Here is a 113,584-nt window from a genome sequence, read left to right on the forward strand (position 1 = left end):
TAGGTGTTGAGCCATTCCAGAAGGTTGCCGGCATAGGACGCGATCACCTGCATCTGCGGAAAGTGCACATGGGTATCGATCAGGCCCGGCAGGATGAGGTGCGGCCGGTGATCGATCTCCTCGACATCGGCTGGCGCCTGCGCCTTGACCTGCGCGTAGTCGCCGCTTGCGGTGATCCGACCGTCGGAGACCAGCAGGGCGCCGTCGTGCTCGTACGAATAGCTGTCGGTATCGGTCATTGCGAGGGGCGCACGCTTGAACGAAAGAAGGCGGCCGCGGATCAGGGAATCGGTCATCTAAAACTCTATTTCGACGCTATCGCACTTTCATACCACGCAACGAGAAGCCGGCGCTCCTCGGGGGTGATGGCGGACACGTTGCCTGGCGGCATGGCGTGGCTCCGGCCGGCCTGGATATAGATCTCGCGGGCGTGGGCGGCAATCTCCGTATCGGTTTCCAGCTTCACCGCTTTCGGCGTGAAGGTGATGCCCTCCCAGACCGGCTCTGCTGCATGGCACATCGAACAGCGCCCCTGAACGACGTTGCGCGCCGCGACGAAATGCGTGTCGGATGCGAATGTCTGCTGGATCGGCGTCATGGCCGATGCGCTCGATATCTCGGTCTCGCCGGTCAGCACTTTCGGCACGGTCGAAAGCCACATGATGGCGATGAACAGGAGCACCGTCACTAGCCAGGTCCAGGTCGGCTTGCCCTTGCGCGCATGGGTGGTGTTGAACCAGTGCCGGATCGTCACGCCCATCAGGAAGATCAGCGCCGCGATCACCCAGTTAAAATGGGTGGCAAACGCCAGCGGATAATGGTTCGACAGCATGAAGAAGATGACGGGCAGGGTCAGGTAGTTGTTGTGCAGCGAACGCTGCTTGGCAATCGCGCCGTATTTCGGATCGGGCGTGCGCCCGGCGATCAGGTCGGCGACGACGATGCGCTGGTTGGGCATGATGATCATGAAGACGTTGGCAGACATGATCGTGGCGGTGAAGGCGCCGAGATGCAGGAAGGCCGCCCGGCCGGAAAAGATCTGCGTGTAGCCCCAGGCCATCGCGACCAGAACCACATAGAGAATGCCCATCAGCGCCCAGGTATTCTTGCCGACAGGCGATTTGCACAGCTGGTCATAGATGACCCAGCCGATACCGAGTGACGCCAGCGAAAGGCCCATCGCCTGCAGGGATGACAGGTCCATCACCGTGCGGTCGATCAGGAACAGGTCTGCGCCGCCATAATAGACGATACACAGCATCAGGAAGCCGGAGAGCCAGGTGGCGTAGCTTTCCCACTTGAACCAGGTCAGGTGTTCCGGCATCTGCGCCGGCGCCACCAGATATTTCTGGATGTGATAGAAGCCGCCGCCATGCACCTGCCATTCCTCGCCATAGGCACCGACGGGAAGATGCGCCCGCTTCACCAGCCCGAGATCAAGCGCAATGAAGTAGAAGGACGAGCCGATCCAGGCGATCGCAGTGATGACGTGAAACCAGCGCGCTGCAAAGCTCAGCCATTCCCAGGCGATCGCGTATTCGTACATTCCGTGTGTTCCCGATTCAGTTCCCCTGCAGCGCACTTTGGGCAAAAAAGGATCGCGAGGGAAGAGGGGCGGACGCCGCCGTCATTCCGATACAGATCATATGGCAATGAGGGTAGCGGGCGAGGTTGCCGTGCCCGTCCATCCGGACTAGCTTTCGGGCGTATCAGGATCGAGGAGCTACCCATGAGCGAAACCGCAGAACCCCATCATGCCTCGTGCCACTGCGGCGCGGTGCGCTTGCGGGTCAAGTTGTCGGATGGGTTCAACACGATCCGGCGCTGTGACTGCTCGTTTTGCCGCATGCGGGGAGCCGTCGTTGCCTCTGCGCTGCTGAGCGATCTCACCATCCTTGAGGGCGAGGACAGCCTGACGCTCTATCAGTTCAATACGGGGACTGCGAAACACTATTTCTGCAAGACCTGCGGCATCTATACCCATCACCAGCGACGCTCAAATCCGGAGCAGTTCGGCATCAATGTCGCCTGCATCGAAGGTGTCAGTCCGTTCGATTTCCCCGAAGTGACGGTCATGGACGGCGTCCGTCATCCGGCCGATACGGGTGCCGATCCAAATTCGGGGATAGCAGGTGTCCTCAGATACTCGACAACCTGAGGCTGTCAGACAGCGGCAGTAATCCGTCCCAGGCGTGTTTCCGGATCGAGGCAGACCTGGTTGCGGCCCCGCATCTTGGCGGCATAAAGGGCCAAGTCGGCGCGCCGGTAGAGGTCTGCGGCGCTATCGCCGCTGTCGCCGGACGCGATGCCTGCAGAAAACGTGTAGCGGAAGCTCTGCTGTTCCGCGACGGGCCGCGAGTGACGCACCGCCTCCAGCATCTTGCCGACGATCGTCAGCGCGTTTTCCGGTGATGCATTGGGCAGGATCAGCACGAATTCCTCGCCGCCGACACGGCCGAGTACGTCGGTCTTTCGCACATGGCTGTGCAGTGTCTTGGCAAAGTCCTTCAGCACCGCATCGCCGACCGAATGGCCGAAACGGTCGTTGATATATTTGAAATTGTCGATGTCGAGCACGGCCAGGCATCCGGCCGGCTGCGATGGCGCCCCACCTTGCGAGCGCAACAGATCGTCGATCTTTGCCATCGCGAACCGCCGGCTTGGAATGCCGGTCAGTTCGTCGATCTGGGAGACCCTGATCGCGTCGTCGCGGTCCTGCCGGAGCGTTCTTTCGTCGGGGCGCATCGAGGTGATGTCACTTGCAACGCACAGCATCCAGCCGTTCGGCTGCATGGTTTCCGTCATCCAGAGCCAGCGGCCGTCGTGAAGGTCGGTTTCGTAGGCGCGAAAGCCGGTCTTGCCGCGCCGCGAAAGGGTGGAGCGCAGCCATGTCTCGAAATCCGTCGCCTTGATGACCGTGCCGCGCGCTGACAGGAAATTGCGGCGCATCATCTCCGACCAGAGCGGATTTTCGGTCTCGTCGAGGCACCAGGCGTCCCGGAACGCACGATTGGCGAAACGTAGCCTGTCGTCCTGATCGAACACTGCGATCAGGACGCCTGCAACTTCCATCAGCCCGGCCATCTGCCGCAGCGTCGCGTCGTCGTTCAAGGCCATGATGTCCCAGAATGTGAGTCTCTGTCTGCGTATTTCTTAGCTGTTACTTATGAATGATCAGTTAGGCAATTTGTTTCAACCCGCGGTATACGCGGTTGAGCAGCAGCAGTGACCGTGCAGTGGTGACAAATCATTTTTGCGCCCTATCTTAGCGTCAATTGCAATTTTCAGAGTTTCCCTTGCTCATCGCCGATCTCGACGAACACGCCGCCCTTCTCGATCGTCTCGAGGCCCTCGAAGCCTACGACATCATGGATTCTCCGTCTGAACCGGAGTTCGACGGGATCGTCCAGATCGCCACCGCGCTTTGCAAGGCGCCGGTGGCGCTGATCAGTCTTGTCGATGCGGAACGCCAGTGGTTCAAGGCGCGTGTCGGGTTCAGCCCGTCTGAAACGCCGCTCTCCCAGTCGGTCTGCCGCCATGCGCTCGCCAGTTCCGATCTTCTGATCATTCCCGATCTCAAGGACGATCCGCGCACGTGCTACAACACGCTCGTGACCGGCGAGCCATTCATCCGCTTTTACGCGGGCGCACCGCTGATCACACCCGACAATATCACCATCGGCAGCCTCTGCGTCATCGACAGTGTGCCGCGGCCGCACGGTCTCGACAACGAACAACGCGAAGGACTGCGCGCGCTTGCAGGCCAGGTGATTGCGCTGTTTGAAGCGCGCCGGCTGTCGCAGCGCAAGGACGATCTGTTTCGCCGGCAGAAGAGCCTGACATCGCATATGCGGGCCGCTGCAAACGAGACGCTGGCGGCCCAGGAGGCTGGCGGCGTCGGCACGTTCGAAGTGGATATCGAGACCGGTCAGGCCAAGACGTCGCCGGCCTTTTGCCGCATCTTCCATCTGCCCGTCGCACCGATCTATCCGTCCTCCCTGTTTGAGGGAATGGTCGTGGAGAGCGACCGGGGCTTGCAGTCGAGCGACCTCGGCCGTCGGGAGGCCACGGATTCGCTCGACGTCGAGTATCGCATCAATACGGATGTCGGAATCCGGTGGATTTCGCGCACCGCCAGTTTCGTTCACGACGAGAGCGGACGGCCGATCAAGATGATCGGTGCGGTGAAGGACGTCACAGTCATCAAGCGGGCGGCTGCCCGCGTCCAGGCTCTGCTCGATCTTGGCGACCGTCTCAATCATCTGACCGACACAGAGTCCATGGCGATGGCGGCGGCCGACCTGATGGCCAAGGCACTGGATGCCACCCGCGCCGGTTTCGGCATCGTCAACCTTGCTGACGAGACGGTGCTGATGCAGCCGGAATGGACGGCGCCCGGTGTCGTGTCTCTTTCCGGCCGGCATCACTTCCGTGATTACGGCTCGTTCATCAACGATCTGAGGCTTGGCAACCCCGTCGTCATCCCCGATGTCACGCAGGACCCGAGAACCCGCGACAATGCGCAGGCACTGCTGGATCTCGATATCCGCGTCCTCGTCAATGTGCCGATCATGGATCAGGGGCGTTTCAATCTGGTCGTGTTCGCCCATCACACGCATCCCTATGCGTGGAGCACCGAAGAACTGGCCTTCCTGCGCAGCTTTGGCGATCGCATCCAGGCCGCGATTGCACGCGTGCATGCCGAGGCCGAACAGATGGTCCTGCAGCGTGAGCTCGGGCACCGTCTGAAAAACACGCTTGCCATGGTGCAGGCCATCGCCTCCCAGACCCTGCGTCCGGTTAAGGAACGCAACCACGTGGACGCTTTCGAGCGTCGCCTGCATGCGCTGAGCACCGCACACGAAATCCTTCTCGAGCGCAACTGGAGCAGTGCCCCGGTTTCCAACGTCGTTGAAAAGACGCTCGACCGTCTCTCCGTGCGCGAGCGGATCGACATCGTCGGCGACCCGATCATGCTTGGACCCAAGGGTACGCTGTCGCTGTCGCTCGTGCTGCACGAGCTCGCCACCAACGCGATCAAGTATGGCAGTCTCTCCAACACGACAGGCCGCGTTGCCATTAACTGGCACGTGGAAGGCGAGGGCGATCTTTCGTCGTTCAACTTCAGCTGGCAGGAAAGCGGCGGACCCCAGGTTGCCGAACCGCAGGCCAATGGGTTTGGATCGAAACTTATTCGTATGGGACTGGCCGGAACAGGCGGCGTTAACGTTCGTTATGAACCATCGGGCTTCGTCGCCCAGATGCACGCGTCTCTCCCTCAGCTCCAGCAGGCAGATATCTGAATGGGATCACATACCCCGCCTTCAAGGCACGTCGTACTCGTAGTTGAGGACGAACCGCTGCTCTTGATGATGGCGACGGACCTCGTAGAAGAAGCCGGTTTCGAAGCCGTCGAGGCTCGAAGTGCCGATCAGGCAGTCGAAATTCTCCAGGAACGTAAGGATATCCGCATCGTCTTTACCGACATCGATATGCCGGGCAGCATGAACGGAATGCGGCTGGCCGCCATGGTGCGCGACCGCTGGCCGCCGATCGAGATCATCATCGTGTCCGGCCATGTGAAGCTCGGCAAGGACGATATGCCGGCCCGCAGCGTGTTCTACAGCAAGCCCTACGATGCCGCCAAGATCGCGGCTCAGCTGCACCGGATGGTCTCGCACCTCTGAATATCTGCCTGAGTGTCGGTTCCTTAAGAAAAATCTAATACGCAAGTTGTGCGCCGCACTATTTTGTTTAGCGGCACCAGCCGACTCGCGTATTGTAAGCTTTGCAAGTCCTCCGGCGGTGCCGGGTATTGCGTTGAGCACGTCGCCGGAGATGACATTCATCAACGGAGAACAGGCTTATGCGTAGCGACATGACGCCGAGCAGGCGGTGCCTTCCAACGGGCGCGGTGATTGCGTTTGTATCCGGTGTATCCACGTTCGGCATTCCCATCCCACAGGGGCGGGCGCACGAGGCCGTGAGCGGCTTCGAATACGAGTCCTACTGCTGCAACGGCAACAATCATACCGGCGACTGCCAGAGGATCCCGACCAGGAATGTCAGGATCACAAGCGGCGGGTACGAAATCATCCTGAAGCCCGGTGACCACCGTCTGGTCACCCGCACCCATGATTTCCAGCTGCCGCAGAGCGAGGCCCGTCGCAGCACCGATTCCGAATATCACATCTGTCTCTATCCGACGGAAGACACGTTGCGTTGTTTCTACGCACCCGACATGGGCTTTTGAACGACCAGCATGATCAGTCTCGGAAACTCGGCATCATAAGTCGCATGAAATCACGGAAAGCGCGGATTTTCTTCGAATGCCGCCGCGTCTCCTGATAGGCGAACCAATAGTCGTTGCCGTCCGAGGCCCTCAGTTCGAACGGCTGGATCAGTCGTCCGAGTGCAACGTCGTCGGCGTAGAATTCGGGCTTCAGGATCGCCACGCCCTGTCCGGCGATCGCGGCCGCCGCCTCGAAAGCCTGTGCCCCGAAACGACTGTTCGGTCGTCCCCCGAGATCCGCATCGGGAATGCCGGCCGCTTCAAGCCACAGCCGCCACCAGACATCGCCCGCGTCGATGATCCGCAGCTTCAGGATGTCGGCCGGCTCGCGAACGCCGCCGATCGTTTCGGCCAGCACCGGGCTCAGCATCGGCGAGAAATCGCTCTTCATCAGGAAATGCGAGGTCAGTCCCGGCCAGTGGCCGGTGCCGCTGCGGATCGCCACGTCGGCTTCGGTCCGAGTGAAGTCCACCACGGTCTGCGAGGTTTCGAGCCGCACCGCGATGTCGGGGTTCTGCATCTGGAATGTGCCGAGATGAGGGGCGAGCCACCGGTATGCGAATGTCGCGGTCGTGTGGATGACCAGCGTGCTCTCTGACAGTTCCTTTGATCCCGCCACAGCCTCGTCCATGATGCCGAAGGCTTCCGATATCTTCGGTGCCAGCCGTTCGCCGGCGGTCGTCAGAAACACCTGTCGCGGCCGGCGGAGGAAAAGCTGGTCGCCCAAAGTCTCCTCGAGAAGCTTGATCTGATAGCTCACGGCCGTCTGCGTCATGCCCAGCTCTTCGCCGGCCCTGGTGAAACTTAGGTGCCGCGCTGCCGCTTCGAAGACGCGAAGGGCGTTCAGCGGAAAGTTCGTCGACATTTTCATGGATAAGCCCTCTTCATCCATCCAGACGGATGTTCCATTGGAAACGGAGCATTTTTGCGCGCATCTTCCAAGCACAAACATCAAATCAATGATGACTCAACAAGGGAGAAGCGGCCATGTTCAGTGGTTTGCGCGCTGCATTTCTGCGCCTGAAAACAAGCGTGGTTTTTTTGACATCGATGATCTCGGGCTCCCGCCAGCGGTGCGACGTGGAGAATGTCAGCGAGGACGAACTGCGGGCCTTCGGTCTGCTCGACGAGAGGATCTCGCCCAGCACCGTCAAGCGTCGCTTCGCTTCCGAGGCGTGGGCCGAGGTGGATCGCTACCAGCGCTTTCCGTGAGGCGCGTGTCAGACCGAAGAACGCGCGGGCACACCCTCTTCGACCGGGTGCCCGGCGGGGACGCGGTGCAACAGTTCGGCGGCCACGAGCGCTGCGATCACGGCCGGGCGCTTGTCCTTGACGCTGCCATCAGCCGAAAAACTGCCGACCGGCAGCGTCAGCCTAGATATCATCGCCGAACTCGTGTCGCGGTTCTCCGTCTGCCGCTGCAGCCAGTTTGCAAATGTCGCGCGCTTTGTGGCCGAGCCGATCATGCCGACATAGGCGAGGTCTCCGCGCGAAAGCGCTCGTTCGGCGATGAGGAAGTCCAGCGCATGGTCGTGGGTGAGGATGACAGCCGCGCCACCCGGCGCAATCTCCGCCACATGTGCTTCCGGCATGGCGGTCAGCCTTGCGGACACTTCTAGCGGCAGTCCCTCCAGCGCCTCGGCGCGTGTCTCGATGACCGTGACGGCAAAGGGCAGGGGCACGAGGGCGCGTGCCAGCGCCAGACCCACATGGCCGCAGCCGAACAGGTAGATTTCGGGGCGCGTGTCCTCGTCGCGGCGCATACGGGTTTGCAGATCTACGGCGACGCCAGACGTCACCACGGTAAACACGAGTTTCGTTCGCCCGCCGCAGCACTGGCCGATCTCGGGCCCGAGCGGAATATCCATCACCGCTGCGCCCGAGCCTGCCAGGATGGCACGCGCATTGTCGATCGCCATATATTCGAACTGGCCGCCGCCGATCGTGCCCCAGATCGCACTGCTGCTCACCAGCATGAACGTACCTTGCTCACGCGGCGTCGAACCCTTCGCCTCGGCGATTTCGACGAGGATCGATGCGGCGTTGGCGGCGAGAAACGCGGCAAGCGGCAGGGTCATGGTTGAGGCTCATGCGGCTGCGGCATCGCGGTTCACCCCAAAGCCTTCATCCGCTCGACCGCCATCAGCACCCTTTCCGGCGTGGCTGGCGCATCGAGCCTCGGGCAGGCGGTGTAGTCTGCAACGCTTGCCACCGCCATCGAGATTGCTTCCAGAACCGAGATCGCCAGCATGAAGGGAGGTTCGCCGACGGCTTTCGAGCGGCCGATGGTTGGTTCGGCGTTTTCCGACCATTCCGCCAGCTGCACGTTGAAGATTTTCGGCCGGTCGGAGGCGAGCGGGATCTTGTAGGTGGAGGGCGCGTGCGTTCTGAGGCGACCCTTGGCATCCCACCACAGTTCTTCGGTGGTCAGCCACCCCATGCCCTGCACAAAGGCGCCTTCGATCTGGCCGATATCGATCGCCGGATTGAGCGATTTGCCGACATCGTGGAGAATGTCGGTGCGATCCATCATGTATTCGCCGGTCAGCGTGTCGATCGAGACTTCCGACACGCAGGCGCCATAGGCGAAATAGTAGAACGGATGGCCCTTTCCGGCCGCCCGGTCCCAATGGATCTTCGGTGTCTTGTAGAAACCTGCGGCGGAAAGCTGCACACGGTCGTAATAGGCGGCCTTCACGAATGTATCGAAGGGCACGGTGTCGCCGCCGATGCGGATGCGGTTGGGCAGGAATTCCACTTCCGACTTTTCCACCTTCCACTGCCGGCAGGCGAAATCCACCAGCCGCTCCTTGATCTGGCGGCAGGCATCGTAGGCGGCCATGCCGTTGAGATCGGAGCCGGAAGAGGCGGCGGTCGCGGATGTGTTCGGCACCTTGCCAGTGGTCGTCGCGGTGATCTTCACCCGGTCAATATCGACCTGGAAAGCATCGGCCACCACCTGCGCCACCTTGGTATAGAGACCCTGGCCCATCTCGGTGCCGCCGTGGTTCAGGTGGATCGAACCGTCGTTATAGACATGCACGAGCGCGCCCGCCTGGTTGTAGGCCGTCAGCGTGAACGAGATGCCGAACTTGACCGGCGTCAGCGCGATGCCCTTGCGAATGACTGGGCTTTGCTCGTTGAACTCGAGGATCGCCTGCCGCCGCGCCTGATAGTCGCTCGACTGTTCCAGTTCGTCGACGATGCGGGCGATGACGCAGTCCTCGACCTCCTGATGATAGGGGGTCGTGGTGCGGCCGGAGCCGGGCTGTCCGTAGAAATTGAGCTTGCGCACCTCGAGCGGGTCTTTGCCGACCGCATAGGCGATTTCCTCGATCATCCGCTCGGCGCCGAGCATGCCCTGCGGCCCGCCGAACCCGCGAAAGGCGGTGTTGGACACCGTGTGGGTCTTTAGCGGTTGCGAGGTCAGGTGCACATGCGGGTAGAAATAGCTCGAATCCGCATGAAACAGCGCCCGGTCGGTGACGGGACCGGAGAGATCGGCGGAAAAGCCGCAACGCGCCGCGTAGGTCGCATCGACCGCGTGGATGCGGCCGTCCTCGTCGAAGGCGATATCGTAATCGACCCGGAAATCATGGCGCTTTCCGGTTATCGACATGTCTTCGTCGCGGTCCGGCCGGAATTTGACCGCCCGGTTGAGCTTCTTTGCCGCGACGGCCGCAAGGGCTGCGAACTGGTTGCCCTGGGTCTCCTTGCCGCCGAAACCGCCGCCCATGCGTCTGGTGCGGACTTCGATCGCGTGGTTCGGCACGCCCAGCACATGCGCCACCATATGCTGCACCTCGCTCGGATGCTGGGTGGAGGACCAGACGATCACGTCGTCATCCTCGCCCGGAATGGCAAAGGCGATGTGGCTTTCGAGGTAGAAATGCTCCTGGCCGCCGATCTCCATCGAGGCCTGAACCCGAAGCGGCGGCTTGCCGATCTCGGTCTCCGGCTCGCCGCGTTTCAGCGTCATCGGCTCGGTCACGAATGGCGCGCCATTGTCGCGCGCACCTGCGATGTCGCTCCAGTGGGGAAGGTCGCTATACTCGATCTTCGCCAGAAGTGCTGCCCGCCGGGCCTGGTCGCGCGTTTCCGCAAACACTGCAAAGATCGGCTGGCCATGGAACTGCACGAGATCGGTCGCCAGCAGCGGCTCGTCATGGCGTCCGGTCGAGCCGACGTCGTTGGCACCCGGAATATCCTCTGCCGTCATCACCCAAACGACGCCGGGGGCTGCTTTCACGGCTTCGAGGTCGATCGAGACGATCTGCGCATGGGCGCGATCGGCAAGGCCCAGCCCGCCATGCAGCGTGCCTGCGGGTTCTGGAATGTCGTCGATATACTCGGCCTGTCCGGTCACATGCTTGTGTGCCGAATCATGCTTTAGCGACACATGCATCGGGCCGTCGATCACGGGCTTCATCGGAAAGCTTGTATTGTCCATCATGCTTCCTCCAGCTCGAACCGGTGCAACTCGCTCGGTGCTCCCGCTGTCTCCAGGAAGAACCGCGTCAGCAGGTTCTTGGCGGTCAGGCTGCGGTATTCAGCGGTTGCCCGCCAGTCCGTCAAAGGCTGGAAATCCGCATCGAACGCGTCGCGCACGGCAGAGACCACGCCCCAGCTCCAGGGCTGTCCTTTCAGCATATCTTCCACATGAGTCGCCCGTTTCGGGATCGCCGCCATGCCGCCAAAGGCGATGCGGATCTCCTCGACCAGCCCTTCCGCATCGAGCATCAGGTAAAACGCGCCGCACAGCGCCGAAATGTCCTCATCGCGGCGCTTGGAAATCTTGTAGACGGCGAAATGGCTGTCTTCTGCCGGGCGCGGCACGACGATCTTTTCGACGAACTCGCCGGGCTGCCGGTCCTGCTTGCCATAGGCGATGAAGTAATTCTCGAGCGGCATCGTGCGGCGACCGGAATGGGAACGCAGCGTCAGTTCGGCACCCAGCGCGATCAGGGGCGGCGGCGTGTCGCCGATCGGCGATCCGTTGGCGATATTGCCGCCGATCGTGCCCATGTTGCGCACCTGGCTGCCGCCGATCCGGTCGATCAGCCGGCCGAAGGCGGGAACCACCGCATCCATCACGCCTTGCGCATCCGCATAACTGACGCCGGCGCCGATCGAGACGCCTCCATCCTCGATGGTGATCGATTTCAACTCGCTGAGGTGGTTGATGAAAATGACAGGGTCGAGCAGCCGCAGCTGCTTCGTCACCCACAGCCCGACGTCAGTGGCGCCGGCCACGACGGTTGCATCAGGGTTTTGGGAAAAGACTTCGGCAAAGGCCTCGACCGAGGCCGGTACGATGGAGCGTGCGCCGTCTTTCTCCACGACGATTGTGTCGGTCGCCGACTGCATGGAGAAAAGCTTGCCCATGATTTCGGTGCGGTCGCGTTCCAGCGGATCAAACAGCGCGCTCGGGCGGCTTTCCGCCACCTGTTGGGCCGCCTTCACGATCGGCTCGTAACCGGTGCAGCGACAGAGATTGCCCTGCAAGGCGCTTTCGATGTCCTGGCGCGACGGCTGTTCGTTGGAAAGCCAGAGCCCATAAAGCGACATCACGAAGCCCGGCGTGCAGAAGCCGCATTGCGAGCCATGACAGTCGACCATCGCCTGCTGCACCGGATGCAGAACGCCATCCTTTGCGGCCAGATGTTCGACCGTGACGATATGGGTTCCGTGCAGCGATCCGAGCAGGCGGATGCAGGCATTGACGCTTTCATAGATCAGGCCGCGTTCGCTCAGCCTCCCCACCAGCACCGTGCAGGCACCACAATCGCCCTCGGCACACCCTTCCTTCGTCCCCGTCAGCCGCCTTCTGAGGCGCAGATAATCGAGAAGCGTTTCCGTGGGGCCGAAATCTCCAAGGCTCAACTCTTCCGTGTTGAGAATGAAGCGGATCGCTGAACTCATCTGTCTCCTTCGTCCGCCGTTCCCGGCTTTTGCTGTCAATTTCATTGGCGCGGATGCCGAGGCATCCGCTCAAAGTCTCTGCCGCGACGCCCCGACGTCTCCGCCGCGACACCCGCCCAACTCTCCTCATTCCTGTGCTCGTCACAGGAATCCAGCAGCGTCGCGTCCACGACGCGGAAGGGTCTTTCCACGCGAAGTCTTTCGCGTGACTGGATTCCTGTGACAAGCACAGAAATGGGGGTAGCGGGGGTGGGCGCCGTCACCCACATCGCTTGCTTCGCGCAAGTCTACTGCGCAGTGCGGTCGCCGTCGATGGAGATATTTTGGGCGGGGACGCGGGAGGCAACCTTTCAGCCGAGACCGTTGTCCGGATCTTTCCGCCGCAGCGACTACCTAGCGTCTCCGTTGCAACACCCGCCCAACTCTCCTCATTCCTGTGCTTGTCACAGGAATCCAGCAGCGTCGCGTCCGCGACGCGGAAGAGCCTTTCCACGCGAAAGACTTCGCGTGACTGGATCCCTGTGACAAGCACAGGGATGAGGGTCGTGGGGAGGACAACGCGCGGCCACGGAGAGCACGCGCAGGGAGACGGAATGAGGGAAGCGGAGACGTGCCGTTTCCTCAGTTGCACTCGCTCCCAATCGCCTCCCACGCCCAACCTACTGCGCCGTCCATCCGCCATCGATGGAGAGATGCGTCCCCGTGATACTTCTTGCCGCATCGCTCGCGAGGTACAGCGCCGCGGCGGCCACGTCATCGACCTCGACGAATTCCTTCGTGGCCTGCAGCCGCAGCAGCACTTCGTCTCGCACCTGCGCTTCACTGATGCCCTTTTCGCGGGCCTGGGCGGGGATCTGTTTTTCGACCAGAGGCGTCAGCACGAAGCCGGGGCAGATGGCATTGACGGTGATGCCGGATTGCGCCACTTCGAGCGCCACGCTTTTGGTGAGGCCCATGATGCCGTGCTTGGCGGCCACATAGGCGGATTTGAACGGCGAGGCGACGAGGCCGTGGGCGGAGGCGACGTTGATGATGCGGCCCTTGCCTTGCGCCTTCATTAGCGGGATCGCGTGGCGCATCGTGTGGAAGGCGGATGACAGGAGGATGGCGATCAGCTGGTCCCACTTTTCCGGCGGAAAATCCTCGATCTTTGCCACATGCTGGATGCCGGCATTGTTGACGAGGACGTCGACCGTTCCGAATGTCTTCGCCGTGCTGTGGATCAGATCCTCGATCTCGCCGGGCCTCGTCATGTCGGCCGGGTGGTAGAGGACGGTTGCGGCACCCGCCTCGTCGAGCATCTGGCAGGCGGCCTCGATTGCGTCCTTTTCTCCAAAGCCGTTGATCACGACCGTATCGCCCGCGGCTGCAAAACCCTTTGCGATGCCGAGACCGATGCCGGACGTTGAGCCGGTGACGACGACGGTTCTTGCCATTTTTATAAAACCCTCCCTAGGCCAAAGCGCCCGCGCTTGAGCGGTGCCTCGACCGGAAAGGTACGCTTAAACCTTGCGCCCTGGCAATTGCCAAGGAGATCCGAAAGAAGGGGAGCGAGCAAGGGCCAGGCGCCAGCCTGGCCCTTGCAGCAAGCTTCAGTTTGCCGGCTTGCCCGCACCGGTTGCGGCATGGGTCGCCTGCGCATGAGACGGGGATCGCGCCGGGTTGCCGGCCGTGTTTCTGGCGGCCTGGCGCACGCGGTTGCGCCCGCCTTGCTTGGCGTCGTAGAGCAGCGTATCGGCCACCCGCAGCATCTGTGCGAAGCTCTCGCCGGCCTCGCCCTGGTAGACGCCGAAGCTTGCGGTGAGACGTCCTTGAGCCAGCGGCGTGACGGTGGTCTTTGCGAGTGCTGCGCGCAACCGCTCGGCGATATCGGCGGCCTCCGTCTCGGTTGTCTTCGGCAAGACGATGCAGAATTCCTCGCCGCCGATCCGCGCCGCGAGATCGTAGGGGCGGACATAATTGGTGGCGATTTCGCCGGCTGCCACCAGAACCTGGTCGCCGACATCGTGTCCGTGACTGTCGTTGATGGTCTTGAACTTGTCGAGGTCGAACAGGATGACCGAGATCGGTTCCGCCTGGCGCTCGGCGCGTGCCAGTTCCTGCGCAACGCGTTCGCTCAGCCAGCGGCGGTTGCCAAGCCCGGTCAAAGGGTCGGTCATCGCCTGGTGGCGCAGCTTCTGCATCAGCGTTTCGACTTCGGCGACCATCGAGGTCACAGCCGTCGCGAGCACGCCGATCTCATCATCGGCTTTGGAAAACATCCGCACCGGCTGGCCTTCGTCGCGATAGGTTTTGACCGCGCGCGTCAGGCTGCGGAGCGGCCGCAGCAGCAGCCAAAGGCCCGAAAGGCAGGCCACGGTGCCGATCAGCGTGGCGCCGAGCAGCAACAGAAGAAGCGTGAGCGGCTGGGTTTCGAAACCGATCGCGAGATAGGCGATCACGGCGATCAAGGGCACGTGGATGGACAAAAAGCAGATCATGAAGATCTTGGCCGTCAGTGATTTCCTGAAAGGCTGCAGCGCCATCGGGGGGGTCGGATTCATCCCGGCTCCTTTTGAAGATACAAGTCCCCCTGCGGGGTCCAAAGACCGCATAAAGCTATGGGTGCGTCCAAAAGAGGGCGCTCGCTCAAAAAGGCAAATGCGAAATTTAGCAGTTTCGCCGCTGATCCTGTGGATAACGGTGCGGCACCCGCTCGATTCCAGCCTCCATGGCGGGGAGTTGCGGTTTGACGGCGACGGCGGCATCTGCTCAAACCGTGATCAACGCGCAAATGGTGAGGGAGGGCAGCATGGCGGGTTACATCCTGGCGATCGATCAGGGAACCACGTCGACACGGTCAATCGTGTTTGACGAAACAATGCAGATCGCCGGTGTCGGCCAGACCGAGTTTCCGCAGATCTTTCCGAAATCGGGCTGGGTGGAGCACGATCCGGAGGCGATCTGGGAGAGCGTGCTCGTGACGGTCAAGCAGGCGCTGAAGGCCGCAGGCCTTGAGCCATCGCAGATCGCCGCAATCGGCATCACCAACCAGCGCGAGACCGTCGTGGTGTGGGACCGCCAGACCGGCAAGCCGATCCACAACGCCATCGTCTGGCAGGATCGCCGCACCGCATCCTATTGCGAAAAGCTCAAACGCGAGGGTCTGGAAAAGACATTCTCGAAGCGCACCGGCCTGCTGCTCGACCCGTATTTTTCCGGCACCAAGCTTTCCTGGCTGCTGTCCAATGTGAAGGGGGCGAGGGCGCGCGCCGCAAAGGGCGAACTCTGCTTCGGCACGATCGATACGTTTCTGATCTGGCGGCTGACAGGGGGAAAAAGCTTCGTCACCGACGCCACCAATGCCTCGCGCACGTTGATCTACAATATCGCCGACAATGCCTGGGACCAGTCGCTGCTTGATATCCTCAAGATCCCGGCCGCCATGTTGCCCGAGGTGAAGGACTGCGCCGACGATTTCGGCGTGACGGAAAAATCCCTGTTCGGCGCCGAGATCCCGATCCTGGGCGTTGCGGGCGATCAGCAGGCGGCAACGATCGGCCAAGCCTGTTTCGAACCGGGCATGATGAAATCCACCTATGGCACCGGTTGTTTCGCCGTTCTCAACACGGGACGCGACATGGTGCCTTCGAAAAACCGGCTGCTCACGACCATCGCCTACCGGCTTGACGGCGAGACGACCTATGCGCTGGAAGGCTCGATCTTTATCGCGGGCGCTGCCGTGCAATGGCTGCGCGACGGAATCGGCGTCATCGACAAGGCGTCGAAATCGGGAGATCTTGCCGCAAAGGCGGATCCGCAGCAGGACGTCTATCTGGTGCCCGCCTTTACCGGCATGGGCGCGCCGCACTGGGATGCGGAGGCGCGCGGCGCCATGTTCGGCCTCACACGAGCGACGGGACCGGCGGAGATTGCCCGCGCCGCACTCGAAGCCGTCTGCTACCAGACCCGCGATCTCCTGGATGCCATGTGCCGCGACTGGAAGAACCGCAGCGGCGACACGGTGCTGAGGGTCGATGGCGGTATGGTTGCTTCCGACTGGACGATGCAGCGCCTCTCCGACCTCCTCGACGCGCCGGTCGATCGCCCCAAGATCCTCGAAACCACCGCCCTTGGCGCCGCCTGGCTCGCCGGCTCCAAGGCCGGCGTCTGGCCAGACCGCAAGGCTTTTGCCAAAAGCTGGGCGCGAGAACGCCGGTTTGAGCCGGAGATGGACCCGAAGACACGGGTTGCCAAGATCAAGGGCTGGAAGGACGCGGTAAGGCGGACGTTGACGAAGGGGTGAGGGGGAATTTTGGCCTCAGCCCTCTTGCTTATCTAGCACCAGTCAATTTGTCGCTTGTTGACCGACCGCTCCCAGGTCGGGCTTGTAGCCGGGTTGACTGAATGGAGCCGGCTGTTTCCGCATCGATCGTGCTTTCAACTTGGAACGAACTGCGCCGACCGATGCTGCTCCGAGCATGATTCCCAAAAGTGCGGACGTCTTGATCGAGAGAAACGCGCCGCCGAACAGCGCCGTCGTGGTGATGTAGATCGATGCCATCAGTGGCAGGATCGGCGGCGTCAGGCGGGTCGAACTCAGGACGCCTGAAAAGAGGTAGAGGCAGAGCAACATGCCTGGCAGTGTGGCAGCGTAGACGAGATAGAGGATACCGCTGTCGCCGAACCGGCTCACGTTCAAGGCGCCCGAGAACAACTCGAAGATGTTGGTACTGGTGACGACATCGAATGTGATGGCAATGCGTCGTGGGGTTTCGGACTCGGCAAGCCGGCCATCACTCATCATGTAGAAGAAAAATGCCGCGATCAGCACGATCGCCGGACCCCAAGCCGACCATGCCATTCTGATATGCGACTGGAGACATGAGAGGCCGAAAAAGAGAATGATCATGGCGGACGGCACACGCGAGTCGGCCAGCAGTGCCAGGACCAGGCAGGCGGCAAATGCGCCCGCGCGTTGCCAGGGGTAGTGCCGGAACCAGACGGCGAAGAACATGCAGGCGACGACTGCGAAATATCCGAGCGACAGAGGTTCCAGAAACGGTCCACCGATCCGGTGATCGGTCAGGAAGCCGAAGAAACTTCCGCCGCCGCGGTTGGCGCCGAGATAAAGCCCCATCTCGTCCGAGCCGCTGGCAAGCTGGTCGGAGACCCAGACGCGGGTGTTGCGGAAGAACGAGAGGGGATTGAACAGCGTGGTATAGAGGCCGACCAGGAACGCATCCAGAAAGCAGATCACGCCGACCGCAGCGATGATCAGCTTGAAGGCCTTGAACGGAAATTGCCTGATGACACTTCCGAAGATGATGAAGATCGGGATGACCATCAGGTCGTAGTAATGTTTGGAATTAAGCTCGTTCCAGATCGACGCCAAGAGTGCAAAAACACCAAGGCAGGCGCAGGCGATCCAGAAGCTCAACGGAAGCTGTGGCCGCCGCAGAACAGCAACAGCAATCGCTGCTGCAGTAATCGCTAATTGAGCGACGGACGCGATAGTCGAATTGACGGGAAAGAGAAGGCTGTTGGAGAAAGCAAGGGCCGTATTCAGGAGCGTTGCGGCAAACAAGACTATGCTTGCCGGCCTATCGACGTCGTTGTTTTTTCTGTAGGTCTGCAATGGCTGCCCCAATCCCGTCAACCGCCCCCGGTTTGTGGAACTGTTCTTAGCAGATCGATGTATTCATCGACAATCGGTCAGGATTTATTTCTCGCGCTGTCGTCCGCCCGCAGTTTGAGCAGTATCTTACGGACGGGTTGCTTATTTATCGTCTTCGCACAAGACGATCCGTTCCGACTGGATCAGCGCAGGCCGCGGTCGCCGTCCGACCGGTGTCCCATAAAAAGACACATCATACCGGGTAAAATTCGGCAGCGCCATTTTCATGCCGGTATCGCTCGCCTATGGTCGCACCGCAAATTCGAGAAGGTGAAGAATGGTTCGGCTGCTGCGTGTTCTGTCGTTTTTTCTGGTGTCATGCTTGGCGGTCGCTGCCGGCCGGACCGAGGCGCAGGCAGGTTACGCGCATTTCATCTATGATGTGAGCGCGGGCAAGATTCTTGCGTCCGAAAATGGCGACGTGCTCAATCACCCCGCGTCGCTCACAAAGATGATGACGCTTTATCTCACCTTCGAGGCGATCAAGAGCGGCCGGATAACCTGGGACGAGCAGATCGTCATGACGCCGAACGCGGCGTCGAAGATCCCGTTCAAGCTGGGGCTGAAGCCCGGCGAGACGCTGTCCGTGCGCGAGGCGGTGCTTGCCACCGGCATTCGATCCGCCAACGACTCGGCGGCGGCGCTCGGCGATCGTCTTGGCGGTTCGGAAGAACGGTTCGCGACGATGATGACGGCGAAAGCCCGGGCGCTCGGCATGTCGAAGACGGTGTTCCGCAATGCGTCGGGCCTGCCGGATCCGGCCCAGATCACCACCGCCCGCGACATGGCGATCCTGGCTTTGTCGCTGATCCGCGACTATCCGAGCGAGTACCAGCTGTTTTCGATGCGGTCGTTCGTGTTCCGCGGCCGGACCATCCGCGGCCACAACAATCTCATGTACCGCTATCCCGGCATGGACGGGATCAAGACCGGTTTCGTGAACGCGTCCGGCTACAATCTGGCAAGCGCCGTTGTCGTCAACGGCAAGCGCTATATTGGCGTGGTGATGGGCGGCAAGTCCGCCCGCAAGCGCGACGACCAGATGGCGGCGCTGCTCGATCAGTATACCAACCCGATGCGGCCGGCAGGCGGTGCGCTTGTGGCAACGGCGGAGCCGCAAAAGCGTCCCGGCGTCCAGCCTGGGGGCCAGGCGGGAGCTCCGGCGGCGGGCCAGGTCCTCTCCTATGCCGAACAGCCGCGCCGTCAGATTTCGCCCGGCATGGCATCGTCGAGCCAGAGGACTGTCGCTGCCAGTGCCGGCGGCAGAACCCAGTCGCGCACCGGTATCGAACCGCCGGTTCCCTTGCCTTCCGCGCGGGTCGCCGATGCGTCGAGCGCTGCGTCGCAGGTGGATGCCGCGTCGAACGCCGCAGGCTGGAGCATCCAGGTTGCCGCCGCCGGCAGCCGCAGGGCAGCCACCGCGATGCTGGAGCGGGCACTGCCGGTTCTCGCAGGCGGGTTCGGCCCGGCGGCACCAAGCGTCGAGGGTTACAAGGACGGCGCCCGCGAGTATTTTCGCGCACGGTTTGTTGGATTTGCCAGCCGGGAGGTTGCCGCCAGCGCCTGCGCCTCGCTGCAGGCGAAGTCGATGACCTGTTTCGTGGTGCGCTGAGGCCTTACTCGATCGTTTCGCCGGGATAGACGCCCCACAGATCCGCCTGTCTGACGAAGCCGGCAAGCCGCCGGTTCTGCAATTGCGCGCGGCACCAGCGGCCGTCGCACCTGACGATATCGAGTTTCACCTCGGCTTGCAGTTGCGCCACCGGCCGCCCGTCGGATGCGGGCGCGATGCGCAACGGCACCGTCTCCTTGATCCAGGGGCCGACCACGGCGGTGCGGTTGCCGGAGAGAAGCGCTGCAAACATCCAGCCGCTCGCGCCCTGCTGGTCGCGCACGCGCCGCCAGTTTCCGTATTCCTCGATGATCTCAAGCGGCAGGCCGCGGGCGGAATAGACATAGGATGTCGGGTGATCCAGCGAGGGTCCGACGCGCATATGCGCCGTTCGTGATTTCAGCGACACAAAGCGGGGGATCGGAAACCCGGTCGAGCGGCCTTTCTTCCAGCCGTCGTTGAACGCGGCTTGCGCCTGCGGCACGCTGCCCCCTGTTTCGACCGGTGCCAGGATGGCGATCAGGACCAGGAGAGCGGGCAAGGCTCTTCTGGCGCGCGTTCCGATTTTTCCGTTTGTTTTCATCAACCCGCCATCGTTGCTGCAGCCAGCTAAGGCCGGCTGCGGCATTCAAGTCGGTCGTGGTTAGCAGGGCGTTAATCAACGTCACCAACGGGAACACGATGCACTCACGATGGGGTTATCGGTCGGCGCTCTCGGCCTGCGCCCTGTAGTCTCTGACGAGCCCTTCGTAAGCGTCCATCGGCGGAAATTCCGCGAAGCTGTGGGTGGCACCCGTGTTTGCCCAGGGGAATTTCGTGGAAGTGAAGGTTTCGATGAAGGGCGCAAACCAGCTGGCATCGTCGAGCATGGTCGGCCGGATGTTGACGAACCCGTCCATCCCTGTCGCCTTCGTGTAGAGCCAGCTCTTGCAGCGCGAGCAGTGGTAGTGATGGACGTCGTCGCCATGCATGCCGCCGATGACAGGCTTTCCCGCTGTGACCTCGAAACCATCGGCAGGAATGGCGGCCGAGCAGGAGAAGGCGCTGGCGCTCATCTTCCGGCACCCCTTGCAGTGGCAGGCCATCGTGACCAGCGGCGCTGCGCTGATCCGGAAGCGGATTTCGCCGCAGCGGCAGGACCCAACGATCGGCAGTTTCGGCATCGGCATGGTGATCTCCTCAGGTGATCCCGAGGAGATAGCGCATCATGCTGACAATGTCAGGCGGGGCGTTTCGGGATATCCAGTCCGCGCTGCACGGCGGGACGGGCTAGGCCGCGTTCCAGCCATTTCGGCACATGGACAAGCTCTTCATAGCCGACGAGGTCGCCAGCACCGTAAAAGCCGATCAGGTTGCGAACCCATCCGAGCATGGAAATGTCGGCGATCGTGTATTCGTCGCCCATCACCCAGTCGCGACCGGCGAGCCGGGTTTCCAGCACGCGGATCAGCCGGGCGCTCTCCTTGGCGTAGCGGTCACGCGGGCGCTTGTCTTCGAAATCCTTGCCGGCGAATTTGTGGAAGAATCCGAGCTGGCCGAACATCGGACCGAGCCCGCCCATCTGGAACATCACCCATTGGATCGCCTCGTAACGGCCGGCCGGGTCGGCGGGCAGAAACTGTCCCGTCTTTTCGGCAAGATAGATCAGGATCGCACCCGATTCGAACAGCGCCAGAGGCTTGCCGCCGGGACCATCCGGATCGAGGATTGCCGGGATCTTGCCGTTCGGGTTGAGCGACAGGTACTCCGGCTCCCAGGTCTCGTTCGCGCCGATATTGATGAAATGCGGCTCGTAAGCCAGGCCCGTCTCCTCCAGCATGATCGAAACCTTCACGCCATTCGGCGTGGGCGTCGAATAGAGCTGAAGGACTTGAGGGTTTTGGGCGGGCCAGCGGGTGGTGATCGGATAAGCGGAAAGATCGGCCATGGGGGATCCTCGGGTTGAACTATCCAGAACACCCTAGTTCGGTGACTGTCCGTGGAAAAGAGGAAACGTTTCCGTGGCTGTCAGCCCGAATTGCACCACAAAAAAGCCGGGCGTCCTTGCGGACACCCGGCTCCATTCATTCCGTCCAGGCCGCCGCGATTACAAAGCGATGTCCGGGACTTTCTTGACGTCGCCAGCGGGAGTTACCGTTGCGCTGGCGGCGGCTGCTGCGTTGACCGCCGGGGAGGCGATGGCCAGCTGCAGACGGGCTTCCGTGGCGGCCCATGCCTTGGCAAGCATGTCCGGGTTCTCGTTCAGCTTCTGGCCGTAGCTCGGAACGATCGTGTGGACGCGTTCCTGCCATTCCGGTGTCTTCAGCTTTTCGGCGAACACCTTCTTCAGAACGTCGAGCATGATCGGGGCTGCGGTCGAGGCGCCAGGCGAAGCGCCGAGAAGGGCTGCGATCGAGCCGTCCTTGGCTGCGACGATCTCGGTGCCGAGCTTCAGCACGCCGCCCTTGACGGGATCGCGCTTGATGATCTGCACGCGCTGGCCGGCCTGCCACAGGCGCCAGTCCTCGGCCTTGGCATTGGGGAAGTAGACCTTGAGCGCTTCGAAGCGGTCTTCGTCGGACATGATCAGCTGGCCGGCGAGATACTGGACGAGCGCGAACTCGTCGGTGCCGACCTTGACCATCGGCCAGATGTTGTCGAGCGTGACCGACGCCGGCAGATCGAACAGCGAGCCTTCCTTCAGGTACTTCGTCGAGAAGGTGGCGAAGGGGCCGAACAGGATGTGGCGCTTGCCTTCGAGCACGCGCGTGTCGAGATGCGGCACCGACATCGGCGGAGCGCCGGTCTCGGCCTGGCCATAGGCCTTGGCAAGGTGGCGTTCGACGATCTCAGGCTTGTCGCAGACGAGGAACGAGCCACCGACCGGGAAGCCGGCATAGTCGTCGCCTTCCGGAATGCCGGACATCTGCAGAAGCGGCAATGCGCCGCCGCCGGCACCGATAAAGACGAATTTCGCCCGGACCGTTTCGGATGCGCCGGTGTCACGGTTGGAATAGCTGACCGTCCAGGTGCCGTCGTCGTTCTTCTGCATGTCGTCGACTTCCGACGAGGTGCGCAGGGTGAACGTCTGCTGGGCCTTCAGGTGCGCCACGTACTGGCGGGTGATTTCGCCCCACTCGACGTCGGTGCCGAGCGGGCTCCAGGTGACGGCGAGCTTCTGGTTCGCGTCACGGCCTTCCATCATCAGCGGAACCCATTCGGCGATCTTGGAGTGATCGTTGGAGAATTCCATGCCGGAGAAGAGCGGGCTCGCCTTCAGCGCTTCGAAGCGCTTGGCCAGGAACGCGGTGTTGTCTTCGCCCCAGACAAAGCTCATGTGCGGCGTCGAGTTGATGAACGAGCGCGGATCCTTCAGAACGCCGACATCCACCTGGTGGGCGAGGAACTGACGGGTGACCTGGAACGCTTCGTTGATTTCGATTGCGCGGTTGATCTGGACATTGCCGTTGCTGTCCATCGGCGAATAATTGAGTTCGGCGAGCGCCGAGTGGCCGGTGCCGGCGTTGTTCCAGCCGTTGGAGCTTTCCATCGCGACCTTGTCGAGGCGCTCGATCATTTCGATCGTCCAGGTCGGCTCGAGCTGCGAGATGAGAACGCCGAGCGTGGCGCTCATGATGCCGCCGCCGACGAGGAGAACGTCGACCGTCTTTTCGGGAGAGGTGGTTTGCGCCCAGCTCGGAAGCGTCGTTGCGCCAAGTGCAGCAGCGCCGCCCGCAGCGGAGCCGAGAAGCTGGCGACGGCTGACCGCCATGCCGCTTGTGGAGGACGAAATGTTATTGTTCTTGGAAGGCATCGCCACCTCGGAATTGTTGGTGTTTCGCTCCTCCCGCGGCGGTCTCTAAGGGATTTATCATAGACCGACAAGCCCCCGTTGCGGCATTTTGTCGGTAGGACAGCGTGACGCGGCGGCTGTTCTTCAAAAGATGATTGAATTCATCTTGTTTTGATCCGGCGGCGTGGATATAGGGCGCGTGCGCCCATCGTCCTTCAATAGGGAACCACTCTCGTGACAGCGATTAAGTCTCTTCTGGCCGTCTCCGGCCTCTGCGCCGCTCTTGGTCTCGCGACTGCCGATCTTGCCGAGGCGGCAACCCAGTACCCGCTGACGATCGACAATTGTGGCGCTTCCGTCACGTTCCAGAAGGCTCCGGAACGGGCCGTCGGACTTGGCCAGAACAGCGCGGAAATCCTGCTGATGCTCGGGCTCGAGGACAGGATGGTCGGAACCGCTTTCTGGCCGAGCAAGGTTCTGCCGCAACTGGAAGAAGCCAATGCCAAGGTGAAGCTGCTGACTGTCGAATTCCCGACATTCGAGAGCATTCTGGCGCAGAACCCGGATTTTGCCGCCGCCGCGCTGCCGAGCCTGATCGGCCCGACCAGCAAGGTTGCCAAGCGCGAGGATTTCGAGAAAGTCGGCGTCCCCACCTATATCTCGCCCAGCACCTGCCTTTCCACCGAAAAGGTGAAGAACGAATACGGCAGCCGCGACCAGCTTTGGAATATGGACCTGCTCTATAAGGAGATCGCCGAGCTTTCGCAGATCTTCGACGTTTCCGAGCGTGGCGAAGCGGTCATCGCCGATTTCAAGACGCGTGAGGCAGCCCTTCGTTCGAGCGTTGCCAAGGACGGCAAGACACTCTCCTACCTGTTCTGGTTCTCCAGCCAGTCGCCGACCGCCGATGCCTATCTCGGCGGCAAGAACGCGGCCTCCGGCTTTATCGCCGATCTCTTGGGCGGCAAGAATGCCGTGACGGCGGAAGCCGAATGGCCGACGCTTGGATGGGAAAGCATCATCGCTGCCAATCCCGATGTGATCGTGGTCGCCAATCTCGACCGCAACCGTTGGGAGCTGGACAAGCCGGACGCCAAGATCAAGTTCCTGACCACCGATCCGGCCGTCAGCCAGATCGCGGCCGTCAAGAACAAGGCGATGGTGGTGATGGACGGTCAGGCGATGAACCCGACGATCCGCACGATCTACGGCGCCGAACAGGTGGCCTCGCAGCTCAAGGCGCTTGGTCTCCTGAAGTGAGCGAAACGCAGCGACCGATCCCGCAGCAAAGCCGGCATACGGGCCGGCAGAACGGGCGGCAGCTTGCCGTCCTGTTCGGCCTGCTGCTGGCGTCGCTCGCCGCCATCGGTCTCGTGGTCGGAGTGAGCGTCGGGATCGGCGACCTGCCGATCCCGCTTTCGACGACCTATGCCGCGATCACCAACCGGCTGGGCTGGACGGCGATCGCGCTCAACCGCATCCACGAGACGGTCATCTGGGACTATCGCCTCAGCAGGGCGCTGGTCGCATCCTTCTGCGGTGCGGGTCTCGCGCTGTCTGGCGCCATCATGCAGTCGCTGCTGCGCAATCCCTTGGCCGAGCCCTATGTGCTCGGCATTTCCGCCGGTGCCTCCACCGGGGCGGTGGCAATCGTCATTCTCGGGCTTGGCGCGGGCACGGTGTCGCTTTCGGCCGGTGCGTTTGCCGGCGCGTTCGCGGCGTTCTTTTTCGTGGCGCTTTTGTCGAACGGCGCCCGGGGTGGGGCGGACCGCACCATTCTTGCGGGCGTTGCGGCGTCGCAGCTGTTTAACGCGGCAACCTCCTATATCGTCACCACATCCGGCAACGCGCAGCAGGCGCGCGATGTGATGTTCTGGCTGCTCGGCAGTTTCGGCGGCGTGCGCTGGCCGGAATTCATGCTGGTGTCTGTCGTCGTCGGCGTGTGCCTGATCGTCTGCCTGTTCTATGCGCGGGTGCTCGACGCGTTTGCCTTCGGAGACGAGGCGGCCGCCTCGCTTGGCGTCAATGTCGGGCGGGCCCGCATCGTGCTGTTTGCGCTGACGGCGATCATGACGGCGACGATCGTCTCGATGGTTGGAACGATCGGCTTTGTCGGTCTCGTCGTGCCGCATGCGGCGAGGTTCATCGTCGGGCCTTTGCATATCCGGCTGCTGCCGGCCTGTGCCATCGTCGGGGCGATCTTCATGGTGCTGGCGGATATCGCCTCGCGGGCGCTGATCCCGCAGCAGGTTCTGCCGATCGGCGTCGTGACGGCTTTGGTCGGGGTGCCGTTCTTCTCCGTCATTCTCTACCGGTTCCAGAAGTCGTCATGAGCATCGAAGCGGAAAATCTCAGCTGGAAGATCGGCCGCAAGACCATTCTCGACGGCGTGTCCTTCGCGGCTGAACCGGGCAAGATGGTCGGGCTTCTCGGGCCGAACGGATCGGGCAAGACCTCGCTGCTGCGCCTGATCGCCGGACTGAAGACGCCGCATGCGGGCAAAGTGACGCTCGATGGCCGCGATATCGGCACGATCGGCCGACGCGCGATCGCCCAACGGGTGGCGTTCGTGGAGCAGCATGCGACGACCAATTCCAGCCTGCGGGTCATCGACGTGGTCAAGCTCGGGCGGTTTCCGCACCGGTCGATGTTTTCGGGCTGGTCGACGGCCGACGACGAGGCGGTGACAGAGGCGTTGGAACGCTCCGGCATGGTGGAAAAGCGAAACGACCGCTGGCAGAGCCTGTCGGGCGGCGAGAGACAGCGCGTGCATATCGCCAGGGCGCTCGCGCAATCGCCGAAGGAACTGATCCTCGACGAGCCGACCAACCATCTCGATGTCCAGCACCAGATCAGCCTCATGCGGCTGGTCGCCGGTCTGCCGGTGACAAGCGTGATCGCGCTGCACGATCTCAACCACGCCGCGATGTTCTGCGACAGCCTGATCATCCTGCAGCAGGGCAGGATCGTCGCGTCAGGGACACCGGAGGAGATCATCACGCAGGAACTTCTGCGGGATGTGTTTTCGGTCGATGCGCGCGTGGAAACCTCGTCGCATCACGGGCGGCCGCATATCCACTATCTGCGATAGATCCGAAAACCTCGTATTCGCGCTTCCCTTGCGACGCATTCGTTGTAGGCTCATGTCCTCAGCACGTTGAACACGCACGGGAGAGAGACGGATGACACACGCCGCTTACGCATTGCAGATCGTCCGCGAGTTCGATGTGCCTGCCGAGAAACTCTACAAGGTCTGGACGACGCCGGAACGGTTCGGCGAGTGGTTCTGCCCGCTGCCCTGGAAAGTGACGCAGGCGCGCGCCGACCTTCGCCCCGGCGGAGAGAGTTTTGTGCTGATGCAGGGGCCGGAAGGCGAAACGGTGCCGAATGCCGGAGTCTATCTGGAAGTGGTGCCGAACAGGAAGCTCGTGTTTACCGACGCCTATACGGCCGGATGGGTGCCCTCGGCCAAGCCGTTCATGACCGGCATCATCGCGTTCGAGGATATCGGCGGCGGACGCTCCCGCTACACGGCAACTGCCGTCCACTGGGCCGAGGAAGACATGATCGCCCACCGGGACATGGGGTTCGAGCAAGGCTGGGGCGTGGTTGCGGACCAGATGGCAGAGATTGCCAAGACGATGTAGATTTTCTCGATTCCTTTCAGGCTGTTGGGCCCTATCGCTCGTGTCCTTAATCCGCAAAGGGTGCGGCTGACGATGTGAATCCGGTTTAGGATCCAAGTGTCTGAAACCAGATTCCTTTTGCCTATCCATTCGATCGAACGAACCGTTCGAGAAAATCCGGTTTGCGGGATGTCTGTCCGGTGACTATGTGACTGGCATCAGCAACCGGATATCTTCTTACGATGGAACTCGGCGTTTACACTTTCGGCGATCTCGACCCGACCCTGCTCAACAAGGGTGGGGAGGCGGCACGGCGGGTGACGAACCTTCTCGAAGAGATCGAGCTTGCCGACCAGGTGGGGCTCGACGTGTTCGGGCTCGGCGAACATCACCGGGCCGACTATGTGATATCGTCGCCGGCGACGGTACTTGCGGCGGCGGCCGTGCGCACCAAAAACATCAGGCTGACGAGTGCGGTGACGGTTCTGTCTTCGGAAGATCCGGTGCGGGTGTTTCAGGAGTTTGCGACCGTCGACCTGATCTCCGGCGGCCGGGCCGAGATCATGGCCGGGCGCGGCTCGTTCATCGAATCCTTCCCGCTGTTCGGCTACGACCTTGGCGATTACGACGACCTGTTTTCGGAAAAGCTCGATCTGCTGCTCGCGCTGCGCGACAACGAGATCGTGACCTGGCAGGGCGAGAAGCGTGCGCCGATCAATGGCCGTGGCGTCTATCCGCGGCCGTTGCAGAACCAGATGCCAGTGTGGATCGCGGTCGGCGGTACGCCGCAGTCTGTGGCGCGGGCAGGGGCCATGGGCCTGCCGCTGGCGGTCGCCATCATCGGCGGGGAATATCCGCGCTTTGCGCCGTTCTTCAAGCTTTACCGCGAGGCGGCGACGCGGGCCGGGCACGATGCCGCCGCGCTGCCAACCAGCATCGCTGTCCATGGGTTCATCGCCGATACGACCGATATCGCTGCCCAGCAGTTCTACGGGCCGCAGGCTTCTGTGATGGACCGGATCGGTCGCGAGCGCGGCTGGGGGCCGACCAACCGGGCGCATTTCGACCAGGCTCGCGGTCCGATCGGCAATCTCTTTGTCGGCGAGCCGGAGCTGGTGGCGGAAAAGATCATCGCTGCCCACACGGTGTTCGGCATGAGCCGTTTCATGCTGCAGATGGCAATCGGCCTGATGCCGCATGATCAGATCATGCGCGGCATCGAACTCTACGGCACGAAAGTGGCGCCGATCGTCAGAAAAGAGATCGGGAGCCCAAAAAGCATTTGACGGGCCGGGTCGTTGGCGCGAAACCGGCGACCTTACAGAGAGTGGACGTGCGGGACGGATGATCATTTCGAACGAAGACGAGCTTGCAAAGCTCAAGGAGATCGGCAGGCTCTGCGCCCGTGCGGTGGATCTGATGGGCAAGGCGCTCGAGCCCGGGATCACCACCCGCGAACTGGATGCGATCGGACGCAAGCTTCTGGAAGACAGTGGCGCGCAGTCGGCACCCGAGCATGACTACCAGTTTCCCGGCGCGACCTGCATTTCCGTCAACGAGGAAGTGGCGCACGGCATTCCCGGCGACCGGGCGATTGCGGCTGGCGATCTCGTCAATATCGACGTTTCGGCGCTGAAGGATGGTTTTTACGGCGATACCGGCGCGTCATTCTGCGTGCCGCCGGTCAAGCGCGAGGTCGAGAAACTGTGCCGCGACGGCAAGCGGGCGCTGTGGACCGGGTTGCAGCAGGTGAAGACGGGAAAGCCGATTGCCGGCATCGGCAACGCGATCGGGGCGTTTGCCAAGAAGAACCGCTATACGCTGATCACCAATCTTTCGAGCCACGGCATCGGCCGCTCGCTGCACGAGGAGCCGGGTGAAGTGCCGACATGGCCGGATCCGCAGGAAAGCCGTATCATGGAGGAGGGGCTGGTGTTTACCATCGAGCCGTTCCTGTCTCTCGGCGGCGAATGGGCCGAAGAGGGCGATGACAAGAGCGATCCGTGGACGCTCTACAGTGAACCCAAGGCGCCGACCGTGCAGTTCGAACACACGATCGTGGTGACGCGCAACGGGCCGCTGATCCTGACGCTGGCAGACTAGGCTATCCTAGCTCTGTCAGCAGACCGGCCGAAGAGTCGGCCGGGTCGATCCGATCAGCTTTTCTTGTGTTTGCTGCAGACGATATCCAGCCTGCGATAGAAAGCGTCGGCGCGCTCCTGATTGAGCTTGTCCATCATCAGGCTGGTCTGGCGACGGGCAGCGCTTTCGAGCAACTGGGCAAACGCCGCGTTGCCGATCTGGTCGGCCTCGCGCAGCTGCGAGATCAAAGGGTCGGACATCACGTCCGAACGGGTAAGATCCTGGTTCATCAATATAAACTCCATCATCCCTACAAAATCGATCCGAACACCTGAAACGGCATTCGAAGGGTACGATGCGTAGATTTCCTAAAATGAACGCCGGCCAGGACATCCGAATCACCGGAGCCCCTGTCGACCTTCATATAATGCCCGTCATTCGTGTCAGCAAAGCGACAGAAGTCGTGATTTGTGGTGTCGGGAATGGGATTGCAGGTGACCCGAATTTGCGGCTGCCCGACCACCCATCAGCGCTCGTCATCGCAGCGATGACAATTTCTGCATTGTGCAGCGCAACCGCCGCTGGGATAAGGCGGCATGTTGCAGATCTCTACGCCTCAGGTTCGAACCCCCCTTATGATCGGCGTGTCCGGCGGCGTTGCGATGGCGGCGGCGATGGGGTTCGGGCGGTTCTTCTATACACCGGTGCTGCCGGGGATGATTGCGGGCATTCCGATCTCGGCTGCCGACGCGGGCACGATTGCAGCCGGTAACTTTGCGGGTTATCTGGCCGGTGCCGTGCTTTCGGCCTATGCCTGGGCGTCAGGTCGCGAGCGGCAGGTGGCGCTCGGAGGATTGCTGGCGACAGCGGTTCTTCTCGCTGCCATGGGTCTTTCGACATCGGTCACGGTGTTTGTGGTGATCCGTTTTCTCGCCGGGCTTGCGAGTGCGTTTTCGATGATCTTCACCTCGGCCGTGGTGCTGCCGCATGCGGCGGGCCGTCCGACTGTCGGCATGCTGCATTACGGTGGCGTGGGCGCCGGCATCGCGCTGTCTTCGGCGCTTGCCTTCATCGTCAACACGGTGGCGGGTGATGCGGCGCACGGGTGGCGGATCAACTGGTTTGCGGGTGCGGCGATCGCGCTCCTTGTCTTCCTCCTCGTGTCGCGCGGATTGCCGCGGCCGGCCGGGGAGACGCGGGCGCCTGCCGAGCCCAGGCTCGTCTGGAACCGTCCGCTTGTGCTGATAACGCTGTCCTATGGCCTGTTCGGCTTCGGTTACGTGATCACAGCCACCTTTCTTGTCGCGATTGCGCGGATGGGCAATGCCGGGTCGGTGGTCGAGTTTCTGGCCTGGTTCGTCACGGGATGTGCGGCGGCGGTTTCGCTGTTTGCCTGGCAGCCCTTCGTCAGGCGGCTGGGGCTCGGGGCCGCCTATTGCGCCGCCATCGCGTTGCTGTGGCTCGGCGTGCTCGGCTCGGTGATACTGCCTGCGGTTCCCGGTGCGCTGTTCGGCGGGTTGCTGCTTGGGGCGACATTCATGGTCGTTACCGCCTACGGGCTGCAGCTCGGCCGCCAGCTTGCGCCGCTAAGTCCGCGCCGCGCCTTTGCCTTCATGACCGCCGCCTTCGGCACAGGGCAGATCGTCGGGCCGCTGGTGGCAGGGTTTATAGCCGAGCGGAGCGGCAGTTTCACCCTGCCGTCGCTGATTGCAGCCGGCGCGCTTGTCGTGTGCGTCGGGCTGGCATTGCCGCTGATCCGGTATGTGCCTCGACGAGACGCCTGAGGGCTGATGCTTACATTTATGTAACAATGGTGGGGAACCATTGCCGCTCCCTTGGAACTGCCTTAGTTTCCGGCCACATCGTCCACCCCGACATCATCCTTGAATCGAACTCAGGAAAGCGCGCGCTCCGTGTTCCACTCCTTCTTTCCCCGACCAAAACTGTTTTTCATCTCTGCATTCATCTGGTCCATGATCATGGTTGTCCTGTGGTATGCGGGTGGTTCGCAACTCGGCGCTAGTCTCGGTTTGACTGAGCCCGAAGGGAACGCTGCGCCAATAGGGATAGGGCTATTCTTGTCTGCGCCATTCCTCTGGTTTTATGTTTACTATGGCATAGCAGTGGCGATTTTTGCAGCTTTTTGGTTCTGGTTCGAACCACATCCCTGGCAAATGTGGTCGATCCTCGGTAGTGCTTTGATCATATTCGCCACCTATTTCTCAGTGCAGGTGAGCGTGGCTCTGAATGCCTGGTACGGGCCCTATTACGACCTTATTCAACAAGCACTGGCCAAGACGGCGCCGGTCACTACCGAGCAACTCTACACCGGGCTTCTTGGGGTTGTCGGAATCTTATTTCTTGCCGTCACGGTTGGCGTGCTCAACCTTTTCTTTGTCAGCCATTACATTTTCCGATGGCGGACTGCGATGAATCAGTTTTATATGGCTAACTGGGAGAAGCTGAGACATATCGAAGGTGCGTCGCAACGTGTACAGGAAGACACGATGCGGTTTTCATCAACCGTTGAAGGTCTTGGTGTCGGTTTCGTTCGCGCTATCATGACACTCATCGCATTCTTGCCTGTGTTGTTTACATTCTCCGAGACGATCACCGAGTTGCCAATCATCGGCGAGGTTCCGCATGCTTTGGTCTGGGCAGCAGTTCTCTGGTCGCTGTTTGGCACCGGTCTCCTCGCTCTCGTCGGCATCAAGCTTCCGGGGCTTGAGTTTCGAAATCAGCGCGTTGAGGCGGCATATCGCAAGGAGCTGGTTTATGGCGAGGACAACGAGGATAGAGCCCAGCCAGCAACTGTGGCCGAGCTCTTTGCGAATGTCAGAAAGAATTATTTCCGACTATATTTTCACTACCTCTATTTCAACGTCGCGCGGATTTTCTACCTGCAGGCCGACAATCTCTACGGCCTCGTCGTCCTCATTCCATCGATTGCAGCAGGCAAGGTCACGCTAGGTCTCTTTACCCAGATCGGAAACGTATTCGAACAGGTAAGGGGTTCCTTCCAGTACTTAATCAACTCGTGGACGACTATCGTCGAGCTGATGTCGATTTATAAGCGTCTCAAAGCTTTCGAGGCCGTAATTTACAATGCCCCGCTGCCGGAGATCGACCGGAACTATCTGGTGCGTGAAGCGGAAGGCGGGGAGATGGCGGCGAACAAGCCGACCTGATCGGCTCGAGGCTTCCAGATATTGGACAGCAGTTTTGGCCGCGCCGGGTGACTAGTCCGGCGCGGTTTCTCGTTCAGGGGAAGGGCAGGCGGCGCAATAAGGGTATTTTGGAGTTCAGGCTTTCCGCCTGCCGGGACCGTTTCTGATGATTTTCGGGATGCCGAAAACCGTCACGGCCATCATCGGAACCGGTTCTTTCGAACCTGTTGGTGATGCCGGTTCGCGAACCCGGTTCCCCACCGATGACGCAAGCATTATCGCCCGGCACGATTGCGTGAGGACGAGCGGTTCTCAGAAAAATGATAATCCGTTGGTTTCAAACGGAGATAACGTGCATTAGCGGATTTTTCGGACGCCTCAGGCGACAGCTTTGCGGCGGAACCGCATCTGGTTCAGCGCCCAGCCGGCAAGGCAGCCGATGGCGGCGCCTGCGGCCTTGACCAGTGCATCATCCATATGGGCATGGCGCGAGGGCGACAGGAGCTGCAGCATCTCGATGCCGCCAGCCCCGATCAAGAGCAGAACTGCGCAAAAAATCCACTGGCGCGGATAGGCGGCGACGAAGAGGAAGGCCATCACGGCGAAGGCCGCCGCCCGGTCGACATCCACGGGCAGGAGGTCGTGCGGCCGCAGGTCGATCGGCGAGATCGTCACGAAGACGATCGCGGCGAGCGCCAGCCAGGCCAGGGTTCTGGCCGGATTTGCGAGAAGGCGGTTTGTCATCAGGGTGTCATACCGAACTATGCTGCATTGCGAAAATCGAATCGTCGCCCGCGGTTAACGGCGTCCAGCAGACGGCTACAGGCCGGACGTTGCCTTGGCCTTGCGACGTTCTGCGATCATGGGGATGGCCTGCTTGTAGCTGACGCAGGCGACATCGTCCCTATTGCAGACTTCCGAGACCAGCCGTTCCATCGCCCGCCAATAGGCACCGCCGTTCATCTCGACGAAGTGAAAGCCGAGCTGAACAGGAATGCGGTCACCGTCGTATTCGCGGTCGAAGGCGGCGCGGAACGCGGAATAGGCGCGGTCCTCGAACGTGGACGACTGGCTGGGATTGTCGATGCCGCCGGAATGGCGGATGAACAGGTTGTAGTCCATGGCGATGATCGGTCGCTGCGACGGGCCTTCGGGAATGAGCGGCAGGCCGAAGCGGATCAGCCCGTCCTCCTCTTCCGGCATCATCGGCCCCTTGGTGACAAGGCTTGCATCATAGGTAAAGCCCGCTTTTTTCTCGGCGACAGTCATGCCGGCACTGGTGGCGAAATAGGGGGCGCGGAAACCATGGATGTCGTTCGCCACGAAATCCTTCCAGCCACCGGGTTCGCTGTCGCCAGCACCGATCGCCGTCCAGGCATTGCCGAGCACGCGCGAGAAGGTCGTCATCTCGGCGCTCCAGTCTGCCGCGGACCAGTCCTTGCCGTCGAAGTGGCCGCAGGTGTGGCTGGAAATGTCGTGGCCTTCCTGATGCGCCTGCCAGATATGGGAAAGCCGTTCGCGCGCTTCGTCTTTCGTCTGGGCAAAGCCGATATTGGAGCGGCCGGGCTTGTGGCCCGGTCCCTGATAGGTCGACCGCTCGGCGCGGGGGATCAGCAGCGTGCAGGACAGGAAGTAGGTGAAGTGGGCGTTGTTGGCCCTCGCAAAATCGCGGCTGCGCTGCCACAGGTGGTTGGGACCGGCGCCATCGAAGGAGACGATCAGCAACTGTTTCGGCCGCTCGTCTGCGCTCAGCGCCGGGGAGGCGAGGCAGAGGCAAAGGGCGATGGAGGAAAAGAGCAAACGCATGGCAACCCGGTACTGTGTCCAAAGGGGAGAATCGAGGCGAATTTCCCTGCGCCCGGATTAAGGCGAAGCTTTGAATTGGGATATGATAGAAGGGACCAAGGCTCCTTGCATCAACAAGCTTGTTTGAGAATTGCGTGAGGGGCCTTACATCCTTAGCAAAATAAGCTATTAGGCGCTCTTTAGATGGATGGGGCCCCAGCAAGGCCGGAGTGATCATGGCGCAGAACGACGACAGCTTTTTCCGTGAGGTCAACGAAGAACTTCGTTCCGACCAGTTGCAGTATGTGTGGAAGCGCTACAGCCGTATCCTGATCGGCGTTGCCGTTCTCGTCGTCCTCGGCACGGCCGGCTGGCGCGGGTACGAATACTGGGAAAACCACGGTTCGTCGCAGTCGGGTGACCGGTTCATCGCGGCGCTTGATCTTGCCTCGAAGGGCAAGAACGACGAAGCGCTGGCGGCACTCTCCGCGATCGAAAAGGATGGCTCCGGCGCCTATCCGGTTCTCGCCAAGATGCGTGCAGGCTCGGTTCAGGCCGCCAAGGGCGATACCGGGGCAGCCATCTCCACCTTTACAGCGATCGGCGGCGACACTTCAGCGCCGGCCGCAATCCGCGATCTCGCAAAACTGCGCGCCGCATGGCTGCTGATTGACGCCGGCACCTACGATCAGGTGTCTGCACAGGCGCAGGCCATGGCCAACCAGGGCCAGACGCTTGCCAATTCCGCCCGCGAAGCATTGGGTCTTGCCGCCTACAAGGCCGGCAACATGGCGGAAGCCAAGACCTGGTTCCAGCGGATCGCCGAGGATGCCAGTGCGCCGCGCAACGTTGCCAACCGCGCCCAGATCATGCTCGACAACATCGCCGCATCCGGCAAGGCGCCCTGATTTTTCGCCACAGGGCAGCAAGGAACGACTATGAGCTTCACCGTCGCCATCGTAGGACGCCCGAATGTCGGCAAGTCCACGCTCTTCAACCGGCTGGTCGGCAAGAAGCTCGCGCTCGTCGACGATACGCCGGGCGTTACCCGTGACCGCCGCCCGGGCGATGCCAAGCTGATCGACCTCCGGTTCATCATCATCGATACGGCCGGTCTCGAAGAGGTCGGTCCCGATACGCTCGAGGGCCGCATGCGGGCCCAGACCGAGCTCGCCATCGAGGATGCCGACCTGACGCTGTTCGTGGTCGATGCGAAATTCGGTCTGACACCGCTCGACAAGACGTTCGGCGAACTGTTGCGCCGCAGCGGCAAGCCGGTCGTGCTGGTGGCCAACAAATCCGAAGCCAAGGGTTCCGACGGCGGCTTCTACGATGCCTATACGCTGGGTCTCGGCGAGCCGGTGCCGATTTCTGCCGAACACGGCCAGGGCATGATCGATCTGCGCGACGCGATCGTCGAGGCGATCGGCGAAGACCGGGCGTTTCCGGAAGGCGACGACGACGAGGCCGAGACGGATATCGACGTGCGCGACAGCGTGCTGGGCGAAGAGGCCGACGACGAGTTCGAGCCTGCCTATGACGATACGAAGCCGCTGCGGGTAGCCATTATCGGCCGTCCGAATGCCGGCAAGTCGACGCTGATCAATCGCTTTCTGGGTGAAGACAGGCTGCTGACCGGCCCGGAAGCGGGCATTACCCGCGACAGCATTTCCGTCGACTGGGAGTGGCGCGGCCGCACGATCAAGATGTTCGACACGGCCGGCATGCGCAAAAAGGCCCGCGTCCAGGAGAAGCTCGAAAAGCTGTCCGTCGCCGACGCGCTGCGGTCGATCCGCTTTGCCGAGACGGTCGTGATCGTTTTCGATGCGACCATTCCGTTTGAAAAGCAGGACCTGCAGCTGGTCGATCTGGTGCTGCGCGAAGGACGCGCCGCCGTGCTCGCCTTCAACAAGTGGGACCTCGTCGAAGAACCGCAGGCGGTGCTGGCCGAGCTGCGCGAAAAGACCGAGCGGCTGCTGCCGCAGGCGCGCGGTATCCGCGCCGTGCCGATTTCCGGCCAGACCGGTTATTCGCTCGACAAGCTGATGCAGAGCATCATCGACACCGACATGGTGTGGAACAAGCGCATCTCGACGGCCAAGCTCAATCGCTGGCTGGAAGGCACGCAGGTTCAGCATCCGCCACCGGCCGTTTCGGGCCGTCGCCTGAAGCTCAAATACATGACGCAGGTCAAGGCCCGCCCGCCGGCCTTCATGATTTCCTGCACGCGTCCCGATGCCCTGCCGGAAAGCTACATCCGCTATCTGACCAACGGCCTGCGCGCCGATTTCCAGATCCCGGGCGTGCCGATTCGCATTCACTTCAAGGCGGGCGAGAACCCGTTCGAAAACCGCCGCAAGAAGCGATAAACCTGCTCGATGATCGCGTTTAGTGCAGAACGTCGATCATCAGCAGCACGAGCGGTTTCGCCAAATGGTTGAAATATAAGCCGGAACGTGGGCTGAACGCAGCGACCGCTCAGGCGTTTCGCGCTCTGCTTGCATTCGGTTCGTCTTTATGATCCACTCCTTCTTGTCGACCCGGTGCTGTGGAGGGCGTTGGGCGGCCTTTTGGGAGGTTTTTCATGATCGTACTCGGTCTGCTGACTGCCGTGGGTCTTGGTGCTGGTGGTATCGGCTATTTCATCTGGCGCGGATAGGCATCAGCGGGACGTGCCGGTTCGACATGCAGGCTAGCGCATAGAACTCCGGCCACAGCATCAATATCCGGTTATCGCGCAGTCAGCGCCTTGACGCCCTGTACCTTGAGCACGTTGCCGAGAAACTGTTTCGAGGCGGCTTCCCAGGTGTAGCGGCGGGCAAGGCGACTTGCGTCCTCGCGCCGACACGTCAGTGCTTCCAGGCAGGCAAGCCGCAGGTCTTCGTTGAGGGCGCCGGCGCCTGAGCCCTGTTCGATGATGTCGATCGGACCCATGACCGGATAGGCCGCGACCGGGACGCCGCTTGCCAGCGCCTCGAGAATGGTGTTGCCGAACGTATCGGTTCTGGACGGGAAGACGAACACGTCGGCCTGGGCGTAGGCGCGTGCCAGGTCTTCTCCCGTTTTCATTCCCGTGAAAAGCACATGTGGGTAGCGCCGTTGAAGGTCGGCGCGGGCGGGGCCGTCGCCGATCACCACCTTGGAGCCCGGCAGATCGAGATCGAGAAAGGCGGGCAGGTTTTTCTCCACGGCGACTCGGCCGACCGTCATGAAGATCGGGCGCGGCAGGTCGAAGGGCTTGGCCTCGAGTGCCACCGGGTGAAACACCGTCTGATCGATTCCGCGGCTCCAGCGCAGAAGATTTTTCACGCCGAGCTTGTGCAGTTCCCGCTCAAGGCTCGCGGTTGCCACCATGCAGCCGTTGCCGGCATTGTGGAACCAGCGGACGAAGCCGTTGAGCAGCCGGATCGGCACCGGAAAGCGGGCGGCCACATATTCCGGAAAACGCGTGTGATAACTGGTGGAGAACGGCATGCCGTTCTTCAGGCACCAGCGGCGGGCCGCAAGTCCGAGCGGGCCTTCCGTGGCGATATGCACGGCGGATGGCTGGGTTCCTTCGATGGTCGCGGCGACGCTGCGGAAGCTTGCGACCGAAAGGCGGATTTCCGGATAGGTCGGGCAGGGGATGCTTGAGAAATCCAGCGGCGTCACCATCGAGACATTGATGCCCATGCATGCCAGTTCGCGGTTGGTATTTTCGATCGAACGTACGACGCCATTGACCTGTGGATACCAGGCGTCGGTTACAATGGTAATCCTTGTCATGGTTTGACCCGGCCCCGTTGCCATGCCGGAACCGACTCGCGGCTGCCGACCATGTTTTCCGTTCCTTCATCGGAAAATATTGTAACAGGGCGATGAAGACGCGCTCTCAACGTTTGATTGTCGAAGCCGAACGCTGCTCGCAGCACCCCTCAGCAATGGACTTCCGCGGCCGGGATTGGTAGAGCCCCGGCATGCAGTACAGACCAGAAATCGATGGGCTGCGCGCGATCGCCGTCGTTCCCGTCATCCTCTTCCATACCGGTCTCGGATTGATGCCGGGTGGCTTTGTCGGCGTCGACGTGTTCTTCGTCATTAGCGGCTACCTGATCACCGCGATCATTCTCAACGACCTGGCGAGAGACCGTTTCAGCATCGTCAATTTCTACGAGCGGCGGGTGCGGCGCATCGCGCCGGCGCTGCTTGTGGTGTGCATTGCCTGTCTGCCCTTTGCGGCTCTGTGGATGCTGCCATCGGAACTGGACGATTTCGGCAAGGACCTGTTCCACTCGCTGCTGATGGTTTCCAACTTCGAGCTCTGGGACAATACGGGATATTTTTCGCCCAGTACCGAACTGAAGCCGCTGCTGCATACGTGGTCGCTATCGGTGGAAGAGCAGTTCTATCTGGTGTTTCCGGTGCTTCTGTGGATGGTGCGCAAGCAGACGCGGCAGGTGATCTTCCGCATCGTGGCGGTATTGGCGCTGATCAGCCTGTTTCTGGCATGGCCGGTTTCAAGGGTCGATCCGGTCGCGAATTTCTATCTCCCCTTTACCCGTTTCTGGGAACTTGCCGCAGGCGCGCTTTTGGCGATCGGCGGCATACCGACCCGTTACTCTGAGCGGACCCGATCGGCCCTGGGCCTTGCTGGCCTTCTCCTGATCATCGGCAGTTGCCTGTTCCTGACATCCGAGCTGAAATGGCCGGGACCGGTGACGCTGGCGCCGGTCGTCGGCACGCTTCTGGTGATCGCCTTTGCCGGTCCGGGCAATCTTGCCGGACGGCTGCTTTCGCTTCGGCCGCTGGTGGCGATCGGGCTGATCAGCTACAGCCTCTATCTCTGGCATCAGCCGGTGTTCGCCTTTGCCCGTCTGCGCTCGATGGACATGCTGCCGGGCTGGTCCTACGGGCTGCTGGTGGCGCTCGTGTTTGCGCTGGCAATCGCAAGCTATTTTCTGGTGGAACAGCCGTTCCGGAAGCCGCAGGTCGGCCGTCGCTTGGTGTTTTCCCTCAGCGGGTCCTTGGCGGCGGTGCTGGTGGTGCTCGGCATCGTGACCACCAACGCGCAGGGCTTTCCGGGCCGCGATCCTGTGCTCACAGCCATGGGGGAGCCGAGCCTCGGCATCGGCAAGATCTGCAACGGCGAAGTTCGGCCGGATGTCTGCACGATCGGTCAGGGCCCGGAAATGGCGGTCTGGGGCGATTCGCTGGCGATGCATCTGGTCGACGGGCTGGCGGCGTCCATGCACGATACGCCGTCCGATCAGGGCGAGGGACTGGTGCAGCTTCACAAGAACAGCTGCGCGTTTCCAACCGGCATCGCGCCCATTCCGCTCAACGATTCCGCGTCATGGCCGCTCGACTGCATTCGTCACAACGAGGCGGTAAAGGCCTATCTTGCAAAGACGCCCTCGCTGCGCACCGTCGTGCTCGGATCGCAGTACCTGACCTATCTCAGATCAGATCGCCGGGTGATGACGGCGCAAGGCCAGGCGATGCGGACGGATTACGGCCGGATGCTTGCCGAGGTCGAGGCGACTGCCGACTGGCTGCGCTCGATCGGTCTGCGGCCGGTGTTCATGGCGCCGCCGCCGCGCGATGGTCGCGATATCGGCCGCTGTGTCGTGCGAAGCGCCATGCTGGATGTTGCAGACACGCCCTGCATGATGGAGCGGGACGAACAGCGCGCCCATGATGCCCTCGTGGAGCGGCTGATGGCGGACGTTTCGAAGCGGTTCCCGGTCGTGTCGCTCGAAGATTATCTCTGCGACGAAAAAAGCTGCCGGGTTGTGGATGACGGCGTTTCGCTGTTCCTCGACGACGAGCATTTTTCGCATCTGGGGTCGATCCATCTCGGTAAGACGCTCGATCTCTACGACGCGCTGACGGATGCCGCGCAACACGGTTGCGAGGCTGGCGTGAAGGTGGGCGAGCCGAAAGGGATCTGCCAGCTCAAGCCGACACATCCGGTCGCGGTGGTTCAGCCGGGCAGAAGCTCCGGACTGATCAGCGCGCCGTGATGGCCGATGACGGTGGCGGCGACTGCGGCGCCGTAGGCTGCGGCTTCGTGCGGTGTGGCGGCGCTTAAGTACTTCGACAGGAAGCCGGCGTTGAAACTGTCGCCGGCGCTGGTCGTGTCGACCACCTTGCTGGTGGTGACGGCCGGTGCATGACCGGTCACGCCCGACAGGCTGAAGGTTGCGCCTTCTGCGCCGTTCTTGACCACGACATCCGTGACGCCGAGACCATGGTAGCGGGCGATCGTATCGGCCACCGTGGCATCGCCGAAATAAGTCGCTTCATCGTCGAAGCTTGGGAGAACGATGGTGGCGGCTCTTGCGCCATCCTCGATCGTCTTCAGCATGATGTCCCGGCTCACCCACAGGCGCGGGCGAAGGTTCGGATCGAAGGCGACCGTCTTGCCGGCGGCCTTGGCGCGGCGCAGTTCCGATAAAAGCGTCTCGACCGCTTCCGGTGCCAGGATGCCGAGCGTGATGCCGGAGAAATAGATGATGTCGGCGGTTTCGATTGCCGAGCGCAGGTGCTCGGCGTCGTCTGCGAGCTTTCGCGCGGCAGCGCTGTCGCGCCAGTAGCTGAAGGTGCGCTCGCCATCCTTGAGGGTGATCAGGTAGAGGCCGGGCGTCTTGCCGGGAATGCGGCGGATGAGGCCGGTGCCGATGCCGGCTTTCTCCATCATCCCAAGCATATCCGACGACATCGGATCGTCGCCGACTGCGGTCAGATAGTCCACCGACCAGTCTTTGGAGAGGCAGGCGCGGGCATACCAGGCCGTGTTGAACGTATCGCCGGCAAAGCCCTTGCGCAGCAGGCCTTCACCCGCCTGCGACAGTTCCACCATGCATTCGCCGATCGAAAGAAGCTTTCCGCCCAATTGTCATCCCTCCCATGGGTTTGACGCTCGAATAAGCTGAAGCGTCCGCCATGACAAGAGCGTGTCGCGCTTCGTTTCCGCGTTGTCTTTTGGTGGCATGGCTCTAGTTTGGGACCAAGGTTGGGATGAGCGATTTTCAAGAAGGAGCATTGTGGAATGGTATTGGAGACCACGAGGGACACCACTCGCAAGGTTGACGGCAACTGGTGGCGCGGTGCGGTGATCTACCAGATCTATCCGCGATCCTTCCAGGACACGACCGGCGACGGACTGGGCGATATCAAGGGGATTACCCAGCGCCTGCCGCATGTAGCTTCGCTCGGCGTCGATGCGATCTGGCTGTCGCCGTTTTTCACCTCGCCGATGGCCGACATGGGCTATGACGTTTCCGATTACTGCAATGTCGACCCGATGTTCGGCACGCTTGCCGATTTCGACGAGATGATGACAGAGGCGCATCGCCTCGGCCTCAAGGTGATCATCGACCAGGTCATTTCGCATACATCCGACCGGCATCCGTGGTTTATCGAAAGCCGCTCCAGCCGCACCAATCCCAAGGCCGACTGGTATGTCTGGGCCGACCCCAAGCCCGACGGCACGGCGCCGACCAACTGGCTGTCGATCTTCGGCGGTCCGGGCTGGGAATGGGACGGTGTCCGCAAGCAGTACTACATGCACAACTTCCTGATCTCGCAGCCGGACCTGAATTTCCACAATCCCGATGTGCAGGACGCGATGCTGGATACGGTGCGCTTCTGGCTCGACCGTGGCGTCGACGGCTTCAGGCTCGATACCGTGAACTACTATTTCCACGACAAGCAACTGCGCAGCAATCCGCCGATGGTCTACGACACCGACGGCGCCGGCATGGAGACGGATACCAATCCGTATTCGATGCAGAACCATCTCTACGACAAGACGCAGCCGGAAAATATCGGCTTTCTGAAGCGGTTGCGGGCGCTGCTCGACAGCTACGACAACCGCGCTTCGGTCGGCGAAGTGGGCGACGGGCCGCGTTCGCTGAACACGCTGGCGCTCTATACGACCGGCGACGACAAGCTGCATATGTGCTACACGTTCGACCTGCTGGGCCCTGCGTTTTCTGCCGCCTATATCCGCAAGGTGATGCAGACCGTGCTTGATACGGTGGTGAACGGCTGGGTGTGCTGGGCGTTTTCCAACCACGACGTGGTTCGTCATGTTACCCGCTTTACCGAGGATCCGTCCGAGCAGGACCGCGTCGCCAAATTGTCTGCAACGTTGATTTCGGTGCTGCGCGGTTCGATCTGCCTCTACCAGGGCGAGGAGCTGGGCCTGAGCGAAGCGGAACTGACCTACGAGGATCTGCGCGACCCCTACGGCATCCGCTTCTGGCCGGCCTTCAAGGGCCGCGACGGATGCCGCACGCCGATGGTGTGGGAAGCGGGCAAGGCCCATGCGGGCTTCAGCGAGGGCGCCAAGACCTGGCTGCCCATTCCGGCCGATCACGCCAGCCGTTCGGTGGATGCGCAGGAGGCAATGCCGGATTCGGTGCTGCAGCACTACCGCGAAACCTTCGCCTTCCGCAAAAACCACCATGCGCTGATCGACGGCGACATGACGTTTATCGAGACCAACCAGGACCTGCTCGCCTTCGTCCGCGAAAAGGGCGGTGAGAAGCTGCTGTTCGTGTTCAACCTGACCCGCGAGGCGCAAAACTTCGTGCTGCCCAAGCGGATGGGCGACGTGATGCCGGTCGATCTTCCGGGGTTTGTGTCGAAGCTGGAAGCGGGTGCCGTAAAGCTCGATGCGCTGGATGTGTTCTGCGCGCGGGTGTGATCGGGAAGGTGTGAGTGGGATGGGAGGGGGAGGCAATCTTCCCCTCTTTCCTGTGATTGCCACAGGAATTTTGCCGACGCGTCGGTAGGGCGACGACGGTTCTTTCAGCCCAAGGACTTGGGCTGACTGGGTTCCTGTGACGAGCACAGGAATGCGGGAGTGTGGGGGAATGCGGGCGCCAAACTATCGGCGCCGTTGCCTGTGGATTGGTGCGGGAGCAAGATATTTTGGTGGTTCAACGCCCGTTGATCCCGCACCGCTTTCCCTGATCAGATCTCCTCGATCCGTCGGTCGTCTTCGGGGAGGATCGAGAGTTCGCGCCAGTCGATTTCCTCGAGCAGGAGATTGTATTCGTCGACATTCAACTCGTAGGAAGCGCGGAGGTTTTCGAGTTCGGTGCGTTGTCCGGCGATGAAGAGAAGCACCAGCCGGCGGTAGGTGTCCATCGAGGCAGCACGGTCCGGGTCGTCGAAGGCCTGGTGTTCCATCGTGAGCTTCGCGCGCAGTTTTTCGGCTTCTGTTCCCGTCTCGCCGTCGAGGCGGCCGATGCCTGCCTTGACGACGCGGCGGCGCATCTCAGACAGTTCCTGCGCGCTGGTATGGCGCCGGTCGAGGCCGAGCCAGCGGATGAGCGGTGACAGCGTCAGGCCCTGCAGGACGAGCGTGGCGATGACGACGGCGAAGGCGGTCAGCACGACCATGTCGCGTTCCGGGAAATCGGCGGGAAGCGCGTAGGCCGTGGCAAGCGAGAGGAGGCCGCGCATGCCGCACCAGGAGGCGAGAATCGCCTGCCTGGTCGATGCCGGTTCCTCGCGTCCGTCGCGACGGGCTCGCCAGGCTTCGATGCGGTTATAGGCAAGGCAGAGCGCGAAGCGGGTGGCGATGACGATGGCGACGATCACGGCGGAAAACAACAGAGCTTCGGCGAAATGGCCGACCTCCATGTCCGCATAGATGTCGCGCACCTGCATGCCCATCAGCAGGAAGGCGACGACGTTGAGGACGAAGACGACGACCGTCCAGACCGCATAGGACTGCACTCGCATGCGCGCCGACGACAGGCTTTCGCTGGTGCTGGCGATCGTCATGGCGAAGGTGACGATGGCGAGCACCGCAGACAGTTCCAGATGTTCGGCGAGGATCCACAGAAGGAAGGTCTGGACGAATTGCAGGAGATTGCCGCCAAGCGTGCCTGTTACGTAGGCCGACAGGCGGCGGATTACCAGCGCCGCGACCCAGCCGAGCAGGATGCCGCCGGGAACGGCAAGAACGAGATGGGTCGTTACCTCGCGATCAAGCCCGCCGGCCGACTGGACCGCAAGGGCTGCCCCGAAGATCAGAAGTGCTGCCGCATCGTTGAACAGGCTTTCGCCGCGCAGGATGGCATCGGTGGTGCGCGGCACCGACATGGTGGAGAGGACGGCGGTGGAGGCGGCGGCATCCGGCGGCGCGACGATGGCGCCGAGCACGATGGCAGCCGCAATCGGAAGGCCGGCCATCACATAGCCGGCGACCGCGACCGTCGCCGTGGTGACGACGACGCCGCCCAGCGCAAAGACCACAAGCGGCAACCAGAAGCGCCTGGCGGTGTTCAGCGGGAAATCGAAGGCGGCATCGAGCAAAGCCGGCGCGATAAACAGCGCCAGCGCGATCTCCGGATCGAGCGCGAAGTAAGGCGCGCCCGGAACCAGCGCCACCGCGACGCCCGCCAGCGCCAGCATCGACGGATAGGGCACGGAGAGCCGCCGCGACACCTGCAACAGCACGATCGCGACCAGCATCAGGATGAGCAGGCTTTCGAAAAAGGTCATGGGGGTGGCGTCATTCGCTGCAGGGGTGATCGACAGGGTGCGTCACAGCGCATCCGTCGAGCATTATGTAGGGCAGGAGGGTGAAAGGGAAAACGGTTTTCGGGCGGGTGAGGGTGATGGCGGGTCTGCGTGGGAAGCGGGATTTGGGCGATGCCACGTCCAAGGTCTGTTTCGAACGGCATTGCTCCGGGTTGCAGGACGCGATATCTGCTGGGGGGAAGGGCTTTGCATCGATCCAGCCAGATGGAGATGCAGGGCCGGCAGCGCTCAACAGGTGATGGACCGATGGCCCGCAAGAACAGAGACGAACCGGCTTCGTGGGACGAGGCTGCGCCGGAGCCCGTGTATTGTCCGATGTGCGAGCGGGTGATCCCGGAGGATCAGCAAGAAAAGCATTATCTTGTCCCCAAGAGCAAGGGCGGCAAGGAAACGGTTTGCCTGCACCGCATCTGTCACGACCAGATCCATGTGAATTTGACGGATGCCCAGCTCGCCAAGAAGTTCTCGACGATCGAGGCTATCCTTGAAGACCCGGCGATACGGACATTCGTTGCCTGGGTGAAAACAAAGCCTCCGGGGTATGCGGCTCCGCCGAAGGAGCCGCGACAGGGCCGGGGACGCGGGCCGAAAGCATAGAGACGCACGACCGCCTCGCGGTGGCTCTGACCGTTGTCTTGGCTGAGGCCTCTGATGTCGCGAGAACTGCGATTTCATGCCACTTGCTGCCTGCCGATGGCTCCCTTAGCTTGACGAAAGACAAGCCGTCAAAGGGGAAGCAGACGAGGATCGCATGCATCACCTGGCCGTCTACAATTTCAACAATTTCCGGGTTCGCGCGGACGAGCCGGCAAACCAGGGTTTTCACGACAGGAACGACCTCAATTTTCGTGCGGCGGAAACGAGCGAGGGGTTTGTCGCTCGGTCGGGTTACGAGGGCGACGAGGGGCCTGAGAGTTGGGGCCCTCAGGTGTTTCCGCGTTTCCATATAGACAATGGAGACGGCTGGGCTCCGGCGACCCTCTCCCTGTGGCGCGACCTGACAGCGCTCTACGCGTTTACCTACTCGGCCATCCATATCGAGGCGATGCAGAATGCCCGGCAGTGGTTCGACCGGCATACATGGCCTCCTTACGTCTTGTGGTGGGTCCGTGAAGGACATGTTCCCAGCTGGCAGGAGGGCTGCGAACGTCTGGAGCGCCTGCACGACCACGGGTCTTCTTCCTTCGCTTTTGACTTCAAGACGCCGTTCGATCCGGATGGCCATCGCACGGCATTCGACCGGGCCGCGGTTCAGCGCTGAGCAGGAACCACTGAAGCCACCCTTCGCATTTCCCGCCGCTGGTCACACTTTCCTTAGAAAAGACAAGCGCTTACCCTTGCGGTGGCAGGCCTGACTATTTACGGAGGAGGTTCAAAAGTAAGGGATTTTCATGAGTAGAATTATTTTGGTCGTTTTGGTTGTTCTCATCGCAGCGACCGGGTTTATCGGGCAGCGCTGGTATAGCTACGTGTCGAACACGACTTCGGCGTATGACGAGGTCGGTATCGAGATCAACAGCCGCTTGCCGGGACCGCTGAACAAATGGGGCTGCGGCAAGCTGCACGCCACATTCGGCGAAGTGCCGCCGCCCTATGGCTGCGCGTCCGCTGACGGAACGTCCTGGCGCTGAGCGGGAGAGCCTGCCTTCCTGGATGGTGAGGGCAGCCTCGTTTTCACAGTGTTACAAACAGAAAAGCCCGCGATTGCTCGCGGGCTTTTTTGTTGCTTGAACGGACGCTGTTTCGATCTTAGTCGAAATGCAGCTCGCGTTCGCCGTTTTCGTCGCGGATGCAGGTCTGCAGGCCGATCTTGTTGAGGATGTTGAGGAACGGTTTTGGCGCCAGTTCTTCTACGTTTGCCATCTTCTTCACATCCCATTCGCCTGATGCCACCAGCATGGCGGCGGCGACCGGGGGAACGCCAGCGGTGTAGCTGATGCCCTGGGAGCCGACTTCGTTATAGGCTTCCTTGTGGTCGGCGACGTTGTAGATGAACACCGTGCGTTCCTTGCCGTCCTTCATGCCCTTCACGAAATCGCCGATGCAGGTCTTGCCTTCGTATTCCGGCGCCAGCGACGACGGGTCGGGGAGGCAGGCCTTGACGACCTTGAGCGGCACGACTTCGGAACCGTCGGCAAGCTTGACCGGCTGTTCCGACAGGAGGCCGATCGACTTCAGGACGGTGAAGACGTTGATGTAGTGATCGCCAAAGCCCATCCAGAAGCGCACGTCTGCGCCGGCCATGTTCTTGGCCAGCGAATGCACTTCGTCATGGCCGCAGAGATAGGCGCGGCGGGTGCCGACGACCGGCAGGTCGTAGTCCTTGCCGATTTCGAACATCTTGTTGACGGTCCATTCGCCGCCCTGCCAGGCGTAGACGACACCGGTGAATTCGCGGAAGTTGATTTCCGGATCGAAGTTGGTGGCGAAATACTTGCCGTGGCTGCCGGCATTGATGTCGACGATGTCGACGTCGGTGACCTTGTCGAGATAGTCATCCTTGGCAAGGCGGGCATAGGCGTTGACGACGCCCGGATCAAAGCCGGCGCCGAGGATGGCAGTGATGCCCTTTTCCTCGCATTCCTGCGCACGCTTCCACTCGTAGTTTCCGTACCACGGCGGGGTTTCGCAGATCTTGTTCGGCTCTTCGTGGATGGCGGTGTCGATATAGGCGACGCCGGTATCCATGCAGGCGCGCAGCACCGACATGTTGAGGAAGGCCGTGCCGACATTGATGACGATCTGGCTGCCGGTCGCCTTGATGAGCGCTTTGGTGGCTTCGATGTCGAGGGCGTCGAGCGCGTGGGCTTCGAGCTTGCCTTCTACCTTCATCGCCTTCTTGTCGTGGACCGAGGCGATGATGGCGTCACATTTCGACTTGGTGCGGGAGGCGATATGGATATCGCCGAGCACGTCGTTGTTCTGGGCGCATTTGTGCGCCACGACCTGGGCGACGCCACCGGCGCCGATGATGAGTACGTTCTTTTTCATGGTGGGGACGAGTTCCTTCAAGTCCAATCGTCAGAAGCCGCTGAGCTTTGTGCTCAGGATAGGCTTTGTTCGTAGTCCGCGTAGCCGAACTCGCGGACCGTCCTGAGGCTGCCATCCAGTTCACGGATGGCGATTGCCGGCATTTGCACACCGTTAAACCAGTTTTTCTTGACCATCGTGTAGCCGGCGGCATCCTGGAAGGAAATGCGGTCGCCAACTTTCAGTTCATTCGGAAAATCGAACTCGCCGAAAATATCCCCGGCAAGACAGGACTTGCCGCAGACCATGGCACGATAAGGTCCCTGGTTTGGATGAACCTTCGCGTTTTCACGGTAGATCAGGAGATCCAGCAGGTGCGCTTCGATGGAGCTATCCACCACGACAAGGTTCTTGCCGTTGTAAAGGGTATCGAGGACGGTGGTTTCCAGCGTCGTCGAGCGGGTGATCGAGGCTTCGCCGGGTTCGAGATAGACCTGGACGCCGTATTCGCCGGAGAAGCGCTTGAGGCGCTCGGCAAACAGGTCGACCGGGTAATCGTCGCCGGTGAAATGGATGCCGCCGCCGAGGCTGACCCATTCGGCCTTCTTCAGCAGGGGGCCGAACTTCTGCTCGATTTCGCCGAGCATGCGATCAAACAGCGAGAAGTCGCCGTTTTCGCAGTTGTTGTGGATCATGAAGCCGGAGATCAGGTCCATGACCGGCTCGACCTGTTTCTGGTCCCATTCGCCCAGCCGCGAGAAAGGGCGGGCGGGATCGGCGAGATCGAAGGTGGACGAGGAGACGCCGGGGTTGAGGCGCAGGCCGCGGGTAATGCCCGACGACTGGCTCTCGAAACGCTGCAACTGGCCGATCGAGTTGAAGATGATCTTGTCGGCATGCGAAACGACCTCGTCGATCTCGTAATCCGCATAGGCCACTGAATAGGCGTGGGTTTCCTTGCCGAAGCGCTCGTGGCCAAGGCGGACTTCGTTGAGCGACGAGGACGTGGTGCCGTCCATATAGTCGCGCATGAAATCGAATACCGACCATGTGGCAAAGCATTTCAGCGCCAGCAATGCCTTGGCGCCCGACGTCTCGCGGACAGCAGCGATCCTCTCCATGTTGCGGAGAAGTTTCGACTTGTCGATGAGGTAGTAGGGTGTCTGGAGCATATCGTGCGGTCGGCCTCGTGACGGTCCTGGGAAAGTGTATGGCGCCTATTGCCTCAGGCGGCTGTCATCTTCAAGACCCGAGGGCCAAGATTGTCGAAAGGGCCGCGGTTTGGCAGCCCTTTTGACAGAGACGGAGACGGTCCCGTTTGCCTCGCGTCAGGCTGCGGGCGGCATCTTCTCAAAGCGCGCGAGGGCCGGGTCGAGGTGGTCCCATGGCTGGGCCGCGTCGGTCCACGTGATCATCTGCGGCCGATATCGGTCCGGTGCGTCGAGGCTTGCTGCGCGGATGACAAACATGTCCGGCATGGCCGGAAAGGTCATGGAGACGGGCGCGCCGCAGGTTGGGCAAAAGGCGCGTCTTTTCACGGTGCCGCCATCGCCTGTTGCTTCCCAGTGACTCGGCTGGCCCTCGATCGTCACTGTCGTTCCGGCAAAGACGAGATTGGACGTGTGGCCGGTGCCGCTTTCGCGCTGGCACTGACGGCACTGACAATCGACCATGGCGACGGGTTCGCCGGTGACGGTGTAACGGACGGCGCCGCAGGTGCAGCCGCCGGTAAAGGGTTCATGCATTGACGCTGCTCCATTTCTGGTTGCCGGTGCCTGAGGCTCGCGCCGGGGCGGGGTGTGGTCGCTAGAGGATCTCAGGCGGGAACGATGGCTTCGTATTCCTCGCGCAGGCGAAGCCATGCGGGCCAGAAGGCGGCAGGATTTTTGCCCGCTGCCTTGACCTCGAGGATGTCGAGGTGGGCATGCCAGCCAGCGCCGACCATGACCATGTTGCGACGGTCGGAAATGCGGCGGTGGGTGAGGGTCAGAAGAACATCCCTGCCGACGGCCTGCAGTTCGATCGAGACCTCGCCTGAAGGTGGCCAGGAGAAGACCACCCGGTGGGGTGCTTCGAAGGCGATCATCTCGCTCTGCATCCGCTGTTCTTCGGGAAAGCCTTCCGGGCGGCCGGCGGAATCAGCGCTGAGTTCATCATTGCGCCAGACGAGCTCGAACGTGCCGCCCGGCTGGCTCGGCATCGTGCCGGACGCAAGCCACTGGCGGCGCAGATCGCTGTCGGTGACATAGTCCCAGATGCGTTCGATCGGCCCTGGTAGCTTGCGCTGGATCGTCAGGGCGAGGGGTTCTGTCATGAAGGCGTGCCTGCTCAACGATGTCATGTCGGTCATTGATCGTCTCCCGGTTTGCTGTGCGGTTTTCCTTCGGCTTTGGTGGTGGCCTCGCCTTGCGGGCCGGTGGTCTTGATCGCATCGTCCTCACGCAACAGCCGGTCGAGCGTGTCGAGGCGGGCGGTCCAGAAGCGTTCGTAGAAGGCCAGCCATTCGTGGGCGGCGGCGAGCGGGCCTGGCGATAGGCGGCAGAGATGCGTACGGCCCTGGATTTCGCGGCGGACCAGCCCGGCTGCCTCCAAGACCTTGATGTGTTTCGACGCGGCTGCCAGCGACATGTCGTAGGGGGCTGCCAGTTGTCCGACAGTCTGCCCGCCGCTTCCAAGAGCCGTCAGCATCTGCCGGCGCGTGGTGTCGCTCAGAGCCTGGAAAACCGCATCGATCTGATGTTCCGTTAATTCAACCATAAGGTTTAACTTAGAACCTCCGCCGCAATTGTCAACCATATTGTTGAATGTTCGGTTCTCGCTTTTATCAAGAGTTGCAAAAGCGAGAGGGAATCATAATCTGCAGGCGCTGCCCGATTTACCGGTCAGCCAAATGCAGACGTTCACCTCTCACCTGTCAGATCAATCGAGGGTAAGCCATGAGCAGCAGCTACATCACCACCAGCGACGGCACGCAGATCTACTTCAAGGACTGGGGCAGCAAGGACGCCCAGCCGATTGTCTTCCATCATGGATGGCCGCTTTCGTCCGACGATTGGGACGCCCAGATGCTGTTCTTCCTCGACCAGGGTTACCGCGTGATCGCGCATGACCGTCGCGGGCACGGCCGTTCCAGCCAGACCGATACCGGCAACGAGATGGACACATACGCGGCAGACGTGGCCGAACTGGCGGCGCATCTGGACCTCAAGGAAGCCATCCATGTCGGTCACTCGACAGGTGGCGGCGAGGTGACGCGCTATGTCGCGAAATTCGGCCAGCCGCAGGGCCGCGTTGCCAAGGCCGTGCTGATCGGTGCGGTGCCGCCTGTCATGGTGCAGAGCGACAGCAATCCGGGCGGTTTGCCGCTGTCGGTGTTCGACGGATTTCGTACCGCACAGGCAGCCAACCGGGCGCAGTTCTTCCTCGATATCCCGACCGGACCGTTCTACGGCTACAACCGCGACGGTGCCAAGGTCTCCGAAGGCGTGATCCGCAACTGGTGGCGTCAGGGCATGATGGGCGGCACCAAGTCGCATTACGATTGCATCAAGGCGTTTTCCGAAACCGACTTCACGGAAGACCTCAAGGCGATCGACCTGCCGGTTCTCGTCATGCATGGCGACGACGACCAGATCGTGCCGATCGCCGATTCGGCGATGCTATCATCCAAGCTTTTGAAGAACGGTACGCTCAAGGTCTATGAAGGTCTGCCGCATGGCATGGCGACGACGCATGCCGACGTCATCAACGCGGATCTGCTGGCCTTCTTCAAGGCATAGTCAAAACAGAAATGGCTCGTCGCGAGACGAGCCATTTCCAGAGATTTCATCGGTTTCAAAAAATCTTACAAAGCAAATTTCAAAAAGAAAAAATGCTACCAGCCATGCCGGCAACGCTGTGTGGATGCGTTCTGACCCGCCGCGTCATGCAGCGGACAAGATTTCAGGCGGCTGCAGATTTCGTCTCAGCCGGGATGCAGTAGATGTTTTCAAGCGTCGACAGGACCTTGAGAACCGAGTCCGCGGAACTCGAATAATAGATCGTCTGCGCATCGCGGCGCGTCTTCACCAGTTTCTGCGCGCGCAGCTTGGACAAGTGCTGTGACAGTGCAGACTGGCTCAGGCCAACTTGAGTAGCCAGTGCCCCCACAGCTACTTCGCCCTTGACCAGGCAGCACAAAATCATCAGCCGCTTTGGATTTGCCATCGCAGACAGCAAATTCGCTGCTGCATTCGAGTGGTCTGAAAGTGGCATCGTTTCCATCATATCTCTATCCCCTCTTCCTGAGCATGCCGTGCTCCGGTAATGCCGTAGTCCCTGGAACTGACTAAACCAGCAGACATCAAAGTTGTATATCCCTAGATTTTGGGTAGTCGACTACACTGTTTTAGACATATTGAAAATATACTGGGACGCGTGCTCGGGGGACGATTGCAACGTCCTGAACTCATGTCTCAGCAATGTGTCTCCGGCGATCAGATCTAGCCCGGCGCTATCTGCACCGACGAACCGCCATTGACCAGCATTCTTTGCGCCGAGCCGTGCGGCAAGGCTGTTCGCTTCGTCCGTCAACTCTCTGATATCGCGCGAGAAATTACTCCATTCCTCGCCGCCTCCAGGGTTCGCGATGACAAGGTCGCTGCCATCCAAGACATAGGCCCTGCCAAAGCCGCCGTTGAGCGAGGCCGACTGCGGAACAAGGCAAAAGAGTAGAAATCCGGAAAATCGATATAGAGTTTTGCTTTCGGATGACGGTCCAGAAACCGCTGGCGGATGCGCAGATGGACGGGACTATCTCTTTCCTTTTTTTCCGCAATGCACTGAACGGTGATTCGCGGGTGGGCGAGCGGATCGCCCTTGCCGGTCTCGCCGGCGAGGACAGAACAGCGGGGATCGCCTGCCAATCCCTTCGTATGACCCGACAGCGCCGATACGAGAATCACCGGCACGCCATCAAGATCGGTTCCGGTCAGCACGCGGCTTGCGGAGGGAAAACCGCTTGTGGGATCAAGCACCGCAAGCGCCATGTGACGGGCGCCGCGCACCAGCATCCGCGCAAGGTGGCGTGCTTCCTCATCCGTGTCGCGCAACACGCTTTGATCTTTCGAAGGTTCCTGCGCAGAGGTCGGTGGAAGAGCCTGTCTCACCGTCATTGCGCCCTGCAGCTCGTCGGTCAAAATATTCACCAGTTCTAAATTTCAAATCTCTATAACAGCAGATCATTAACAAACGAGTGTCAGTCCGCCTTGATTTGCATCAAGTCCGGCGTCGATGGCGTGTCAGACCTGCAATCACGTCGTCAGCCGTAATCGCGCCGACGACGGCGCCGTTATCGACGACCGCGATCGATCCCCTCTGCCGGGCCAGCGCATCCATGATGTCGACCAGCGGCGTGGTGCTCTTCGCTGTTGCCGACACCGGCGGTGCCCCGGCATCGGCGGTTACCCCTTGCCGCATCACGTCGCCGGCGGTGAGCAGGCTGATCGGGTTCATGTGCTGGACGAAATCGGCGACATACTGGTTTGCGGGTGCCTGGACGATCTGCTGCGGGGTGCCGCACTGGACGATACGGCCGCCTTCCATGATGGCGATGCGGTTGCCGATGCGGAAAGCCTCGTCGAGGTCGTGGCTGACGAACAGGATGGTCTTTTTCAGGCGGCGCTGGAATTCCAGCAGCTCGTCCTGAAGGCGGGTGCGGATCAACGGATCGAGCGCCGAAAACGGTTCGTCCATCAGCAGGATCGGTGCGCCGGTGGCAAAGGCGCGGGCAAGGCCGACACGCTGCTGCATGCCGCCGGAGAGTTCACCCACCTTGCGATCCGCCCACTGGCTGAGGTTGACGAGTTCCAGCTGCTCGTCGACGCGCTTGCGCCGCTCCGGTTCGGCGACGCCGGCAAGTTCAAGCCCGAAGCCGACATTGTCGGCGACGGTACGCCACGGCAGCAGCGCGAACTGCTGGAAGACCATCGAAACCGTGTGCATCCGAAGATCGCGCAAGGTGCGGGTGCCGGCCTTGTAGGGATCGACCGGGCCGGACGGGGTGGCGACGCTGACCGCGCCGCGCACGACCGGCGCCAGACCGTTGACGGCGCGCAGGAGCGTCGACTTGCCCGAGCCGGACAGGCCCATCAGCACCAGGATTTCGCCTTCGCGCACCGACAGCGTGGCATCGGCGACACCGAGCACGATCCCGGTTTCTTCCGAGATCTGGTCGCGCGTCATGCCCTGGTCGAGCAGTTTGACAGCCCGTTCCGGGTTGTTGCCGAAGATGATATCGACATTCGAGAAGGTGACGGCGGCAGGCGCTGTCCGGTTCATCGCGTCGGTCATGACTTGCCTCCCGGTTCTGCCGTTCTGAACATGCGGTCGAGAATGATCGCCAGGATGACGATGCAGAAGCCGGCATCAAAGCCGCGGGCGATGTTGACGGTGTTGAGCGCCCGCACGACCGGTACGCCGAGACCGGGGGCACCGACAAGCGCTGCGATCACCACCATCGACAAAGACAGCATGATCGTCTGGGTAAGGCCTGCCATGATCTGCGGCATCGCGTAAGGGAGTTCGATCTTGCGCAGGACCTGCGACGGCGTCGCGCCGAAGGCGACGGCTGCTTCGGTCAGAGATCCGGGCGTCGAGATGATGCCGAGGCGGGTGAGGCGGACCGGGGCGGGGATGGCGAAGATGACGGTTGCGATAAGGCCCGGCACCATGCCGAGGCCGAACAGAATGAGCGCCGGGATGAGATAGACGAAGGTGGGAATGGTCTGCATCAGGTCGAGGATCGGCCGCAGGATTTCGTAGAGCCAGGGGCGACGGGCAGCAGCGATGCCGATCGGAATGCCGACCGCCATGCAGACGGCGGTGGCTGCAAGCACTAGCGCCAGCGTCTCCGTCGTCTCCTTCCAGTAGCCCTGGTTATAGATCAGCAACAGACCGATTGCGGTGAAGGCTGATATCGAGACGGATCGTCTCAGCCCGAAGGCGAGCGCTGTGACGATGGCGATCAGCACGAAGGGGTTCGGCCCCTGCAGCACGTACAGGATCGCATCGATGACCGCCGACAGCACGGTGGCAAGCCAGTTGAAGAACCAGTCGGCATTGGTGGTCAGCCAGTCGACCGCATCTTTCGCCCAGTTTCCAAGGCGGATCTTGCCGGTGGAATCCACAAGCCAGTTCGGGAGCGAGTTGGTTAGCCAGTTCACGTCGCGTGCCTGCCTCGTCTGGAAGGAAATACAAGGAGCGAAAGCGTTACCCTCGAGGGCGCCCCCAAGGGTCTACCAACGTCAGCGGATCCTCGGGACGGGCCCGAGGATCACACCGCCGGCATTCGCCGGTTTGCGCCGCGTCTTACAGGCCGAGTTCGGCCTTGACCGCTGCCTCGGCGGGCTTGCCGTCCTTGGTGGTGACGCCGGCAAGCCACGGGGTGATCGCAGCGCCATTGGCCTTCAGCCACGTGGTCGCCGCTGCTTCCGGCTCTTCACCGTCGTTGAGGATGCCGCCCATGATCTGGTTTTCCATCGGCAGCGAGAACTTCAGGTTCTTGATGAAGGTGCCGACATTGGGGCATTCCTGCGTGTAGCCGGCGCGGACGTTGGTATAGACTTCGGCGCCGCCGAAATTCGCGCCGAACACGTCATCGCCGCCGGTAAGGTAGGTCAGCTTGAAGTTGGCGTTCATCGGATGCGGTTCCCAGCCGAGGAAGACGACGGGTTCGCCGGCCTTGTCGGCGCGGGCGACCTGGGCCAGCATGCCCTGTTCAGAAGATTCCACCACTTCCAGCTTCTTGAGGCCGAATGTGTCCTTCTCGATCATGCCGAGGATCAGGCGGTTGCCGTCATTGCCGGGTTCGATGCCATAGATCTTGCCGCCCAAAGCATCGGCCTTGGCTGCGATATCCTTGAAGTCCTTGATGCCGAGTTCGGCGCCTTTGGCATTGGTTGCCAGCGTGTACTTGGCGCCGACGAGGTTGGGGCCGATGGATTCGACCGACTTGTCGGTGAGGAAGGGCCGGACGTCGGCTTCCTGGGTCGGCATCCAGTTGCCGAGGAAGACGTCGATATCCTTGTTCTTCAGCGACGAATAGGTGACCGGCACCGAAAGCACCTTCACATCCGTCTCGTAGCCGAGCGCCTTCAAAAGGACGGAGGCGGTGGCGGTCGTGGCGGTGATGTCGGTCCAGCCGACATCGGAGAAACGGACGGTGCCGCAGCTTGCCGGCTCGGCGGCCGAAGCAGCTCCGCTCAGCGCCATCATGGAGACGGCGGCGGCCAGAATGGTCTTGGTCGAAACGGTCATGGTCATATTTATGCTCCCCATTAAAATCATGCCCAACCTTATCAATATCTCTCCGAAACAGGCAAGCTTGTGCATCACGGCGTCTGAAGCCACCATTTGCGACAAGGCGCCGATTGATGGGTCGTTCGCGTATTTTTTGTGGGTTTTGCGTGGCGGCGCTTTTCTTCGATGCCGATCGGCATCACAAAGCCGCATGGCCAAGCTTTACTTCCATTACGCGACGATGAATGCCGGCAAATCGACCATGCTGCTGCAGGCATCCTACAACTACCGCGAACGCGGCATGCGCACGGCAATCTTCATCGCCGACTTCGACCACCGGGGCGGCCAGGGGCGCGTTGCATCGCGAATCGGCCTGTCATCCGATGCGATCCCGTTCAGCCCAGAGGACGATCTCTATGCGGAGATCTCAAAGCTGCATGGGCAAGAGCCGCTGACCTGCGTCTTTATCGACGAGGCGCAGTTCCTGACCTCCGAGCAGGTGTGGCAGCTTGCCCGCATCACCGACCGCGTCGGCATTCCGGTCATGGCCTATGGTCTGCGGACCGATTTCCGCGGGAAGCTGTTTCCGGGGTCGCAGGAGTTGCTGGCGATTGCTGACGAACTGCGTGAAGTCCGCACGATCTGCCACTGCGGGCGCAAGGCGACCATGGTCGTGCGTGTGGATGCCGATGGCGAGGCGCTGCGCGAAGGCGCGCAGGTTGAAGTGGGTGGTAACGACCGCTACGTCTCGCTTTGCCGTCGGCACTGGGAAGAAAAGATGCGCTGCTGGTAAGCGGCGACGCGAAGACTGTCATTGTTCCCGTTTGCGTTGAAACGACGTAGCGATTTTTCCAGCCTGTGATACCTTGAAATTCTCCCGGACGGTGGCACGGCCGCGGGAGTGCTTTGGGGAGGGCAGGGCATGGGAGATTACCGGCGATTTCACGAGGAAATATCCCGGATCGCGACGGCGTTTCAGGCAATGTGGGACGAGCTCGCCACATCCGAAGCGATGCTTTCGCGAGGGGTGAAGGACAGACACGTTCCAGATGTCGCAGACCTCGAAGCCGAGGCCGAGCGGCAGGCACGGGTGACGATGATGGGCGACGGCCTGGAGGCGGATCTCGCCAAAGCGGTCGGCGCGTTCGGCGATGCGGTGACGAGGCTGCGGCAGACCTTCGACGATCCTGTCGAGCCCACCAGTTTGAAGCGCATACTCGGCTGGACCACGAAATGGTCCGGTCAACGTTCGGGGCAAAACAGGACGGGCATCGAGCCCGTGAAGCAGCTCCTCGATGTCGGAAATGCGTTCTACACGCTGCTCGACAAGGAACGTGTCGCGCTGATGATGGGACGCTACCGGTTCGAGAGGGGGCTTCTCGACCTTGCCGACCACCGCAGGGAGCTGGTGCGCGGGTTGATGGGCGAGGATCTGTCCAAACCCGACGCGGTGGGCCGGACGGAAGGCCTTTTCCGGCTGATGAACGGTATAACCGACCGGATGAATGCCAGCGTGATGACGCTCAATATCTTGCGCCACAAGGTGCTTTTCGACACCGGCGACCTGCTGGCGGTTCATCAGGCGCTCTGGCAGCGCGATCCACCGCTGCAGGGCCTTCTCCCCTACAGTGTTCCGGTAGCAGGGGTATTTGCCGAAAGTGCCTGGCGGGCCTCCGGTGCCGGGCAAGCAAAGCGGGCGGCGCAACAGGCCTTTGCCGACCGGTTCCTGCCGAAGGCGGAGACCGATCCGGTGTCCGTGACCGATGGGAGCGAGCCTGGAGAGGTGACGGCTGTGACGAGCCCCAGTGACGGGCGCTGGAGGATGCCGCACTGGCCGTTTGGCGGCTATCTGCGATCGTAAACCCGTGCTCCGCTGCCGATTTTTGTGCAGCGCGGTTGTTTGCCTGCTTGCGGAACCATATCTGTTGGAACAACCGGGCGTACCTATCGGCCCCACAGACAGGAGAACAGGATGCTCGATCGGCTCAAGGCCTCACTTCAGACCCTGGGCAAGGCGATCGCAAGGGGCATCGGACTGCTCGTCGCCGGGATCGTCTGGCCGTTTCGCGCCGCTCACGGCTGGTATGGCGAGCGGCACCTGATGGTGAAGGCGCCGATCCTGGCATTCCTCGTTATCCTGTTTGGTCTTTACGGCTATTTCTTCGTGCAGACCCAGATCTGGACCGGGTTCAACCCGAGCTTTGTCGATGCCTATCGCTGGAATGAGCGCACCGTCCCGGCCGGCCAGGACCTTCCTGCGACGGCGCCCGTGGCGGCGGCTGCTGCCGAAACATCGAACGGGACGGCCGCGTCTTCTCCGGTGCCCGCCGCGCCTGTTGTGGCTGCCCGCCAGTGCCAGTCGTCGGCGATCGTCGATGCGGCGGCGGATCTGACCGACGCCAACGTGAACCAGAATGCGTGGATCTCGTCCATGCTGCTCTACCGGCTCGGCTTCTTCGGCATCAGCTGGGACAACACGCCATTTCTCGACAACAAGGCTTCGTTCCAACGCGGCGTGAACCAGGCCGTGCGGCGCACGTCCAGCGAACTTGTCGATACGCTCGGCCGCGTGCGTGGCACGTCGGGTGTCAACACCAACCTACAGGATGCCCGCGGCAACCTGCAGTTTGATGAGTATTCCTGGTATTTCGGTGTCGATCCGTTTGGTTTCAAAACGCCGACGCCGAGCTACTATCGCACCGCGATCGAAAAGCTGCGCGCCTTCAACGCAGATCTCACCGCCTGCAACGCGACCTTCGACAGCCGCTCCGACAATCTCGTGCAGTTCGTCGACCGGATCGCCAATGATCTTGGTGCTACAGCGGCGATCCTGCGCGACCGGTCGGAAAACCATGCGGCCGGCTGGTTCGATACCCGTGCCGACGACCGTTTCTGGTTCGCCTATGGCCAGCTCTATGGCTATTACGCGGTGCTTTCCGCCGCCGGTGCCGACTTCTCTCAGGTCATACGCGAGCGCAACCTGACGCAGCTTTGGAACGAGACGCTGTCGCGTTTCCGCGCAGCACTTCGCATCCAGCCGTCGATCGTGTCCAATGGGGCGGAAGACGGCATGATCATGCCGAGCCATCTGTCGGTGATGGGCTTCCATACGCTGATGGTGCGCTCCAACCTCGTTGAAGTGCGCGGCGTGCTGGATCGGTAAGACGGTGCGGCTGCGGCAGCGCTAGCTGATCAGCCGCAGTCTCAGCGCTTTTGCCACAAGCTGGGTGCGGTTGACGCAATCGAGCTTCTTGATGGCATTGGTCATGTAGGCGTTGACCGTGTGATCGGAGAGGGAGAGGATCTTGCCGATTTCGGACGAGGTCTTGCCCTGTGCCGTCCAGCGTACGACTTCAAGTTCCCGCGTGGTCAGCGGCCCGAAGGTCGATGCCTGCTCCGATCGGCGGATGCGATCGAACACCGCGAAGGCGTGCAAAATCACCATGCCGATTTCGTTCAGTTCCGCCTGGGTCAGGCGCGGACGATCTCCCGACATGCGGATACGGAAGCCGGTACCATCGACCGAATGAAGCGCCATCGCGACGCTGGTGATCATGCCGTACTGACGGCGCAGGGCGATCAGGTCCGGCGGGAGCTGGCCAGGCGAGTTTCGATCATCGAGACAGCAACAGTCCGGGAGCGACCAGCCGCTCGTGGCATCCGCCATCCGGGTGCGTGGCAGCAGCCGCAGTCGATCGAATTCGCGGATATAGTCCTTGGGAAGATTGGTCTCGACGATGATGCGGGACAGAAGCGTCTCGCTTGCAGGCGGAAGCTTGACCAGAGCGAAATGGCGCAAGCCAAATTCGCGTGTGGCCCGTTCAAAGACCGTCGAAATCTCCGCACGGGAGTAGGCTGCAGAGATTTCGCCGTTGAGGATCGATTGCCGCTCCAGCGTGATCATATTAGCTTCGAAAAAAGTGAATGGTTATTATGTTAAGCGCAACAAATATACTAATCGCTTTGTAAATCCAGCGGAAAAGTGAGCAAAAGCCCCCGTGTGGAGTAATTTTCCGAGATACTGTTATATTTGTCTCATGTATCGCCGAGATGGGCTCATTCGCAAGCACTTTTGCGGTTCGTCAATCACCGGTCCGGCCTGATCCGGGGTGATTTAGACGCTGAGTCGGTCAAAGCTTGGTTTCGTGTTTGTGGGCCTTTGTCGTCGCCATGATCTTCTCCAGCCAGCCGAGCATGACGGCCGAGACCACAAAGGTGAGGTGGATGATCGTGTACCACATCAGCGTGGTATCCGAGTACTGGTTGGCGTTGAGAAAAATCTGCAGGAGATGGATCGACGAGATGGCAACGATGGAGGAGGCGACCTTGATCTTGAGGCTTCCGGCATCCAGTTTGCCGAGGAACGAAACGTCGGCTTCCGTTTCGTCGAAGCGGCTAACGAAGTTCTCGTAACCAGAGATCATCACCATCACGATCAGGCTCGCAACGAGTGCCGCATCAATGAGACCCAGCATGGCGAGGATCATTTCGGCTTCACTCAGCGTGAAGACTTCCTTGGCGACTTTCCAGAACTTGAACATGAAAGACAGCGCGTAGACGGCGAGTGCGGCAACCAGGCCCAGATAGAAGACGACGAGCAGCCAGCGACTGGAGAGGATGATCTTCTCGACAAGCAGTTCCAGCGATTTCATGGGGGCCGTTCTCCGTTGCAGGCGCTGGAGATTCCCATAAGCCGGGCCGAAAACCGGTGCAAGATGCCTATCCTGACGAAAACGCCGCACCCCTCGGGAACTGCCCCCGGAAAGCTGTGTTCAACTTTCCGGGCTCGGTTCAACGGGGAATGCGGCGTCTGGGATCAACGGGGCGATCGTCGGGGAGGGATCAGAACTTCTTGGTCACCGACAGTTTGAAGCTGCGGCCGGGCTCGCTGTAGAAGTCCTGCGCCGAAGCCGAAACGCCGTCCGGGACGCTGACCGCGTCAAAGTACTTCTTGTCGAACACGTTGAAGACGCCGGCCTGTAGCTTGAGGCCGGAGAGATCGACGGTACCAACCTTTTCGGGTGCCCACCACACGGTCGTATCGACGAGGCCGTAACCGGGTGCCTCGAAGCCGGTGCCGCTGACCTTGTGGCGGGAGGCGGCAAGCGTCAGCGAGACGTCCGAGCCCCAGGTCTCGGATGAATAGCCGAGGCCGATGATGGCGCGCAGCGGCGCGACCGAGTTCAGGTAGTCGCCGGTATCGGTATCCTTGCCATGCGAATAGGCAAACGAGCCCCAGGTGCGCCAGCGTGGATCGAAGCGCCATTCGCCACCCAGCTCGATGCCGTAGATGCGGACGTGGTTGAGGTTTTCGTAGCCGGTAATGCCGCCGACCGGGTACTCACCGCCTGGAGGCGCGATGGTGACCGTGTCGATGAAGTTCTTGTAGTAGTTGTTGAAGGCGGTCGCCTTGAACGAATAGTCGGCCGCGTAGTATTTGGCGCCGATTTCAAAGCCGTTGCTGGTTTCGGTTTCGAGATCGGGATTACCGATGCGGGCATAGGAGCCCGGAGCCCCGTAATTCTGGTAAAGCTCGGTCGCGGTCGGCGCGCGGAAGCCGCGGGCATACTGGGCAAACAGTTCCAGTTCCTGGGTCGCCTTCCAGCCGAAACGGAGTTTTGGCGAGATGCCGAAATCATTGTTGCTTTCGAGATAGGCCGGATCGTAGTTCGGGCTGTCCTCGAAGCTTGCGGTCGATTTCGGATCGTAATCGTACCAGTCGAAGCGCACACCGGGCGTAACCGTCAGGCGGTCCTCGAAGAACTTGATGTCGTCTTCGGCATACATGCCGAGGATCATCCCGTCGACGTCAGGCATATCGGACGAATTGGAATGGAGCATGCGGCAGGACTGGGGACCGAAGGGTTGCGGGATGGTCGTCCAGTCGACATCAGGGCAATTGTCGACGCCGGAGGAGTATTGATAGGTCTTCTGCCAGGAGAGCTCGCCGCCGAACCGGAATTCGTGGCTGACGCCGCCGATGGTCAGTTCCTTCGAGGCGCTGCCGGAGATGCCGTAGCTATCCTGTGTCAGCTGGTTGTCTCGGCTGTAGATACCGCTTGGGGAGCCGTAGAAGAAGGGGTCGCCGGGAATGATTGAGCCGCGTGGGTCGGTAAGGCGGAACCCGTCCGTCGTGTTGTTCAGTCGCTGCTTTTGCCAGTAGGTGATGATGCTCGCCTGATCGACGATGTCGCCGCCGCTGGGGGAGATAAAGTCGTAGGATGCCGACAGCCGCTTGCGATCGACCTCTTCGCCGCTCTTCAGCGTGCCCTGCTGGTAGCTCGTGGTCGTGCCGCGCATGTTGTCGCTGTCGATCTCCTTGTTGAAGAGTTCGCCGGTCAGGCCGAAACGATGGCCGCCCTCGATATACTGGTGGAACTTGGCGAGCAGGTTGCGTTGCCAGTAATCGCTTGGATTGGCCTCCGTGCGGGTGGTGCCGTAACCACCGATGTCGCCCTCGTTATCGGTCTCGTTGCCGCGCTTGTAGCCGCCCTGGAGCATGAACCAGCTGTCATTGTGTCGTGCGGCGATGGCGGCATTGTTGCCGAGGCTGCGGTCGGCGCTGTCATAGGTGCTCTTGGTCAGGGCGCCGAAATTACGGCCGTCCTCGATCAGGTCTTCCGGATTGATCGTGTAGAGCTGGACTGCGCCGCCAAGAGCGCCGGAACCGACGCGGCTCGAATCGGCACCCTTGGTGATATCGATCGTCGAAAGCGTGTCGAAATCGAAGGCGTTGTTGCCGCCACGGGCGCTATCGCGCGGGTCGGTCAGCCAGGGCTGGCGGATCCCGTCGATCGTCGTCAGGACGCGCTCGTTTTGCAGACCGCGAATGTTGATGCTCTGGCTCTGCCGGTTGAAGGTGACGCCGGCATCGACGCGACGGGAGAAATCCTTGAAATCGGTGACCATCCGGTCCTGGATGACCTGACGATCTGTCGTTTCGGTCAGCGGCGAGTCGGACTTGCCGACGGAAGTCCCGTCGCGCAACACGATCGGCTTCAGGGCGGTCGTATCCTGTCCATCGGCAACCTGGGTCGCGGCGGTCGCTCCAGCGGCGGTCGTTCCAGCGGCGGTCTGGGCAGTCTCTTGCGCCCATGCCGGCGGCGCGGCCGTGATCAGCAGAAGTGCGGCAGTTCCGGCGTAGAGATGGCGATGCCGCGACGAACGGGTAGGCATGGTGGTTCCCCTCAAAAAGACATGCAGAGACATCGGGCGCGGCGATAGCCTGCGTCCGGGTAACGTTCGGATTGTTTGATTTCCGCCGAAGCAGAAGCCCCGCAAAAAGCCTTAGAAATCTAAACTAAATGAGTCAAGTTTGAATCTGAGTGTGATACTCATGTTTTTGCGTGGCGTGTGGTGAGAGCACGCCGTGACGAGTGTTGGTCGTCGTCACGGCGTGGTTGGTCAGTGGCTCGGTGGTGGGTTTGCGGAAGACGGGGAAGGCGCGACTGTCAGCCTGACGCTGCCGCGGTTGTTGCCGTAGGCGCCCCAGGCATCGTTGGCGAAGCAGTAAAGATAGCCGTCGCCCTTCGGTGTGAATTTCGCCTTGCTGCGGATGAGAAACACCTCGTGGGGCAGTTTGAGAATGCCGTTCTTGGGCGTCTGCTGCTGAGCGGGCGGCGGCACGTCGTTGGCGATCACGCCGATCAGGCTGAACCAGGGGAGCTCCTCCTCGCGACGGGTCCACCAGAAATCCACCTGCTGGTTTCCGGTCGACCATTTCCACGCCTTTTCGAGCTGACCAAGGCCGCTTGAGGCAATATGGGCAATCTCACCGGCCTGGAAGTTTCCTCCATCTTTCGGGCCATCGGCGTTGCACAGGACCGTGCCATCGGTCCACTCGCCTTTCGCGACGAACGTGTAGGTAATGCCCTTTTGCAGAAAGATGCCGGTGTCGTTCCAGTGGTCGCGTGCGAAGACGTCGACCTCTGCGGGCAGGTCTGCGTTGGCGTGCCGGTAGCGCCCCTGCGACAAGGGCGGGGTGCGGTGCCGCTCGGAGGCGGAGCTGTGCAAATCTTCTGAAGGCGTTGCGGTCACGTGCGGTACGGCGCGCGGTCTCGTTTTCAGCTTGGCGAAGATGCCACTGGCGGAATCATGCAGCACGCCGCGCGGATCCGGCCTCAGCTGGTTTTCAGCCCCTTCGCGGAATACGAGGCCGCAGCTTTTTGCCTCGTTCATCATCCACAGGAGAGCGCCGTCCGAAAGGCCCGTTGCGGCATAGCCACCGCCGACATCACCATGCACGCCCGGGAACCAGACCTGTTTCAGCGTTCCGGTCCAGCCATCCGGCCTGACCCAGAGCGTCGGCATGAAACTTTGGCGGAACTCGTCGAGCGCCACCGCATGGCGGGCGTTGAGGACGGCGGAACCGAGTGTCGTATCGTGAAACTCATGGTTCTCCGGATTGTCGAGAAGGTTGAGAAACCCCATGTCATCGGGAATGCCGAGCGCGCCGACCGTATCCCAGACGCCGATGAACTGGATGAGCGTTGAGGCATTGCGGGTGCCGCCTGGGGCGACGTTGTGGAAGTGGATCTTGCCGGACTGTTTGCGCTTGGTGCCGGCTTCGCTCTTGGCGCGGTACTCCGTGAAAATCGCCTCGATCGCCTTCCAGGTTCCCTCTTCGTCGAGCTTAGAGGCTTTGATATCCAGAAGGCCGCATTTGGAGATCATGCCGCCGAGGCTGCGGACCGTGTAGGCGCCACGGCTGAAGCCGAACAGATAGATTTGATCTCCGGATTTGTAGGTGCTGGCAAGCCATTTGTAAGCGCCCTTGATGTTGTCAGCGAGACCCTTGCCGGTACCGCCTTCCACCGCACGTCGCCACCAGGTTCCGTCTGTGCCGACACCGGGGTGATAGTAGGCATCCTGTTTGATGCCAGCGGCATCCTTGTCGGCGACTGCATTGTAAATCTTGCGAACATTGGTCGGGCTAGGCTGGCCGCCATCCATATCGTCGGGCGTGTTCCAGGTGCCGTCGCAGCAGAGAATAAGGTTCATTGGTCGTTCCCCCTCGATCCCCCATGGATCAGAGATATATAAGATTGTATCGAATTAAATTGCAACTTTGGTGTGTGGATGAGCGCGTTGTAGTGTGCATAATCAGGGCGCTGTTCCCGTTCCGGGCTTGTCGTGGGGAAGCGGCTGTGGCCATGGTTCACGCAAACCAACAAGCGAGAGACAAGCATGGCCCCCGTTCCATCCGACATCGAGATCGCCCGCGCGGCAAAAAAGAAACCGATCGCGGACATTGGCGCGGCGCTTGGCATCTCTCCCGAGGCGTTGGTGCCCTACGGCCATGACAAGGCGAAGATCGGGGCCGATTTCATCGGCTCGCTGCAAGGTCGCCCCGATGGCAAGCTGATCCTCGTGACGGCGATCAATCCGACGCCTGCCGGCGAGGGCAAGACGACGACCACGGTAGGCCTCGGCGACGGGCTGAACCGGATCGGCAAGAAGGCCGTGATCTGCGTGCGCGAGCCGTCGCTCGGGCCATGTTTCGGTGTCAAGGGCGGGGCGGCTGGTGGCGGTTACGCGCAGGTCGTGCCGATGGAAGACATCAACCTGCATTTCACGGGCGACTTCCACGCCATTACCTCTGCGCACAATCTCCTGTCGGCGATGATCGACAATCATGTCTATTGGGGCAACGCGCTCGACATCGACACGCGCCGCATCACCTGGCGGCGGGTGATGGACATGAACGACCGGGCGCTGCGCCAGACCGTGACCTCGCTCGGCGGCGTCTCGAACGGCTTTGCCCGGGAAAGCGGCTTCGACATTACCGTCGCATCCGAAGTGATGGCGATCCTGTGTCTGGCGCAGGATCTGGCCGACCTCGAAAAGCGGCTCGGCGATATCGTCATCGGCTACCGGTTCGACCGCTCGCCGGTCTATGCCCGCGACATCAAGGCCGACAAGGCGATGGCGGTGCTTTTGAAAGACGCGATGCAGCCGAACCTGGTGCAGACGCTGGAAAACAATCCGGCGCTGGTGCATGGCGGGCCGTTCGCCAACATCGCCCATGGCTGCAATTCCGTGATCGCGACGAAGACGGCGCTGAAGCTTGGCGACTATGTGGTGACCGAAGCGGGTTTCGGAGCGGATCTGGGTGCCGAAAAGTTCTTCGACATCAAGTGCCGCAAGGCGGGGCTGAAGCCCGATGCGGCCGTGATCGTCGCGACCATCCGGGCGCTGAAGATGAATGGCGGCGTGAAGAAGGACGATCTCGGAGCCGAAAATGTCGAGGCGCTGACGCGCGGCTGTTCGAACCTTGGGCGTCACATCGCAAACGTGCGCAAGTTCGGTGTGCCGGTCGTGGTCGCGATCAATCACTTCATCTCGGATACCGATGCGGAAGTGGCGGCGATCAAGGAATACGTCTCGCATCACGGCGCCGAGGCGATCCTCTGCCGTCACTGGGCGGAAGGTTCCGCCGGAATCGAGGAGCTGTCCTACAAGGTGGTGGAATTGGCGACAAGCGGTGCCGCCGATTTCAAGCCGATCTATCCTGACGACATGCCGCTGATGGACAAGATCGAGGCTGTTGCCACCAAGATCTATCATGCCGGCGAGGTGACGGCGGAAAAGCCGGTGCGCGATCAGCTGAAGGCCTGGGAAGTGGCAGGCTACGGCCATCTGCCGGTCTGCATCGCCAAGACGCAGTATTCGTTCTCCACCGACCCCAACCTGCGCGGTGCTCCGGAAGGGCATGTGGTGCATGTGCGCGAAGTGCGACTGTCGGCCGGCGCCGGCTTTATCGTGGCGATCACCGGCGAGATCATGACCATGCCGGGTCTTCCCAGCGCGCCGTCGGCCGAGCGGATCCATTTGAACGCGGATGGGCTGATCGAGGGGTTGTTCTAGGCCTCATAGCTCTCAGCGGCTTTCTCGGGATCGCCTCTCGCCTCTCGCCTTCGCGGGTGAGGGGCAACGTCATGCGTCTGTCACACCGAAATGGTCTGCTTGCCCTTACTCTTCAGGCACTGGCGGTGACCCGACGATTCGGGGCCGGCCATCGGGAACATCAGGATGGATCTTGTTCTTGCGACGCTCGCCATGGCCCTTCTGGCGATCAATCTCTTCAGCATCGCGGTCGCCGGCCTGCGGCTTTCGCATCGTGACAAAGCGAGCGATAAGCCGGCGGTGATCAAGCCGGACGGTGTGTCGATCGTCATTCCGGTGCGCGGCATCGAGGCCTATTCCAGCCTGACGCTTGCGCATGCATTCAAGCTTGAATGGCCGGAGTACGAGCTGATCTTCTGCGTGCAGGACGAGGGCGATCCGATCATCGCCGAGATCCGTGCTGCCATCGCCGCTTATCCGGCGGTGCCGGCGCGGCTGCTGATCGGCGATGACCGGATCAGCGCCAATCCCAAGCTCAACAACTGCGCCAAGGGCTGGCATGCGGCACGACACGAGTGGGTGGTGCTTGCCGATTCCAACGTGTTGATGCCCAAGGACTATATTCAGAACCTCGTCTCCGGTTGGCGGGCCGATACCGGGCTCGTATGCTCGACGCCGATCGGATCGCGTCCGGACGGGTTCTGGGCGGAAGTGGAATGCGCTTTCCTGAATACGCTGCAGGCGCGCTGGCAATATGTGGGCGAGGCGCTGGGGCTCGGCTTTGCGCAGGGCAAGAGCATGCTGTGGCACAAGCCGTTTCTGGATGCTGCCGGCGGCATCCAGGCGCTGGCGGCCGAGATTGCCGAGGACGCGGCGTCGACCAAGCTCGTCAACCGGCATGGCAAGAAAGTGCACCTTGTGTCGGCACCGTTCGAGCAGCCGCTCGGGCGCCGCGGGCTGGAGGAAATCTGGTCGCGCCAGACGCGCTGGGCCCGGCTGCGGCGGGTGACGTTTCCGCTGTTCTTCACGCCGGAGATCCTGCTCGGAGCGCTGCCGCCTCTGGCGCTAGGGTTGATCGGCGCCGTCATGCTGGATCTCAATGTCGGTCTGGTGGCCGCGACCGTGTTTGCCGCAACCTACCTGCCGGAACTCGCCCTTGCGCGGGCCAAGGGCTGGCGGCTGTCGATCCTGTCGCTGCCGGCAATGATGGTGCGCGACGTGATGCTGCCGGCGATCTGGATCAGGAGCTGGCTTTCCGGCTCGTTCGAATGGCGCGGCAATGCCATGACGATCGGCACCCAGGAAAGCCGGCTGACCGGCTCCTCGCCGGCCTGACCCTGGCCCTCAACGGCTACTCGCAAATGCGGTAGCCGCCATCCCTGTCGATGATGTCGAGATGAAGGTGATCCTCGTGCGCAGCATCGCTGCCGGGTGCGAGAACCGTGGTGAAATGCAGGCATGCGCCGGCGGTGGCGGTCATCTGGAAGGCACCTTCCAGCGTGTGATCGTCCTCACGCCGCTTCATCACGACCTTCTCGCCATTGTCGAGCTTGAAGGCGGCGACATCGAAGGCATTGCCGCGTCCATGCTCGGAGATCTTGCCGGTCGAGGCGCTGTTTCTGAGGCGGCACTGGTAGGTGGAGCCGGGAACGAGGCCGGTGATCTTGCGGCCCGGCATGGCGATGTTGAGCGCCGGCTGCACCGTATCCTTCAGCCAGTGGGCCATAGTCAGCGCCGTCTTGCAGCGCATGGTGGCGCCGCCGAGATCGACGCCGGGCAGAACCTGCGCCACCTCGATCGGCTGCTTGATGCCGCAGCCATTGCCGTCGTCGATCGGTTTGATGGACTCGAACTTGGCGCCGATGGCACCGAGGTCGGCAAGGCAGGCTTTCAGTTCTGCGGCGTCTTCCTCGACGAGAGGCGGAGGAGGCGGGGTCTCGGCCTGTTCCTGCTTTTCGTCCGCAGGCTTGTCGGCCGGAGTTTTGTCATCAGCGGCCTTGTCCTGCGGTGCCTTGTCGTCTGGCTTGGCGGCGTCCGGTTTGGCAGGTTCAGTCTTGCCAGGAGCAGCTTGGCCGTCGTCGCTCGATGCAGCGGGCTTCTGTTCTGCGGGTTCTTCCGGCTTGGGAGTGGGGGTCGGGATGGTTTCTTCAGGAGCTTTACCGGTCTGTTCCGGGCTCTGGGTCTGTTCGGGGGCCGGGACAGGTGGCTCTGCGGGGCGCTCTGCAGGCTTCTCCGCAGGGGTTTCGGGCGGGTTCTCGGGCTTTGCTTCGACGGGCTTTGCGGCGACCTCAGGTGTAGCAGCGGCTGCGGCCGTTGCCGCCGTTGCCTCGGGCACGGGTTCACCACCCGGCTTCGCCATGGAAAGCGGAACGGTAGCGAGGGCGGGGGCGGCGGGGATCGCGGCTCGGCTCTGGTTCTGGGCACCCTGTGCGGGGCGGGTCGACTGGTTTTTGCCGGACGAGGATTTGCGCGTCGACTGTTTGCGGGTGCGTCCGGCATCGCGCATGAACTGGTCGATGATGTTGATTTCGACAACGTTCGGCGTCGAGCCTTGCGGTGCTGGGCGGGCGGGCAGAGGCGCTGCACCCAGTGTCAGCGGTGCGCTCATTGCCAGCGAAGTGCTTAAAGCGAGAAGGCATAGAGTATGCTTCATCCTTCGGTCGTCCTTTCCCATGTTTCGGAGACGCAACGCGGATGACCCTGTTTTGGTCGCATTGTGGCCAAATAAATCCACTTGCGCGTTTGCCGGAGCCGCGCTAACAATTCGCTCCATGATGATTTCGATGAGCAACAACGGTAACTGGTGGTGGGCACGCTGACGCGGCCTTGACCAGTCATGTCCATCGACAAGACTATGAACAAGCCGCCCGATCACCGAGGCGGCTTTTTTGTTGGCCGCTTCTGAGACCCGGGCAGATCAACAGGGATTTCAAGAGGCAGACATGGCGACGATCATTCACGACGACGGGTCCGAGACCTACGAGACCAAGGGCGGAATCAGCGTCAGCCGAGCCCGCAGGCCGGCCGAATATGCAACCGCGATCTCGTCTTATGTCGACCGGCTGGACGAGCGCCGCGGCGCGGTGTTTTCCTCGAACTACGAATATCCGGGCCGCTATACCCGCTGGGATACGGCGATTGCCGATCCGCCGCTTGGCATTACCTGCAACGGGCGGGCGATGTGGATCGAGGCCTATAACGGTCGCGGCGAAGTGCTTCTGTCGTTTATCGCCGACAAGCTTGCGACGATTTCCGACCTGACGCTCGGCGAGCGGACCGACCGCCGTCTGGATCTGACCGTCAACCAGCCGTCCCGCGTGTTTACCGAGGAAGAGCGCTCAAAGATGCCGACGGTGTTTACCGCGCTGAGAGCCGTCGTCGATCTCTTCCATTCGGATGCGGATTCGGCGATCGGTCTGTTCGGGGCGTTCGGCTACGATCTTGCGTTCCAGTTCGATGCGATCAAGCTTTCGATGCAGCGTCCGGAAGACCAGCGCGACATGGTTCTCTATCTCCCCGACGAAATTCTGGTCGTCGACCACCATGCGGCAAAGGCTTGGGTCGATCGCTACGACTTTGCCAAGGACGGCGTGACGACGGAAGGCAAGGCGCAGGATATCGCGCCCGAGCCGTTCCTGCGCACCACGGTGACGCCGCCGAAGGGCGACCACAAGCCGGGGGAATACGCGAGCCTCGTTACCCGCGCCAAGGAAAGCTTTCGCCGCGGCGATCTGTTCGAAGTGGTTCCGGGCCAGAAGTTCATGGAGCGCTGCGACAGCAATCCGTCGCAGATTTCCAACCGGCTGAAGGCGATCAACCCGTCGCCCTATTCGTTCTTCATCAATCTCGGCAACCAGGAATATCTGATCGGCGCATCGCCCGAAATGTTCGTGCGGGTGTCCGGCCGTCGCATCGAGACCTGCCCGATTTCGGGCACGATCAAGCGCGGAGAGGATGCGATTTCCGACTCGGAACAGATCCTCAAGCTGCTCAATTCCAAGAAGGACGAATCCGAGCTCACCATGTGCTCCGACGTCGATCGTAACGACAAGTCGCGCGTCTGCGAGCCGGGTTCGGTCAAGGTGATCGGCCGCCGTCAGATCGAGATGTATTCGCGTCTCATCCACACGGTCGACCATATCGAGGGACGGCTGCGTCCGGATATGGATGCGTTCGACGGCTTCCTGAGCCACGCCTGGGCGGTGACCGTGACCGGTGCGCCGAAACTGTGGGCGATGCGGTTTGTCGAGGCCAACGAAAAGAGCCCGCGCGCCTGGTATGGCGGCGCGATCGGCATGGTCGGCTTCAACGGCGACATGAATACGGGGCTGACGCTTCGCACAATCCGCGTCAAGGACGGCATTGCCGAAGTGCGTGCCGGTGCGACGCTGCTCAACGATTCGGATCCGCATGAGGAAGAGGCCGAGACCGAGCTGAAGGCATCGGCGATGATTTCGGCGATCCGCGATGCGCGCGCCGGCAACACGGCCAAGGCTTCGCGTGACGTCGCCAAGGTGGGCCAGGGGGTGAAGATCCTGCTGGTCGACCACGAAGACAGTTTCGTCCACACGCTTGCCAACTACTTCCGCCAGACGGGAGCGACGGTCTCGACCGTTCGCTCGCCGGTGCCGGAAGAGGTGTTTACCCGGATCGATCCGGATCTCGTCGTCCTGTCGCCGGGGCCGGGCAATCCGAAGGATTTCGACTGCAAGGCGACGATCAAGGCGGCGCGGGCAAAAGACCTGCCGATCTTTGGCGTGTGCCTTGGCCTGCAGGCGCTGGCCGAAGCCTATGGCGGCGAGTTGCGGCAGCTGGCGCTGCCGATGCACGGCAAGCCTTCGCGGATCCGGGTTCTGGAGCCGGGCATCGTGTTTTCGGGGCTGGCGAAGGATGTCACCGTCGGGCGCTATCACTCGATCTTTGCCGATCCGTCGACGCTGCCCTCCGATTTCATCATCACCGCCGAAAGCGAGGATGGCACGATCATGGGGATCGAACACGCCAGCGAGCCGATCGCCGCGGTGCAGTTCCACCCGGAATCGATCATGACGCTGGGCGGCGATGCCGGCATGCGGATGATCGAGAACGTGGTGGCAAACCTTTCGAGAAAGCGCGCGACAAAGGCGGCCTGATGGACGATGCCGACACGGTGGGTGGCGCTGACGGCGTCACCATCGAACCGCTCCGGGACGAGCATATCGAGGGCTTTCACAAGGCGCTCGATATCGTCTGCCGGGAGCGGCGCTACATGGTGTTTCTGCGTGCCCCGCCGATCGACGAGATGCGGGATTTCGTGCGCGAGAGCGTGGCTGCTGGCAATCCGCACATCGTCGCGGTCGCTGACGGTGAGGTCGTCGGCTGGTGCGATATCCGAAGGCTGGAGCGCGATGTGCATGCTCATCGCGGCCTGCTCGGCATGGGCATCATTCCCGGGTTTCGCGATAGAGGCTTGGGCCGTCGGCTGATCGTTAACGCGGTCGAGGCCGCCAACCGGTCCGGCATTCACCGCGTCGAACTCGACGTGCATGCGGACAATCACCGGGCGATCGCGCTTTACCGGAAGGTGGGATTTCAGGTGGAGGGCGTGGCGCGCGATGCGTTGAAGATCGACGGATGCTACCTGGACAGCGTGCGGATGGCGCTAATCTTTACCTGACGCCTGGTCTCTGACGCCCGATGCCCGCCTGCGACGATGCCCCGTTGTTGATAACGTCTGACGACGAGCATACCCGGCGACTGGACGCGCAAGACCGGCTTTGACAAACCGCGAGGCTTGCGCCATACAGCCGGCCATTATTCGAAACCGCCGCTGCGAGACGCTCTCGCCGCGGCGGTTTCGTCGTTTTGGGCATAGCTTCCTGCAAATCGCTTGCAGATGCAGGAGGATGATTAGTGAAGACGGGTATGGGCGATATGGACAGAGTGGCAAAGGACGACAAAAAGGTCGAGAGACTGGCGATGTGGGGCATCCCGATCTCGATCGGCGTGCTGTTCCTCAAACTTGCTGCGTGGTGGGTAACCGGCTCGGTGGCGCTGCTGTCGGACGGTCTGGAATCACTGGTCAACGTGGCGGCGGCATTTATTGCCTATTTCGTCATCCGCTATGCGCAACGGCCGGCAGACGATGACCACCACTTCGGCCATCACAAGGCGGAATACATATCCGCCGTGGCGGAAGGCGCGTTGATCGTGCTGGCGGCGATCCTGATCATTCAGGAAGCCTGGGGCGCTCTGGGCGCCCCGAGCATGCCGGAGACGCCATGGCTCGGGCTTGCCATCAACGCTACGGCAGGCGGGATCAATGCGGTCTGGGCGACCGTGCTGATCAGGGTCGGACGGTCGCACCGGTCTCCGGCGCTTCTGGCAGACGGCCAGCACATCATGTCGGATGTGGTGACGTCAGCCGGCGTATTCGTCGGTCTGGTGCTCGCGGTTCTGACGGGTTACCTCATCCTTGATCCGCTGCTTGCGATCTTCGTCGCCTTCAACATTCTCTGGCAGGGTTACAAGGTCATCACCCACTCGCTGGGCGGGCTGATGGACAAGGCGCTGCAGCCGGAGGAGGAAGCGGCGGTGCGTGCGGCGATCACCGCCCATTGCGACGGGGTTCTCGATGTGCACGATCTGAAGACGCGACGGGCGGGATCGGCTGCGTTTATCGATTTCCACCTAGTGGTGCCATCGCGAATGTCGGTCGGCGAAGCTCACGAAATTTGCGACCGCTTGGAAGATGCGATCAAGGAGGCTATTCCCGGTGCCACCCTGGCCATCCATGTGGAGCCGGAAAGCGAACACGCGCATGGCAAGCGTGTTGCCATTGAAAGCCATGCGAATCTGAAGGGAATTTAAAATGACGATGACGGATGTCAGCGGACTGTCGCAGCTCGGCAATCAGGTCGAGGCCCCAACGAGCCCCGAGACGGCGGTCCTGGAGAAGGTGCCGAACGGTAACCAGGGCACAGATTACGTGGTACGCTTCACGGCGCCGGAATTCACATCGCTTTGCCCGATGACCGGCCAGCCGGATTTTGCCCATATCGTGATCGACTATATTCCCGACGGGTTTCTGGTCGAATCAAAGTCGCTGAAGCTGTTCCTGCATGCGTTCCGCAACCACGGCGCCTTTCATGAGGACTGCTCGGTCTATATCGGCAAGCGGATCGTTGACCTGCTTAATCCGAAATGGTTGCGGATCGGCGCTTATTGGTATCCGCGCGGCGGCATTCCGATCGACGTGTTCTGGCAGACCGGCGAAGCGCCAAAGGGTGTGTGGTTGCCGGACCAGGGCGTGGCGACCTATCGGGGACGTGGGTAAGATTTATTGGCAATTAGCCCGGCACGCACCGGGCTAATTGCGACACTCAACCCGTTCGGGGAGATGGCCATTCTGCCTCAGACATTCATGTTGTCGTCGCCGCCGAAATCGCCGCCGCCGAAGTCGGACTGATCGTCGTTGCCGAAATCGGCCTGTTGCCAGCCGCCGTCATTGCCACCGGGATCGGGTGTTGCGTCGTTGCCGTTATCTGCGCCCGTATTGGAGGCCTCACGGATTGCGTCGTCGCCGATATAGGTGTTGTTGATGACGGTTTCCTCGGTTGGGCCGCCTGTGAACGGATTGGCTTCGGCTGCGGGATTGCCCAAGCCGAGGCCTGACATGTGGTTGCCGAACAGGCCCGAAAGCGAGTTGGCAAGCAGCATGCCGCCCGCCACGCCGGCGGCCGTGCCAAGTGCGCCGCGCAGAAAACCGCCGCCAGCAGATGGTGCCTGGCCCTGCTGATAGCCTTGTGCCCCCTGCATCTGTGATGACCAGGGACCTGATGGGGCCGGTGCAGCGCGATAACCGTCGTCGTTGCCGCGGTATGGCTGCTGATATCCCGGTCGCGCACCCCAGGGGCCGGATGGCTGCTGGCCGGCCTGTTGGGACGGCATTTGCGGTGCCGGAGGGCGAGGCGCCTGGCCGGAGCCGAAGATCGAGCTCAGGAAACCGCCGCCCTGTTCGTCGCGCCTGATGTCGCTTTCGCCGGCCTGAAGCTGCTTGACCTGTTCTTCGAGCTCGCGGATGCGGGCGGATGCGGCCTCAAGGCCCTTCTCCTGAACGATCACCGCCTGGGCGAGGTAATAGGCGGAATAGGGCTGCTGGCGGGTCGCGTCATCGATCAATGCCTCCGCATCACGGTCGCGCGGGGTGGTCGAGGCTGTTTTCACGCGATCGAACAATGCGGTCAGAAGCTGGCGTTCTTCCGGTGACATGGTCTCACTCCTTGTGGACGTCCCAAGCGGCCGTCATCTGACAAGGAGTTAGTCGGCATTTTCGGGATTTCAAACCCGCTGCCGGGTTAAATCTTGTTCATGTAGAACATGCGCCGCCTGACACTATGATTCAGGCGGCGCAGCCTATCTTGTTGTAATATCAGCCGAATGCGAGCGTCAGGCCGAGCACTGCGGTTGCTGCGCCGAGGATGCGGGTTACAGCTGGCGCAAAGCGCGCGATACCGAGGCCGAGCGCGATGCCGGCTGCGTGAAGAAGAGCTGTCGCGATGACAAAGCCGAGGCCGAACTGAAGCGCACCGGCACTGCCGAGTTCGCCGCCATGGGCATGGCCGTGGAACAGCGCAAAAACGCCGACGATTGCAGCGCTGGCGGCTGTCGGAAGCTTGGCGGCGGTGGCGACCAGAAGACCGAGTGCGATGACCGAGGCGAGGATCGCCGGTTCAACGAAAGGCAGATCGAGACCGGAGACCGCGAGCACGAAGCCGAGCGCCATGGTGCCGACGAATGCGGCAGGCACGGACCAGATGGCCTTGCCGCCGATCTGTGCTGCCCAGAGGCCGACGGCGAGCATGGCAAGCACGTGGTCGAGGCCGAAGATCGGATGCGAAATGCCGGCCATGAACGAGCCATGCGCTTCAGGATCGAGATGGGCAAAGGCGGGAGCGGCAGCTACGACGACTGCGCCCGTTGCGAGCGAAATATGCTTCAGGGCGGTTTGGAAAGGTCTGGTCAACATTTTGATCCCCGATGAAATACATGATGCGTGAAGCGTAAAACGATAGGCAAGAGCAGTCACCGCGTCCATTGCCAATTGTAACGATCCGGCGATGCGGACTACGTCATTCACCTTAGTCGTTGGAAGCTTGCCATGTTCAGGCCGGGGTGCATTGTTTTGTGACCGCGAACACATTATGTCCCGTATATGAATTTCATGCAGGAGACTTTGACCGTGCTGAACGACGAAGACGACACAGAAGACAAGACGAAGGAACTGCCGCTCGGTAAGGAAACGGAGGCGAATCTTTTCAAGTCGCGTTCGATCTTCATCTACGGAGCGATCACCCAGGAACTGGCGCAGAAGGTCAACACGCAGCTCGTGGCACTTGCCGCAGCCAGCGACGAAGACATCCGCATCTACGTGAATTCCCCGGGCGGCCATGTCGAGTCGGGTGATTCGATTCATGACATGGTCAAGTTCATCAAGCCGAAGGTCTGGATGATCGGCACTGGCTGGGTCGCTTCTGCAGGCGCCCTGATCTATGTGTCGGTTCCGAAGGAACGCCGCATCGCGCTGCCGAACACCCGCTTCCTGCTTCATCAACCATCTGGCGGTACGCGCGGCATGGTCTCCGACATCGAGATCCAGGCCCGTGAAATCATCAAGATGAACGAACGCCTGAACAAGATCATGGCAGAAGCAACCGGCCAGCCGATCGAAAAGATCGCAGCCGATACGGACCGCGACTACTGGCTGTCGGCACAGGAAGCCGTGGCCTATGGTCTCGCATCCAAGATCGTGACGTCGCAGAGCGAAATCTGATCCAGACGTCGTTCTGACAAATCAAAATCCCTCGTCGGCTTCAGGCCGGCGGGGGGTTTTGCGTTTGAGGGCAATCGTTTCAGGCGCGGGTAGGGGCCGAGAGGTCCGGATGACCCGAACCCTTTCGACCACCGCGCGATATCAGGCGAGCTTGCGGGTGGGTACGGCGGTTGCCGGGACGCGGCCCTGCTGCCAGTGGGCGGCAAAATCCATGAACGCATCGGGCGACATCGGTTCCGCGAAGGCATAACCCTGCAGCACCTGGCAACCAAGGCCACGCAGGATATCCATATGGGCTTCCGTTTCGACGCCCTCGGCGACGATCTCGATCCCTTGCGAACGGCCGATCTCGATGATCGAAGCCACAAGCCGGTGCTGGGGACCTGACGCCTGAAGCGGAGAAATCAGCTGCCGGTCGATCTTCAGCCGCTTGGGGCCGAGTTCCAGCAGACTGACGATCGAAGCGTGTCCGGAGCCGAAATCATCCAGCTCGATATCGATACCCAAATCCTTCAGCGTGCCGATGATCTTGCGCAGGCCGCGGTCGTTTCCTTCAAACGAGATCGATTCCAGAAGTTCGAATGCAATGCTGCCCGGCGCAAACGACAGGTGCGACAGCTGCTCCAAAAGGTTTTCGTCCTTCAGGCGCTGGGCTGAGACATTGACAGAGACCCTTGGGACGGCAAGCCCGCGGGCACGCCAGCGGGTGGCCTGGAACAGCGCTTTTTCGAGGATGAGCGCGTCGATCTCACCGGAGCGATGAAGACCTTCGGCAATATCGAGAAACGCTTCGGGCGCGAGCAGGCCGCGGGTCGGGTGGACCCATCGGGCCAGCGCCTCGACACCGACGATATCGAGGGTGACGGCATCGAACTGCGGCTGGAAGAAGGGAACGATCTGGTCGTTCTCGATTGCCGCGAGAAGCTCGTCGGACGTGCGTTTTACCTGGATCGCAGTCAGAAGCAGGGACTCTGAAAACACCTCGGCGCGGTTACGGCCGCGTTTCTTGGCCTCGTACAGTGCGACGTCGGCATTGATCAGCAACTGGCGCGGTTCTTCGCACGCAAGCGTCTGCATGGCGATGCCGGCGCTGCAGCCGACATGGCATTCCTGGCCGTCGATCGTCATCGGTTTGGCGATCGCCTTGACGATCGAGCGGCCGAGATGTTTTGCCCGCTCTTCCGGGGCCGGGCCGCTGGTGACGACCACGAATTCGTCGCCGCCGATCCGCGAGACGAATTCGTCATGGCCGATCAGTTCCAGGAGCCGGGCCGTCGTCTGGCGCAGGACCTCGTCGCCGGCCGCGTGGCCGAGCGTGTCGTTGACTTCCTTGAAGCGGTCGAGATCGAAATGGATAAAAGCCAGGCGGTGACTGTGCGTCGTCGCGTTCGAGGCTTCCATGAACTGGTCGAGAAAGCGCCGGTTGGGAAGGCCGGTCAGGGCGTCGTGCAAAGACTGGTGCTGCAACGTGCGGCGTGTTGCGCGCAACCGCTCGTTCTGTTCTTCCGCGCGGGCGCGCTCTTCCCGCAGTTCGATCTGCAGATTGACGTCATCAGTGACATCCCAATTGGCGCCAACGACGCGTTCGACGCCTCCCGATGTTTTGTAGGCCTTCCCGTGCGCGCGGATGTGACGGATCTCGCCCGAAGGTCGGACTATCCGGAACTGGGTAATATAGGGCTCGGTGGCACCGATGACCTCGTTCAGCCGATTTTCAGCCGTCTCGATATCGTCGGGATGGACGGTCGAACGCCAGTCCTCGTAGGTGAAGATGTCCTTGCCCGGAGGCGCAGAATACAGGTCCTTGAGCCGCTCGTCCCAGAAAAGGCGGTCTGTGGCGCCCTCGTATTCCCAGACGCCTATCTGCGACGCTTCGAGCGCCAGCGTCAACCGGTGGTGAATGGTCTCGAACTGCTCCTCCCGGTGTTGTAGATCGACGATGTGGCGATTGCGCTGCCTCATCAAGATCCCCACCCAGATCATGGGGGCGACGATGCAGAGTGCGATCAGCGTCGCGTAGGCATAAAGCCAACCGATATCCGGCGGGGTCGTCTTCCAGCCGGCTTTCGGGACTGCTGCGAGATACCAGGTGTCGTATCCGAGCTCGATGCGGGCACGAACCGCATCGGCGGAGAAGATCGCCGGGTCACCGGTAAAGACGTCCTTCGCAACCGGTGCCGGCCGCCTGGAGATCGCGATGCTGAGGGGTTGCCGTTCGGTATCGAGGTCGATGTCGCGGAACAGGCGCTCCACGTCGATCACGCTCGAGACGATGCCCCAGAAATGTCCGTTGGCTTGCGAGAAAACCGGGTAGCGGGCCAGCAGTCCCAGTCCGCCCTGAGCGAGTTCGACAGGTCCGGCGATCGTGGTGGACCGGCGCTTGATCGCCTCCATGACGGACACTGACCGTTTGGGGTCGGCCGTGTAGTCTCGTCCGACGAGCTGCTTGTTCTGGTCGTAAGGGTAGACGTACCGGATCACAAGATCGGGCGCCACGGCGACGTTCTTCAGCTGCGAGGGAACAGCGAAAACTCGCTCCGAGAGCGCCGCAAATTGCGTTTGCGTGATGGATGGGTTTGCAGCGATCGCGGCAACGAGACCCTGGACCAGATTGACGTTGCCGCGAATATTGGTTTCAAGGCTTGATGACACGCGCGCCAGTTGTTCCGACGCGACGAGCCGCTGCTGCGCCATGTATTGGGCGCGCTCTTCCAGATCGGCCCGGACAATTCCGAAAATGACCGCGGCGACCATAATGAAGGCGGGCAAATACCAGCCGAACCGGTAGAATCGCCATCCCCGGCTTCGGCCGGGCTTTATCATGGAGGAAGAGAAGAGCATGCAATGTTCCAACAGGTCTCCCGCCAACATTTCAGACAAGGCTTAATTTAGTCTGAGATGGAACGGCGCCGGACGGGTCGTCGAGCCGAAATACTGGTCTCCACTCCAATATTTTTGAGAAATTCGACCCTTTATACATGACTGAAAATCGGAAAAAATCAGTCGGCCTGGTCATCTCTTGGGCTTGTCTCGCGGCGGCGGGTCGTGCTCCATGCACCCTTCACCGCGTCGGGTTCTCATCATGTTCAAAGACTTCTCTTTTTCCGCCCTGACGATGGGGATGCTGACCGCGTTTGTCGGTTTCGTCAGTTCGTTTGCCGTGATCATCCAGGGTTTGCAGGCAATGGGCGCCAATAGCGATCAGGTCGCCTCCGCGCTCCTGGCGCTTTCCCTGGCGCTCGGCATTCTTGCCGTGAGTTTCTCGGCCGCTCTCAAGATGCCGATCAGCATTGCATGGTCGACGCCTGGTGCCGCTCTTCTCTCGGGGATCGGGATGATCGAGGGCGGATTTCCCGCAGCCGTCGGCGCCTTCGTCATCTGTGGCGGGCTGATCATGCTGTCGGGCCTGTTCCAGCCGCTCGGGCGCGCGATCCGGATGATCCCGGGGCCGCTTGCCAATGCGATGCTGGCCGGTATCCTGCTCGGCCTGTGTCTTGCTCCCGTGAAGGCGGTGGCGTTCGACCCGATGCTGGGACTGCCGATCGTGCTGACCTGGGCGGTCGTCGTGTCGCGCTGGCGGCTTCTGGCCGTGCCGGCCTCGCTTGCGGCGATGATGCTGGTGCTGATCTTCGGCGTCGACCTGCCGGCAGATACGCTGAGCCAGATCGGCGCTGCGATCCATCCGCAATTCGTGTTCGTCGAGCCGGTCTTCACCTGGCACGGCGCGATTTCCGTGGCGGTGCCACTGTTTATCGTCACCATGGCGTCGCAGAACATTCCCGGCATCGCGATCCTCAAGGCGCACGGATACGAGCCGCATCCCGGACCGATGTTCGTGGCAACCGGCGCCCTGTCCTCGCTTGTCGGCGTTTTTGGCGGCGTGCCGGTCAACATGGCGGCGATCACGGCGGCGATGTGTGCCAGTACCGACGCTCATCCGGATCCCGCCCGGCGTTACGTAGCGGCGATCATCGGCGGCTTCAGCTACGCGGCGCTGGGGCTGGTGGCCGGCGGCATTATCGCCTTCGTATCGCTCGCGCCGCCGATCCTGTTGCAGGCCGTCGCCGGGCTCGGGCTGATCGGCGCGTTCTCGAACGCGGCATACGCCGCCTACCACAATCCCGCTACCCGCGAGGCTGCGGCCATCACCTTTATGGTCACCGCTTCCGGAATCGCCTTCGCCGGGATCTCAGGGGCGTTCTGGGGTCTGCTGGCCGGTGGCGTGATGATGGGTTTGCAGAAGGCTCTCAGACGCGAAAGATTGCCTTGAGAGGGAACCGCGGCCGTCGTTGCAACATCAAATGCCGTTCGAAAGTGCACTTGCACGTTCTCTGCCCGCCCGCTATAGATTCTCCCATGACCATGACAGGTGCGATCATGTCCGACCGTTTGCCGACCCGCAGCTTCGCTGCCGGGGCGACGGTTTTCGCGCCTCTCTCGCTTCTTAGCCTCGACCTTACACTCGGTTGCCGGGTCCGTTGAGGAGCGCCCGGCGGCCGAAAGCCCGCCGGCGTAAGAGCTCCTCGCAAGATTTACCGATATAGCTGAGACAGACCTTAAGAGGTCGCCATCCTCACCAAGCAGGCCCCAAAAGTGCGGCGCGCGGCGGATGGATAGGACGAGGACTTGAAGACCATGGACGCCAAGAATTCCAACGTGACTACTGCCAACAAGGCTAAGGGTATGGCCGACGCGGCGGTGAAATACCGTGCCTATCCCGCCATCAACATTCCCGACCGGACCTGGCCGTCGAAGGTGATCGACAAGGCGCCGATCTGGTGCTCGGTGGACCTGCGTGACGGCAACCAGTCGCTGGTCAACCCGATGGGCCACGACCGCAAGGCCCGCATGTTCAAGCTGCTCTTGGATATGGGCTTCAAGGAAATCGAGATCGGTTTCCCGTCGGCTTCGCAGACCGATTTCGACTTTGCCCGCTGGTGCATCGAAGAGGGTGGCGTTCCCGACGATGTGTCGATGCAGGTGCTGGTTCAGTGCCGGCCGGAACTGATCACCCGCACGTTCGAATCGCTGGAAGGCGCCAAGCATCCGATCATCCACTTCTACAACTCGACATCGGAACTGCAGCGCCGTGTGGTGTTCGGCAAGGATGTCCGCGGCATCAAGCAGATCGCCGTCGACGCGGCGAAGATGATCACCGACATGGCTGCCAAGGCCGGCGGCGATTACCGGTTCGAATATTCGCCGGAAAGCTTTACCGGCACCGAGCTGGAAGTGGCGTTGGAGATATGCAATGCTGTTATCGAGGTGGTAAAGCCGACCGCTGACAACAAGCTGATCCTGAACCTGCCCTCGACCGTCGAGATGGCGACGCCCAACATCTATGCCGACCAGATCGAATGGATGTGCCGCAATATCGACTCTAGAGAAAACGTCATCATCTCGCTTCACCCGCATAACGACCGCGGCACTGGTATCGCCGCGACCGAGCTTGGGCTGATGGCTGGCGCCGATCGCGTCGAAGGCACGCTGTTCGGCAATGGCGAGCGCACCGGCAATGTCGATGTGGTGACGCTGGCGCTCAACATGTACACGCAGGGCGTTGATCCTGGGCTGGACTGCACCGATATCGAGCGCATCAAGGACGTCTACGAATATTCCAACGAAATGGTCATTCCCGAGCGCCATCCTTACGTCGGCGAACTGGTCTATACGGCGTTTTCCGGCTCGCACCAGGATGCGATCAACAAGGGCATGAAGGCAATCAAGACCGCCAACCATCCGGTGTGGGAAGTGCCTTACCTGCCGATCGACCCGCGCGACGTCGGCCGGTCCTACGAGGCGATCATCCGCATCAACTCGCAATCGGGCAAGGGCGGCATCGCCTATATCCTGCAGCAGGATTACGGCATCAACCTGCCGCGCAATCTGCAGGTGGAGTTCCGCGAGGACATCCAGCGGATTACTGACGAGGAAGGCAAGGAAGTCGCTTCCAAGCGCATCCATGAGCGCTTTATCGAGCGCTATGTGGACCAGCCTTCAGCACGGCTGAGATTCGTCGATCACCAGACGTTCCCGGCCGGGATGGAGCACAAGGGCATCCGCGTCGTTTCCGCCGAGATCACCGATGGTGGTGAGACGAAGACGATCGAAGGCCGCGGCACGGGCCCGATCGACGGGTTCATCAACGCGCTGTCGGCCTATCTCGGGATCGAGTTGTCGGTGAATGAGTATTCGGAACACTCGCTGCAGCATGGCTCGAACGCCTCGGCGATCGCCTATGTCGAGGTTGAGCATCCGGGTGGCAAGCTGTTTGGCGCCGGCATCAACAACAACATCGTGACGGCCTCGCTCGACGCGATCGTGTCTGCTGCCAACCGGGTGTTGGAAGAACGCGGCCAGTAGTAGGATTCTGTAAGGCATTAGAAGACAGAAGCCGCATCGCCAGCCGATGCGGTTTTTTGTTGGGATCAGATCGGGCGGATGGGCTTCGATGCAGGCCGGAGGCTCAGATCAGTCCCGCGGCCTTGGCGGCGATCTCGTCGAGATCGGCGGCGGAGGAGGGGCCGACGACGACATAGGTCGCGAGCGGCGTGCTCCAGGACACAAGACCCGTATCGGCGCGGATGTCCTCTACCGGTTTGTTGGTGTCCGGACGGGTCTTGGAGAAGGTGATCGCGATGATCTCTCCCTCATCGCCGCGGCGGTAGAGGAGGAGGCCCGAGGGGCGGTTGTCGGCGGTGAAAAGCCGTGCGCCGGCGAAGGTCAGCCCGCTTTGCGACAGGTCCGGAATGCGAAAGGCGATGCCGGTGCCTGTGGTCAGCCATGCGAGGATATCGCCGGGCCTGTCGGCACCGATTTCCACCAGACGATCGGGCAAGCGGGTATAGAGCCGGTAATGGGCGACGACGTCGTCAAGCCAGTCCCGCGAATCGAGCTGCACTTCCGAGCCGCCGAGACGGGTCGATCCCGGCTGCGTGCCGAGCGCATAGCCGATGCCGCCGCCGAGGCAGAGACTGAGAATGCATGCGACAAGCGCCTGCGTTCTGCTTGGCTTGAACGAGAGTGACTGGCGCTTTTTGTCATCAGGCAGCCTGATCGCGCGGCGCGGCAGCGGTGCGTTCTTGATGGTGCGGACGAGTTCGAGCGGCAATGGTTCCTTCATGGCATCGTCGAAGACGCGCCGGCCGTAATCCGTGCCGCGTTTCAGGTTGTCATGCAGGGCCCGCGCCTGCGGCTCGTTGACCAGAAGCGCTTCGATCTCCTGCCGTTCGTGTTCGTTGGCTTCGCCATCCAGGAAGGCCGAAATGCGCTGTTCGAGCGCGGACGAGGAAGCACTGGCTTTCATGCGCGGCGCTCCGATGCTTCCGGCGCGATTTCCGACAGTCTGAGCCGTGCAGAACACAGGCGTTCGGCGAAGGCCTGTTCCGGAATGCCGAGGATAGCAGCCGCCTCGCCATAGGCGAATGCCTCGACGTCCACGAGAAGGAAGACACTGGCGAGGCCTGAGGGCAGGGACAGCAGGATCTGATCCGATGTGGCCATCGTGGAAATTTCGGTAGCCGATACGACGCCCTGTGCCTTCGGGGTGGAGGACGGCTGGGTCTTGCGGCGCTTCTTGATCTCGTCGGACCAGGCTGTGCGCATCAGGCTGAACAGCCAGCTTTCGATGCGGCCTTCGCCCTTCCAGTGATGGCTTTTCTGGATTGCACGCGAACAGACTTCGCGCACCAGCCTGTCGGCATCCTCGGCGGTGCCTGCAAGCGTTAACGCGAAACGACGAAGCCTCGGCAGCAAGGCTACGAGGTCACGGCGAATGTCCATGGTCTGGGTCGGATTGTTCATGCGGAAACAAGCTTAACGGGGCTATGCGTTATGATTACGGCCATCTCGTTAAGCTATGAATCGAATGTGATGCATTTGCAACAGGCGACGCAATTAATCTACAAGATTTCGACGGTCTCGGGCTGGATCGCCGGCATAGGCATCGGTTGATCGCCATAAAAGACGTGGCTGCTGTCCAGCGCAATGCCGTCACCTGCCTGTGTCAGCCCGTAGCGTTCGCAAACCAGGTTCCAGTTGCCAGGTTCGCCCGACAGCGAAAACAGGTTGTAGGAAGCAGGTGGCTTGTGGCCGCCCGGACCCTGCGAGGCGGACGCGATACCGACGACCGGCACGGGCCGGTTATGGGTCTTGAGTTCGTAGACGGTGTTAAGATGCGTATGGCCGTGCAGCACCAGTTCGGCGCCGCCGGTCGAGATGGCCGCAGCAAATCGACGGATGCCGATCATACGCTTGTGCGATGACGCCGCGCCGTGGATCGGCGGGTGGTGAATCATCACCACGCGGAACAGTCCGCGTTCGCCGGCTTTCTTAAGAAGGTTCACTGTTTCGCGCGCCTGGCGCGGGCTGAAATAGCCGGATGCGGAAAACGGCGGCGTCGCGTTGGATGTGGAGCAGCCGATGATGGCGATCGGGCCACGCTCCCGGTAGGTCGGGAAGATGTGATCGTCCTTCGGCCATTCGCCCGGATCGTCGTCGCTTTTCACGAAGGGATACCAAGCGGCAACCGACTTGTCGTGAGCGCCCGGCACATAGGCGTCGTGATTGCCCGGCACGACGGTCGTATCGGCGGGTTCGCCGATCGTATCGAGCCATTCGCGGGCCAGCCGGGTTTCGATCTTTGTCGCCAAATTGACCAGATCGCCTGTGATGAGCAACTGGTTCGGCTCTCGGTCCTTCATGTCGCTCAACAGCAGATCCAGCGTGTTGACGAGAAGATGCTTTCGGCGGGTGCGGTGCCAATTGACGAAACCGGTGATGCGTTTTGACAGAAGCTCGCGCATCGTCAGCCGCGGAAGGGGCCCCAGGTGGATATCGGAAATATGCGCGAACTTGAACATGGCGAAGACATAACGCATGAGAGAGCAATTGGTACCGAATTTATCGCCGCTCCCGAAGTTATGAAGTGGAACGCCTGAATGGTTGAGCAGGGCATTCCCGAAGTTACCGGCGGCCGGGCCCGCATTCTCGTCTGGCTGATGCACAAGGCGTTCATCGTCACACGAGGCATGACGATGGGTGTGCGGGCCGCCTGTTTCGACGAGGAGGGCCGGATTTTCCTGGTGCGCCACACCTATGTGCCGGGATGGTATATGCCCGGCGGCGGCATGGAACGCGGCGAAACCGCGCTTCAGGCGCTGCACAAGGAACTGCGGGAAGAGGGCAATCTGGAAGTCCTGGGAGTGCCGGAGCTGTTCCACGTCTACCTGAACCGCAACGCCTCGAAGCGCGACCACGTGCTGTTCTACAAGGTCAACGTCAACCAGACGGCGCCGCGCGCCGCGGATTACGAAATTGCGGAAAGCGGCTTCTTTGCCCTCGACGCGCTACCGCCTGAGGTCACCCAGGCGACAGCGCGCCGATTGCAGGAGCTTTCGGGAAAGATCGAGAAGGGGGAGTACTGGTGAGAGTTACCCGCTTTCCTACCCCCGCCCATGCGGTGCGTCGAGATCGAGCTCTGGTCCTGTGGGGACGATGCCGGTCGGATTTATGGTTTTGTGGCTCTCGTAGTAGTGGTGCTTGATGTGGAGGAGATTGCAGGTCTCGGCCACGCCCTCGTGCTGGTAGAGATCGCGCAGATAGGCTGAGAGGTTCGGGTAGTCGGCGATGCGGCGGATGTTGCATTTGAAGTGGCCGACATAGACCGGATCGAAGCGGATGAGTGTGGTGAACAGCCGCCAGTCGGCTTCGGTCAGCTTGTCTCCGAGCAGGTAGCGGCTTTTCGAGAGACGGGTCTCGAGACTGTCGAGCGTTTCGAACAGCTTTGAGACGGCCTCTTCATAGGCGTCTTGCGTGGTGGCGAAGCCGGCCTTGTAGACGCCGTTGTTGACGGTGTCGTAGACGACTGCGTTGATCGCGTCGATCTCAGTGCGCAGATCTTCAGGGTAGAAATCGACATCGGAGCCGGTGATGCCGTCGAAGGCGCTGTTCATCATGCGGATGATTTCGGCGCTTTCATTGGAGACAATGGTGTTCTGCTGCTTGTCCCAGAGGACAGGCACGGTGACGCGGCCGGAATAGGCGGGATCGGCTTTCAGATAGACCTGGTAGAGAAAGTCGGAGCCGAACAGGTCGTCGCCGGTTGCGCCATCGCGTTTGCGGAATTCCCAGCCGTTTTCCAGCATCAGGTAATCGACGACGGAGACCGAGATCAGATCCTGCAGCTTCTTGAGGTTGCGGAAGATCAGCGTGCGGTGCGCCCAGGGGCAGGCGAGCGAGACATAGAGATGGTAGCGCCCTGCCTCGGCCTTGAAGCCGGATTCGCCCGACGGTCCGGAGGACCCGTCAGCCGTTACCCAATTGCGGAACTGTGATTCGGAACGCTTGAAATGACCCTTGCTGGCCTTGGTGTCGTACCAGACGTCGTGCCACTTGCCGTCTACCAGCATGCCCATAGCAATCTCCTTGGTTGTGCTGCCCATTAGATACGGCAGTGCCAGACAATGACGAGGTGCGATTTGGTAAACGCTGCGTTTTTGGATTGGACGGGTGGAAAATTTTCTGATAGCTCGCTTGTCACGATTGTTCGGGAACAGCCAGAGAATGACCGAAGTGCGGACACTGCGACGACGCTGAAGATCGACCACGACGCCTGAAAACGCGTCGCGATATCGCTCGTCCTGTCTGCTCTCTCCTTACGGCTTCGGTTCTCCATGTCCCTGCATCTTGTTGCGTCGCAATCCTCAACATCCCAGAATTCTTCGTCCGAAAACACCCCCAAGTCCATGGCGAAACACGACCTCGTCTATCTGACCGAGGATGCGTCTCACGATGACATCATCGAGGTGATCAACGAGGAAGCGTTCGGCCCCGGTCGGCATGTGCGCGCTGCGTCCCGCATTCGCGAGCAGGGGCCGCATGACCGGTCGATCTCGTTTGTCTGCGCTGACGATGGCGAGACGATCGCTTCGGTGCGGATGACGCCGGTTCTGGCGGGAAGCGTGAAGGGCCATATGCTGGGCCCGCTGGCGGTCAGGCCGTCGCACAAGAACCTCGGGATTGGCCGCGAACTGGTGCGGATCGCCATCGATGCCGCGCGTCGGCATGGGTCGGAAGCCGTGATCCTGATCGGCGATCCGCCCTATTACATGCCGCTCGGCTTCGAGAAAGTGGCCTATGATGCGCTCGATTTTCCGGGACCGGTCGATCCGGGGCGGGTGCTGGTCGTGCCGCTCAAGGACGGTGTGCATGACGGGCTGAAGGGCGTGATCGGCTGGCGGGAGCTGTGATCCGTCAGGACTTCGCGCCAAGCCGTTGATCTAGAATCGTTTTTCCAGCCACGTTACATCATGTCCGCCGGCGAGGCCTTCGAGCTTGCCGATCGGGTGGTAGCCGAGCTTCAGATACAGCGCGAGTGCTGCCGGGTTCATCGTATCGATATAGGCTCCGATACAGCCGCGCTTCGCCGCCTCCGCTTCGGCCATGGTCATGAGGCGGGCGGCGAGGCCTTTGGCGCGCATCAATTCCGGAATGAACAGCATCGAGATGTAAAGCCAGCCGCGGCCGGTATAGCCGACGAGGCCGCCTGCGATATCGCCGGCCGTATCACGTAGCGGGATTGCCAGTTCGCGGCGGTCGCTCGCGCCGAAGCATTCGATATTGAAGGCTTTCAGCTTGTCGAGGATGATGTCTTCATCCTGCTGCGAGATGCCTTCGACGATTTCCAGATCCATATCCAACCTCTCGAGTTGCGGTCGAGATGGATAGACTAAAGCGCTTTTTGAAGGAAGGTGCGGGTTCTGGTTTCGACGAAGTTTGGAATCTCGCCAAACACTTGGTAGCCGTGGCTCTTGTAGGCTTTGAGGGCGAGTGGGTTGAACGTATCGATCCAGGCGCCCTTGCAGCCGCGGGTGCGGGCTTCATTTTCGGCCTCGGTCAGAAGCTTTGCTGCCATGCCCTTGCCGCGCAGGGTTTCCGGAATGAACAGCAATTGCGTGAAGAGCCAGCCCCAGGACGTGTAACCCGACAGACCGCCGATGACTGTGCCGCTCTCGTCGCGGATCAGCACGGCGAGCAGTTTCCTGTCGGAGGGGCCGACTTCGCCTTCGTTGAAGGCGGTGAGGCCGCCGCTGACGATTGCTAGATCGTCTGGGCTCGGCGCGTCGGTGAGATAAAGCTCGTGCGCCATCAGCGACCCTCGCGCCACCACATTGCCGCCATGGCGAACAACAGCACAGACAGGCCGGCAAAGCCGGCAAACAGTGGCAGCGTGTTGATGCCGCGCAGCACCGTCTCGTCGGTCATGCGGATAACCACGCGGTTGGGATCACTGACACGAACTTCGCCGCGGACCGGCAGGATGTCGGGGATGGTGATGCCGTCGCCCGAGGCGACGCGGGTCACGAGGCCGCGGGTCTTGTCGGCATAGGGCCGCAAGGTTGCCTCGGTGGAGATCATTGCCTTGAACTCGGGCGAGTCGACCGCGCCGACATGAACAAGGGTCTGGAAGTCGCCGTTTCTCACCTCGAACAGGCCGGTTTCATCCATGCGGCTTTCATAGCGGTATTCGCCGGGGCCGGCGGGCGTCATCTGGACGGTTTCGGTGCGGCCGGACGGATAGCGGATCGTTGCGGGGCCGGGGTCGTCGCCGATCGTCTGGCGGGTGGCGGCGAGCGTGCGGCCGACGGAGCGGGCGGTCAGCGCCTCTTCCTCGAGTTCGGGTTCCTTCATCAGCCAGTGAGCGATGCGGCGATAGAGCGCCACATGCGGGCCGCCGCCTTCGAAGCCACGGGCCCAGAGCCAGCCCTGATCCGACAGGAGCATGGCAACGCGGCCTTCGCCCTGACGGTTGAGGACGAGGAGAGGGCGATCGCCATCACCTTCCATCACCGTCTGACCCTGCGGCGGATCGACATCGATGGTGCGGAACCAGCGACCCCAGGCGGGCGGCGTCTGGTTAGAGCCTTCAAGGCCGCGGGTGACCGGGTGCTTGGTGCCGACTTCCGACAGATGCGGGAAGAAGCCGGCATTGTGGACTTCGCCTGTGGGTGCGGCCGGCAGGACCTGTTCGAGCGGCGTCGCGGCAATCGAATCCTCGCCGGCATGTTCCGGGCCTGCCGCGATCAAAAGCGCGCCGCCGTTTTGCACATACTGGGAGATGTAGTCGTAATAGAGGATCGGCAGCACGCCGCGATGCTTGTAGCGATCAAAGATGATCAGATCGAAATCCTTGATCTTCTCGACGAACAGCTCGCGGGTGGGAAAGGCGATCAGCGACAACTCGTTGATCGGCGTGCCGTCCTGCTTTTCCGGCGGACGCAGGATGGTGAAATGCACGAGGTCGACGGAGGCGTCGGATTTCAGAAGGTTACGCCAGGCCCGCTCGCCGGCATGCGGTTCGCCGGAGACCAGCAGCACGCGCAGGTTCTGGCGGATGCCATCGATGACATGGACGGCGCGGTTGTTGGCGGTGGTCACTTCTCCGGGGAGCTCGGCGACCGAGAATTCCATGACATTGTTGCCGCCGCGCTGGACGTTGAACGAGAACGGGGTGGTGACGCCGGGCGTTGCCTGCAGCGTTGCGATCTGCTGGCCGTTCATGCGCACGATGACTTCGGCGGGGCCGCCGCCCTGGCGACCGTCGTCGAACACGCGCAGCGTCAGTTCCTGCTCTTCGCCGACAATGCCGAAGCGGGGCGCGCGCAGCACTTCGATGCGGCGATCGAATTCGTTCGGCTGGCCGGTGATCAGCCCGTGGACGGGTGCATTGAAGCCGAGATCCTGGTTGATGCCGGGGAGATCATGGATCTGGCCGTCTGTGAGAAACACGGCACCGCCGACGCGGGCCGGCGGCACGTCCGACATCGCGGAGCGCAGAGCGGTGAACAGCTTCGTCGAGGGTGTGTCGCTGTCTACATCGTCTCCGGCCTCGACGATGCGCGTCTCGATGCGGGGATAGCGGGAGAAGCGGTCGCGCAGTTCCGCCAGAGCCTGATCGGTCTGCTGTTCGCGGCCGGCAGTCTCCTGGCTCTGGGAGCGGTCAACGACGATCGGAACGATGGTGGAGAGCTGCTCCCGGTCTTCCTGGTTGAGCGTCGGGTTGGCAAGCGCCATCAAGAGGGCGGCAAGCGCCAGCGTGCGAAGGGTGGCGCCACGGACGCCGCGCAGTAGCGCGGTGACGGCAAGGACAAGGGCCAGAGCGCCGAGGGCAGCGAGGATAGGCCAGGAAAAGAAGGGGGCGAATTCGATGGTCATCGGTTACTGCCCCAGCCGTTCGAGGAGTGCGGGCACGTGGACCTGATCGGCTTTGTAGTTGCCGGTCAGCATGTACATCATGATGTTGACGCCGGCGCGGTAGGCGTATTCGCGCTGCATGTCATCTGGTGGCACGGTCGGGAGCATGGAGTTACCCTGTTGATCGACCGCCCAGGCGCCGGCAAAATCGTTGCCGGTGATCAGAAGCGGCGTCACGCCGTCGCCGCCCGAGGAGAGCTGCGAGGTGGAGTTTCGCGCGTCCTGGCGGGCTTCGACCCAGAGCGGGCCGCCGCGATAGCGACCGGGAAAATCCTTCAGCAGATAGAAAGTGCGGGTGAGGACGTGGTTTTCCGGTGTCGGCTCGAGCGGCGGAATATCGATGCTGGCGAGAATTTCCTGCAGCCGCAGGCCGTTGGGGCTGGAGCTGCCGTCGAGTGCTGAGACCTGGTCGCGGGTGTCGAACAGAACAGTGCCGCCGTTGCGCATATAGGCGTCGATGCGTGAGATCGAGGCCTGCGACGGCATCGGCGCTGTCGCGGAAATCGGCCAGTAGATGATCGGGTAGAAAGACAGATCGTCCTTGGCGATGTCGAGGCCGACAGGGGCGCCGGGTTCCAGCGTCGTGCGGTAGCTCATATACTGGGTAAGACCGTCGAGGCCGCGCTCGGAAATGCTGTCGACATCGCTTTCGCCGGTCTGGACATAGGCGAGGTGGGTCGTGTCGAGGCGGTCGAGGATCTGGTCGTCGCCAGGCTTTACGCCTTCGCCGGGCTGCATCTCGCGAAACGGCTGCGGTTGGGCCGACTGTGGTTGTGCCGCGGCAGCGGGTGGCGCTGGTGGCTGCTGGGCGAGCGAGGGGTTCGGGTTGAACAGCGCCAAAGCCAGCGCGAAGCCGAGGATCAGGGAGGCGGCTGTACCGGAGGCTCGGGTCGACGTCGGCTTGGAACGCCCGGGGCGGCGGGAAAAGGCACCGTTCATGAAGAGCATCACCAGGCTATCGAGGACGAGGAGCGCGAAGGCGAGAGCAAACAGGGTCGGACGCAGGGAGAGAGCCTCGCCGCCAGCCAGTTGCTCGCGCGCGACCTGCGTTCCGCCGACCGAGGGATCGAAGGGGGCGAGAACGGTCGCCGGGGCCAGAAGATTGACGGCGGAGTAGCCGTCTTCGGTGCCGTAGAGGCCCGGAGGATGATCGAAGCTTGCGACAGGCCGGGCGTTGGCCGGGATGGTGATTGGGCGGGCAGCGCCGGTCTCGGTCGTCATCACGCCGTCGGCGGTGAGAAGGCGGTAGGGAGGCAAGGCTGCGGCAGCGCCTTCGGTACCCGGTGCACCGGACGCGCTGCCACCGGCAGCACCACCCACGCGGGCCATCTGCACCAGCCGGCGCAGCATTTCGACGAAATTGCCTGACAGCGGCAGGTTGGACCAGGTTGCTTCCGCGCTGGTATGGAACAGCACGATGCGGCCGGCTTCGACTTCCTTTTCGGTGACCAGCGGCGTGCCATCGGCAAGGCTTGCCCAGGTGCGCTCGGCAAGGTCCGGCGTCGGTTCGGCGAGAACCTGGCGGGTCACGGTGATATCCGCTGCGCGCGGCAGGCCGGCGAAGGGGCCGAAATTCGGGAAATCGGCGAGTGCCTGCGGCTCCGACCAGGACATGGCGCCGCCGAGCGCACGTTCGCCCTGGCGCAGGGTGACCGGCACCAGCGGATCGTCGGCCGGTGCTGCGGCAAGCCGCGGTCCGGCGAAGCGGACGAGCGTACCGCCACGGGAAATCCAGCGCTGCAGCGGCTGGGAGATTTCCGGCGGCAGGCGGCCGACATCGGCCATGATGATCGCCGAGGGATTGTCTTCGAGGATCTGCGGGATCGACACCGAGAGATCGGCGGTGTTGGGCTGGATCACATCGGCATAGGGCTGGAGCGCCCGGCTGATATAGTAGAGCGGCTGCAGCAACGGCTGGAAATCGCTGCCGCTTTCGCCGGCGATCAGCGCCACGCGGCGACGGCGGAACCCGTCGTCGAGAAGGTGGGCGGCACCGGCGGTTGCGATGCCTTCGACGGAGAGGCGGGCGAAATCGTTGCGCAGTTCGAACGGCGCGGAGATTTCCGTTGTTGCCGTGTTGGCGCCGTCGGCAAATTCCAGAGTACCAGCGGCGAGCGAGCGACCTTGCGGATCAAGCGCGTTGACGGTGAACTGCTGGGTGCCAGCCGTGGAAAGGCGGGTGGCGCTGACATTCATCGCGGTCGAATTGTTGGTGGCACCGGTGATCGCGACGGCCGATTGTCCATCGCCTTCGAGGACGCGCATGTCGCCTGCCGAGAGGCCGGCAAGGGCGGTCATCGTTTCGGCATCGGTCGTGGCGGCGATGCCGTCGGAGACCAGCGCCAGCGTGCCGGGGCGGGTGCCGTTGAGGGCTTCCCGTAGTGCGGTGACGGCACGCGTGCGGTCGGGCACGAGCGGCCGCGGGCTTGCGGCGGCAAGCTTGTCGCGCGCTGCGGCGGCACTGCCGGGCGTTGCTTCCTGGCTCTGATCGGCCGTGAAGGCGATCGCGACCGGGAGGTCAGCGCTTTCGGCATCGTCGATCAGGAGATTGGCGGTCTCAACGCGGCGTTCCCAGTCGGTCGATGTTGCCCAGCCGTTGTCGATGACGAGCGCCAGCGGGCCATCGGTGTTGAGCGAACTCGTGCGCGGGTTGATGACCGGATCGGCGATAGCGAGAATGATTGCTGCGGCGAGAAGCATCCGAAGGAGCGTCAGCCACCACGGGCTCTGGGACGGCGTTTCCTCGCGCTTCAGCACACTTGCGAGAATGCGGAGCGGCGGGAAGACTTCCGACTTCGGCCGCGGCGGGGTTAGCCGCAGCAGCCACCAGATGGCGGGCAGGGCAATCAGGCCGAACAGGATGGCGGGATAGGCGAAGGCGAGCGCGCTCATGACCTCTCCTCCATACGTCCGGTTTCAACACGTCGAGGCGCCGGCATGCCGGAGAGGTAGCCGTGGACGGCGACGAGCGCTTCGGAAGCGAGACGATCGGTGCGATGAAAAACGAAACTCCAGCCGAGACGGCGCAGGCCCTCGCCGAGCGCATCGCGGCGGGCGAGATAGGCGCGCTGATAGTCCTCGCGGATGTTTTCGGCGCGGCCGGAGACGAGCTTTTCGCCGGTTTCGGGATCGGTGAATTCGGTGCGGCCGGTATAGGGGAAGGTTTCTTCGGCGGGATCCGCAACCTCGATCACATGGCCGCGCAGGCCGCGGCGTCCGAGTGGCGTGATGCGGTCCATGACCTTGTCGGCATCATCGAGGAAATCGCCGATCAGGACGATATCGCTCTGGCCGCGGATCATGCCCGTATCCGGCAGACCAGTCGCCTGCGGTGCGTGCATGATGGCGGTCGCCAGCCGTTCGGCGGCGTTGCGGGCAGAGACGGGTTCCATGATGCCGGGGCATCCTATCCGTTCGCCGGAGCGGGCAAGGATTTCTGCGAGCGCCAGCATGATGACCAGCGCGCGGCTTTCTTTCGATACGGATCCGAATGTCGACTTGTACATCATCGACGGCGACATGTCGGCCCAGAGCCAGATCGTGTGGGCGGCTTCCCATTCGCGGTCGCGGACATAGGTATGGTCGTCGCGGGCGGAGCGGCGCCAGTCGATTCGCGACAGGCTTTCGCCCTCCGCATAGGGCCGGAACTGCCAGAAGTTTTCGCCCATGCCGCGCTTGCGGCGGCCGTGCCAGCCGGCAATCACCGTATTGGCGATGCGCTTGGCCTCGACCATGCAGTCGGGCACCAGCATGGCGCGCTGCTGGGCACGATGGAGGACATCGCTGCTGGCGGTTTGATCGACGATCTGGCCGATGGATGCCACGGAGGTTCCTTTCTAGCCTGAACCGGCGATCTTCAGCCGCGGGCCTGTTTGACCAGGCCGGCAATGACATCGCGCACCGACATGCCTTCGGCGCGGGCGGCAAATGTCAGCGCCATGCGGTGCTGCAGGACCGGTTCGGCAAGCGCGTGGATATCGTCGAGCGAAGGAGCGAGGCGGCCTTCGTAAAGCGCACGGGCGCGGGCCGTCAACATCAGCGACTGGCCGGCACGGGGGCCGGGACCCCAGGCGACATGCTTGTCGGTCGAAGCGTTGCCGTGGCCCGGGCGGGCCGAGCGGACGAGCGACAGGATCGCATCGACCACCTTGTCGGAGACGGGCATCTGGCGGATCAGCGCCTGGATATCCTTCAGCCGCGTCGCGTCGATCACGCTGCGTGCCTTGGCTTCGGCGCTGCCGGTCGTGTCGAGCAGGATCTGGCGCTCGGCGGCAAGCTCCGGATAGAGGACGTCCACCTGCAGGAGGAAACGGTCGAGCTGTGCTTCGGGAAGCGGATAGGTGCCTTCCTGTTCCAGCGGGTTCTGGGTGGCAAGGACGTGGAAGGGTGCGGGCAGGTCATAGCGCTGGCCGGCGACGGTGATGTGATATTCCTGCATGGCCTGCAGCAGCGCAGACTGGGTGCGGGGCGAGGCGCGGTTGATTTCGTCGGCCATCAGCAGCTGTCCGAAGACGGGTCCCTTGACGAAGCGGAAGGAGCGGCGTCCGGTCTCATCCGTATCCATCACTTCCGAGCCCAGAATATCCGACGGCATCAGGTCGGGGGTGAACTGGATGCGGTTGGAATCCAGCCCGAGGACGGTGCCGAGCGTCGAGACGAGTTTGGTCTTGGCGAGGCCGGGAACACCGACCAGCAGCGCATGACCGCCCGAGAGGACCGCGAGCATGGTGTTTTCGACGACACGCTCCTGGCCGAAGATGACCTTGGCGACTTCCTCGCGGATGGCGGCGATATCGGCAAGTGCCTTTTCGGCCGAGGCGATGATGGCTTTCTCGTCGAGGACTGTTTGCGTAGAATTCATCATGCCCATGTCGTTCACCATCACCCTTGATTGGTATCCAGATCCAGCAGGCTTCGCCGAACCTATCCGTCCGACCGTGAATCGCTGCATCGCAGCGGCCACCTTAGACGTTGAAACTTATTCCGCCAAATAAGGCTGACAAGCACGCGATGAATGACTATCTCGTGAGAACATTCACCTTGGCTGATGCTTAAGGTCGAACCGGGACTGAAAAATGGCAGTAGAACCAATTAATAAGGCGGCCGATGCCGCTGGTCTCGCGGCGATGATTTCCCATGCGTCGGAGCAGGCGAGCGGTGGCCCGAGGGGCGAAATGCCCGGCCTGCCGCCGGTCGAGCGGTGGAACCCGCCGTTCTGCGGCGATCTCGATATGGAAATTCGTGCTGACGGAACATGGTTCTATCTGGGCACGCCGATCGGCCGGGCGCCGCTGGTCCGGCTGTTTTCGACGGTCTTGCGCAAGGACGAGGACGGCCGAACTTATCTTGTTACGCCTGTGGAAAAGGTCGCGATCCGGGTCGTCGATGCGCCGTTCGTGGCGGTGGAGATGCAAACGAGCCTACGAGACGGCCAGCAGGTGCTGACGTTTCGCACCGGTGTCGGCGATGTGATTGAGGCTGGCAGCGAGCATCCGATCCGGTTTGCGATCGCAGGCGAGGGGCAGGAGCTGAAGCCTTACCTGCATGTCCGCGGGCGGCTCGAGGCGCTGGTTTCGCGAGCGGTGATGTATGATCTCGTGGCGCTTGGCGAGACGATCGAGATCGATGGCGTCGCGATGTTCGCAGTCCGCTCCGGCGATGCGGTGTTCCCGGTGATGCCGGCGGCAGAGCTTGAAGTGTTGTCCCGATGAGTGGTCTCGGTTTTTATTCCGCTGGTGAGTTTCGCCAACGCGCGCTTTCCCAGAGGGGCGGACCGATCGAGGATGCCTGGCGCGATCACGGCGATCATGTGCTTAACCCGGCCTGGGTGAACGCGACCGTTCAATCCAAGCTGAAGGATGCTGCGGTGCTGGTGCCTGTCATCGACGATGCCGATGGCGCCAAGGTGATCCTCACTCAGCGGACGGTCAAGCTGCGCAAGCATTCCGGACAGATCGCGTTTCCGGGCGGTGCGATCGATCCCGAAGACGGATCGCCTGAGGTGGCGGCGTTGCGCGAGGCGGAGGAGGAGATCGGTCTTGACCGACGCTTCGTCGAGCCGCTGGCCAGGCTTCCCGACTATTATGCGGCGACCGGATTTCGCATCACGCCGGTGCTGGCCGTTGTGAGCCGCGGTTTCGAGCTGACGCTCAATCCGGACGAGGTGGACGCGGCTTTCGAAGTGCCGCTGTCCTTTCTGATGGACGAGGCGAACCACCAGCGCGGCACCCGCGACTGGAATGGCGCGACCCGGCACTTCTACGTCATGCCCTATGAGGACCGGGAAATCTGGGGCATTACCGCCGGAATTTTACGCACGTTGTATGAAAGGCTATACGCATGACCTCCATTGCTACCCCCTCGGTTGCCGGTGAGGCATGGTTCAACGATGCCGCTCTGCAGCGGCTTCTAGCGCTTCTGAACGCCGATGGCGGCGAGGCGCGGGTGGCGGGTGGCGCGGTGCGCAACGCGCTGATGGGGCTCGCCGTCGCCGATATCGACGTGGCGACGACGCTTCTGCCGCAGGATGTGGTGGAGCGGGCAGAAGCTGCCGGCATGAAGGCCGTGCCGACCGGGATCGAGCATGGGACGGTGACGCTGGTGATCGACGGCACGCCGTTCGAGGTGACGACGCTTCGGCGCGATATCGAGACGGACGGACGCCATGCCAAGGTTTCGTTCGGCACCGACTGGCAGGCTGACGCGGAACGGCGCGACCTCACCATCAATGCACTTTACGCGGATGCATCGGGCGCCGTGGTCGATCTGGTCGGAGGTCTGCCCGACATCGAGAGCCGGACGATCCGTTTCATCGGCGACGCTTCGCAGCGGATTGCCGAGGATCATCTGCGCATTCTCCGGTTCTTCCGGTTTTTCGCCTATTACGGATCCGGCCGGCCGGATGCGGACGGATTGCGGGCATCGGCACGCGCCAAGGACAGGCTTTCGACGCTGTCTGGCGAGCGGGTCTGGGGCGAGACTAAGAAACTGCTGGCCGCCCCCGATCCGTCTCGCGCACTCTTATGGATGCGGCAGGCTGGCGTGCTGACGGAAATCCTGCCGGAAACCGAAAAATGGGGCATCGACGGCATTCATCCGCTGGTGGCCGCAGAAGCAGCGCTCGGGTGGACGCCGGATCCGCTGCTGCGGCTTGCGGCGATCGTGCCGCCCGATGCGGAACGGCTTACGGCGATGGCAAAGCGGCTGCGGTTTTCGAATGCCGATGCGGCGAAGCTGGCCGTCTGGGCGTCCGCACCCGCCATTCCCGACGAGGTGACGGATGTCGGCTTCGATCGTCTGCTCTACCGAAATGGCGCGGCCGGCATGGTTGCACGCGTCAAGCTGGCGCTGTCGTCGGCCAGAGCAGCGGCCGAGGGCGATCCAATGGCGATGCGCAAGTCGGCAAGGCTGTCGGTTCTTCTGAAGCGGGCCGAGGGCTACGCGAAGCCGGTCTTTCCGATCGCGGGCGCCGACGTTCTCTCGGCAGGTGTGCCTGCCGGCAAGAGGGTCGGTGAGATCCTGAAGCAGATCGAGGACTTCTGGGTTGAGCGTAACTTCAACCCCGACCGGGCAGCACTGGCCGCCCGGCTGGACGAGATCGTGAAGCAGAGCTCCTGATCAATCCTCCTATTCGGAGATCGCCCAGGAGTGGAATACGGATGCCCGCTCCGCGGGAATCATCATGTGAGCGGCATTGGCCGCGCCGGATTCCGCCGACTTACCGGCAAGCTGCCGCTTCACTTGCTCGACACAGAAAGCGTGGGGCAGTTCGCCACCGCTTCTGGCTCGCATTTCGACGGCCAGACGCTCGACCAATTCGGGCGTCTTCATCAACTTCGAAACGGGGTATGGACTTGGTTTTGTCAGGCTGTTTGATGGGGTCATGGCTGTTCTCCCGTGCAACCAGACCGCACGCTAGCACCGAACACACCGATTCGAACATCGAATTTTTCGCAGATGACAACTACCAGTGGCCTTACAGTCATCAATTTCTTGAGAGCAGACTGCCTGGGCGTGCCAAAATGATCAGGGCCAGCGGACTGCCGGTGGCATCGAGGACAAGATCGATTCCACATTGCCGCCAGTCTTCAGGCCGAAAATTGTACCGCGGTCGTAGAGAAGGTTGAACTCCACGTAGCGGCCGCGACGGATCAGTTGCTCGTCGCGGTTCTCTTCGGTCCAGGGCCGGTTGAAATTGCCGCGGACGATCTTCGGGTAGAGGAGGTTGAAGGCGCGGCCGACATCCTGCGTGAAGGCGAAATCGGCATCCCAGCCGCCTTTTTCCGCGTCCGAATGGAGCCAGTCGAAAAAGATGCCGCCGACGCCGCGGGGCTCGTTGCGGTGCTTCAGGAAGAAATAGTCTTCGCACCATGCCTTGTAGCGGGGGTAATCGGCGACCGCGTGCCGATTACATGTGATTTCCATGACCCGGTGGAAAAGCTGGGTATCGGGGTCTTCCTGGCTGCGGCGGATGTCGAGGACCGGCGTCAGGTCGGCGCCGCCACCGAACCACTGGCTGGTGGTGACGACCATGCGGGTGTTCATGTGCACTGCCGGCACATTGGGATTGACCGGATGGGCAATGAGCGAAATGCCCGACGCCCAGAATGCGGGGTCTTCGTCGGCGCCGGGGATCTGCTTGCGGAATTCTTCGGAAAACTCGCCGTGGACGGTGGACGTGTGGACGCCGACCTTCTCGAAGACGCGGCCTTCCATCATCGACATCGTGCCGCCGCCGCCTTCGCCCTCGTTGCGAAGCCAGTTCTTCCGGGTAAAGCGGCCGGGCGGCTGATCGGAGAGCGGGCCGGTCAGCTCGTCTTCCAAAGCCTCGAAGGAAGCACAGATCGTGTCGCGGAGGCTCTCGAACCAGGCTCGCGCGGCTGCCTTCTTCTCTTCGAGATTTTCGGGCAGTTCCTTGGGCAATGCCGGCCGTTCCATGGTCTTTTCCTTTTCCGCTATGCCTTTGATCTGATTCCGTATCCTCGCCGGCGGCACTTAGCATCTCAGACTTGCGCCGGCCATTCCCAAGCGCGTGAGGCCGCCCGTTTTAAGCCAGGAAAACAGACTCGCAATGCGTGTGAGACCATATTATCTTGATATCACCAGGTGCCGCTAAGAGGGTTTGATGGCGAAATTCACACCCCCGCCACTCGACGGGCTGAAGCGCAGAATTCACCGCCACCGGCAGGAACAGGCCGGCGGACCGGGCAGTATGTTCGTGCGCGAGACATTTCTGATGACCCGCGAGGATGCCCGCGAAAAAGCGCGGCAATGGTTCGACGAATTTCCGAAGGCTGCCTACTGGACCGAAGTGGAAAGCTGGCGCCAGCTGGAGGGCGACCGCATCGAGTTCACCATGCGGAGACTTCCGACGGCGGACTAAGGAAGTCCCTCAGGCGCCGGGTTCGGCGAGGCGAAGGCGGCTTTCGATCAGTGCGCCGCTGTCATCGAGGATCGGATGCGCAACCGACACGATGTGCGCATTGATGCGTTTGAGGTCACGTAGCATGTCGAGATGCAGCGAGCTGGTCTGCAGGCTTTCCAGTCGTCCGTCGCGCAACCGCTCCAGATGCTTTTCGGCGGACCGCTTTTCGAGCCGGCGGACTTCCACCTTGATTTCCATCAACTGCCGCGCCAGCGCCAGATCGCCGGTCTGGAAGATCGTCTGGGCGGTTCTCAGGTTGTCGACGGTCAGGCTGAGCAGCACCTGCAATTCATCGAAGCCGTCGTCCGAGAACTTGAGGCCGTGCGCGATCTTCTTGCGGACCTGTTCGGCGATGCCTTTTTCGATGATGTCGCCGATATGTTCGAGGTTGATCGCGTAATCGATGATGGCGATGGAGCGGCGGGCGTTCTCCGCATCGAGACCGGTGCGGCCCAGTTCCGACAGGTAGAGCTTCACATCCTGATGAAGGTGATCGACCCGTGACTCGAGCCCGGCGATGTCTGCAAGTGGTGCGATATCGTTACGTTTGAAGGCATTTTCGGTGCGGATCAGCATGCGCTCGATGGTGTCGCCGACGCCGAGCACTTCGCGCGTCGCGTTGGCGAGCGCCATCACAGGGTTGTCGAGCGCGTCCTGATCGAGGAAGCGGGGGCCGTCGTCTCGCTGCGGATCATCAGGGACGAGGCGAGCTGCAAGGCGGGAGACTTGGGCTGAGAACGGGAATACGACCAGCGCCAGCAGGATGTTGAAGGCGAGGTGTGCATCGACCGGGAGCTTTTCCGGCGACAGCGGCAGGGCTTGAACGGCATCGGCGACAGGGCCCGCGAGCGGCAACGCGATCGCGCAACCGATGCCGCGGGTGACAAGGTTGTCGAGCGTGATGCGTCTTGCCGCAGCCGGCGCAGAAAGAGTGGCGACGACGGGTGGAATGGCGCCACCGAGATTGGCGCCGAGGATCAGCACGATTACCAGGCCGGCGGAGACATTTCCGGTCGAGGCGAGCGAGAGGATCAGCACCACGACCGCGAGGCTGGACGACGAGACGAAAGCCAGAACCGCCGACAGGATCAGCGCCACCGGCCACGCGTCATCGAGCAGGCCGATAAAGGCTGCGAGTGCCGGCGACTGGCGCATCGGTTCGGTGGCGAGCCCAAGCAGATGCAGCGACAGCAGCATCAGGCCGACGCCTATCATGGCCGTGCCGCCGCCTTTGCGGGCTGGCGATGCACCGCGAAGCATGACCAGACCGATGAGGATGAGAAGGGGCGACAGCCACTCGATGCCGGTCGCGACCAGCCAGGCGGTAACGGCGGTGCCGACATTGGCGCCGAGGAGCACGATCTGCGCCATGCGTGGACGCACCATGCCGCGTTCGGCAAACGAGGCGAGCGTCAGTGCGGTCGCGGTCGAACTTTGCAAGGCGATCGTGGCGACAAGGCCGGAGACGAAGGAGCGCAGGCTGCTGCTGGTGCCGCGGGCTAGACCCGTCTTGAGGCGTGTCCCGAAGGCGCGGGTGACGCCATCCTTGACCTGCGCAAGGCCAAACAGAAGCAGGGCCACGGCGCCGAAAAGATTGATGATGACGATGGTGGATTGCATATCGGATTGTCTTCGCCCGGGGACGGTTCCTATCGAATGAAGTGCGATAATGAATTGCCGGCTAACGAATATAGGCCGATTGCAGCGATGTGCAAATCACTGTTCGCTACAGTTTTTTACGCGTTTCCGCGCTGCCGCGGGAACGCGGATCAGGCAGCGTCTTCGATGGCTTGCTCTTTCACCATGACCGGCGTGAGTTCGAGACCCAATGCCTTCATCACCTTCAGGATGGTGGTAAATTCCGGGTTGCCTTCGCCACTCAAGGCCTTGTAGAGCGCCGCGCGGCTCATGCCTGTCTTGCGGGCAAGCTTGCTCATGTTGCGGGCCTTGGCAACCGTGCCAAGGCATTTCGCAATGAAGGCCGGATCGCCTTCCTCGAAGGCTGCGACCATGAATTCGAGACAGTCTTCCTCAGAGTTCAGGTGTTCGGAAATATCGAATGGACGAGTCTCCAGAGGCATCGAACTATCCTTTCCAAAACGCAGCCAATTTTCTGGCCTCAGCGATGTCTCTCGCCTGACTATCCTTGTCGCCCCCACACAGCAGGAGCAAAATGGTGCGATCGCGCCGCACGAAATACACGCGGTAGCCTGGGCCGTGGTGAATTCGCATCTCGCTTATGCCCTCACCGACGGGCTTGATATCGCCGAGATTTCCTTCCTTCGCTCTGCCAATGCGGGCCAAAATTCGCGTCGCGGCACGTCTGTCCACGAGGTCGTCGATCCAGGTATCGAATACGGACGTGGATAGAATTTTGTACATAATATGTACTCTATGGAGTGCAGTCGTGCAACATCATAGAATAAACTCAGGCGTGTAAAAGACGCGAAATGCGCGTGCCGTTTATGAGGCGAAACCCGTCTGTCTCAGCGCCTCTCCTGATATCATTGCGGCCGACATGGCGACGTTGATGGAGCGCTGTCCTTCGCGCATCGGGATCAGTATGCGGGCATCCGCCGTTTCGTGGACGAGGTCCGGAACGCCGGCGCTCTCGCGGCCGAACAGCAGGATGTCGCCGGGCTGAAACTGGAAGTCCACGTAGGGTTGGGCGGCCTTTGTGGAGGCGAGGACCAGCCGCCGGTTTTCGGATCTCCGCCAGTCGTCGAACTGCTGCCAGTTGACGTGGCGGGTGAGTTCGACGTTTGCCAGGTAATCCATGCCTGAGCGTTTCAGGTTGCGATCGGAAATATCGAAGCCCGCCGGTTCGATGATATCGACGCCGAGGCCGAGGCAGGCGGCGAGCCTCAGGATCGTGCCGGTATTGCCGGGAATGTCAGGCTGGTAGAGGGCGATGCGCAGCTTTGTCATGGTTTTCCTTAAGCCGAGCCGGCCTGTGAGCTCAAGCGTTTGAGGGCGGTTTCGATTGGATTGCCGCAGATTTGGGACTTTTCAAAATGGCAATGAACGGGTAAAAGGGCATCGATCTTTAACGCCAGCCTATGGAGGCCTACATGGATATGACCGTGCCTATGCGCCTCCGCCCCCCGGTATTTGTCCGACAGGCTTAGGCGTCCGCGGTTTCACGCAGTCTTTTCACCTTTGTATTTTGCACGGCCGATATGCGGCAGCGCTCACAACATAACTGACCGGTTCGCCGTCGGCGCGTTTGCGTTGCGTGAAGCGGGTCCGATTGACGGAGCTATCAATGTTTTCCTGGTTCGAACGGCGGGTTCACCCTTATCCCGAGGAGACCCCAGGCCTGCCGCCTGCCGGCCTTATCGCCTTCCTCTGGCACTATACCAAGCCTGTCTGGCCCTGGGTGCTGATCATGTCGGTCTGCACGATGTTCATCGCGCTCGGCGAAGTGATGCTGTTCCAGTTTCTGGGCAATATCGTCGACTGGCTGACGCATGCCGAGCGTTCGACGTTCCTTGCGAACGAGGGAATGACGCTGGTTGCCATGGCACTGATGGTGCTGGTCGGGCTGCCGCTCGTCGCCGGCCTCAATTCTCTCATCATGCACCAGATCCTGATGGGCAATTTTCCGATGATCGCCCGCTGGCAGATGCACCGGTTCCTGCTCAACCACTCGATGACATTCTTTGCCAACGAGTTTGCGGGTCGCGTCTCGACCAAGGTCATGCAGACGTCGCTCGCGATCCGCGAAGTGGTGATGAAGGTGCTCGACGTCTTCGTCTATGTGGCAACCTACTTCATCTCGATGGTGGCGGTGGTTGCGGTCGCGGATATCCGTCTGGCGGTGCCGTTGGTGGTCTGGATCGCCTTTTATTCGGCAACCGTCGCCTACTACGTTCCCAAGCTCCGGAAGATCTCGGCAGCGCAGGCGGATGCGCGCTCGATGATGACCGGGCGTGTCGTCGACAGCTACACCAACATCGCGACGGTGAAGCTGTTTTCACATTCCGGCCGTGAGGAAGACTACGCCAAGGATGCGATGGACGTGTTCCTGAAGACCGTGCATGGGCAGATGCGCAAGGTGACCGCGTTCCAGGTGCTGGTCTATTTCTACAACTGTGCAGCCCTGTTTGCCGTCGCGACGCTGTCGATCTGGTTCTGGCTGGACAGCGCGATCTCGATCGGCGCCATCGCCATCGCGATCGGCCTTGCAATGCGCATCAACGGCATGTCGCAGTGGATCATGTGGGAAGTCTCGGCGCTGTTTGAGAATATCGGCACGGTCTATGACGGCATGTCGATGATGACCAAGCCGCACGACGTCACCGATGTCGAGGATGCGTCGAAGCTTTCGGCGGCGAAAGGCCATATCGTCTACGACGACGTGCGCTTCCATTACGGCAAGGCAGCGGGCGTCATCGACGGGCTGACGCTGGATATCAAGGCCGGCGAGAAGGTTGGCCTGGTCGGGCGCTCCGGTGCCGGCAAGACGACTCTGATGAACCTGCTCCTGCGGTTCTACGATCTGGAAAGCGGGCGGATCACCATCGACGGGCAGGACATTGCCGGTGTGACGCAGGACAGTTTGCGGTCCTTGGTCGGCGTGGTGACACAGGACACATCGCTGCTGCATCGCTCGATCCGCGACAATATCGCCTATGGCCGGCCGGACGCGACCGATGCCGAGATCATCGAGGCGACCAAGCGGGCCAATGCCTGGGACTTCGTGGAAAGCCTTGTCGATCTTCAGGGGCGCAAGGGGCTCGACGCGCATGTGGGCGAACGGGGCGTAAAGCTTTCGGGTGGCCAGCGTCAGCGGATCGCGATCGCCCGCGTGTTCCTGAAAGATGCGCCGATCCTGGTGCTGGACGAGGCGACCTCGGCGCTGGATTCGGAAGTCGAAGCGGCAATCCAGGAAAACCTGTTTGCCCTGATGCAGGGCAAGACGGTCATCGCCATCGCGCATCGGCTGTCGACACTCACGGAGATGGACCGGGTGATCGTGCTCGACCGGGGCGCCATCGTCGAGACCGGCACGCATCGCGAACTGGCGGATCAGGGCGGCATCTATGCGGACCTCTGGAACCGTCAGTCCGGCGGCTTCATCGGGCATGAGGACGAGGGCCAAGCTGCCGAGTAAACCGTTGACGGAAGAGGCTCACGGTCGCCGGGGAAACCGGCGGCCGACAACGGTCGTCACGCGTCCGATGGGCGCTGGACGCTTCCGATCGGCGGGAGGGCGCGACGCCAACGATTCATAACTTGTTGCGCATGTTCCGAGCCACCCCGGGATGGTCGCTCACGCTCTCGGCGGCTCCCTAGGGAACGACGCCGCGGCCAGCGAAACATTCAACAATGTCAGGTATTTGCGACGACGCTAATATTTTTTTATGGCCGAGACGCAGTAAGTTTTTCTTTATCTAAAGCTGTCAAGTCTCGAGGGATTAAACTCCCTCTCATTTCGGCTCCGGTCCCAGATGTTCAGCAAGATAAAGATCAAGTTTCTTCTGCCCGCTCTCTTCGGCATCACCGTTCTTCTGGTGATCCTTCAGGGCGCACTCGCCATGCGCTCCGTCAACCAGCTCGATGCTCAGACGTCCAATATCAGCCGTCGCATGGAACGCTCGGTGATGACCTCCAATATGGACAGGATCCTGTCCGATATCCGGCGTCTTTATTTGATGGCGCTTTCGGCCAGCAATGCCGCTGACCAGAAGCAGTGGCTCGATCAGATCCGCGCCAAGACGCAAGAGCGTGCCGAGGCTTTCAAGACATTCGCCGACACGGCCAGCCTCGATGTGACCAAGGACAAGATCGAAAAGCTCGAGGCGATCGTTGCCGATTACGACAAGCTGGGAGCTCAGTTCGTCAGCCTGCTGGGGGCCTCGCGCGTCTATGAGGCCAAGGCCGTCATCGCGCAGATGGTGCCCAAAGGCGGCGAGGCCGGCGATGTGATGCTGGACATGATCAACGACAACCGGCTGCACAGCCTCGAATACGGCAAGGTCGCCGATAGCGCCGCACGGTTTGCAGCGATCTCGACGATTGTCGTCGTCGTCTTCGCAACACTTCTCGCGCTTGCTGCAGGGCTTTTGTCCTACTTCCGCGTTGCGCGCCCGATTGCTGACATTACCGGTTCGATGAACACGCTTGCCTCCGGCAATGCGCAGGTTGCGATCCCTTACGCCGGGCGGAAGGATGAAATCGGCGAGATGGCAGCAGCCGTCTCCGTGTTCCGCAACAACGCCCTGGAGCGCGAGCGCCTGGAGCGGGAAACCGAAGCCAACCGTTCGATGAGCGAGAGCGAGCGGATTGCTCGCGAGGAGCAGAAGGCGCATGAGGCGGCCGAGGTTTCGTTTGCCGTCGATAGTCTTGCCAACGGTCTGAACTCCCTCTCGCACGGCGATATGACCTTCCGCATCGGACAGCCGTTCGCCGGACAGCTCGATCAGCTGCGCGTCAACTTCAACGCCTCGATGGACAATCTGCAGACTGTCCTTCGGTCGGTCGGTGACAATGCCCGGATGATCGATGCCGGTGCCAACGAGATACGCTCAGCCGCAGACGATCTGTCGAAGCGTACCGAGCAGCAGGCGGCATCGGTCGAAGAGACCGCTGCGGCGCTCGAGGAGGTAACGACGGCCGTCAAGGATTCGGCAGCCCGTGCCGGAGAAGCCGGCAAGCTCGTCGAGCACACCCGCGACGGTGCCGAAAAGTCCGGCGATATCGTTCGCCAGGCCGTCGTTGCGATGGAAGCGATCGAAAAGTCGTCCGGCGAGATCGGCAACATCATCGGCGTGATCGACGACATTGCGTTCCAGACCAATCTTCTGGCGCTGAACGCCGGTGTCGAGGCAGCCAGGGCCGGCGAGGCCGGCAAAGGCTTTGCGGTCGTTGCCCAGGAAGTCCGCGAACTTGCCCAGCGGTCCGCGAAAGCGGCGCGCGAGATCAAGGTTCTGATCGGTGCTTCGGGCGAAAAGGTGCGTGACGGCGTTGCGCTGGTCGGCCAGACAGGGGCTGCCTTGCAATCGATCGTGACCGAAGTGCAGCAGATTAACACCAACGTCGCCTCGATCGTCGTGTCTTCGCGTGAGCAGTCGACGGGTCTGTCGGAGATCAGCACCTCGGTCAATCATATGGACCAGGGCACCCAGCAGAACGCGGCGATGGTAGAGCAGACGACGGCTGCCAGCCACAGCCTTGCCGCGCAGGCTGCATCGCTGATCGAGCTTTTGGCACAGTTCAAGCTGGAAGAGGGACGCAGTGCCGTCCGCTCGGCCACGCCTGCATCGCGACCGGCACAGTCACCCGTGCGTGCAATGGGCAACCGGATTGCCTCGGCATTCGGCGGAGGTCAGGCTGCGGCCAAGCAGGAATGGTCGGAGTTCTGATCCTCTGCCAAAATGATGAGTTCTGGAAACGGCTGCTTCGGCGGCCGTTTTCGTTTTGAAGCCCGCCTTATGAAAAGGGGGCGATTGCGGAATTATCCGGCGACAGCCGCATCCCAGCCTTTGCCCCTTTCGAAATCCGCCTATATCCTGCGGCATGATCATTCGTCTCTTCCGCGCCTTCGAAAATTATGTTCAGCCGTTTGCGCGCAAGGACGATCTGCGTCCGCCCGAAGACGTGTTCGCCTTTATCTGGTTCTACATCTCGCAGGCCAAGGCGCCGTTCTTCGGGATGCTTATTCTCGGCGGACTGACGGCGGCGATCGAGGCGGCGCTGTTCTGGTTCGTCGGGCGGCTCGTGGATATCCTGTCGACGATCAAGCCGGGTGACGGCTGGACGGTGCTACTCGACCAGCATGGCGGCGAACTGTTGGGCATGCTTGTGCTGATCGGTGTCGTGCGTTTCCTGGTGACGATGTCGACCGCGCTGATCGACCAGCAGATCATTACGCCCGGGTTCTACAACCTGATGCGCTGGCAGTCCTACATGCATGTGGCGCGCCAATCGCTGTCGTTTTTCCAGAACGACTTTTCCGGCCGGATCGTCACCAAGGTTTGGTCTGGCGGACAGGCGGCTGGCGATCTCGTCACCTCGCTGATGGAAAGCGTCTGGTTCGTCACGATCTATTCCGTCTCCATGCTGGTCCTGGTCGGCGGGCTCGACCTGCGGCTCGGCGTCCTCGTCTGCGTCTGGGTGCTGGTGTTCGGGTTTCTGGCCCGCTACTTCGTGCCGCGTATCCGCTATCACTCGCGCGAGACGGCGGAGGCTGCCTCCATGCTGAACGGCCGCATGGTGGATGCCTACAGCAATATTCAGACGCTGAAACTGTTCGGGCGCGACGAGGCCAATGACCGCTACATGCGGCAGGGATTTGAGACCTATCAGACCACGCTCATCCACTTTACCCGTTTCATCACCGGCGTCCGGGCGTCGATGGCGCTGCTGTCGGGCATCATGATCAGTAGCATGGCGGCGCTGTCGATCCATCTGTGGCTGTCCGGGCTGATCAGCTCCGGCGCGGTCGCCTTCACCTTGGCGCTGGTGCTGCGGTTGAACTTTCTGCTTGGCCGTCTGATGACCCAGTTCAACGGCATCATGCGGAATTTCGGCACCGTCCAGAATGCGGCCGAGCTGATCTCCAAGCCGATCGGGCTGGTGGACGTGTCCGATGCGAGGGAGCTTAAGGTGGCGCAGCCGGAGATCCGGTTTGAGAACATCCGGTTTCACTACGGCAAGGGCGAGGGCGTGATCGACAACCTGTCGCTGTCCATCCGGGCCGGCGAGAAGATCGGGATCGTCGGACGATCCGGTGCGGGCAAGTCGACGCTCGTCAACCTGCTGCTGCGGTTCTACGATCTGGAGGGCGGGCGCATCCTGATCGACGGGCAGGACATTGCGACGGTGAGCCAGGAGTCGCTGCGTGCCAATCTCGGCATGGTGACGCAGGATACGTCGCTGCTGCATCGCTCGCTTCGCGACAACATCCTGTTCGGGAGACCCGATGCGACCGACGCACAGCTTCTCGATGCGGCCAAGAAGGCCGAGGCAGACGGGTTTATCCAGACGCTGACCGACCAGCGCGGCCGGCGCGGCTTCGATGCGCATGTGGGCGAGCGCGGCGTGAAACTGTCGGGCGGACAGCGACAGCGGGTGGCGATTGCCCGGGTGATGCTGAAGGACGCGCCAATCCTGGTGCTGGACGAGGCAACATCGGCGCTCGATTCGGAAGTGGAAGCCGCGATCCAGTCCAATCTGGAGCGGCTGATGCAGGGCAAGACTGTGCTCGCCATCGCGCACCGGCTTTCGACGATCGCGACGCTCGACCGGCTGATCGTGATGGACAAGGGCGCCATCATCGAGCAGGGCACCCATAACGAGCTGATTGCGGCGGGCGGTCTCTACGCGGACCTCTGGTCGCGCCAGTCTGGCGGGTTTCTGGGGATCGAAGACGAAGGCGACGTGGTCAAGGTCCGGTGATCGCGATGTCGGCGATCAGCCCGGCGTGGTTGGAGCCGTAGGTGTTCGGCATGCGGGTGAGCGACTTTATCTTGAGCGGGGCACGCACATAGACGTGGTCGATCGCCAGACCCAGCATCCGCGCCCGGACTGGCCAGGTGGGCGGCTCGAAGGCGGCGGTCTTCAGCCCCGTCGAGTTCAAAAACATCCGCATGTTGGGTGGCAGGCTTGAGGCGTTGAAATCGCCTGACAGAACCAGTGGGCCATCGGTGGCGCTGATGGCGAGCGCTGCATTCATGAGTTCCATCGTGTGGAAGTTGTCGAAATACGGCTTCGTCGTATGGATGCCGACGACATGGACCTTGCGCCCGGAAACCGTGACCTCGCCCATGATAAAGCGATTGTCGAAGATATTGCTCAGGCTTCGAACCGAAGCGTTTTCGATCGGGGTTTTTGAAAACATCATCTGGTCGCACTCTTCCATGAGCACGCCGCAGCCGACGCGGTAGGGATAGACCGTGGCGATCTGCTTCAGATGTTCGTAAAGCGATTCGCCTTCCATGATGTTCACCACATCGGCGCCCGATGACAGGATGGCGCGGGTGATGCCCTCGGCATTTTCGTAGTTTTCGGAGAGGATGTTGAAGGACATCAGTCGGAAGGTCGGTGCGCTCTGATCGGCAGGCGTGACCTCCGCCGCAATTTCGCGCGCCATCCACAGAGGGTGCGCGGTCAAAAGTAGCGCGACCAGAAGCAGGGCATAGCTTGCGAGGTTGCGGTGGATGAGAAGCGCGACCGCCATGGCGACGACGCAGGTCGCGGCCGCATGAAATTGCAGGCTGTGGAGCGTTGCGAGGATCCAGTGAGGCCGCAGATAGCGTGTCAAGATCGCGAGAAGGACCAGCGACACGATGACGCAGATGGCGACCGATAACGTCTTTCTCATTCAGGATTTCCGAGCCGGCTGCCATGAAGCTTTCTGCCGCCTAGCATGCCGTTCCGCCACTGGCAACGCAACAGGCCCGGCCGGGGGCAAGGAAGGGCAGGCGATCTGGGGTTGTGGCCGCTTCGCCACGCCCGCGCGTCCCGGGGTGGGGCAGTTCGAACCAATGCGGCGCATATCCGGCAATACAGGGGGACGGTCCGCATCCTGGCCAGAATGTGGCGGGCAGGCACTTGCCAAGTTGGGACTTTATCTGCGATCAAGCACATGAGGCGCTATTTGCTGGGATTCCCAAGGCATGAGTGTGTCGGGGGAGCCGCGCGGAGGAGCGATGCGGATTTATCCGCTGGAGCGTGAGAGGATGACTGACCGTGAGCGAGCACGATACGCATAGTGCACGCGTGGAGCCCCATTCGGGTGAACCCACGCGGCGCGATTTCCTATATTTGACTACCGGCATGGCCGGCGCCGTGGGCGTCGCGGCTGTTGCCTGGCCGTTCATCGACCAGATGCGGCCTGATGCATCGACGCTTGCGCTCGCATCGATCGAAGTGAATGTCGCAGCTCTTGAGCCGGGTATGTCGCTCACCGTCAAATGGCGGGGCAAGCCCGTGTTCATCCGCAACCGGACGCCTAAGGAACTCGAGGAGGCCAACAAGGTTGAGCTTGCCGCGCTCAAGGATCCGGTGGCACGCAATGCCAACCTGCCGGCCGATGCGGAAGCATCGGGCGTCGATCGTTCTGCCGGCGCCGGCAAGGAAAACTGGATCGTGATGATCGGCTCCTGCACCCATCTGGGTTGCGTGCCGCTTGGCCAGTCCGGGGACTTCGGCGGGTGGTTCTGTCCGTGTCATGGGTCGCACTACGATACGGCAGGCCGTATCCGTAAGGGACCTGCTCCGCAAAACCTGGCCATCCCGACGTTCGCATTTGCGTCGGATACCGTGATCCGGATCGGGTGAGGGGAGCATTCTCATGAGCGATCATTCGTCCTACCAGCCATCCACCGGCATTGAAAAATGGGTCGACCAGCGGCTGCCGCTGCCGCGTCTGATCCACGACAGTTTCATCTCGTTTCCGGTGCCGAGAAACCTCAACTACGCCTATACGTTCGGCGCCATGCTTGCGGTCATGCTGATCGTACAGATCCTGACCGGCGTCGTGCTGGCCATGCATTACACCGCATCGACGGTCGACGCGTTCGACTCGGTCGAGAAGATCATGCGCGACGTCAACCATGGTTGGCTGCTGCGCTACATGCACGCCAACGGCGCGTCGTTCTTCTTTATCGCCGTCTACCTGCATATCGGACGCGGTCTCTACTACGGTTCCTACAAGGCGCCGCGCGAAATCCTTTGGATCCTCGGCGTCGTCATCTATCTCCTGATGATGGCGACCGGCTTCATGGGCTACGTTCTGCCCTGGGGACAGATGTCGTTCTGGGGTGCCACCGTCATCACCGGCTTCTTCTCGGCCTTCCCGCTGGTGGGTGAATGGATACAGCAGTTCCTGCTCGGCGGCTTTGCCGTCGACCAGCCGACGCTCAACCGCTTCTTCTCGCTGCATTACCTGCTGCCGTTCATGATAACGGGCGTCGTCATCCTGCACATCTGGGCACTGCATGTGACCGGCCAGACCAACCCGACCGGAGTCGAGATCAAGACGAAGACGGATACGGTGCCGTTCACGCCTTATGCGACGCTCAAGGATGCGCTCGGCGTTTCGGTGTTCCTGATCGTCTATGCCTGGTTCATCTTCTACATGCCGAACTATCTCGGCCATCCTGATAACTACATCCCGGCCGATGCATTGAAGACCCCGGCACATATCGTGCCCGAATGGTACTACCTGCCATTCTACGCGATGCTGCGCGCGATCACCTTCAACTTCCTGTTTATCGACTCGAAGCTCGGCGGCGTGCTGGTGATGTTCGGTGCGATCATCATCCTGTTCTTCGTGCCATGGCTCGATACGTCGAAGGTGCGCTCGGCCGTGTACCGGCCCTGGTACAAGACGTTCTACTGGATCTTCGTCGTCAACGCGATCCTGCTCGGCTGGCTCGGATCACAGCCGGCGGAAGGCATTTTCGTCGTGCTGTCGCAGATCGGGACGGCCTACTATTTCGGCTTCTTCCTCGTGATCATGCCGCTGCTCGGCCTGTTCGAGACACCACGCCGCATTCCGAATTCGATCACGGAAGCGGTGCTGGAGAAACAGGGCAGAACAGCCAATGCCGGCGTCGCGGCCGCTCAGGCAAATGCCTGAGCGCAGGCGGGAGGAGACATACATGAAGAAGATCACACTCGGCCTCGCTTCGCTCACACTGGCACTTGGCCTCACCATGGGATCGTTGAGCGCGCAGGAAAAGCATGACGTCGGCGCCGGCACAGCCGGTGGCGGCGGCGGTGACCATGCGGAAGGCGGCACGCCGCATTATCCGCTGCGTCATCCGGAACCTGTGGACTGGACCTTTGCCGGTCCCTTCGGCCACTACGACAAGGGCCAGCTGCAGCGCGGCCTCAAGGTCTATACGGAAGTCTGTTCCGCCTGCCATTCGATGCGGCTCGTGTCGTTCCGCACGCTTGAGGATCTCGGCTATTCGGACGGTCAGGTGAAGGCGCTTGCGGCCAATTACGAGGTGCAGGACGGTCCGAACGACGACGGCGAGATGTTTACCCGCAAGGCCGTACCATCGGACCACTTCCCGTCGCCCTATCCGAACGCCCAGGCAGCGGCGGCGGCCAATAACGGTGCTGCACCGCCGGATATGTCGTTGCTTGCCAAGGCGCGCGGCATCACCCGCGGCTTCCCGCAGTTCGTGTTCGACATCGGGACGCAGTATCAGGAAGGCGGGCCGGACTATATCCATGCGCTGCTGACCGGGTATCAGGATCCGCCTGCGGGCACGGAAGTGGCGCCGGGCACGCATTATAATCCGTACTTCGCCAATGCCGCAGCGCTTGCCATGGCGCCGCCGCTCAGCAACGATCAGGTGAGCTACGAAGACGGCACGCCGCAGACGGTGGACCAGTATTCCAAGGACGTGGCAGCCTTCCTGATGTGGACGGCAGAGCCGCATCTGGAAGAGCGCAAGCGCACCGGTTTCATGGTGATGATCTTCCTCGTCATCTTCACCGGGCTGATTTATCTGACCAAGAAATCGGTCTATGCCCGCAAGCCGCATTGATCTTGAAAGTCTTCATGGAAAAGGCGGCTTCGGCCGC

101 protein-coding genes and 1 pseudogene (1 of these 102 only partly in view) are annotated in these 113,584 nt (G+C 61.7%); 47 read left to right on the top strand and 55 right to left on the bottom strand.

Annotated features, from left to right (window positions below; translation table 11 throughout):
• Both guaD and puuD read right to left on the bottom strand, forming a co-directional pair.
• Positions 1-296, bottom strand: the 5' end (the start) of a protein-coding gene (guaD, locus tag BLW69_RS04655; RefSeq protein WP_092660226.1) for a guanine deaminase. 1,048 nt of this gene lie to the left of the window's left edge; 296 of the gene's 1,344 nt are visible here — the first part of the coding sequence; it begins with the start codon at positions 294-296; its stop codon lies off the left edge, out of view.
• Positions 297-304: 8 nt separating this feature from the next.
• On the bottom strand, positions 305-1,546 hold the full coding sequence (gene puuD, locus BLW69_RS04660) for a urate hydroxylase PuuD (RefSeq protein ID WP_092660228.1): 1,242 nt from the start codon (positions 1,544-1,546) through the stop codon (positions 305-307).
• A 183-nt stretch (positions 1,547-1,729) separates the two neighbouring features.
• On the opposite strand from puuD, the gene BLW69_RS04665 reads away from it, so the two are divergent.
• Positions 1,730-2,158: a GFA family protein gene (locus tag BLW69_RS04665; protein ID WP_062455492.1), complete on the top strand. Its 429-nt coding sequence runs from the start codon at positions 1,730-1,732 to the stop codon at positions 2,156-2,158.
• 5 nt (positions 2,159-2,163) lie between these two features.
• Here the strand turns inward: BLW69_RS04665 and BLW69_RS04670 are convergent, their stop codons facing one another.
• On the bottom strand, positions 2,164-3,084 hold the full coding sequence (locus BLW69_RS04670; RefSeq protein ID WP_092661053.1) for a GGDEF domain-containing protein: 921 nt from the start codon (positions 3,082-3,084) through the stop codon (positions 2,164-2,166).
• 212 nt (positions 3,085-3,296) lie between these two features.
• Between BLW69_RS04670 and BLW69_RS04675 the strand changes: the two genes are divergently transcribed.
• The 3 genes from BLW69_RS04675 to BLW69_RS04685 all read left to right on the top strand — a co-directional run bounded on the left by BLW69_RS04675 (position 3,297) and on the right by BLW69_RS04685 (position 6,253).
• The gene (locus BLW69_RS04675) at positions 3,297-5,303 is read left to right on the top strand and encodes a GAF domain-containing protein (protein WP_092660229.1); all 2,007 of its coding nucleotides are present in this window, start codon (positions 3,297-3,299) and stop codon (positions 5,301-5,303) included.
• Positions 5,304-5,687, top strand: coding sequence for a response regulator (locus tag BLW69_RS04680; RefSeq protein WP_092660231.1), 384 nt, complete (start codon positions 5,304-5,306; stop codon positions 5,685-5,687).
• A 179-nt stretch (positions 5,688-5,866) separates the two neighbouring features.
• Positions 5,867-6,253, top strand: a complete 387-nt coding sequence (locus BLW69_RS04685; protein WP_244508742.1) for a hypothetical protein — start codon at positions 5,867-5,869, stop codon at positions 6,251-6,253.
• A 13-nt stretch (positions 6,254-6,266) separates the two neighbouring features.
• Here BLW69_RS04685 and BLW69_RS04690 read toward each other — a convergent pair whose 3' ends face one another.
• Positions 6,267-7,163, bottom strand: a complete 897-nt coding sequence (locus BLW69_RS04690) for a LysR substrate-binding domain-containing protein (RefSeq protein WP_244508743.1) — start codon at positions 7,161-7,163, stop codon at positions 6,267-6,269.
• A gap of 161 nt (positions 7,164-7,324) precedes the next feature.
• Between BLW69_RS04690 and BLW69_RS04695 the strand changes: the two genes are divergently transcribed.
• Entirely contained in the window at positions 7,325-7,504 is a 180-nt protein-coding gene (locus BLW69_RS04695; protein WP_139283790.1) for a hypothetical protein, read from the top strand.
• 8 nt (positions 7,505-7,512) lie between these two features.
• Here the strand turns inward: BLW69_RS04695 and xdhC are convergent, their stop codons facing one another.
• The 5 genes from xdhC to BLW69_RS04725 form a co-directional block, all read right to left on the bottom strand.
• Positions 7,513-8,370 carry a xanthine dehydrogenase accessory protein XdhC gene (gene xdhC, locus BLW69_RS04700; RefSeq protein ID WP_092660237.1) on the bottom strand — a complete coding sequence of 286 codons (858 nt, stop codon included), beginning with the start codon at positions 8,368-8,370 and terminating at the stop codon, positions 7,513-7,515.
• Positions 8,371-8,402: 32 nt separating this feature from the next.
• Positions 8,403-10,742: a xanthine dehydrogenase molybdopterin binding subunit gene (xdhB, locus tag BLW69_RS04705; RefSeq protein WP_092660239.1), complete on the bottom strand. Its 2,340-nt coding sequence runs from the start codon at positions 10,740-10,742 to the stop codon at positions 8,403-8,405.
• Complete coding sequence (gene xdhA / locus BLW69_RS04710; RefSeq protein ID WP_092660241.1) at positions 10,742-12,214, bottom strand: xanthine dehydrogenase small subunit; 1,473 nt, start codon at positions 12,212-12,214, stop codon at positions 10,742-10,744. The genes xdhB and xdhA overlap by 1 nt, the downstream gene beginning before the upstream one ends.
• A 659-nt stretch (positions 12,215-12,873) precedes the next feature.
• Positions 12,874-13,650: a 3-hydroxybutyrate dehydrogenase gene (locus tag BLW69_RS04720; protein WP_092660245.1), complete on the bottom strand. Its 777-nt coding sequence runs from the start codon at positions 13,648-13,650 to the stop codon at positions 12,874-12,876.
• A 156-nt stretch (positions 13,651-13,806) separates the two neighbouring features.
• The gene (locus BLW69_RS04725; RefSeq protein WP_082472015.1) at positions 13,807-14,757 is read right to left on the bottom strand and encodes a GGDEF domain-containing protein; all 951 of its coding nucleotides are present in this window, start codon (positions 14,755-14,757) and stop codon (positions 13,807-13,809) included.
• A gap of 248 nt (positions 14,758-15,005) precedes the next feature.
• Between BLW69_RS04725 and glpK the strand changes: the two genes are divergently transcribed.
• Positions 15,006-16,499, top strand: coding sequence for a glycerol kinase GlpK (gene glpK / locus BLW69_RS04730; protein ID WP_092660247.1), 1,494 nt, complete (start codon positions 15,006-15,008; stop codon positions 16,497-16,499).
• A 42-nt stretch (positions 16,500-16,541) separates the two neighbouring features.
• Here the strand turns inward: glpK and BLW69_RS04735 are convergent, their stop codons facing one another.
• Positions 16,542-17,633 carry a hypothetical protein gene (locus tag BLW69_RS04735; RefSeq protein WP_139283792.1) on the bottom strand — a complete coding sequence of 364 codons (1,092 nt, stop codon included), beginning with the start codon at positions 17,631-17,633 and terminating at the stop codon, positions 16,542-16,544.
• Positions 17,634-18,147: 514 nt separating this feature from the next.
• Here BLW69_RS04735 and BLW69_RS04740 point away from each other — a divergent pair.
• Positions 18,148-19,482 (top strand): D-alanyl-D-alanine carboxypeptidase, encoded by a 1,335-nt coding sequence (locus tag BLW69_RS04740; protein WP_092660251.1) that lies wholly within the window; start codon positions 18,148-18,150, stop codon positions 19,480-19,482.
• Positions 19,483-19,486: 4 nt separating this feature from the next.
• Here the strand turns inward: BLW69_RS04740 and BLW69_RS04745 are convergent, their stop codons facing one another.
• The 4 genes from BLW69_RS04745 to mqo form a co-directional block, all read right to left on the bottom strand.
• Positions 19,487-20,023, bottom strand: coding sequence for an SH3 domain-containing protein (locus BLW69_RS04745; protein WP_062455533.1), 537 nt, complete (start codon positions 20,021-20,023; stop codon positions 19,487-19,489).
• 157 nt (positions 20,024-20,180) lie between these two features.
• Positions 20,181-20,651 carry a GFA family protein gene (locus BLW69_RS04750; RefSeq protein ID WP_092660253.1) on the bottom strand — a complete coding sequence of 157 codons (471 nt, stop codon included), beginning with the start codon at positions 20,649-20,651 and terminating at the stop codon, positions 20,181-20,183.
• 50 nt (positions 20,652-20,701) lie between these two features.
• A complete protein-coding gene (locus BLW69_RS04755; protein WP_092660255.1) occupies positions 20,702-21,409 on the bottom strand; it encodes a glutathione S-transferase N-terminal domain-containing protein in 708 nt (235 codons plus the stop codon).
• Between the two features lie 159 nt (positions 21,410-21,568).
• Complete coding sequence (gene mqo / locus BLW69_RS04760) at positions 21,569-23,275, bottom strand: malate dehydrogenase (quinone) (RefSeq protein WP_092660257.1); 1,707 nt, start codon at positions 23,273-23,275, stop codon at positions 21,569-21,571.
• Positions 23,276-23,488: 213 nt separating this feature from the next.
• Between mqo and BLW69_RS04765 the strand changes: the two genes are divergently transcribed.
• The 6 genes from BLW69_RS04765 to map all read left to right on the top strand — a co-directional run bounded on the left by BLW69_RS04765 (position 23,489) and on the right by map (position 28,983).
• On the top strand, positions 23,489-24,514 hold the full coding sequence (locus tag BLW69_RS04765) for an ABC transporter substrate-binding protein (protein ID WP_092660259.1): 1,026 nt from the start codon (positions 23,489-23,491) through the stop codon (positions 24,512-24,514).
• A gap of 71 nt (positions 24,515-24,585) precedes the next feature.
• Entirely contained in the window at positions 24,586-25,587 is a 1,002-nt protein-coding gene (locus tag BLW69_RS04770) for a FecCD family ABC transporter permease (protein WP_175487249.1), read from the top strand.
• A complete protein-coding gene (locus BLW69_RS04775; RefSeq protein WP_092660261.1) occupies positions 25,584-26,345 on the top strand; it encodes an ABC transporter ATP-binding protein in 762 nt (253 codons plus the stop codon). Before BLW69_RS04770 ends, BLW69_RS04775 begins: the two co-directional genes overlap by 4 nt.
• 91 nt (positions 26,346-26,436) lie before the next feature.
• Positions 26,437-26,901, top strand: a complete 465-nt coding sequence (locus tag BLW69_RS04780; protein ID WP_062582828.1) for an SRPBCC family protein — start codon at positions 26,437-26,439, stop codon at positions 26,899-26,901.
• A gap of 221 nt (positions 26,902-27,122) precedes the next feature.
• A complete protein-coding gene (locus tag BLW69_RS04785) occupies positions 27,123-28,166 on the top strand; it encodes an LLM class flavin-dependent oxidoreductase (protein ID WP_092660263.1) in 1,044 nt (347 codons plus the stop codon).
• Positions 28,167-28,224: 58 nt separating this feature from the next.
• Positions 28,225-28,983 (top strand): type I methionyl aminopeptidase, encoded by a 759-nt coding sequence (map, locus tag BLW69_RS04790; RefSeq protein ID WP_092660265.1) that lies wholly within the window; start codon positions 28,225-28,227, stop codon positions 28,981-28,983.
• Positions 28,984-29,036: 53 nt separating this feature from the next.
• On the opposite strand, the gene BLW69_RS04795 is transcribed toward map, so the two are convergent.
• Positions 29,037-29,252 (bottom strand): hypothetical protein, encoded by a 216-nt coding sequence (locus BLW69_RS04795; RefSeq protein WP_062455558.1) that lies wholly within the window; start codon positions 29,250-29,252, stop codon positions 29,037-29,039.
• Between the two features lie 306 nt (positions 29,253-29,558).
• Between BLW69_RS04795 and BLW69_RS04800 the strand changes: the two genes are divergently transcribed.
• Complete coding sequence (locus tag BLW69_RS04800) at positions 29,559-30,746, top strand: YbfB/YjiJ family MFS transporter (protein ID WP_092660267.1); 1,188 nt, start codon at positions 29,559-29,561, stop codon at positions 30,744-30,746.
• Between the two features lie 129 nt (positions 30,747-30,875).
• Positions 30,876-32,150, top strand: coding sequence for a peptide antibiotic transporter SbmA (gene sbmA / locus BLW69_RS04805; protein ID WP_092660269.1), 1,275 nt, complete (start codon positions 30,876-30,878; stop codon positions 32,148-32,150).
• A gap of 357 nt (positions 32,151-32,507) precedes the next feature.
• On the opposite strand, the gene BLW69_RS04810 is transcribed toward sbmA, so the two are convergent.
• Both BLW69_RS04810 and BLW69_RS04815 read right to left on the bottom strand, forming a co-directional pair.
• A complete protein-coding gene (locus BLW69_RS04810; RefSeq protein WP_092660271.1) occupies positions 32,508-32,873 on the bottom strand; it encodes a VanZ family protein in 366 nt (121 codons plus the stop codon).
• 75 nt (positions 32,874-32,948) lie between these two features.
• Positions 32,949-33,935: a polysaccharide deacetylase family protein gene (locus tag BLW69_RS04815; protein WP_092660273.1), complete on the bottom strand. Its 987-nt coding sequence runs from the start codon at positions 33,933-33,935 to the stop codon at positions 32,949-32,951.
• A gap of 215 nt (positions 33,936-34,150) precedes the next feature.
• Between BLW69_RS04815 and BLW69_RS04820 the strand changes: the two genes are divergently transcribed.
• On the top strand, positions 34,151-34,822 hold the full coding sequence (locus BLW69_RS04820; protein ID WP_062455572.1) for a tetratricopeptide repeat protein: 672 nt from the start codon (positions 34,151-34,153) through the stop codon (positions 34,820-34,822).
• Between the two features lie 30 nt (positions 34,823-34,852).
• Positions 34,853-36,283 (top strand): ribosome biogenesis GTPase Der, encoded by a 1,431-nt coding sequence (gene der, locus BLW69_RS04825; RefSeq protein WP_062455575.1) that lies wholly within the window; start codon positions 34,853-34,855, stop codon positions 36,281-36,283.
• A 361-nt stretch (positions 36,284-36,644) separates the two neighbouring features.
• On the opposite strand, the gene BLW69_RS04830 is transcribed toward der, so the two are convergent.
• Positions 36,645-37,679, bottom strand: a complete 1,035-nt coding sequence (locus BLW69_RS04830) for a glycosyltransferase family 4 protein (RefSeq protein WP_082476315.1) — start codon at positions 37,677-37,679, stop codon at positions 36,645-36,647.
• Between the two features lie 191 nt (positions 37,680-37,870).
• Here BLW69_RS04830 and BLW69_RS04835 point away from each other — a divergent pair, with 191 nt between their 5' ends.
• Complete coding sequence (locus BLW69_RS04835; RefSeq protein ID WP_092660275.1) at positions 37,871-39,916, top strand: acyltransferase family protein; 2,046 nt, start codon at positions 37,871-37,873, stop codon at positions 39,914-39,916.
• On the opposite strand, the gene BLW69_RS04840 is transcribed toward BLW69_RS04835, so the two are convergent.
• Positions 39,877-40,788: a sugar kinase gene (locus BLW69_RS04840; RefSeq protein ID WP_092660277.1), complete on the bottom strand. Its 912-nt coding sequence runs from the start codon at positions 40,786-40,788 to the stop codon at positions 39,877-39,879. The two genes, BLW69_RS04835 and BLW69_RS04840, sit on opposite strands and share 40 nt — an antisense overlap.
• Positions 40,789-40,944: 156 nt before the next feature.
• On the opposite strand from BLW69_RS04840, the gene BLW69_RS04845 reads away from it, so the two are divergent.
• Complete coding sequence (locus BLW69_RS04845) at positions 40,945-42,606, top strand: beta-galactosidase BglA (RefSeq protein ID WP_092660279.1); 1,662 nt, start codon at positions 40,945-40,947, stop codon at positions 42,604-42,606.
• Positions 42,607-42,875: 269 nt separating this feature from the next.
• Here BLW69_RS04845 and BLW69_RS04850 read toward each other — a convergent pair whose 3' ends face one another.
• Positions 42,876-44,417, bottom strand: coding sequence for a cation:proton antiporter (locus BLW69_RS04850; RefSeq protein WP_092660281.1), 1,542 nt, complete (start codon positions 44,415-44,417; stop codon positions 42,876-42,878).
• A 285-nt stretch (positions 44,418-44,702) separates the two neighbouring features.
• Between BLW69_RS04850 and BLW69_RS04855 the strand changes: the two genes are divergently transcribed.
• The 3 genes from BLW69_RS04855 to BLW69_RS04865 all read left to right on the top strand — a co-directional run bounded on the left by BLW69_RS04855 (position 44,703) and on the right by BLW69_RS04865 (position 46,087).
• Positions 44,703-45,053 (top strand): restriction endonuclease, encoded by a 351-nt coding sequence (locus BLW69_RS04855; RefSeq protein ID WP_092661059.1) that lies wholly within the window; start codon positions 44,703-44,705, stop codon positions 45,051-45,053.
• Between the two features lie 154 nt (positions 45,054-45,207).
• Positions 45,208-45,717, top strand: a complete 510-nt coding sequence (locus BLW69_RS04860) for a DUF3291 domain-containing protein (RefSeq protein ID WP_092660283.1) — start codon at positions 45,208-45,210, stop codon at positions 45,715-45,717.
• Between the two features lie 130 nt (positions 45,718-45,847).
• A complete protein-coding gene (locus BLW69_RS04865) occupies positions 45,848-46,087 on the top strand; it encodes a hypothetical protein (protein WP_092660285.1) in 240 nt (79 codons plus the stop codon).
• 118 nt (positions 46,088-46,205) lie between these two features.
• Here the strand turns inward: BLW69_RS04865 and BLW69_RS04870 are convergent, their stop codons facing one another.
• From BLW69_RS04870 to BLW69_RS04890, 5 genes are all read right to left on the bottom strand, one after another.
• Complete coding sequence (locus BLW69_RS04870) at positions 46,206-47,447, bottom strand: saccharopine dehydrogenase family protein (RefSeq protein WP_092660286.1); 1,242 nt, start codon at positions 47,445-47,447, stop codon at positions 46,206-46,208.
• 53 nt (positions 47,448-47,500) lie between these two features.
• Positions 47,501-48,598: a carboxynorspermidine decarboxylase gene (locus BLW69_RS04875; protein ID WP_062455601.1), complete on the bottom strand. Its 1,098-nt coding sequence runs from the start codon at positions 48,596-48,598 to the stop codon at positions 47,501-47,503.
• A gap of 156 nt (positions 48,599-48,754) precedes the next feature.
• Positions 48,755-49,171 (bottom strand): GFA family protein, encoded by a 417-nt coding sequence (locus BLW69_RS04880; protein WP_092660288.1) that lies wholly within the window; start codon positions 49,169-49,171, stop codon positions 48,755-48,757.
• Between the two features lie 71 nt (positions 49,172-49,242).
• Positions 49,243-49,776 (bottom strand): SRPBCC family protein, encoded by a 534-nt coding sequence (locus BLW69_RS04885; RefSeq protein WP_092660290.1) that lies wholly within the window; start codon positions 49,774-49,776, stop codon positions 49,243-49,245.
• Positions 49,773-50,183 carry an ArsR/SmtB family transcription factor gene (locus tag BLW69_RS04890; protein WP_062455609.1) on the bottom strand — a complete coding sequence of 137 codons (411 nt, stop codon included), beginning with the start codon at positions 50,181-50,183 and terminating at the stop codon, positions 49,773-49,775. The genes BLW69_RS04885 and BLW69_RS04890 overlap by 4 nt, the downstream gene beginning before the upstream one ends.
• Positions 50,184-50,362: 179 nt before the next feature.
• On the opposite strand from BLW69_RS04890, the gene BLW69_RS04895 reads away from it, so the two are divergent.
• Entirely contained in the window at positions 50,363-51,205 is an 843-nt protein-coding gene (locus BLW69_RS04895) for an alpha/beta fold hydrolase (protein WP_092660292.1), read from the top strand.
• A 163-nt stretch (positions 51,206-51,368) separates the two neighbouring features.
• Here the strand turns inward: BLW69_RS04895 and BLW69_RS04900 are convergent, their stop codons facing one another.
• The 5 genes and pseudogenes from BLW69_RS04900 to BLW69_RS04920 form a co-directional block, all read right to left on the bottom strand.
• On the bottom strand, positions 51,369-51,689 hold the full coding sequence (locus BLW69_RS04900; protein WP_062457893.1) for an ArsR/SmtB family transcription factor: 321 nt from the start codon (positions 51,687-51,689) through the stop codon (positions 51,369-51,371).
• Positions 51,690-51,803: 114 nt separating this feature from the next.
• Positions 51,804-52,579, bottom strand: a pseudogene (locus BLW69_RS04905) (HugZ family protein).
• 103 nt (positions 52,580-52,682) lie between these two features.
• Positions 52,683-53,756 (bottom strand): choline ABC transporter ATP-binding protein, encoded by a 1,074-nt coding sequence (gene choV / locus BLW69_RS04910; RefSeq protein WP_062582860.1) that lies wholly within the window; start codon positions 53,754-53,756, stop codon positions 52,683-52,685.
• The gene (gene choW / locus BLW69_RS04915; RefSeq protein WP_092660294.1) at positions 53,753-54,628 is read right to left on the bottom strand and encodes a choline ABC transporter permease subunit; all 876 of its coding nucleotides are present in this window, start codon (positions 54,626-54,628) and stop codon (positions 53,753-53,755) included. The genes choV and choW overlap by 4 nt, the downstream gene beginning before the upstream one ends.
• Positions 54,629-54,773: 145 nt before the next feature.
• Positions 54,774-55,727: a choline ABC transporter substrate-binding protein gene (locus BLW69_RS04920; RefSeq protein WP_062582865.1), complete on the bottom strand. Its 954-nt coding sequence runs from the start codon at positions 55,725-55,727 to the stop codon at positions 54,774-54,776.
• Between the two features lie 187 nt (positions 55,728-55,914).
• Here BLW69_RS04920 and BLW69_RS04925 point away from each other — a divergent pair, with 187 nt between their 5' ends.
• The 3 genes from BLW69_RS04925 to BLW69_RS04935 all read left to right on the top strand — a co-directional run bounded on the left by BLW69_RS04925 (position 55,915) and on the right by BLW69_RS04935 (position 58,866).
• A complete protein-coding gene (locus BLW69_RS04925) occupies positions 55,915-56,496 on the top strand; it encodes a thymidine kinase (protein ID WP_062582867.1) in 582 nt (193 codons plus the stop codon).
• Between the two features lie 129 nt (positions 56,497-56,625).
• Positions 56,626-57,564, top strand: a complete 939-nt coding sequence (locus tag BLW69_RS04930; RefSeq protein ID WP_092660296.1) for a hypothetical protein — start codon at positions 56,626-56,628, stop codon at positions 57,562-57,564.
• A gap of 111 nt (positions 57,565-57,675) precedes the next feature.
• Positions 57,676-58,866 (top strand): DUF2333 family protein, encoded by a 1,191-nt coding sequence (locus BLW69_RS04935; RefSeq protein ID WP_062455628.1) that lies wholly within the window; start codon positions 57,676-57,678, stop codon positions 58,864-58,866.
• Between the two features lie 21 nt (positions 58,867-58,887).
• Here the strand turns inward: BLW69_RS04935 and BLW69_RS04940 are convergent, their stop codons facing one another.
• The 4 genes from BLW69_RS04940 to BLW69_RS04955 all read right to left on the bottom strand — a co-directional run bounded on the left by BLW69_RS04940 (position 58,888) and on the right by BLW69_RS04955 (position 64,703).
• Positions 58,888-59,607: a helix-turn-helix transcriptional regulator gene (locus BLW69_RS04940; protein WP_062455631.1), complete on the bottom strand. Its 720-nt coding sequence runs from the start codon at positions 59,605-59,607 to the stop codon at positions 58,888-58,890.
• A gap of 226 nt (positions 59,608-59,833) precedes the next feature.
• On the bottom strand, positions 59,834-60,355 hold the full coding sequence (locus BLW69_RS04945; RefSeq protein ID WP_082472017.1) for a TIGR00645 family protein: 522 nt from the start codon (positions 60,353-60,355) through the stop codon (positions 59,834-59,836).
• Positions 60,356-60,545: 190 nt separating this feature from the next.
• Positions 60,546-62,879: a TonB-dependent hemoglobin/transferrin/lactoferrin family receptor gene (locus tag BLW69_RS04950; RefSeq protein ID WP_175487241.1), complete on the bottom strand. Its 2,334-nt coding sequence runs from the start codon at positions 62,877-62,879 to the stop codon at positions 60,546-60,548.
• 228 nt (positions 62,880-63,107) lie between these two features.
• Complete coding sequence (locus BLW69_RS04955; protein WP_092660300.1) at positions 63,108-64,703, bottom strand: DUF2235 domain-containing protein; 1,596 nt, start codon at positions 64,701-64,703, stop codon at positions 63,108-63,110.
• Positions 64,704-64,889: 186 nt separating this feature from the next.
• Here BLW69_RS04955 and BLW69_RS04960 point away from each other — a divergent pair, with 186 nt between their 5' ends.
• Both BLW69_RS04960 and BLW69_RS04965 read left to right on the top strand, forming a co-directional pair.
• Positions 64,890-66,569: a formate--tetrahydrofolate ligase gene (locus BLW69_RS04960; RefSeq protein ID WP_092660302.1), complete on the top strand. Its 1,680-nt coding sequence runs from the start codon at positions 64,890-64,892 to the stop codon at positions 66,567-66,569.
• Between the two features lie 165 nt (positions 66,570-66,734).
• Positions 66,735-67,883, top strand: a complete 1,149-nt coding sequence (locus tag BLW69_RS04965) for a glycosyltransferase (protein ID WP_092660304.1) — start codon at positions 66,735-66,737, stop codon at positions 67,881-67,883.
• A gap of 16 nt (positions 67,884-67,899) precedes the next feature.
• Here the strand turns inward: BLW69_RS04965 and BLW69_RS04970 are convergent, their stop codons facing one another.
• Positions 67,900-69,156 (bottom strand): extensin family protein, encoded by a 1,257-nt coding sequence (locus tag BLW69_RS04970; RefSeq protein ID WP_175487242.1) that lies wholly within the window; start codon positions 69,154-69,156, stop codon positions 67,900-67,902.
• A 334-nt stretch (positions 69,157-69,490) separates the two neighbouring features.
• Here BLW69_RS04970 and BLW69_RS04975 point away from each other — a divergent pair, with 334 nt between their 5' ends.
• From BLW69_RS04975 to queF, 4 genes are all read left to right on the top strand, one after another.
• Positions 69,491-71,680 (top strand): anthranilate synthase, encoded by a 2,190-nt coding sequence (locus tag BLW69_RS04975; protein WP_092660308.1) that lies wholly within the window; start codon positions 69,491-69,493, stop codon positions 71,678-71,680.
• Positions 71,680-72,204: a GNAT family N-acetyltransferase gene (locus BLW69_RS04980; protein ID WP_092660309.1), complete on the top strand. Its 525-nt coding sequence runs from the start codon at positions 71,680-71,682 to the stop codon at positions 72,202-72,204. The genes BLW69_RS04975 and BLW69_RS04980 overlap by 1 nt, the downstream gene beginning before the upstream one ends.
• Positions 72,205-72,470: 266 nt before the next feature.
• On the top strand, positions 72,471-73,397 hold the full coding sequence (locus BLW69_RS04985; protein ID WP_280136603.1) for a cation diffusion facilitator family transporter: 927 nt from the start codon (positions 72,471-72,473) through the stop codon (positions 73,395-73,397).
• A gap of 1 nt (position 73,398) precedes the next feature.
• Positions 73,399-73,863: a preQ(1) synthase gene (gene queF, locus BLW69_RS04990; protein ID WP_062455655.1), complete on the top strand. Its 465-nt coding sequence runs from the start codon at positions 73,399-73,401 to the stop codon at positions 73,861-73,863.
• 77 nt (positions 73,864-73,940) lie between these two features.
• On the opposite strand, the gene BLW69_RS04995 is transcribed toward queF, so the two are convergent.
• The gene (locus BLW69_RS04995) at positions 73,941-74,798 is read right to left on the bottom strand and encodes a DUF2076 domain-containing protein (RefSeq protein ID WP_092660311.1); all 858 of its coding nucleotides are present in this window, start codon (positions 74,796-74,798) and stop codon (positions 73,941-73,943) included.
• A gap of 160 nt (positions 74,799-74,958) precedes the next feature.
• Entirely contained in the window at positions 74,959-75,555 is a 597-nt protein-coding gene (locus BLW69_RS05000) for a HupE/UreJ family protein (RefSeq protein ID WP_092660313.1), read from the bottom strand.
• Positions 75,556-75,771: 216 nt separating this feature from the next.
• On the opposite strand from BLW69_RS05000, the gene BLW69_RS05005 reads away from it, so the two are divergent.
• Positions 75,772-76,359 carry an ATP-dependent Clp protease proteolytic subunit gene (locus BLW69_RS05005; protein WP_062457904.1) on the top strand — a complete coding sequence of 196 codons (588 nt, stop codon included), beginning with the start codon at positions 75,772-75,774 and terminating at the stop codon, positions 76,357-76,359.
• Positions 76,360-76,500: 141 nt separating this feature from the next.
• Here the strand turns inward: BLW69_RS05005 and BLW69_RS05010 are convergent, their stop codons facing one another.
• Positions 76,501-79,200, bottom strand: a complete 2,700-nt coding sequence (locus BLW69_RS05010) for a bifunctional diguanylate cyclase/phosphodiesterase (RefSeq protein WP_162759464.1) — start codon at positions 79,198-79,200, stop codon at positions 76,501-76,503.
• Between the two features lie 241 nt (positions 79,201-79,441).
• Here BLW69_RS05010 and BLW69_RS05015 point away from each other — a divergent pair, with 241 nt between their 5' ends.
• Complete coding sequence (locus tag BLW69_RS05015) at positions 79,442-80,629, top strand: benzoate/H(+) symporter BenE family transporter (RefSeq protein ID WP_062457907.1); 1,188 nt, start codon at positions 79,442-79,444, stop codon at positions 80,627-80,629.
• Positions 80,630-80,994: 365 nt separating this feature from the next.
• Positions 80,995-82,722, top strand: coding sequence for a 2-isopropylmalate synthase (gene leuA, locus BLW69_RS05020; protein WP_092660317.1), 1,728 nt, complete (start codon positions 80,995-80,997; stop codon positions 82,720-82,722).
• A gap of 103 nt (positions 82,723-82,825) precedes the next feature.
• On the opposite strand, the gene BLW69_RS05025 is transcribed toward leuA, so the two are convergent.
• From BLW69_RS05025 to BLW69_RS05035, 3 genes are all read right to left on the bottom strand, one after another.
• Positions 82,826-83,665 carry an anti-sigma factor family protein gene (locus BLW69_RS05025; RefSeq protein WP_062455670.1) on the bottom strand — a complete coding sequence of 280 codons (840 nt, stop codon included), beginning with the start codon at positions 83,663-83,665 and terminating at the stop codon, positions 82,826-82,828.
• Positions 83,662-84,162 (bottom strand): RNA polymerase sigma factor, encoded by a 501-nt coding sequence (locus BLW69_RS05030; protein WP_062582897.1) that lies wholly within the window; start codon positions 84,160-84,162, stop codon positions 83,662-83,664. The genes BLW69_RS05025 and BLW69_RS05030 overlap by 4 nt, the downstream gene beginning before the upstream one ends.
• Before the next feature lie 98 nt (positions 84,163-84,260).
• Positions 84,261-85,220, bottom strand: a complete 960-nt coding sequence (locus BLW69_RS05035) for a metallophosphoesterase family protein (protein WP_092661063.1) — start codon at positions 85,218-85,220, stop codon at positions 84,261-84,263.
• Between the two features lie 78 nt (positions 85,221-85,298).
• On the opposite strand from BLW69_RS05035, the gene BLW69_RS05040 reads away from it, so the two are divergent.
• Positions 85,299-85,787, top strand: a complete 489-nt coding sequence (locus BLW69_RS05040) for an NUDIX domain-containing protein (protein ID WP_092660318.1) — start codon at positions 85,299-85,301, stop codon at positions 85,785-85,787.
• A gap of 15 nt (positions 85,788-85,802) precedes the next feature.
• On the opposite strand, the gene BLW69_RS05045 is transcribed toward BLW69_RS05040, so the two are convergent.
• Positions 85,803-86,774 carry a glutathione S-transferase family protein gene (locus tag BLW69_RS05045; protein ID WP_092660320.1) on the bottom strand — a complete coding sequence of 324 codons (972 nt, stop codon included), beginning with the start codon at positions 86,772-86,774 and terminating at the stop codon, positions 85,803-85,805.
• Positions 86,775-87,104: 330 nt separating this feature from the next.
• Between BLW69_RS05045 and BLW69_RS05050 the strand changes: the two genes are divergently transcribed.
• Complete coding sequence (locus BLW69_RS05050; protein ID WP_062455683.1) at positions 87,105-87,608, top strand: GNAT family N-acetyltransferase; 504 nt, start codon at positions 87,105-87,107, stop codon at positions 87,606-87,608.
• Positions 87,609-87,638: 30 nt separating this feature from the next.
• On the opposite strand, the gene BLW69_RS05055 is transcribed toward BLW69_RS05050, so the two are convergent.
• The 6 genes from BLW69_RS05055 to BLW69_RS05080 are packed head-to-tail and all read right to left on the bottom strand — an operon-like array spanning position 87,639 to position 95,482.
• The gene (locus BLW69_RS05055) at positions 87,639-88,052 is read right to left on the bottom strand and encodes a GNAT family N-acetyltransferase (RefSeq protein ID WP_092660322.1); all 414 of its coding nucleotides are present in this window, start codon (positions 88,050-88,052) and stop codon (positions 87,639-87,641) included.
• Between the two features lie 35 nt (positions 88,053-88,087).
• On the bottom strand, positions 88,088-88,507 hold the full coding sequence (locus BLW69_RS05060; RefSeq protein ID WP_092660324.1) for a GNAT family N-acetyltransferase: 420 nt from the start codon (positions 88,505-88,507) through the stop codon (positions 88,088-88,090).
• Positions 88,507-90,573: a hypothetical protein gene (locus BLW69_RS05065; RefSeq protein WP_092660327.1), complete on the bottom strand. Its 2,067-nt coding sequence runs from the start codon at positions 90,571-90,573 to the stop codon at positions 88,507-88,509. The genes BLW69_RS05060 and BLW69_RS05065 overlap by 1 nt, the downstream gene beginning before the upstream one ends.
• A gap of 3 nt (positions 90,574-90,576) precedes the next feature.
• Positions 90,577-93,504 carry a DUF4159 domain-containing protein gene (locus BLW69_RS05070; RefSeq protein WP_092660329.1) on the bottom strand — a complete coding sequence of 976 codons (2,928 nt, stop codon included), beginning with the start codon at positions 93,502-93,504 and terminating at the stop codon, positions 90,577-90,579.
• The gene (locus BLW69_RS05075) at positions 93,501-94,436 is read right to left on the bottom strand and encodes a DUF58 domain-containing protein (protein ID WP_092660331.1); all 936 of its coding nucleotides are present in this window, start codon (positions 94,434-94,436) and stop codon (positions 93,501-93,503) included. The genes BLW69_RS05070 and BLW69_RS05075 overlap by 4 nt, the downstream gene beginning before the upstream one ends.
• A 32-nt stretch (positions 94,437-94,468) precedes the next feature.
• On the bottom strand, positions 94,469-95,482 hold the full coding sequence (locus BLW69_RS05080) for an AAA family ATPase (RefSeq protein ID WP_062457917.1): 1,014 nt from the start codon (positions 95,480-95,482) through the stop codon (positions 94,469-94,471).
• Between the two features lie 205 nt (positions 95,483-95,687).
• Here BLW69_RS05080 and BLW69_RS05085 point away from each other — a divergent pair, with 205 nt between their 5' ends.
• From BLW69_RS05085 to BLW69_RS05095, 3 genes are read left to right on the top strand one after another with little or no spacing between them, the layout of a single operon-like run.
• The gene (locus BLW69_RS05085; RefSeq protein WP_092660333.1) at positions 95,688-96,323 is read left to right on the top strand and encodes a DUF1285 domain-containing protein; all 636 of its coding nucleotides are present in this window, start codon (positions 95,688-95,690) and stop codon (positions 96,321-96,323) included.
• Positions 96,320-96,955: a CoA pyrophosphatase gene (locus BLW69_RS05090; protein WP_092660335.1), complete on the top strand. Its 636-nt coding sequence runs from the start codon at positions 96,320-96,322 to the stop codon at positions 96,953-96,955. Before BLW69_RS05085 ends, BLW69_RS05090 begins: the two co-directional genes overlap by 4 nt.
• Positions 96,952-98,229: a CCA tRNA nucleotidyltransferase gene (locus BLW69_RS05095; RefSeq protein WP_092660337.1), complete on the top strand. Its 1,278-nt coding sequence runs from the start codon at positions 96,952-96,954 to the stop codon at positions 98,227-98,229. Before BLW69_RS05090 ends, BLW69_RS05095 begins: the two co-directional genes overlap by 4 nt.
• A gap of 9 nt (positions 98,230-98,238) precedes the next feature.
• Here BLW69_RS05095 and BLW69_RS05100 read toward each other — a convergent pair whose 3' ends face one another.
• Positions 98,239-98,496, bottom strand: a complete 258-nt coding sequence (locus tag BLW69_RS05100) for a hypothetical protein (protein ID WP_092660339.1) — start codon at positions 98,494-98,496, stop codon at positions 98,239-98,241.
• Positions 98,497-98,637: 141 nt separating this feature from the next.
• Entirely contained in the window at positions 98,638-99,549 is a 912-nt protein-coding gene (hemF, locus tag BLW69_RS05105; protein WP_062455712.1) for an oxygen-dependent coproporphyrinogen oxidase, read from the bottom strand.
• Between the two features lie 187 nt (positions 99,550-99,736).
• Here hemF and BLW69_RS05110 point away from each other — a divergent pair, with 187 nt between their 5' ends.
• On the top strand, positions 99,737-99,994 hold the full coding sequence (locus BLW69_RS05110) for a hypothetical protein (protein ID WP_062455715.1): 258 nt from the start codon (positions 99,737-99,739) through the stop codon (positions 99,992-99,994).
• 9 nt (positions 99,995-100,003) lie between these two features.
• Here the strand turns inward: BLW69_RS05110 and BLW69_RS05115 are convergent, their stop codons facing one another.
• The 4 genes from BLW69_RS05115 to BLW69_RS05130 all read right to left on the bottom strand — a co-directional run bounded on the left by BLW69_RS05115 (position 100,004) and on the right by BLW69_RS05130 (position 102,964).
• Positions 100,004-101,656 carry a Na/Pi cotransporter family protein gene (locus BLW69_RS05115; protein WP_092660341.1) on the bottom strand — a complete coding sequence of 551 codons (1,653 nt, stop codon included), beginning with the start codon at positions 101,654-101,656 and terminating at the stop codon, positions 100,004-100,006.
• A 149-nt stretch (positions 101,657-101,805) separates the two neighbouring features.
• Positions 101,806-102,117, bottom strand: coding sequence for an addiction module antidote protein (locus BLW69_RS05120; RefSeq protein WP_092660343.1), 312 nt, complete (start codon positions 102,115-102,117; stop codon positions 101,806-101,808).
• Positions 102,118-102,121: 4 nt separating this feature from the next.
• Entirely contained in the window at positions 102,122-102,418 is a 297-nt protein-coding gene (locus BLW69_RS05125; RefSeq protein ID WP_092660345.1) for a type II toxin-antitoxin system RelE/ParE family toxin, read from the bottom strand.
• An 81-nt stretch (positions 102,419-102,499) separates the two neighbouring features.
• Complete coding sequence (locus tag BLW69_RS05130; RefSeq protein WP_092660347.1) at positions 102,500-102,964, bottom strand: tRNA (cytidine(34)-2'-O)-methyltransferase; 465 nt, start codon at positions 102,962-102,964, stop codon at positions 102,500-102,502.
• A gap of 337 nt (positions 102,965-103,301) precedes the next feature.
• Between BLW69_RS05130 and BLW69_RS05135 the strand changes: the two genes are divergently transcribed.
• The 3 genes from BLW69_RS05135 (at position 103,302) to BLW69_RS05145 (ending at position 109,438) form a co-directional block, all read left to right on the top strand.
• Positions 103,302-105,152: an ABC transporter ATP-binding protein gene (locus BLW69_RS05135; protein ID WP_092660349.1), complete on the top strand. Its 1,851-nt coding sequence runs from the start codon at positions 103,302-103,304 to the stop codon at positions 105,150-105,152.
• 337 nt (positions 105,153-105,489) lie between these two features.
• Positions 105,490-107,403 (top strand): HAMP domain-containing methyl-accepting chemotaxis protein, encoded by a 1,914-nt coding sequence (locus BLW69_RS05140; protein WP_092660351.1) that lies wholly within the window; start codon positions 105,490-105,492, stop codon positions 107,401-107,403.
• Between the two features lie 154 nt (positions 107,404-107,557).
• On the top strand, positions 107,558-109,438 hold the full coding sequence (locus tag BLW69_RS05145; protein WP_092660353.1) for an ABC transporter ATP-binding protein: 1,881 nt from the start codon (positions 107,558-107,560) through the stop codon (positions 109,436-109,438).
• Here BLW69_RS05145 and BLW69_RS05150 read toward each other — a convergent pair.
• Positions 109,425-110,363 carry an endonuclease/exonuclease/phosphatase family protein gene (locus tag BLW69_RS05150; RefSeq protein ID WP_092660355.1) on the bottom strand — a complete coding sequence of 313 codons (939 nt, stop codon included), beginning with the start codon at positions 110,361-110,363 and terminating at the stop codon, positions 109,425-109,427. The genes BLW69_RS05145 and BLW69_RS05150 overlap by 14 nt on opposite strands.
• Before the next feature lie 368 nt (positions 110,364-110,731).
• Here BLW69_RS05150 and petA point away from each other — a divergent pair, with 368 nt between their 5' ends.
• Genes petA through BLW69_RS05165 form a run of 3 tightly spaced genes read left to right on the top strand, consistent with a single transcriptional unit; the run spans position 110,732 to position 113,547 of the window.
• Positions 110,732-111,322, top strand: coding sequence for a ubiquinol-cytochrome c reductase iron-sulfur subunit (petA, locus tag BLW69_RS05155; RefSeq protein WP_062582935.1), 591 nt, complete (start codon positions 110,732-110,734; stop codon positions 111,320-111,322).
• A gap of 13 nt (positions 111,323-111,335) precedes the next feature.
• Positions 111,336-112,625 carry a cytochrome b gene (locus tag BLW69_RS05160; protein ID WP_062455743.1) on the top strand — a complete coding sequence of 430 codons (1,290 nt, stop codon included), beginning with the start codon at positions 111,336-111,338 and terminating at the stop codon, positions 112,623-112,625.
• 22 nt (positions 112,626-112,647) lie between these two features.
• Positions 112,648-113,547: a cytochrome c1 gene (locus tag BLW69_RS05165; protein WP_092660357.1), complete on the top strand. Its 900-nt coding sequence runs from the start codon at positions 112,648-112,650 to the stop codon at positions 113,545-113,547.
• Positions 113,548-113,584 lie beyond the last annotated feature (37 nt).

Source organism: Rhizobium sp. NFR12, from assembly GCF_900108545.1.
Taxonomy (GTDB): domain Bacteria; phylum Pseudomonadota; class Alphaproteobacteria; order Rhizobiales; family Rhizobiaceae; genus Neorhizobium; species Neorhizobium soli.

What these genes read in the sequence shown, in the direction of transcription:
- puuD (WP_092660228.1), bottom strand. Translation starts at nt 1,546, where the DNA reads ATGTACGAATACGCGATCGCCTGGGAATGGCTGAGCTTTGCAGCGCGC.
- BLW69_RS04665 (WP_062455492.1), top strand. Translation starts at nt 1,730, where the DNA reads ATGAGCGAAACCGCAGAACCCCATCATGCCTCGTGCCACTGCGGCGCG.
- BLW69_RS04670 (WP_092661053.1), bottom strand. Translation starts at nt 3,084, where the DNA reads ATGGCCGGGCTGATGGAAGTTGCAGGCGTCCTGATCGCAGTGTTCGAT.
- BLW69_RS04680 (WP_092660231.1), top strand. Translation starts at nt 5,304, where the DNA reads ATGGGATCACATACCCCGCCTTCAAGGCACGTCGTACTCGTAGTTGAG.
- BLW69_RS04685 (WP_244508742.1), top strand. Translation starts at nt 5,867, where the DNA reads ATGCGTAGCGACATGACGCCGAGCAGGCGGTGCCTTCCAACGGGCGCG.
- BLW69_RS04690 (WP_244508743.1), bottom strand. Translation starts at nt 7,163, where the DNA reads ATGAAAATGTCGACGAACTTTCCGCTGAACGCCCTTCGCGTCTTCGAA.
- xdhC (WP_092660237.1), bottom strand. Translation starts at nt 8,370, where the DNA reads ATGACCCTGCCGCTTGCCGCGTTTCTCGCCGCCAACGCCGCATCGATC.
- xdhB (WP_092660239.1), bottom strand. Translation starts at nt 10,742, where the DNA reads ATGGACAATACAAGCTTTCCGATGAAGCCCGTGATCGACGGCCCGATG.
- xdhA (WP_092660241.1), bottom strand. Translation starts at nt 12,214, where the DNA reads ATGAGTTCAGCGATCCGCTTCATTCTCAACACGGAAGAGTTGAGCCTT.
- BLW69_RS04720 (WP_092660245.1), bottom strand. Translation starts at nt 13,650, where the DNA reads ATGGCAAGAACCGTCGTCGTCACCGGCTCAACGTCCGGCATCGGTCTC.
- BLW69_RS04725 (WP_082472015.1), bottom strand. Translation starts at nt 14,757, where the DNA reads ATGAATCCGACCCCCCCGATGGCGCTGCAGCCTTTCAGGAAATCACTG.
- glpK (WP_092660247.1), top strand. Translation starts at nt 15,006, where the DNA reads ATGGCGGGTTACATCCTGGCGATCGATCAGGGAACCACGTCGACACGG.
- BLW69_RS04740 (WP_092660251.1), top strand. Translation starts at nt 18,148, where the DNA reads ATGGTTCGGCTGCTGCGTGTTCTGTCGTTTTTTCTGGTGTCATGCTTG.
- BLW69_RS04750 (WP_092660253.1), bottom strand. Translation starts at nt 20,651, where the DNA reads ATGCCGATGCCGAAACTGCCGATCGTTGGGTCCTGCCGCTGCGGCGAA.
- BLW69_RS04755 (WP_092660255.1), bottom strand. Translation starts at nt 21,409, where the DNA reads ATGGCCGATCTTTCCGCTTATCCGATCACCACCCGCTGGCCCGCCCAA.
- mqo (WP_092660257.1), bottom strand. Translation starts at nt 23,275, where the DNA reads ATGCCTTCCAAGAACAATAACATTTCGTCCTCCACAAGCGGCATGGCG.
- BLW69_RS04775 (WP_092660261.1), top strand. Translation starts at nt 25,584, where the DNA reads ATGAGCATCGAAGCGGAAAATCTCAGCTGGAAGATCGGCCGCAAGACC.
- BLW69_RS04780 (WP_062582828.1), top strand. Translation starts at nt 26,437, where the DNA reads ATGACACACGCCGCTTACGCATTGCAGATCGTCCGCGAGTTCGATGTG.
- BLW69_RS04785 (WP_092660263.1), top strand. Translation starts at nt 27,123, where the DNA reads ATGGAACTCGGCGTTTACACTTTCGGCGATCTCGACCCGACCCTGCTC.
- map (WP_092660265.1), top strand. Translation starts at nt 28,225, where the DNA reads ATGATCATTTCGAACGAAGACGAGCTTGCAAAGCTCAAGGAGATCGGC.
- BLW69_RS04795 (WP_062455558.1), bottom strand. Translation starts at nt 29,252, where the DNA reads ATGAACCAGGATCTTACCCGTTCGGACGTGATGTCCGACCCTTTGATC.
- BLW69_RS04800 (WP_092660267.1), top strand. Translation starts at nt 29,559, where the DNA reads ATGTTGCAGATCTCTACGCCTCAGGTTCGAACCCCCCTTATGATCGGC.
- BLW69_RS04810 (WP_092660271.1), bottom strand. Translation starts at nt 32,873, where the DNA reads ATGACAAACCGCCTTCTCGCAAATCCGGCCAGAACCCTGGCCTGGCTG.
- BLW69_RS04815 (WP_092660273.1), bottom strand. Translation starts at nt 33,935, where the DNA reads ATGCGTTTGCTCTTTTCCTCCATCGCCCTTTGCCTCTGCCTCGCCTCC.
- BLW69_RS04820 (WP_062455572.1), top strand. Translation starts at nt 34,151, where the DNA reads ATGGCGCAGAACGACGACAGCTTTTTCCGTGAGGTCAACGAAGAACTT.
- der (WP_062455575.1), top strand. Translation starts at nt 34,853, where the DNA reads ATGAGCTTCACCGTCGCCATCGTAGGACGCCCGAATGTCGGCAAGTCC.
- BLW69_RS04830 (WP_082476315.1), bottom strand. Translation starts at nt 37,679, where the DNA reads ATGACAAGGATTACCATTGTAACCGACGCCTGGTATCCACAGGTCAAT.
- BLW69_RS04835 (WP_092660275.1), top strand. Translation starts at nt 37,871, where the DNA reads ATGCAGTACAGACCAGAAATCGATGGGCTGCGCGCGATCGCCGTCGTT.
- BLW69_RS04845 (WP_092660279.1), top strand. Translation starts at nt 40,945, where the DNA reads ATGGTATTGGAGACCACGAGGGACACCACTCGCAAGGTTGACGGCAAC.
- BLW69_RS04850 (WP_092660281.1), bottom strand. Translation starts at nt 44,417, where the DNA reads ATGACCTTTTTCGAAAGCCTGCTCATCCTGATGCTGGTCGCGATCGTG.
- BLW69_RS04855 (WP_092661059.1), top strand. Translation starts at nt 44,703, where the DNA reads ATGGCCCGCAAGAACAGAGACGAACCGGCTTCGTGGGACGAGGCTGCG.
- BLW69_RS04860 (WP_092660283.1), top strand. Translation starts at nt 45,208, where the DNA reads ATGCATCACCTGGCCGTCTACAATTTCAACAATTTCCGGGTTCGCGCG.
- BLW69_RS04865 (WP_092660285.1), top strand. Translation starts at nt 45,848, where the DNA reads ATGAGTAGAATTATTTTGGTCGTTTTGGTTGTTCTCATCGCAGCGACC.
- BLW69_RS04870 (WP_092660286.1), bottom strand. Translation starts at nt 47,447, where the DNA reads ATGAAAAAGAACGTACTCATCATCGGCGCCGGTGGCGTCGCCCAGGTC.
- BLW69_RS04875 (WP_062455601.1), bottom strand. Translation starts at nt 48,598, where the DNA reads ATGCTCCAGACACCCTACTACCTCATCGACAAGTCGAAACTTCTCCGC.
- BLW69_RS04880 (WP_092660288.1), bottom strand. Translation starts at nt 49,171, where the DNA reads ATGCATGAACCCTTTACCGGCGGCTGCACCTGCGGCGCCGTCCGTTAC.
- BLW69_RS04885 (WP_092660290.1), bottom strand. Translation starts at nt 49,776, where the DNA reads ATGACCGACATGACATCGTTGAGCAGGCACGCCTTCATGACAGAACCC.
- BLW69_RS04890 (WP_062455609.1), bottom strand. Translation starts at nt 50,183, where the DNA reads ATGGTTGAATTAACGGAACATCAGATCGATGCGGTTTTCCAGGCTCTG.
- BLW69_RS04895 (WP_092660292.1), top strand. Translation starts at nt 50,363, where the DNA reads ATGAGCAGCAGCTACATCACCACCAGCGACGGCACGCAGATCTACTTC.
- BLW69_RS04900 (WP_062457893.1), bottom strand. Translation starts at nt 51,689, where the DNA reads ATGGAAACGATGCCACTTTCAGACCACTCGAATGCAGCAGCGAATTTG.
- choV (WP_062582860.1), bottom strand. Translation starts at nt 53,756, where the DNA reads ATGACCGACGCGATGAACCGGACAGCGCCTGCCGCCGTCACCTTCTCG.
- BLW69_RS04920 (WP_062582865.1), bottom strand. Translation starts at nt 55,727, where the DNA reads ATGACCATGACCGTTTCGACCAAGACCATTCTGGCCGCCGCCGTCTCC.
- BLW69_RS04925 (WP_062582867.1), top strand. Translation starts at nt 55,915, where the DNA reads ATGGCCAAGCTTTACTTCCATTACGCGACGATGAATGCCGGCAAATCG.
- BLW69_RS04930 (WP_092660296.1), top strand. Translation starts at nt 56,626, where the DNA reads ATGGGAGATTACCGGCGATTTCACGAGGAAATATCCCGGATCGCGACG.
- BLW69_RS04935 (WP_062455628.1), top strand. Translation starts at nt 57,676, where the DNA reads ATGCTCGATCGGCTCAAGGCCTCACTTCAGACCCTGGGCAAGGCGATC.
- BLW69_RS04940 (WP_062455631.1), bottom strand. Translation starts at nt 59,607, where the DNA reads ATGATCACGCTGGAGCGGCAATCGATCCTCAACGGCGAAATCTCTGCA.
- BLW69_RS04945 (WP_082472017.1), bottom strand. Translation starts at nt 60,355, where the DNA reads ATGAAATCGCTGGAACTGCTTGTCGAGAAGATCATCCTCTCCAGTCGC.
- BLW69_RS04950 (WP_175487241.1), bottom strand. Translation starts at nt 62,879, where the DNA reads ATGCCTACCCGTTCGTCGCGGCATCGCCATCTCTACGCCGGAACTGCC.
- BLW69_RS04955 (WP_092660300.1), bottom strand. Translation starts at nt 64,703, where the DNA reads ATGAACCTTATTCTCTGCTGCGACGGCACCTGGAACACGCCCGACGAT.
- BLW69_RS04960 (WP_092660302.1), top strand. Translation starts at nt 64,890, where the DNA reads ATGGCCCCCGTTCCATCCGACATCGAGATCGCCCGCGCGGCAAAAAAG.
- BLW69_RS04965 (WP_092660304.1), top strand. Translation starts at nt 66,735, where the DNA reads ATGGATCTTGTTCTTGCGACGCTCGCCATGGCCCTTCTGGCGATCAAT.
- BLW69_RS04970 (WP_175487242.1), bottom strand. Translation starts at nt 69,156, where the DNA reads ATGAGCGCACCGCTGACACTGGGTGCAGCGCCTCTGCCCGCCCGCCCA.
- BLW69_RS04975 (WP_092660308.1), top strand. Translation starts at nt 69,491, where the DNA reads ATGGCGACGATCATTCACGACGACGGGTCCGAGACCTACGAGACCAAG.
- BLW69_RS04980 (WP_092660309.1), top strand. Translation starts at nt 71,680, where the DNA reads ATGGACGATGCCGACACGGTGGGTGGCGCTGACGGCGTCACCATCGAA.
- queF (WP_062455655.1), top strand. Translation starts at nt 73,399, where the DNA reads ATGACGATGACGGATGTCAGCGGACTGTCGCAGCTCGGCAATCAGGTC.
- BLW69_RS04995 (WP_092660311.1), bottom strand. Translation starts at nt 74,798, where the DNA reads ATGTCACCGGAAGAACGCCAGCTTCTGACCGCATTGTTCGATCGCGTG.
- BLW69_RS05000 (WP_092660313.1), bottom strand. Translation starts at nt 75,555, where the DNA reads ATGTTGACCAGACCTTTCCAAACCGCCCTGAAGCATATTTCGCTCGCA.
- BLW69_RS05010 (WP_162759464.1), bottom strand. Translation starts at nt 79,200, where the DNA reads ATGCTCTTCTCTTCCTCCATGATAAAGCCCGGCCGAAGCCGGGGATGG.
- BLW69_RS05015 (WP_062457907.1), top strand. Translation starts at nt 79,442, where the DNA reads ATGTTCAAAGACTTCTCTTTTTCCGCCCTGACGATGGGGATGCTGACC.
- leuA (WP_092660317.1), top strand. Translation starts at nt 80,995, where the DNA reads ATGGACGCCAAGAATTCCAACGTGACTACTGCCAACAAGGCTAAGGGT.
- BLW69_RS05025 (WP_062455670.1), bottom strand. Translation starts at nt 83,665, where the DNA reads ATGAAAGCCAGTGCTTCCTCGTCCGCGCTCGAACAGCGCATTTCGGCC.
- BLW69_RS05030 (WP_062582897.1), bottom strand. Translation starts at nt 84,162, where the DNA reads ATGAACAATCCGACCCAGACCATGGACATTCGCCGTGACCTCGTAGCC.
- BLW69_RS05035 (WP_092661063.1), bottom strand. Translation starts at nt 85,220, where the DNA reads ATGTTCAAGTTCGCGCATATTTCCGATATCCACCTGGGGCCCCTTCCG.
- BLW69_RS05040 (WP_092660318.1), top strand. Translation starts at nt 85,299, where the DNA reads ATGGTTGAGCAGGGCATTCCCGAAGTTACCGGCGGCCGGGCCCGCATT.
- BLW69_RS05045 (WP_092660320.1), bottom strand. Translation starts at nt 86,774, where the DNA reads ATGGGCATGCTGGTAGACGGCAAGTGGCACGACGTCTGGTACGACACC.
- BLW69_RS05050 (WP_062455683.1), top strand. Translation starts at nt 87,105, where the DNA reads ATGGCGAAACACGACCTCGTCTATCTGACCGAGGATGCGTCTCACGAT.
- BLW69_RS05055 (WP_092660322.1), bottom strand. Translation starts at nt 88,052, where the DNA reads ATGGATCTGGAAATCGTCGAAGGCATCTCGCAGCAGGATGAAGACATC.
- BLW69_RS05060 (WP_092660324.1), bottom strand. Translation starts at nt 88,507, where the DNA reads ATGGCGCACGAGCTTTATCTCACCGACGCGCCGAGCCCAGACGATCTA.
- BLW69_RS05065 (WP_092660327.1), bottom strand. Translation starts at nt 90,573, where the DNA reads ATGACCATCGAATTCGCCCCCTTCTTTTCCTGGCCTATCCTCGCTGCC.
- BLW69_RS05070 (WP_092660329.1), bottom strand. Translation starts at nt 93,504, where the DNA reads ATGAGCGCGCTCGCCTTCGCCTATCCCGCCATCCTGTTCGGCCTGATT.
- BLW69_RS05080 (WP_062457917.1), bottom strand. Translation starts at nt 95,482, where the DNA reads ATGGGCATGATGAATTCTACGCAAACAGTCCTCGACGAGAAAGCCATC.
- BLW69_RS05085 (WP_092660333.1), top strand. Translation starts at nt 95,688, where the DNA reads ATGGCAGTAGAACCAATTAATAAGGCGGCCGATGCCGCTGGTCTCGCG.
- BLW69_RS05090 (WP_092660335.1), top strand. Translation starts at nt 96,320, where the DNA reads ATGAGTGGTCTCGGTTTTTATTCCGCTGGTGAGTTTCGCCAACGCGCG.
- BLW69_RS05095 (WP_092660337.1), top strand. Translation starts at nt 96,952, where the DNA reads ATGACCTCCATTGCTACCCCCTCGGTTGCCGGTGAGGCATGGTTCAAC.
- BLW69_RS05100 (WP_092660339.1), bottom strand. Translation starts at nt 98,496, where the DNA reads ATGACCCCATCAAACAGCCTGACAAAACCAAGTCCATACCCCGTTTCG.
- hemF (WP_062455712.1), bottom strand. Translation starts at nt 99,549, where the DNA reads ATGGAACGGCCGGCATTGCCCAAGGAACTGCCCGAAAATCTCGAAGAG.
- BLW69_RS05110 (WP_062455715.1), top strand. Translation starts at nt 99,737, where the DNA reads ATGGCGAAATTCACACCCCCGCCACTCGACGGGCTGAAGCGCAGAATT.
- BLW69_RS05115 (WP_092660341.1), bottom strand. Translation starts at nt 101,656, where the DNA reads ATGCAATCCACCATCGTCATCATCAATCTTTTCGGCGCCGTGGCCCTG.
- BLW69_RS05120 (WP_092660343.1), bottom strand. Translation starts at nt 102,117, where the DNA reads ATGCCTCTGGAGACTCGTCCATTCGATATTTCCGAACACCTGAACTCT.
- BLW69_RS05125 (WP_092660345.1), bottom strand. Translation starts at nt 102,418, where the DNA reads ATGTACAAAATTCTATCCACGTCCGTATTCGATACCTGGATCGACGAC.
- BLW69_RS05130 (WP_092660347.1), bottom strand. Translation starts at nt 102,964, where the DNA reads ATGACAAAGCTGCGCATCGCCCTCTACCAGCCTGACATTCCCGGCAAT.
- BLW69_RS05135 (WP_092660349.1), top strand. Translation starts at nt 103,302, where the DNA reads ATGTTTTCCTGGTTCGAACGGCGGGTTCACCCTTATCCCGAGGAGACC.
- BLW69_RS05140 (WP_092660351.1), top strand. Translation starts at nt 105,490, where the DNA reads ATGTTCAGCAAGATAAAGATCAAGTTTCTTCTGCCCGCTCTCTTCGGC.
- BLW69_RS05145 (WP_092660353.1), top strand. Translation starts at nt 107,558, where the DNA reads ATGATCATTCGTCTCTTCCGCGCCTTCGAAAATTATGTTCAGCCGTTT.
- BLW69_RS05150 (WP_092660355.1), bottom strand. Translation starts at nt 110,363, where the DNA reads ATGAGAAAGACGTTATCGGTCGCCATCTGCGTCATCGTGTCGCTGGTC.
- BLW69_RS05160 (WP_062455743.1), top strand. Translation starts at nt 111,336, where the DNA reads ATGAGCGATCATTCGTCCTACCAGCCATCCACCGGCATTGAAAAATGG.
- BLW69_RS05165 (WP_092660357.1), top strand. Translation starts at nt 112,648, where the DNA reads ATGAAGAAGATCACACTCGGCCTCGCTTCGCTCACACTGGCACTTGGC.